The organism is Variovorax sp. 54, assembly GCF_002754375.1.
GTDB lineage: Bacteria > Pseudomonadota > Gammaproteobacteria > Burkholderiales > Burkholderiaceae_C > Variovorax.
The window spans coordinates 910,080-1,023,206 of the sequence record NZ_PEFF01000001.1; the positions used below are offsets into that span (position 1 = coordinate 910,080).

Here is a 113,127-nt window from a genome sequence, read left to right on the forward strand (position 1 = left end):
CCGCAGTTGCGCACGCGGCACCACGCGCTCGACGGCGCCCAGGCGAAAGGCTTCCGACGCATCGATGGCCTCGCCGGTGAAGTACATGTGGCGCACCTTCTGCACCGGGAACAGGCGCTGCAGGTGGGCCCCGCCGCCCATCGCGCCGCGGTCCACTTCTGGCACGCCGAAGGTGGCGCAGTCCGACGCGACGACGATGTCCGCCGCCCCCGAAATGCCGATGCCGCCGCCCAGCACGAAACCGTGCACCGCCACGATCACCGGCACGCGGCAACGGTGGATGGCCCGGAAGGTCGCGTAGTTGCCGGCGTTGACCGAGGCAATGCGCGCAGGGTGTGCCGCCAGTTCCTTGATGTCCACGCCGGCGCAGAAGCCGCGCCCTTCGGCGCGCAGCACGATGACGCGCACCTCGGGGTCGCTGCCCAGGCGGTCGATGCGCGCAGCCAGCGCGTGCCAGCCCGCACTGGGCAGGGCATTGACCGGCGGGTGATCGATCACCAGTTCCGCCACGCCGGCGTCGATGGTGCTTTTCACAGAGTTTTCGATGTCGTTCGTCATGAGAGGGTCTCCTGCGTTCTTGTCAGCGCGGCGATCGCGTCCAGCCGCGCATGGGCCTGGGCGACCAGCTCCTCGATCACCTCGGCGCAGCTCTTGAGCTCGCCGATCGCGGCGGCCACCTGGCCGCTGGGCAGCACGCCCTCGTCGGGCCGCCCGTCCACGATGGAGCGCTGGATCAGCATGGGCGCGTTGGCGGCCATCAGCGTCTGCGCCACGCTCATGCCGTCCTCGCGCAGCGCGCTCGCGGCGGTGCGCAGCATGTGGCCGGTGCTCATGCCGGTCTGCGCCTTCCATTTCCAGGCGCACTGCAGCGCCACCAGCACGCGCTTGAGTCCGCTGTCGGCTTCGAGCCGCAGCAGGTAGGCGTTGTCGATGTGGCGCTGCGGCATGCCGTCCACCGCGTGCGACACGCGGATGTGGGCCACGTCGTTCACCGCCACGTAGTGCTGCTTCGTCGCATCGGGCACCGGCGAGTCGCGGGTCATCAGGAAGCGCGTGCCCATGGCGATGCCGACCGCGCCATAGCCCAGCGCCGCCGCCAGGCCCCGTCCGTCGTGAAACCCGCCGGCCGCGACCACGGGCACCCGGACGGCATCGAGCACCTGCGGCAGCAGGATGGACGTCGGCACATTGCCGGTATGGCCGCCGCCCTCGCCGCCCTGGATGGTGACGATGTCGGCGCCCAGCTCGACGGCCTTCAGCGCATGCTTGAGCGCGCCGACCGTCGGCATGCACAGCACCCCGGCCTCCTTGAAGCGGCGGATGGTCGCCTTGTCCGGCCCGCGCCCGTAGCTCACGGCGCGGATGCGCTCGCTGTACTTGACCACGAGGTCGATGGCCTGGGCGGCATTGGATTGCCACATGTGGAAGTTCAGGCCGAAGGGCTTGTCGGTCAGCGCCATGACCTTGCGGATTTCATCCTCCAGCTTGTCGGGCTCGATGGTGACGCCGGCCAGGAAGCCGAAGCCGCCCGCATTGCAGGTCGCAGCAACCAGCCGGGCATCGGCCACCCACCCCATCGCCGTCTGCACGATCGGATAGCGGCAACCCAGCAGGTCGCACAGTTCGGTCTTGAGGGCCCGGCTCATGCAGCCGCTCCCATGCCGGCGGCGGGCGACGCCGCGCGCTGAAAGCCGACGCTCATGAACGCACTCCGGGCGGGTTGTCCTTGAGAACACCGGCGCGCAGGTCGTGCGGGTCGAGCTGGCGGATCAAGGCCATCTGCTCGTCGGTCGGCGCGGGCGTGACGCCCAGGTCTTTGGCACGCAGCAGGGGAAAGCCCGTGGCGGCCTGCACCTGCTCGAAGCTGACACCGGGATGCAGCGACCTCACCACGATGGCGTGGTCGGGGCCGGAGAAATCCATCACGCACAGGTCGGTGACGATCAGGCGCAGGTCCACCGCATCGCGGTTCATGCCGGGCAGCCAGCGCGCGGGGTTGTAGCCGACGCTGCCGACCACATCGACCTCGCCGGCGACGAAGACACGGGCGCTGTGCACCGGCACGAACATCGAATTGGCGTGGTTGATGCTGTTGCCCGGAAAGCCGCGCGAACCCAGCATCTGCACCTTGGGCTTGTGGAAGTCGCCCAGGCAGGAAATGTTGGCCTGGCCCCAGCGGTCGATCTGGGTCGGGCCGACCAGCGCGTGGCGCTTGCCGCTCCAGACGCAGTCGAAGACCCGCGCGTAGGTCATCGTGCCGGAGAAGCGGGGCTTCCAGTCGCCGCGCGGACCGAGCGGGACGGGCTCCTCGACCAGGTAGGCCTCGCCGTCGGTCATCAGCAGTTCCGGCGAATGGGTGAGCTTGGCCACGCCCAGCGCGATGCGCGGCAGCGTGCCGATGCCCGAGCCGAGCAGCTCGCCGTTGCCGCGCCACGCTTCGGATGCCGCGCTGATCAGCAATTCGGCCAAGGTGAAAGAAGAAGTCTGGCTCATCTCAAGGTCCTGTCTTCGCATCAGAAAATCGGCATCGGCAAGGCGCCGATGCGTTGCACGCCGCCCACGGCCGACTGGTAGGCGGCCTCGTCGCCGCGCAGGAACTGTTCGCCGTAGGCGCTCCAGCCGTTGGCTTCGCTCGCGCTGGCGACGTACTGCTTCAGGTGCGCCATGTCCCAGCCGTAGCGCGGCGCGCAGGAGGTGGGGTGCGCGCCGAAGGGCGCATGGATGACGTGGGTGACCAGGTTGCGCTCGAAGAGGTTGGCCTTGGCGTCCTCGGGGCGCGCGATGTCCAGCCGGTCGTGGATCTCCTCGCAGCTGACGATGGTCTTTGTCGCCGCCCGCGCGAACAGGTCGTCGAAGAAGGGGTCCGGCCCATGGATGTGGGTGTTGCCCAGCCGATCGGCGGTGTCGACATGCAGCAGGGCCAGGTCCAGCGTCAGCGCCGGCATGGCCAGCAGCACCTCGCCGTCGGCATACGGCGACTGGACCGTCTTGAACGACGGGTTGTAGGTCAGGATGTCGCTGCCCAGGCCCACGCGCGTCGGCAGGAAAGGCACCCGCATGCCTGCGGCGCGCAGCCCCCAGTGCAGCAGGCCTTCGTCCAGCTCGCAGACTTCCAGCACGCCCGCCTCGCGGGCCTTGCGAAAGTACGGCTCCAGCGGAATCGCATCGAGCGTCACGAAGCCGTAGACCAGCTTGCGGACCTTGCCGGCGGCGCACAGCATGCCGACCTCCGGGCCACCATAGGCCACGACCGTGAGGTCCTTGACCGGGGACTTCAACAACTCGCGCACCACCGCCATCGGCTTGCGGCGCGGGCCCCATCCGCCAATGCCCACCGTCATGCCGTCTCGCAGATGCGAAGCGACCGCATCCAACCCCAACTGCTTGTTCATCCTTGGCTCCTTGAATCTGTGCGTCGATTCTGTGGAGCCCCCTTGCGGGACACATCGTCCGATGAGACTACGCGCGTGTGCGAAGTCCTTCGAGCCGGCCCGTAGTCTCATCGGACGATGCCCGCCGTGCAGGGCGCGAACCAGAATGGACGCGGTTCATTGACAGACTGACGGAGAGACCGGGTTCATGACGGAAGCACTTCTTGCACGTGTCGATCGGCTGGAATCCATCGAGGAGATTCGATTCCTCGTGTCCAAGTATTCGTTGTCCCTGGACATGCGCGACGTGGATGCCCATGTCGGACTGTTCGCACCGGACATCCGCGTGAGCCGCGACAAGGTGGGCCGCGCGCACCTGAAGGCCTGGGTCGACCAGACCCTGCGCCAGCAGTTCAGCGGCACCTCGCACCACCTGGGCGGGCACGTGATCGAGTTCACCAGCCCCGACCGCGCGCACGGTGTCGTGTACTCGAAGAACGAGCACGAGGCCGGCGGCGACTGGGTCATCATGCAGATGCTGTATTGGGACGACTACGAACGCATCGACGGCCGCTGGCTGTTTCGCCGGCGCCTGCCTTGCTACTGGTACGCCACCGACCTCAACAAGCCGCCCATCGGCGAACGCAAGATGCGCTGGCCTGGACGCGAACCCTACGAAGGCAGCTGGCATGCGCTGTGGCCCAGCTGGAAGGACTTCTGGGCCCAGCCCCCGGGCGCTGAAACGGCCGAGGTGGCAACGCCTGCGCCGCTGGAACAATTCCTGGCGACCATGCGCCGCGGAGCACCGGAACCGAAGATCCGCGTGCGCTAGGACCCGCACCATGACGCCAACCATCGACCCGTTGTTCGAACCGCTTCAGTTGGGCGCCATCGCGCTGTCCAACCGCATCGTCATGGCGCCCATGACGCGCAGCCGTGCCGCCGAAGGCGACGTGCCGACGGACCTGCATGTCGCGTACTACCGCCAGCGCGCCACGGCGGGCCTCATCGTCACCGAAGGCGTGCAGCCCAGCGCCGCCGGCAAGGGCTACTGCCGCACGCCGGGACTGCACACGCCGCAGCAGGTCGCGGCCTGGCGACGGGTGACGTCGGCGGTGCATGCGGAGGGCGGCCGCATCGTGGCCCAGCTCATGCACGCCGGCCGCATCGCCAGCCACCACAACAAGCAGGCCGACACCGTCGCGCCGTCGGCGGTGCGGGCGAGCGGCAAGATCTTCACCGACGCGGTCGGCCCGGCCGGGTTCGACATGCCGCGTCCGCTGCGCCTGGACGAGATTCCCGGCGTGATCCGGGAGTACGCCCAGGCGGCCGTGCTGGCACGGGAGGCAGGCTTCGACGGTGTGGAGCTGCATGGCACCAGCGGCTACCTGCCCATGCAGTTCCTGGCCACCAACACCAACCTGCGCGAGGACGCCTACGGCGGCAGCGCCGAGAACCGCCGCCGCTTCATGGTCGAGGTGCTGCAGGCCATGTCCGCGGCCATCGGCGCGGACCGCGTCGGGCTGCGCATCCGCCCGGCGAGTCCCTACAACGACGTGACGGACGCCGCGCCCCTTGAAACCTACAGCGGCCTGCTGGACGCGGTCTCGCCGCTGAAGCTGGCCTACCTGCACATCATGCGTTCGCCCCTGCCGACGCTGGATGCCTTCGCGATGGCACGCCGGCATTTCGCCGGGCCGCTGATCCTCAACGACGGGTTCGATGGCGGCGACGCTCGCCAGGCCTTGCGGGCGGGGCAAGGCGAAGCGGTTTCCTTCGGCCGGCACTTCATCGCCAATCCCGACCTGGTGCGTCGCCTGCGCGAGAACGCCGCGCTGGCGGACTTCGACCCGAAGACCCTCTACACGCCCGGCACCGCCGGCTATACGGACTATCCCTGCCTGCCTTGAGCAAGCAGGCCGCCGGGCGCGGCGCCGGGCTGAAAAAAGCTGCGAATCCTAGTCCGATTGAACGATGTTGCAGCAGGGGCGCTCGCCACAATGGAGCCATCCTGCGATGGTCGGTTGCAGGGCTTCACGCCCCCTTCGCCCTCGCGATTGCGCGCCCCTTCCAAGACACTCTTCCTCGCCATCATGTCCCTGCTGCCACCGATTCCCACCATTCCCCGTGCCTTCGCGCAGACCGTCTCGCGCCATCCGGATCACAGTGCCATCGAAGACCGGGGCGTGCGCACCAGCTATGCCGAACTGGACCGCATGGTGCTGGCCGCCAGCCGCGCCCTAATGGCCTGGGGCATCGCGCCCGGCGAGCGCGTGGCCATCTGGGCGCCCAATTGCCGCGAGTGGATCGTCGCCGCGCTGGGCATCCTCGGCGTGGGCGCGGTGGTGGTGCCGGTGAACACCCGCATGAAGGGCCTGGAGGTCGGCTATGTCCTGGAGAAAAGCGGCGCGCGCCTGCTGCTGTCCACGGGCGACTTCCTGGGCACCCACTACCCCGACCTGCTGGCGGGCCACCTGCCGGCGTCGCTGGAGAAGCTCCTGGTCATTCACGGCGCGAAAGAAGGCGACACCGGCTGGCAGGACTTCATCGCCCGCGGCGAGTCGGTGAGCGAGGCCGCCGCGCGGGAACGGGCCCTGTCGGTCACGCCCGAGATGGTCTCCGACGTGATCTTCACCTCGGGCACCACCGGCCACCCCAAGGGCGTCAAGTGCGGGCACGGGCAGAACCTGCGCACCATGGACGACTGGTCGCAGGTCATGGGCCTGGTGCCGCAGGACCGCTACCTGATGGTCAACCCCTTCTTCCATTCGATGGGCTACAAGTCGGGCTGGATGGTCGGCATCATGAACGGCCTGACGCTGATGCCGATCGCCGTGTTCGATGCGGGCGAGGTGCTGCGCACGATCGCGCGCGACAAGGTCAGCGTGCTGCCCGGGCCGCCGACGATCTACTACAGCATGCAGAGCCACCCGGATTTCGCGGCCACCGACCTGTCCAGCCTGCGCGCCGCCATCACCGGCTCCACCTCCACGCCGCCCTCGCTGATCGAGTCGATGCGGCGCGACTTCGGTTTCAAGACCGTGCTCACCGGCTACGGCCTGAGCGAGTGCTGCGGCACGGCCGCGCTGAGTGCACCCGACGACGATGCGCACACCGTGGCCACCACGGCAGGGCGCGCCATCCGCGACGTCGAGATCAAGATCGTCGACACCGACGGCCGGACCCAGCCGCCGGACCAACCGGGCGAGGTGCTGATCCGCGGCTACAACGTCATGCTGGGTTACCTCGACGACGAGGGCGCCACGCGACAGGCCATCGATGCCGATGGCTGGCTGCATTCGGGCGACATCGGCACACTCGATGCGCACGGCTACCTGCGCATCACCGACCGGGTCAAGGACGTCTACATCGCCGGCGGCTTCAACTGCTACCCCGCCGAGATCGAGCGCCTGGCCAGCCGGCATCCGGCGGTGTCGCAGATCGCGGTGATCGGCGTGCCCGACGAACGCATGGGCGAAGTCGGCCGCGCCTTCGTCGTCAGAAAGCCCGGCGTGCCGCTCGAATCCGGCGAGTTCGTCACCTGGTGCCGCGCCCACATGGCCAACTACAAGGTGCCGCAGTTCATCGACTTCGTCGACACGTTGCCGACCAATGCCAGCGGCAAGGTGCTCAAGCGCGAACTGCGCAAGCTGCCGGTGGCCAGCGGCCACTGAGACGCCGTCGGTCGGCGAATGCCCAGGCGCAACACCGGCCCCCGAGGCCGCCCACTCTCCCCTTCCCGAGCCCCTTCATGACAACCTCCGCATTCCCCTCCGGCGTCACCCTGGTCATCGGCGGCAGCGGCGGCATCGGCCGCAGCATCTGCCGCGAATTCGCGCGCGCCGGCAGCGATGTCGCCCTGACTTACTTCTCCCGTGAATCAGCGGCGCAGCAGACCGCCGACGAGGTCCGGGCGCAAGACCGCAGCGCCAGCGTGCACCGGCTGGACACGGCCGATGGCGCGGCCATCGCGGCGCTGATCGACACGGTCGCGCAGCAGCATGGCCGCATCCACACCATCGTCTTCAGCGCGGCCGCGGTGACCGAGCAGGTCTACATTTCCCGGATCACGCGCGACCAGTGGCAGCGCGCCCTGACCGAAGAGGTGTCGGGCTTCTTCAACACCGTGCAGGCGGCCCTGCCGCGCTTTCGGGCCTGGGGCGGCGGTTCCTTCGTGCACATCGGCTCGGCCGGCGAGGTGGTCTGGCCGGCGCGGGACGGCCTGTCGGTCATCCCCAAGGCCGCGAACGAGGCGGTGGTGCGCGGCGTGGCGCGTGAAGAGGGACGCTTCAACATCCGGGCCAACTCGGTGCTGGTCGGTGTCATCGACGCGGGCATGCACCTGGAGCTGCAACGGCGCGGCGTTTTCGATGCACAGTGGGAACGCAACACGATCGATGCGGTGCCGCTCAAGCGCATCGGCAAGGCCGAGGACATCGCCCATGCCGCGGTGTTCCTGGCCTCGGACCGCGCCAGCTACATCACCGGCCACCAGCTCCCGGTGGCCGGTGGCTTCGGTGTCTGAGCACGGCCGGGGCTTCGAACCACACCCCAACGAAGAGACAGAGAGAGCGAGTACGACATGAATCCGAATCAAGAGCTTGCAGGCAAGGTGGTGCTGGTCACCGGTGGCGCGCAGGGTGTGGGCCGGGGCATCAGCCAGCGCTTCATGGACGCCGGCGCCACGGTGGTGGTCTGCGGCCGCAAGACGCCCGCCTCGCTGCCGCAGTCGGACGGCCGCAGCGCGCAGTTCCACACCTGCGATGTGGTCGATACCGATGCCACGGCAGCGCTGGTCGCGGCCATCGTCGCGGACCACGGGCGGCTCGACGTGCTGGTGAACAACGCGGGCGGCACGCCCTTTGCCTATGCCAGCGATGGGTCGCCGCGCTTTCACCAGTCTATCCTGCGGCTGAACCTGATGGCGCCGCTGACGCTGGCGATCCAGGCCAATGCCGTGATGCAGCAACAGGCCGAAGGCGGCGTCATCGAGTTCATCGGCAGCGTCGCCGCCACGCGTGCGCAGCCGGGCACCGCGACCTACGCCGCGGCCAAGGCCGGCATCCTCAGCCTGACCAGTTCGCTGGCCATCGAATGGGCGCCCAAGGTACGGGTCGTGGCGGTCAGCCCCGGGCTGGTCGAGACGGAACAGTCGGCACTGCATTACGGCGATGCCGCCGGCATCGCCGCCGTTGCGGCGACCATCCCGGCGCAGCGCCTGGCGCAACCGCAGGACATCGGCGATGCCTGCGTCTTCCTTGCCGGCCCACGCGCGAGCTATGTCTCGGGCACGAGCCTGCTGGTGCATGGCGGCGGCGAACGGCCGGGCTTCCTGACGGCCGCCAACGTCAACCAGGGCTGAGCGAACCCCCGTCGACTTCACGCACCGCGAGCAGTCGATGACTGCCTGCGGTGCGTGAAGCGGCGCATGCGTGAACGAGCCCTGCGGCCGTTGCGTCTTTGCGCCCTTTCGTCTTCGCGCGTGCAAGGCGATCGCTGCCAGTCACTCCTAGTCCCGATGGACGATGCATGCACCGGTTGCGCCCGGAAGAATGGCCCACACCAGCATCAACCAGTACGTGACGGAGACCCAGTGACTGAAGCCTATCTTGTCGACGCCTTGCGCACCCCCACGGGCAAACGCCGTGGTGCGCTGTCCGGTGTTCACCCCGCCGACCTCGGCGCCCATGTCCTCAAGGCGCTGGTCGAGCGCAACGCCGTGCCGGCGGAAGACTACGAAGACGTGATCTTCGGCTGCGTCGATGCGGTCGGGCCCAATGCCGGCGTCATCAGCCGCACCTCGTGGCTGGCCGCCGGCCTGCCGATGCATGTGCCCGGCACCGTGATCGACCGAGCCTGCGGTTCGTCGCAGCAGGCGTTGCACTTCGCGGCCCAGGCCGTGATGAGCGGCACGCAGGACGTCGTCGCCGTCGGCGGCGTGCAGAACATGAGCATGGTGCCCATCGCCTACGCCATGAGCGCGGGCCAGGCGCTCGGCTACCCTGATCCCTTCTCGGGAAGCCAGGGCTGGACGGCCCGCTTCGGCAACCAGCCGGTCAACCAGTTCTATGCGGCGCAGATCATTGCCGACAAGTGGAAGTGTTCGCGCGAGGACATGGAGGTCTACGCGCTGGAAAGCCATGCGCGCGCGCGCCGTGCCATCGCCGAAGGCCGCTTCACGCGCGAGATCGTGCCGCTCGCCGGCCTCGCCATGGACGAGACGGCGCGGGAGACCTCGCTCGAAAAGATGGCGACGCTGGAGCCGGTCGCGCCCGAGTACCCGGGCATCACCGCCGGCGTGTCGAGCCAGACCTGCGACGGCGCAGCGGCCCTGCTGGTCGTGTCCGAGCGCGCCCTGAAACGCTACGGCCTCACGCCGCGCGCGCGCATCCACCACATGAGCGTGCTGGCCGACGACCCCATCTGGCACCTCACCGCGCCCATCCCGGCAACGGCCGCGGCCATGAAGAAGTGCGGCCTGCGGCTGGAGGACATCGACCGCGTCGAGATCAACGAAGCCTTCGCGTCGGTGGTCATGGCCTGGCACAAGGAGACCGGCTACCCGGCGGAGCGCACCAACGTGAACGGCGGCGCCATCGCGCTGGGCCATCCGTTGGGCGCGACCGGCGCCAAGCTGATGACCACGCTGCTGCACGAACTCGAGCGCAGCAGCGGCCGCTACGGGCTGCAGGTCATGTGCGAAGGCGGCGGGCAGGCCAACGTCACCATCATCGAACGCCTGGGTTGAGGAGTCCCCTGCCATGAAGATTTGCGAACAGCGAACCGTCATCATCACGGGCGCCGGCGGCGGCCTGGGCCGTGCCTACGCATTGGCCTTTGCCGAGGCCGGCGCCCAGGTCGTGGTCAACGACATCCGCCTCGATGCGGCACAAGAAGTTGCCGACACCATCGCGGCGGCCGGCGGCCAGGCACTGGCCAACGGCGGCGACATCGTCACGATGCGGGGCGCGCAGGACATCGTCGCGCAGGCCATCGCGCGCTTCGGCGACGTGCACGTCCTCGTCAACAACGCCGGCAACCTGCGCGACCGCATGTTCGTCAGCATGGACGACGAAGACTGGGACGAGGTCATGCGCGTTCACCTGCGCGGCCACTTCTGCCTGTCCAACACGCTGGCGCGCCACTGGCGAGACCGCAAGAAGGCCGGCGCGTCGGTGGACGCTCGCATCATCAACACCAGCTCGGGCGCAGGCCTGCAGGGCTCGGTGGGCCAGTCGAACTACAGCTGCGCCAAGGCCGGCATTGCCGCACTGACGCTGGTGCAGGCGGCCGAGCTGCGGCGCTACGACATCAGCGTCAACGCCCTGGCACCGGCGGCCCGCACCGCCATGACCCAGAGCACGCAGGCGATGGCCGCCAGGGTGCAGGTCCCCACCGACGACAGCTTCGACTTCTGGGACCCGGCCAACGTCGCCTCGCTGGTGGTGTTCCTGGGCAGCCCGCTGTCCGCGCACATCACGGGACGCGTCTTCGAAGCCTCCGGCGGGCAGGTGTCGCTGTCCGACGGCTGGCGCGTGGGCGCGCTGCGCGACAAGGGCGCGCGCTGGGACCCGGCCGAACTCGGGCCGGTGATCGACGCGCTGATCGCCGAGGCTGCAACGCCGCAACCGGTGTACGGCGCATGAGCGCCGTGCCGGGCCACCCCAAACAAGCTCGCACTGCAGTGCGAAGCACGAAGGTACGCCAATGAGCGGCTATGTCGACTTCAGCCTGAGCGCGGACCAACGCATGATCCGCGACGCCGCCGCTGACTTCCTGGCGGCGCAAAGCCCGTCGGGTGCCGTGCGCCAGGCCATGGAATCCGAACGCGGCTTCGATCCCGCGCTGTGGACGCGCATGGGCGTGGAAATGGGCTGGTGTGCCCTGCCGATCGCCGAGGCCTGCGGCGGCCTGGCGCTGTCCTGGGTCGAGGTGGCGCTGCTGCTCGAACAGATGGGCCGCCGCCTGGTCTGCTCGCCGTACTTCGCCACCGTGTGCCTGGCCGCGACCGCGCTGCAGGAGAGCGGCAACGCCACCGCCTGCGCCGCGTGGCTGCCGCGCATCGCGGACGGCACCCTGCGCGCCACGCTGGCCTTCGGCGAAACCGGCATCGGCTGGGACCCTGCGCGTGTGACCGCCATCGCCCGGCGCACGGACAGCGGCTTCGTGCTGGAGGGAAGCTTCCGCCACGTGCCCGACGGCGCGCAGGCCGAGGTCCTGCTGGTCCCGGCCTTGCTCGACCAGTCACCTGCGCTGTTCGCCGTGCCGGCCGGCACGCCCGGCCTGCGCGCCACGGAACACCGCGGCATGGACCTGACACGCCGCACCGCCGAAGTGGTGCTGCCCGAAGTCCAGCTGCCGCCCGAGGCCCTCGTCGCCGAGGGGGGCCGGGCCGCCACGGCGCTGCAACGCACCGAGGCGCTGGCAGCCATCGCGCTGGCCGCCGAGCAACTGGGCGGCGCGCAGCAATGCCTGGACCTCACGCTGGCCTATGTCGCCGAACGCGTTCAGTTCGGTCGCACGCTCGCCTCGTTCCAGGCGGTCAAGCACCGCTGCGCCGAGATGATGGTGCGCATCGAGTCGACCCGCTCCGCCGTGACCGGCGCGGCGCGTGCGGCCTCCGAAGCGGATGTGACGACCGCCGAACTCCTGCTGGAAGCGGCGTGCGCCAAGTCCTTTGCGTCCGACGCCTTTTTCTTTTGTGCGCAGGAAGCCATCCAGCTGCACGGCGGCGTCGGCTTCACCTGGGAATACGACCCGCAGCTGTACTTCAAGCGCGCACAGGCCGGCACCCAGTGGCTGGGCACCCCCGACCTCCTGCGCGAACGCGCGGCCGCCGCCTTGCTGGGCGACGCCCAACACCTTTCTTGCACACCATGACCCTTGCAACGACCGACACCGACGAGGCGTTCCGCGCCGAAGTGGCGCAATGGATGCAGACCCACCTCGTGGGCCGCTTCGCGTGCCTGCGCCATCGCGGCGGCCCCGGCGACGAAGACGCCTACCCCGCGCTGCGCAAGGCGTGGGAACAACTGCTGGCCGCCGGCCGCTGGACCTGCATCGGCTGGCCGCGCGCGCATGGCGGGCGCGAACTCTCCGTCGCGCGCCAGATCATCTTTCACGAAGAGTACGCACGCGCCGGTGGCCCCGGCCGCATGGGGCACCTGGGCGAAACCTTGCTGGGGCCGACCCTCATCGCCCATGGCAGCGCCGAGCAGCAGCGCCGCTTCCTGCCCGGCATCGTGGCCGGCACCGACTACTGGTGCCAGGGCTATTCCGAACCGGGTGCGGGGTCCGACCTGGCCAATGTGCAGACCCGCGCCCGGCTGGACGCCGACACCGGCGAGTGGGTGATCGACGGGCAGAAAGTCTGGACCTCGCTGGCGCAGGACTCGCAATGGATCTTCGTGCTGGCGCGCTGCGAGGCCGGCTCGCGCGGGCACTCGGGCCTGGTCTTCCTGCTGGTCGCACTGGACCAGCCCGGCGTCGAAGTCCGCCCGATCCGGCAGATCACCGGCACGTGCGAATTCAACGAGGTGTTCTTCGACGGTGCGCGCACGCCGGCGGCCCACGCCGTGGGCGCACCGGGCGAAGGCTGGAAAGTGGCGATGGCCCTGCTGGGCTTCGAGCGCGGCCTGTCGTGGATCGACCAGCAGATGCACTTCGAGCACCAGCTGGCCCTGGTGTGCGACGCGGCCCGCGCCACCGGCGCCGACCAGGTGCCTGCGCTGCGCGCGCGCATCGGCCACGCGGCACTGGGCCTGAAGGTGATGCACTACAACACGCTGCGCACGATGTCCGCACAGTTGAGCGGCGAGCTCTCGCGCGAGGCCTACATCAACAAGCACTACTGGTCGCACTGGCACCGCGACCTCGGCAAGCTGGCCATGGACGTGCTCGGCCTGGAAGGCGACATCCTCCTGGACGACTTCTCGCGCACGCGCCTGCAGCAGATCTTTCTGTTCAGCCGCTCGGACACCATCGTCGCCGGCACCAGCGAGATCCAGCTCAACATCATTGCCGAACGCGCCCTGGGCATGCCCAAGGAACCGCGCCCGGCACGCTGAGGCCGGCCACCGGTTTCCGCACTCTCCGTTCACGCCCCATCCACAGCAGGAGCCCTCGTGGTCCCCCTTTCTCCTCCCCCCTACCCCACCACAGCGCACGGCCTTGCCAAGGGCAAGTCCGTGCTGATCACCGCAGCGGCCGGCGCTGGCATCGGCTACGCGGCGGCGCGCCGCTTCGCCGAAGAAGGCTGCCGCGCGCTGATGATCTCGGACATCCATCCGCGCCGGCTCGAGGAAGCCGCTGAAAAATTGCGCGCCGAGACCGGCCACGCCCACATCCACACCCAGTTGTGCGACGTGACGCAGGAAGACCAGGTGCAGGCCCTGGTCGCGGCAGCCGAAGACAAGCTCGGCGGCACCGATGTGCTGATCAACAACGCAGGCCTGGGCGGCTCCCGGCGCGTGGTCGACATGAGCGACTCCGAATGGCTGCAGGTGCTGGACGTCACGCTGACCGGCACCTTCCGAATGACCCGCGCCATGCTGGGGCCCATGCAGGCCCGCCGCGCCGGCGCCATCGTCAACAACGCCTCGGTGATCGGCTGGCGTGCGCAGAAGGAACAGGCGCACTACGCCGCCGCCAAGGCCGGCGTGATGGCACTCACACGCTGCAGCGCGCTCGAGGCCGCTGAATATGGTGTCCGCATCAACGCCATCGCGCCGAGCATCGCCATGCACGATTTCCTGCGCAAGGTGGCGCCGGCGGACATGCTGGAAATGCTGGCACAGAAAGAAGCGTTCGGCCGCCCTGCAGAGGTCTGGGAGATGGCCAACGTCATGGTCTTCCTGGCCAGCGACTACGCCAGCTACCTGGTCGGCGAAGTCCTCTCCGCGAGCAGCCAACATGCATGAAGCCCAAGGCCTGAACCCTTCCGGCGAGGTATCGCCGCCACGCCCCGTCTTCGCCTCGGCGCAGGCGCTGGTCGCGGCGGCGGGCCACCCCCTGGGATGCAGCGACTGGCTGCGCATCACTCAGGAACGCATCGACCAGTTCGCTGCCGCCACCGGCGACCACCAGTGGATCCACGTCGACCCGCAGCGGGCCGCCGCCGGACCGTACGGCGCCACCATTGCGCACGGCTACCTGACCCTGTCGCTGGCAAACCTCTTCATGCCGCAGATCCTGCAGGTCGACATGCGCATGGGCCTGAACTACGGCAGCGACCGTGTGCGCTTTCCCGCGCCGGTGCGGGTGGGCTCGCGCCTGCGCGGCAACGGGAAGATGCTCACCGTCACGCCGCTCGGGGATGGCGGCGTGCAGTGCGTCATCCAGGTCACCGTCGAGCTTGAAGGCAGCGAGCGGCCGGCCTGCGTCGTGGACAGCCTCAACCGCTACTACTTCTGAGGCCCCCACGCCCATGATCGTGCCCGGCGTTCGCGAGGAGACAGGGGGCGTTGCCGGATGAACCCCGGCACCGGAAACGCCCCCGCGGTCAAACAGCCGCACCCCGTTCCGTGTTTCAAGCGACGGTAGATCGAGGCCCCCATGAACACCCTCCACGAACAAGCCCACCCCCTGCTGGACGATCGTTTTGGCGAAACCTTTCGAACTACATCGGAACGGCAGGCGCCTGTAAAATTTTCACCTTCGCTCGCCCTGATTCGTACCAACCGAGGCTTGAAAGTGGAAGAAAACGACAAGCCTGTGCAGGCGCCGGTGGGCACGGGCGCTGCCATTCCTCTTTCGCTGTCGGAATTCAGCGAACTGGTGCGCCTGGTCTATCACGGCTCGACCGAAACCGTGCCCTGGCAGAGTCTGCTCAGCGAGGTCGGGCGCCTGCTGGACGCCAACTGGGTCACCCTGGTCCTTCGCCGGCCGGTCATCGACCGCTACGGGCTGGTGCTGGTCTGGAAGCAGGGATTTCCGGTCCGCATCGCCACCGCCTACGACCAGTACGCCTGCGCCATCGACCCCTTCGTGAACCTGCCGCTGGACCGCGTGCTCAGCCTCGACGAAGTGATCAACGAGGCCGACCTCAAGGCCTGCGAGTTCTACAAGCAGTTCCTGGAGCCGGAGAACATCGGCCAGATGCTGGGCTTCGACTTCCATGCCTCCGGGAACGCCCAGCCTCACACCTTGCCCCACGACGGCGGCATCCTGGATTGCCACTTCCGGATCTGCCGCCCGGACACGCAGACGCGCTTCTCGAACACCGACCGCGAACTGCTCAAGATCCTGCTGCCGCACCTGAAGCTCGCGGTGCATCTGCACTCGCAGGGCGACGTGCTGGAGACCGAACGCGAGCTCTACGCGGGCACGGTCGACCGCATGCAGCTGGGCATGGTGATCCTGGACGAGGCCGGCAAGCTCCTGAAGATGACGACGATCGCCTCCGAGATCCTCAAGGAGAACGACGGCCTCGGGATGTCGCAAGGCGCCATCAAGGCCGACTACCGCCAGGGGGACCGCGAGCTGCAGCAACTGATCACCGAGGCGCTGTCGACCGCGACCAAGTGGAAGCCCGCCGTGGCCGCGGCCCTGGCCATCACCCGGCCGTCAGGTCGCGCCAAGCTCGGCGTGATCGTGCGCGCGATCCCGCTGAACGCCTGGTCCGAAGGCAAGCGCCGCCCCTCGGTCGCCGTGATGATCCGCGACCCGGAGCGCAAGTCCGAGGCCTCGCACGAGATCATGCGCAACCTCTTCGACCTCACGCCGGCCGAGGCCGCGCTGGCGATGCAGCTGGCCAACGGCCAGACGCTGGAAGAGGCCTCCGAAGAACTCGGCATCCGCAAGAACACCGCGCGCGCGCATCTGCGCTCCATCTTCTCGAAGACCGGCGTGACCCGACAGACCATGCTGGTGCGGTTGATTCTCAGCAGCTTGTCGATGGGATGAAACGCCGCGCCCCTGGCGCGGCCCCCTCAGATCAATCACGCTCCTCGTAGTAGCGGCGGTGCTGCTCACGCTCCCATTGCCGGCGACGCCATTCACGGCGCTCCGCGCGGCGCTCTTCCCAGCGTTGCGCGCGACGCTCCTCCCAACGAGATCCAGGCTCGTAGTAGACAGGTGCCGGGCTGGAGTAGACCGGCTGGGCAGGCTGGTAGTAGGTCGGGGCCGGCCTCGAGTAGACAGGCGCCGGCTCGTAGTACACCGGGGCGGGCTCGCTCACGACCACGCCGGGCAGGTTGACACCGATGGACCAACTGGTGCCCGCATTGGCCGATGCGGCGGCGAACAAGGCTGCGGCAGCAACGAGACCTGCGGCGCCCAGCTTCAGAGCGGTTCGGGGGAAAGTCATTTCATCTCCTGGAGGGCAAGAAATCGCCCTGATGCACCACCAACGCCTGGCCTTGCGGCGCCGCGTACATCGCCACGATGAAGAACGTTCCCAAATGTCACGCTGCCAACTGACCGAGAGGGGGTTGGCCGGAACCTGCTTCGAATGCTTGTCGAGTTCGGGAGGCGGGAGAAAGTGCAGACAGGGCTGGCGCTGCGCACCACTCAGCCCGTGGGAATTGACCGATTTTTCAAAGCCAAAGAAAAACGGGTCAGAGCTTGTGGCCCTGACCCGTTGATCTAACTACTGTTTTTGGTCGGTGTGAAAGGATTCGAACCTTCTACCCCTTGCACCCCATGGAATTATTTTGCGGATTTCACTGGATTCCATCGGACTTCCTCGGAGACATAAAGTCTTTTAAAATCAAATACTTGCGGAGACTTTTGTTCCTAGAGCATCTAATCGGGTACATTTCAATCCGAAGATTTTTAGGGCACGATTAGGGCACGGAATGGCAAAGCTAACAGTTCGAGCGATAGACACGGCACGGCCCAAGGGCAAGCCGTACAAACTCACGGTGGATACGGGGCTCTACATCCGGGTAGCGCTCGACGGGGAAAAGCGTTGGCTTATCAAGTACGTCGTGGACGGCAAACAGCGCGAAGCACGCCTTCCGAAGCCCTACGGAAATAGCGGCGCAGGATTCATGACGCTAAGTGCAGCGACCGCCGAAAACGCGAGGATTCAGGCACTGGCTCGTGATGGCATCGATTTTCAGGTGCAAGCGGCCGAAGCCAAAGATGCAGCAGCGCTCGAAGCCAAGCGAACGAAGGTACTGGATGCGAGCGTGCAAGAAATGTTCGACGCTTGGTTGGCCGATGGCGTAACGCGCAAGGATGGCAACTCAGAGCTGCGTCGCTCATTCGAGAAGGATGTGCTGCCGAGCATCGGCAGCAAGCGCGTGAAAGACGTGACTGAACATCATCTTCGCGCCCTGCTCCGGGCGATGGTGCAACGTGGCGTGGCTCGCATGACTACACGCGTCTACAACGATCTGGTCCAGATGTTTTCTTGGGCTGAAAAGCGTCAGCCGTGGCGCACCTTGATGATCGAAGGCAACCCAGCCAATCTGCTCGAAATCGATCGCATCCTGCCGCTCGGCTCAACGGCGAACGCCGAGCGTAGCCGCATCTTTTCGCCTGATGAGATTCGAGAACTGCGCGATATTTTTTCCACAATGGACGCGGTCTACGAATCAGCACCGGATAAGAGAGCGGCGTCAAAACCACTCAAGACTGAGACAAGAATCGCAATGTGGTTGTGTCTAGCCACTGCCTGCCGCATTGGCGAGCTACTCCAAGCCAAGTGGGAACATCTCGATCTCAACGCCGGTATGTGGCGGATTCCCGTGGAAAACACCAAAAAGACAAATGGAGAGCAGCAAGATCACATCGTCTACCTGTCCGACTTTGCAAGTCGGCAATTCAAATCCCTCTACGAGATCACAGGCGAGGATTCGAAGTGGTGCTTTCCGGCTCGCAGCGCAATCGCGGGCGAACAGCATGTGTGTGTCAAATCAACCTCAAAGCAAATTGGGGATCGACAGATGCAGTTCAAGAAGCGCAAGCCGCTGAAGAACCGCAAGAATGACAACTCCCTCGTGCTCGCCAAGGGAAAGACCGGTGAATGGACGCCGCATGATCTCCGTCGAACCGCTGCAACCCTCATGCAGTCACTGGGGGTGTCACTCGATGTCATCGACCGGTGCCAAAACCACGTCATTGCTGGGAGCAAAGTGCGACGTCATTACCTACACTATGACTACGCCAGTGAAAAGACAGAAGCCTGGAAGCAGCTTGGACAAAAGATCGAACTGATACTCTCCGAAACTGCCGCCTCATCTTCTAAAAAGGAGTATGGCGAATTGCTCCCAAGCTCCATCGATAAGCAAGCATTTTCGACAAGGGAGGCAACGGTCTAGACTCCAATCAGCTACGAATTCCGCGCTCCCCAAGTCGGAACCCAACTCATGCAGGGCCTCGCGCACGAGGCGCCGGCGCATCATCCAGCAGCCGCGTCAAGCACCTCTTACCTCGCTGCTTACTCCTACGCGCTCGAAGACTGGGACCGACACCAAGTGGCAATAAATTCGCGACTGCCATTGACGGCGCGTGAGTAGAGCCACTGCGGAGTCAACTTTTCGTGCAGCATTTTCCAAATTGGTTTGTGCGCGTGCACATGCTCATTGCCGATGAAGATGTACTCGTCATACGATTCGATGCCACACGCCGATCGGCGGTAACCGGGTATTTGCAGGGCGGCGATAACGTCCAACACGAACGGACGGCAACAGCCAACCCCACAACTACTTGGCGAGTAGATCGTCCGGCGCCTTGCCAGCCTCCAGCGCCGCCTTGAACCAAGCGGGACGAGGGCCCCGTCCGCTCCAAACGTTGCCCTGATCATCCTGGAATTTCGGGGTTGCAGTTTCGGCGGCCTGCTTCTTTCCTTTTCGGGTCTTCTTCGTGCCCTGCTTCACGACTGGCGCTACGCGACCTACGCCTTTTCCGAAGCCCAGGTCAGCGGCAGTAAAGCCATACACCGCGATGGCTTCCTTGATGCGGCTGAGCACGCCATCGGCCTCCTTCTTACGCAGCTGCTCGGCTTCGCGCTGCAGCTGTTCGATCTGTTTCTGCACCTGGAGAAAGGTTTTTGCCATGAATCGGCCCTCAATTGAAAGAAGGTGCGAGCTTAAACGCAGAAAGTACTGATATCTTGTCAGCGCGAATCGTCAAACCAGAGACCCGCTGGCTCCCGGCACTTCAGGGGCCTCGAGCTCTCTTGCGGAAGCGCCGCCTCGACAAGGCCGGCTGCAGCGATAAGGCAAGCACGTCATGCCCGTGCTCGGCAATGTGCTTGATGACAGAGGCCACACGATCCGCGGGCAGTGGCGAGGCGGATCGATGCGCTGCCGGATGGCTCGATTGCAGCGACTATGGCCAGTCGGAGACGGCCGCCGGGCGCACGGCTTCGGCGACATCACGGTCACTGAGGCTTAGAGTGCGGCGCCAGCGCCCCATATTTAAGGTACTGTTGACGTCCGCGCCTGACAGTTGCGCAAGCACCAGTGGCGTCCGGCAATTGATCCCTGTTCACTACGCCGTCAGCAGGTTGTCGATTTGTAGCGGGCGACTTTCCCGCTCCCATAGCAAGTGACCGCTGGGTCTCGGCCGAGCAATGGGCAAGGATTTCACTTATCTCCGTGCTCTGTTTTTCCGGCACCAGTCTCCTTACCCGGCATATACGTTCTTGTAAACATCTGTTACTCTGAATGGAGTAGCCGTAGATCATCTCGAGAGGGACGGTCCAGGGAGTATTTATCCGAGTTTGGTGGACGACGATGAGGATATAAGAATGACGATCGCTCAGTACGATTTGAGGAACGCGGCAGCGAGAAACTTTTTTGCCAAGAACCAGCGAAGCAGGGGCTATTTGCAGAAGGCGGGCTTTCTATGCCACAGCCACAAAGACCGGGAATTGGCGCTGGGCCTGCAGCAGTGGCTTAAGGAGCAGGGGATGGACCTCTACATCGACTGGCAGGATGCGTCGATGCCCGAGTCGCCCGATGCCACGACCGCGGCTCGCATCCGCACGGTGATTCGCGGCTCAGACGTTTTCCTGTTCCTTGCGACGAGCAATTCCATGGGCTCGCGCTGGTGCCCTTGGGAACTGGGTTTCGCCGACGGCGTAATGCGCAACGAGCAGATCGCGGTCATCGCAACGCGCGACGCCTCGGGCAACCACTATGGCAATGAGTATCTCCAGCTCTACCGGCGGATTGACCAGGCCGCAGTGGGTGGATCCTTGTATTGGTACCAAAAGGGATCGCAGTCGCCCCAAACTCTTGCAAGTTTCTAGACATGTCGCCGCAACACGTCATTGATAGCTTTATCAAGGAATTCGTCCAGGACCTGCACAATGACAGTGCGGCGATCTTTGCTGGCGCAGGTATGTCCAAGGGCAGCGGCTATGTGGACTGGCCGGAGTTGCTGCGAGACATCGCCAAAGAACTTGGGCTGAACGTCGACAAGGAATACGACCTCATCTCGCTAGCCCAGTTCCATGTGAATACGCGGCGGACCAGCGATGGCCTAGCCAAGAAAATCCTGCAGGAATTCTCCGAGCAGGCAGAGTCATCCGAGGTGCACGACATTATCGCGCGCCTGCCCATCCGCAGCTTCTGGACAACCAACTACGATAGCTTGATCGAGGACGCGCTGCGCAAAGCCTTTAGGGTGCCGGACGTCAAGTACCTAGTGGATCACCTGACCATCGCTAGGCCCAAGCGCGACGCCATCGTCTACAAGATGCATGGCGACGTTCACCTACCCCAACAGGCGGTCATCTATAAGGAGCAATACGAGAAGTACTACATCACCCACGCGCCTTTCATTACGGCGCTGAGCGGCGACCTCATCTCCAAGACCTTCCTGTTCATCGGCTTCAGCTTCACCGACCCAAACCTCGACTACGTCCTGAGCCGGCTGCACGGCGGAACCACCAAGCGCAACCATTACTGCTTCATGCGCGAGGCCCAGCGCACCGCGGATGAGGATGACGAACTCTTCCACTACAAGCACCGCAAGCAAGAGCTGCGCATTGAGGACCTCAAGCGCTTCGGCATCCAGACACTACTGGTCGACAACTACTCGGACATCAACGAAATCCTGAAGAAGATCGAAGCCCTGTACCGGAAGCGGACTGTGTTCTTCTCGGGCAGCGCCGAGGAGTACGGTACGTGGTCCCGGCGAGACGCGATGGACTTTGTCCACAACGTGGCAGCGAACTGTGTCGAGGCGAACTGCCGCGTAGTCAACGGTTTCGGCTGGGGCATCGGTAGCGCCGTTATCAACGGTGCCTTAGAAGCCATCTACGGAAAACCGGAGAAGTATTCCGAGGCGCAGCTGATCGTCCGGCCATTCCCCCAGCAGGGCGAGAACTTGCCCGCGCTGTGGGAGCAGTACCGACAGCGAATGATCAGCCTGGCCGGCATCGCGCTGTTCTTTTTTGGAAACAAGCTCGATGGCGGAAACCTGGTCAACGCCAACGGCGTCAGGCGTGAGTTCGAGATTGCGCTGCAGCATGAACTCCTGCCCATCCCCGTCGCCGCCACCGGCTTCATGGCCGAAGAGCTCTGGAAAGACATCGCGGCAGACTTGGACAAGTACTACGGTAATTTCAAATGGGTTATTCCGATGGTCGAAAAGCTCGTCGACCCGAAAACCCCGCACAAGGAGATGGTCAGAGCGATCATCGATATCGTCAAACAACTAAACCGCTAAGCGCTGCGGCGCATCGAGGAATTGAGATGGCTCGTAAGGTATTCTTTAGCTTCAAGTATGACGACGTGCATCGCGCCATGAATGTGCGAAATAGCAATGTTATCGGCGGCGTCATGAAATCGGGATTCATAGACAAGGCCGAGTTTGAAAAGGTCGAACGAGAAGGCGACAAGGCAATTAAGGCGTGGATCGATAACCAATTGAGTGGCACGTCCGTGACTGTGGTTCTTATCGGTGCGAACACCCACAGGAGCAAGTGGGTCCGCTACGAGATCGAGCAGAGCATCGCCCGCGGTAACGGCCTGCTGACCATCGACATCAGCAAGATCGCGGACATGCAGGGGAACACCACGGACTGCTGCTCTCTGCGCGCGAGCGGATACAAGCACTACCTCTGGAATAAGGACGATGGCCGGAGCAACCTGGGCGCTTGGGTTGAAGCGGCGGCACAGGCAGCCGGCAAGTAGTCCTGAAGCCTCTATGTTGGTGCCGACGTCGAAGTGAGCCAATTTCGCAGGTTGCGCCGATCGTCAGGTTCGCCAGGCAAGTTGGCGTTGATCCTGCATGTTCGTTGAGCGCCCAAACAGGAGAGGCAGCGCAGCCGAAATCGGCGGCTACAGCCAAGCGCATCGGCGGCAGGCCCGAGAGAAAAACTGCTAAGAGGACGCCCTGATGACTGCCGCAGCCCCTTGATACAGGCGTTCAGCCTCAAGCCGATCCGATCAAGATAGAGCCATGTTCAGCGAATGTCCACAGAACAGGCTCCAACGCCAAAACCTACGGGCCAAGGCAAAACATCAGATATCCGGAATAGTGCACCTCACATGGAGCACTACTCCGGATATCGCTCAAATTGCCAAAAGTCATGCCCCCAAGGGCATGCCACCATCAGCTTGAAGGCCCTTACTGCGAGGTCGCCCCAGCCCTGGCGCCCACTCGGGAGGAATTTGTCCGGGACTGAAGGTTTTGAAGCCCTTGGAGGGCTTGGCACAAATGAACTGCTCCGCCTTCGCAAGGTACAGCGCGGCTGTCAACAAGTTCCGCCGCTTTTCGTGGTCGTGATAGTTCACGACACCAATGCCGTTGTTGCGATACGTCTGGGCATTGCAATTGAAGTGATAGCCCTTTCCTCGAGTGATTGTTTCGTCCCAGTACCGACCAATTTTACTTGCCAGCCATTCATGATCTGGCGTGCGCTTCGACCCATCAAAGAACAAGATCAGATGAATATGGTAGCCGCTAGCACGTGCGTATTCGAAGCACACGATATGACCTACCTTGTCACTGAATAAGGATCGCTTTCCTCGCATGTTGTCATACAGACGACGCCACTTCGCGGCAACCAGTTGCAGCGGAGCGCGCAGGTTCTCCTCATCGGCTTCATCATCTGGCGTACCGTCCATCAGCGCGTAATAGGACTGCTGCATTCGCCCCAATTCCTGCTCGTGTCTTTCTCGAGCCTCCGCGTAGCTGACACATGCTGATGCGTTCAAGTGCAAGTCCAGTCGAATAACATTCAGCCGGGCATAGCGCTCATGTAGGTAACTCAAGTAGTGGTGAACGCTCGCAGAATTTTCTTTTGCACTGCGTTCCCAATCGCGCACCTTGCGCTTGATGTCGATGCGCTTGCCCTCCTCTTGCAGTGCTTTGACGAAAGGTACAAATTCTTTGGCGCAAACCTCATGCAGCGGCAAATGATCGATTCTCCGTCTTGCCCACACATCGAAGAATAGCTTCAAATGAGGTGCAAAAGCCATATTGCGATCGTACTGCCGCGCGTAGCGATTGAGTTGCGGTGCGTGCGTGATCAGCTTTTTTACGCTAACGCCTTTGATCACCTGCTCCATGAATTCAATTAACATACTCAAAGGTCTAATACTTATGCCGATCCGATATAACGATCCGTCAGGATTGGTTTGCATGTTAAGAGATTTTTCCAATTCCAAAATTATTTCAGATTTCACTTTAATTCCTCCCCCCTGAACAAGCACTTCTCGACATGCAGGGATGACCATTCATTAATTTAATAGTTTATTGATAATCTCATATCGCGATCCAGAAGTCCCTCGCGCAAAAATTCCAACAATTGCTTGCGCTTGCAGAATTTTTTTACGAGGAATTTCTGAATTCCTATGCCCGCACGGATATACGTAAACAGCACGCCCGCGCAGGCATAGAAGATCTAGCGATAAAGACCCAGTGCGGGTTGATTCAGGACGCGCTCAAGCCAGCGGGTGTCGGGAAAGAATTTGACCAATCCCCTGCCATCGATGGCCGCGTAGCCGTTCTCGCAAAGCACCGACAAGGCGTTGTCGCGGCGAACCGAGGAGCCCAGTCCGACATTGATTGCCAGCGAACGCAACTCGCGATATGGGATCGCGCGTCGACCAAACATCTGAACTACGTATTGATAGAGCACCCGGGCATCCGCCACTTCTCGACGCTCCCGCTGATGGTGACTTCGCTCATAAAGCCAGCAATTCAAGTGGTGCTCAATCACCTGTCCGGCGCGCTCGACATATTCGCGGCTGATCCCACCTGTTTGATTCTCAAATACGTGCCAACTCGCGGCCAGTTTGATCACATGGGTTGGGTACTTCGCCAAAAAGTCAGCGCAACTGGCATACAGCGGATCTTGTTGACTGCTCTGACATCCTCGCTGCATGGTCAACAACTCGCGCTTGGCTTCAGGCACAAACTCATGGACGGGGAGGTTTTGCATTCCCGACTCCATGTTGGCCGTCGTGACATTCAATAGCTCGCCGATGCGAGTCGCGTACTGCTGCTGGCTGGAACTATCGGGATCCACCATCGAGGTGATGTCCTCCTGCCCCACCCACTCCGAAGGGACAACCACCAGACGGGTGCGCGCATCGAAACCACAACCCTGGCTGACCTTGCCGTGGCGTTGTGTGATGTCATCAGCCACGGTGTCTTGCAGCAGGTGCAAGATCGTAAAGAACGGCCGATTGGCCTTGCCGCTCTCGGCGACACGGTTCCGCTGGATGAGACGGCCATCCATGTAACTGACAACAAGCGGATAGTGAGCCGGTTTCATGCTTTGCAGAGCAAAGCCCGCTTCGTCGGTAAACCAACCTGCCATCGGGCTTTCCGATAACGGCTTACCCATTGCCGGAACAGTCGAATCGCTGAACAACTGCACCTCATGCTTTGGAAATTGTTTCTGGCAAGCAAGGATGGCGTCTTCGATTGGTGCGATCAAGGGAACATAGTGATAGCTCTTGCCTGAACCCGTGGCAGCCTTGACTTTGGTAGCGGACGAAAGGTTGTGAACTTGGCCATCGTGGCCCTTGACCTGGGCTACGCCTTGCGTGACCAGCGAGGCAACCCCGTTCGCGATGCCACCCGCGATGCCGGCATCTTTGGGCGAACTGGCACGTTCACGCACCACATTGCCCAGCAGACCGGGAATCTCATCGGCAGGAAAATGAGGTGCATTCATTTCGCACTCCCCTGCTTGATAAGCTCGTGCCTCGAACGCGGGCGAGAGGTGAGGTACCCATCCAGTTCGTCCTCAAACCAGCGCACGGAGCGCTGGCCAAGGCGGACGGGTTGTGGGAATTCTTTGTCGAAATACTTGCTGCGAGGGTTGAGCATGTCGTACACAGACGACCGACTCTTGGACAATTTTTCCAAGACACCCGCGAGACTTACCATGCGATGTTGCATGCGGAACTCCAAACGAAGTGCATGACTCAATAGCTTGAGCGCGCTAAGTCATGCGATTACTGATGAATTTTGTTTGGGTCGCATCATCAGCAAGGCAAGGCTTGCTGATGTTCAAGTGAGCACTTAGCTGCACTTCGAGCCGTCGGATGACGCGTGTCTTGCGAAACAGCGCGTCTGGCCCTTATCGTTGGTGGCAATCAACTACGGAGAGTTGATGCTTGGGGCCACGTATGAAAAACCTCATTCGTGGCACGGGCGGATTCTGACTGCAAACGGGTCACTCCGTCAAGCACCGAGATCACTCAACGGCATCCATCAAGGCGTGACAACGATCCGAGCACGACTGGATGTCGAAAAAAGCGGAAACGCTCCAAGGCGCAAGAGTGAGCCATCAAACTCAACGACAGTTGATGGAACCTTGCCGAATAAAGAAAAATTGGCGGAGACTTGGGGCGTACAGAGCAATCCTCCCGCCGGGAGAATTGCTCTGCTCCACCAGCACAAGGCGGATCTCGCCGCGCGCTCTTTGCCTGGAGCAATGGATCCTGCGCACCCGATGGTCTCGACAGCCAGATCGATGGGTCAGGCATTCAAGGCCGTGGTTTGAGCGATCTCGCAGGACAACAAATCCACCTCCCGCAGAGGGCTGGTGGATTGTTGGTCGTCGCTTCATCAAGGCTGCAGAGAAACGCCCATCACGACATAGTCAGTCTCGCCATTCAGCGCAGGCATTGAGGTCCCTTGCTTGGTGCTGACGATCAGATAGACATACGTGGTCGCCCCGCCGACTACGTACTTGTAGACCTTGCCACGAATCACCGAGCCATTTTCCGCATTGACGCGACCATTACTGGCCATTGCCTGTGCAAAGTTCAGATCAGGGGTATTGCTGTTACCCGATGCCGTTTCGGTGAAGATGAACGCGCCATCCGCACGGATTTCCGAAGTGCCGTAGGAAGCGCAGTCTTCGTATTCCACGAAGTTCTTTCCGAACAACTCAGTGGCATCCGTGACCTCTGTCAGTTCCGAGGACACATAGGCGTATTGGCTGGCCATCGTGGGATCCATTCCTCCCTTGTTGGCCGTGCACAGTTGACCGATACGATTGCCTAGGAGCGACACATACCCGTTGAACGAACTGCCGGCACTCAATGCCCTCAGATTGCCATCAGCATCGATACTGGCCTTCACGGTGTAGTTGCCTCGGTTCAGGTCGAGAATCGAGATGCCGAACGTGTCATCCAGATTTTTGGAAGTGCCCATCTTGATCGCGGTCAAGTTCGGCGTGGTGTACGCCGTCAGCGAGAACGCTTCTTTCGTCAGCGCCGTACCAGATGCAGCAGCCCTGCCCGCATCGGCTTGCGTGACCCCAGCAGTCGTCAGAGCAACACCATAGACCTCGAGAAGACCGTCGGCTGCATCACCTTTGGTTGCATTGAAGCCGGTAGTGATCGGATCGAAACCGTCAGGCAGGCTCAGCTTGCCCGGCAAAGTCGCGACGGCCGACTTGACCTTGCCGAGGGCATCCGAGAGCCCTACCGGCGTGATCGCGCCACTCAACGCGCCATTGGTGGCACTGGCAAACCAAGCCCCAGGTTCTTGCCCGCTCAAAGCGGCCACGATCAGGTCGGTCAGAGGCGTGATGTTGGAAACGCCAGGACCGCTGGCGATCGAGTACAGCGAGGTCGTGCGTTCGACGCCGCCGGCCGTGCCGCCGGACACCTGGATGACACATGGGTAGTCGCTGTTGCGCGCGGCCGTCTGCCAAGTCCCAGTGCTTTCCGTGACCGCCGTCATGGTGGTGCCGGAGGCGCACTTCATGGTCACCTGACCACGGACGATAGGAAGGCCAACGGCGGCAGTGCCATTGGATTTCACTCCAGGTTCAGGAGCGGTCGTGGGAGGGATAGCCAATGGACCGCTTTCGGCGTAGCAGCCGTTGCCCTTGAAGCTGCATGTCGGTGGGCAAGAGTTCGCACTCGTGGTTGTCACCGGGATAGGACCGGTCTTGCGGTTGCGGCTGATGCGCACCAGGTGATAGGTGCAGACATCCTGTTGAGGAGAAGTTCTATGAGAACGATTCGAACGCTCTTGAAGCGGCCGTGCTGAGTTCGGGCGAGCGTGTGCCCGCGCCATGATTGAAATGGACAAGTTCAAATCCTTCGGGTTGTGATCGCAGCCGGTGATGGCTACGGCATGAAATTCCGGCTCCTGCGAACCGGGTCAGAACAGCTCGCACACGCATCCGCTACGCCTCGGCCAAACGAGGACGGGCGTGGCGAACGAGAGGAGCGGGGTAGGAAGGAGCAGGCCGACAGGCCTGACCTGGACGCGACGCGACGGCAGCTATCGCGCGTCAGCGTCCTTTTGTGGAAGAAGCGGCTGGACGATCGTGTTCCTCGCGGCCAAACCTTTCGGCCAGCTTGGCCCGTACCTCCACAGCGCAGCCATGCCAGGCATGGCCGCTGACCATCGGTGTATCCAGTGCTTGAGGATCCATTGCAGCCACGCGCATGGCGTACTGCTCCAGCGCCTGCATCACGAAAGCCTGAATGAGCGCGCCATGGGCGCTGAACTCCATCAGCTCGGTGACGAATTCAACGTTGGTCGATCGCATGCTGCCCCCGTTCGCACACCTCGCATGTCGACTGGAGGATCTCGAAACCGGCGTCGGCAACGAGCCCTGGATCGAGCAGCATGATCAGGTCATCGGACATGCCTGAACGCATTGACGTCCAGACCGCATCGTCCAGGCCATCTTCGCGCGCACGGGTCTGGGCGGCACGAGCCAGCGCGTCTTCATCGAAGACAGCAAGCTCGACGCTGAACACCAGAACCGTTCGAGGCCGGGCAGGTATGCCACTCATGCGCCCTCCCCGCTTTTGATCTGTGCGATCTCCGCTCCGAAGGCAACCGCCGCGTTGTCGGAGCTGGGCGATCCGTTCTGGCGAACCCACCAATCGGGCGGGCTGTACGGCATGGTCATCACGCCCAGATAGCCGCCTTGCGAGGCGTAGCCCACCACCTTGGCGCGGCCTATGCCGTTGATGCGGATGAGCACGTCCTCGCCGATCAAGGGGACCTCGAATTCGGCCGACCACTTGAATATGTCGTGGGCGAAAGGGTCACGGGTATGGGGCGGCACCGTGGCGTGCCGCCGGAATGGAGCTTTCATGGATTTTCTCGTGGGATGACAACACGCTCGCGTTGCCAAGTTGTTGGGACTTAAGGCGGAAGACGAGGCCGTCGCTCTCGCGCGCGACCTGCCAGCCGCGGCGGCCGAGGCTGTGGTGCAACACATAGGTGTGACCGCCGTACGAGATACGCAGGCCCGTTCGGATGGCGGCTCGCTTGGCGGATCGGCTCGCATGGAACGCGCGCACCTTCTCCCGCCAGGGGCCGGCATAGGGCCCCGTGGGCGCATCGGCTTGCGCAAGGAACGCCAAAGGGCAGTCGTAGTAATAAGGCCCGCAGGTCTCATCCATGCTTTTGATGGCGGCTTCGCCATTGCGGCAGTCGATGAGCGTCAGGCCGATCCACTTGCGGCCGGCACCTTCGCCTGCGCGGGCTTGGGCCAGGAACCACAGCCGGTTGCCGATGACGCGGTGCGCCAGCACAGTGCAGGAGGCGCTGACACTGGCCAACTCATCGTGGATCGCCTGGGCCTTGGTGGCGCGATAGACGATGGTGCCCACGTCAGTCGCCTTCCACGATCGGTGGCATCTGCGAGAAGCGGATTCCAACCAGACCGTGATGGTGAAGACCGACGAGCCGCAAAGCCGCAGTCATCGACGAAAACAAGAAGATAGGAAAGTGATGCATCGTGTAGACGTAAAAAAGCCCGCGAGAAGCGGGCAGGATTGATTTGAAAAAGTGTCGAAGGCGGATGACTCCGCCATGCACGCGTCATCGAGATCGCACTCACTCCTCCGGATGGGTCACGACGTCAGCCTGCATTCCGGCAGTCGGGGGTTCGTCGGGCAGGCACTCAACGGTCAGTCTGGCGATATCGCCATCGGGCCTTGGCACCCAAAGCCAGCCCATGACGAACACGCCCTTCTCGCCTGTCTCACTCTCGGAGATGAACGAGCCCTGCGCATCGATCTGGATGTCGTCGTCCTGGTAGAGATCGACGGCGCGTTCGATCAGGTCTGCGTGTCGCACCCTGTCTTCGGCGACGTCCTGCAAGTGCCGGTCTAGAGCACGCATGGCCTGCGCGAGGTCGCCACGCTCCCAACGCGCCACGACCTCCCGGGCCAATCCTTCAAGCATGCGCATGGCAGGCCTGCGCGCCATGGACATAGGCTTCGATGCGCGCGTACTCTGCAGGAGATGATTCCTTCAAGATGTCGATGACCTTCAGATGCAGTGGGGTGGCCCGGGTCCAGACGCGGATCCAGGCTGCCGCGTCGTCAAGCAGTTCACCCTCGCCCTCGTCGGGACTGTCGATGCGCTCGAGTCGAAGCTCGGTGGTTTGGCCCAAGTGCGTGAAAAGCGACCAGCCTTCTGCGCAGGCCTCGGCGTTTTCTGCTTCGCTGAGCAGGGAGTCTTCGCCCCGCGTCTGCGACGCTGGTGGCAATACGTCGTTGTATTCGCGAGCCGAGACGATGATCTCGCGCATCGCCAGCGGCCCCATCGCATCGATGGCTTCGCGCTGTGCGTCATCGATTTCACTCCAGTCCACGCTGCCATCGCCGCCGTTGTCGACATCGGCGATCTCGTAGGCGCGCGCCACGCTGTGCGCGCAATGGATGGCACGCTGGAGCTGATGCCCTGTGTACACATTGCCTCCCAGCAAGTACTTGCTGGCGGTGTCAATGGAGATGGAGATGAAAGTCATGAAGGCGGCTACCGGTTGAGATTCGAATGAAGGAGGTGCGAAACGGCTCAAGGCCATGGGAAGACCTCGAACTCCAGAACGGCCGGCAACACCAGGTGGTCGCCGGCAAGCTCCAGGGCTTCGCATTGGTAGGCCTGCGCCAGCCGCAGCAACCGGCGCAGTGCGTCCCATCGCAGCGCCTGTGCCGCTGCGATGTTGTCGGCCGTGACATCGGCGCGCCAGCTGTAGTCGTCGAGCTCGAGGATCAGGAGGCCGCCAGTGGATGGGAACGCACCACAGGTCTCGCCCATCTGGTCCTCCGCGTGGATCTGCTGCGCGATCTCCCAGGGCAGATGGCTCGAACTGACACGCAGCGTTCGGGCGATGTAGCGATGAAGCCCCACCGACTGCAGTGCGGAAGGCCCATGCGCCCACGGGGCTGGAGTGATTGATTCGTTGTTCATTTCCATTCGGGTTATTAAAAAGAAGGCAAAGGGCTTCGAAAGGCAAGAGAACAGGAGCGGACAAACACGCCTACTGCACTGGCGCGCGATGTCTCATGCCCCTCTCAGGACAGCTGTCAAGGAACGCTGGCCGACGCGGCACAATCTGCGCATGACGACAAAGCAGGAGCTGCCCGACGAGGCGTTGAGTGCGATGGCCATCGAGTGGCGCAGGAAGGCCCTGGAGGGAGACCTCCACGCGCGCGGGATCGCTCATGAACTCGAGACGGAGTTGCGCCGGCGCGCTGGGGCACCATTTACGAACTACGACACCCTGGATCTACGGCCCCTGGAGACGAGATCGGCGCCACGCCGGTGGTGGACGCTCTGGCACGAACGCTGACGTCCTCGCATTTCAGGACACCGGCACGAACACCGGCATATCCTCATCCCGCGAAGGTGGGGCCTGACCGCATTCGACACTGCGCCAGAACACCTGCTCCTGCCTGATCAGCCATGCGATCTCGGCCTCGTCGCGCTCGATGCGATAGATCTGCAGGTCCTGGCCGCCCAGCAGCACGACCACATCGGCGGCGCGTTGACCCGTGACAGCAAGCAAATGCATGACCCGAAGCCGCATGTACGCCGGGACGCCGTGAGCCCACAGGGGCGCGGCGTCCATGCCGACACACGAGCACTCAAGAAGCTGGACATCGGGTGCGTCCACCACCTCGCGCGTGACGGTAGCGATCATCCACGGGTGCTTTTGGTGCCGCTGCGTGGCGTTGACTTGCCGGATCCTGCGCCCGGTCCTGTTGGTGTAATGCGCTGCTACGATCGGCTCGAGCAAGCGCCCCCAGTACCCGAGGCTATCGTCCTGGACCAGCACTGGGTGCAACAGGTCTTGGCGCCCTGTCTTCTCCATCCAGAGACGGATCTGGGATTTGAAGGGATCGTGTTCGAGGGCAGCGGCGGCATCGCGGTTTCCGATGCCGGCTTCCGAGGGCTGGGAATTGTCGATCTGGCGATCAACGATCGCCGCCGATCCGGGTCTTTTTGACGTTGAAACCAGGTGCAGTGCGACGCGCCTTGTGGTTGCGAGGCTCGCAGTTCGCAAACGTTCAGCACGTGTGTACATGATGTCTTCCTTGAAATGGAGTGCCCATAGCCAAAAGCCCCGTCCTCCTGATGGAGGGACGGGGCTTTTGGTAAGGGGGATGTGGTGGAGAGGCGGTGCCGAGGTTGGTTGTCTGCCTCATGAAGTGAGCTCAAGCGCGTGGTCCAGCGCTCGCTGCTTCAGTGCGGCGCCCTGACCGAACCAGGCACTGTCAAGGCGGTACTCGCGGTTGCGGGCACGTCGTTCGTGGTCGACGTATTCGGTCATTGCACTCAGCAGGCCCCAGGCAGTGCCCCGAGCGGCTGCGAGTTCGGCGCCACGGCCCTTGCCTTCGTACAGTTGCAGAACCTTCCGCGCCGCCAACGCGCGCGGTATGGGCTGTGCATTGGCATTGGACGCCGTTGGCTGATCCAGTTCGTCCGGCCCGTAGAGCACGCGTTGGATGTAGCCTTCGACTTCATTGCTCTTGACCTTGCGCTCAGACAGGGCCTTCATGCGATGCATGAAGTTGTCCCATTGCGACACAGCAATGCCCAACTGGAGTTTGATGGCGTCGGCGTCAAAGCTGGTGTTGTGTGGCACTCGAATGGCGTTGCTGCGCGCGCCGCTGATCGCCATTGTGAGAGTGTTGTGGCAAACAACCCTCACGGTTGTCGGCGTGACGGTGGTGGCCAGGGTGCCGTCGCAGGAGGTGGCGAGCAGCAGGTAGCCGTCGACAGCGTCCGAGCCTTTGAGCACGGTGCGCTGACCGGTGTGCGCCAGGGCCCAGCATTTCCGGACCGCCTTGAGGACGCCAGCTGTTTCCATCTCGAAGCCAGAGACTTCGGTGAGGTCCCGATAGAACTCGAGCACTGCCTGGGGCTGGACCACTTGGTAGCGACTGCTGACCACCGACAAAGCCGCCTTGGTATCGCTGCGGTAGAGAACCTTCTGTTCCTCGAAGGATTGGAGGGCCTGCAACCCACCAGTGCGCTCGCTCATGTAGTTCACGGGCGTCTCGCAGATGGTCCAGTCCATACCGGCCTGCTGGGCCCAGACTTCTAGGGGTTGCTTTGGTGGGAGCTGGTGGCCCAGCAAGTGCCAGGGAGTGGCACCGGCGTAGGCCATGTTTTCGATGAGATGAGCCATGAATGAATGATTTCCTTTTTTAGAGTGAATAGAAGCGCAAGCGCAAGCGCAAGCGCAAGCGCAAGCGCCCGCGCCGGCTCGCCGCGAGAGCAGCGTCCGGACGGGCATTCACGCCTTGCTTTGAGTTGATTTGCTGGAATGACAGACATGCACCTTCTTGACGACACGAACGCCGTCGAAGTTGCGTACCAGAGAACGGGAGAACCGCCTCGCCGAGTTGAGGGATGAACGTTGCGACTGCTCTACCGTTCTCGGGGAAGTGATATAGGTCTAAAAAAAAATGGGATTCGAACTCGCGGGGTTTTTGGCAGGTCAATAACATCGCTGCGATCCTGTCCGCGCCGATAATGCGATTCGCGCATGCACCGCGCGGCATTAGAAACGGCCGATCCCATGACCTTCCCTCCCGTCAACTTCGATCCGTCCATCGACCCCTCGGCCGACCAGGTGCGCGCATTGCGCGATGCTGGTCCCGACGGACCAGTGGTGATGCTCAATCTTTTGAAGTTCCGCGAGCGAGCAAATTACCCCGCAGATTCACCCCACCCGCCATGCTCGGGTGCGGAGGCCTACCGCCGGTACCAAACAGCATTCGTGGAAACGGTGGGTGACGTGAGCCGTGCCGAGGTGGTGTGGGAAGGACAGGTCGACATGCCCTTCATCGGTGATATCAGCCAGGACTGGGACAAATGCCTGCTGGTCCGCTACCCGAGCCGCCAGCACTTCCTCTCGATGATGGCCAACGCTGCCTATCGCGACGCGCTGGTCCATCGCTACGCGGGCCTCGAGCGCACCATCCTCTTGCAGATGCAGGGCTGACGACTCGAAGGGGGCGCGGTGCGGAGCTTGAGCCCCGCGGCTTGGACAGGTTTTTCCTTGAGGACGAGGGCCGCTGCCAGGCTAGTTTTTGATCCGCCCGCAGGCTTCCGTGAGCCTCACATTCCGAGGCAGACCTGCCATTCGCGAAGAAATCTGCCATCCACGACTTCTACCTGCAGCATTCCCAGGCATCGGGGCTGGCCGAGGCCGAACTCGAACACGACCCGGGCGCGTCGATACGACGCATTCACTTTAGCGCGTCGGGTGAAGGGCAGGCACACCTCGGGCGGCCGGTTTTCGGTGTCCTCGAGACCGGCAAGGGCTTCTTGGGTCATCTTGTCGAGCCGCCCAAGCTGCCGGACTGGTGGAGCGCAGTTGACATCGATCACTACACATCCGAGTTCGCACGAACGGGCTTTCGCGGCGGACTGAACTGGTATCGCAGTATGAAGCGGTCCTGGGAGTTGTTGGCGCCGTGGCGCAGTCAGCTCATCCGTCAACCCTCGATGTTCATCTCTGGTGCCAGTGACGACGTGCTGAAGTTCCCGAGCTCGAAGCCGCAGATCGAGAACTTCAGCAAGTCCCTGCCCAGCCTGCGCGGCTGCCACATCCTGGAGGGTGCAGGGCACTGGATCCAGCGCGAGCGTGCGCACACCGGGTGGTATCGGAGCGCATTCAGCGTATCTCAAGCAAGCCGAAGGTAGTGGAGCGCCCCGTCGACCTTGGGCAGCAACTGGCGGCTGCATGGTCAGACCAGATGAAGCGGCAGGCCGTCGGTGGCCACGTCCAGGAGATTGAACCAACCGACCGCTGGCGAGATGCTCGTCGACCAGCCAGGTCGCGAGTGCCAGGGATTAGCGCTTCCGTCGGCACGACCGTGGGTATGGAGACAAGGAAATCGCTTCTATCGTTCTAAACGACGATTTCCGGCCAACGTCAGTACGTCCCCCCAATTGCATGCCATCCTTTATGCGGCCCATCCCTTAACCTCCGGCGTTGCTGGCATCGCCGAGGAGTCTAGGTGCCATCGAAGGGCGCTGCGCCATCGCCCGACGCCAGCGCTGCAGGTGCGGACGCGCGTCGCCGACCTGGACCTTCACTACCCGAGCGAAATCGACCGCCACGACCGCGGTGATGTCGGCAATGCTGAAGCGATCGGCCGCAATGAAGTCGCTGCCGGCCAGTTGACCGTCGAGCGTATCGAAGAAATGCTGCACTCGCGCTAGGCCCCGCTGGGCCAGTTCCGGGATCTGCGGATAGTCCACCGGCCCTGGCAGCGCGCGGTTGGCCATGGCCGGGGAACTGTTGCGAATGGCTTCGGCGATTCCCATCAGCCCCTCGAACTCGACGCGCCAATTCCAGCTCGCGATCTCGGCCTTCTCCTGTGGTGTGCTGCCCAGCAACGGCGGCTCAGGAAAGCGGGCCTCCAGGTACGCGGTGATGGCCGCGTTGTCGGCCAGCCGCAGCCCCTCCTGCGTGAGAAGCACTGGCACGGTGCATTGCGGATTCAGTCGGCGGAAGGCCTCGCTGAGTTGTTCGCCACTTCGCAGGTCCACATCGATCGTTGCATGCGCGACGCCCTTCTCGGCCAGCAGGATTCGCGCGCGGCGAGGGCTAGGTGCCGTGGCGCAGTCGTAGAGGGTGATCACAGCTTCTCCTGCGTCCATGTCTCGAAGTCGGCCGCGTCATGGCGCTCGTGCAACTGGCTGGACGGCTCGCCCCACGTACGATTGACCCTGCGACCACGCCGCGCCGCCGGCCGCGCGGCGATCTCGTTCGTCCAGCGCAGCACATGGGTGTATTGCTGCACCTGCAAGAACTCACCCGACTCGTAGAGCTGACCCTTTGCCAGAGCGCCGTACCACGGCCATACCGCCATGTCGGCGATGGAGTATTCGTCCCCTGCCAGGTAGGCGGCTTCCGAAAGGCGCCGATCCAACACATCGAGCTGGCGCTTCACTTCCATCGCGTAGCGATCGATGGCGTACTCGATCTTCGTCGGCGCGTAGGCGTAGAAGTGCCCGAAGCCGCCGCCCAGGAAGGGCGCGCTACCCATCTGCCAGAACAGCCACGACAGGCATTCGGCGCGCTGTGCCCCACCTGTGGGAAAGAAGGCATCGCCGAACTTCTGCGCCAGGTACAGGAGAATCGCCCCTGACTCGAACACACGCACGGGTTGTGGCCCGTCGCGGTCCATCAAGGCCGGGATCTTCGAGTTCGGATTGGCTGCGACGAAGCCGCTGCCAAATTGCTCGCCCTCGTTGATGCGGATCAGCCACGCGTCGTACTCGGCGCCGCGATGGCCGAGTTGGAGCAACTCCTCGAGCATCACCGTGACCTTCACGCCGTTGGGCGTGCCCAGCGAGTAGAGCTGCAGCGGGTGGCGTCCCACCGGCAGGTCACGGTCGTGGGTCGGGCCCGCGATCGGGCGGTTGATGTTTGCGAAGCCTCCCCCGCTCTCTTTGTTCCAGGACCAAACGTCGGGCGGCGTGTAGGAAGTGGCGTCGTTCATTCAGCGATCTCCAGGCTTCGGGCACGTGTCCACGTCAACCAACCGTGCATCCCCCAGATTGCTGACTGTAGAGGCTCGCAAGACGTGGCCAACATGAGGCCAACGAGCTGAAAAGCGATGCTTCTGCGCGTATAGGAACTAGTCATGAGGACTCCAAGCACCGGGTTCACCGGCGAGTTGTCGGAAAAAAGCCGTGAGGCGAAGCAGACTTGCCGATTTCAGCTCGGGCACAGGCACGCGCGGTGCGCTCCACGTGCTCGGCATGTTATGCAAGCTGGCCAGCAATCCAATCGGCGGAAGCGACGATTTCGCGATCGACCGAACTTTCGTCGCTTTTTTGCCGATGGACAGGCGGGCGCCGTTGCGCTGAGACTGCCCGGCATCTCAATACAGTTTCGACGCTCCTCGAGCGACCCCGGTCTCTCCCAACACCGTCCCATCATCATCCGTGACGCCGATCTGATCCTGGTGCTGGAAGACGGCACGCCGGCGAAAGTCGGCATGCACGACGAGTCGCTGCGTCGGCATGGCCTCTACGTGAAGCTGGCCAGCCATCAGAGAACCGGGCGATGCAGCAGCAGTGGGCGCAAGCGTAGGACGGGGCGCACTGCAGCATCTGGTTAACGAGCGTGCTTGTCTTTGCACATCGAAGTTGGGCTTGCTCGTCCAAGCTTTGGAGCCGGTACTCCCTTGAAGAATCTATGAACCATGTGATCGCAAGCAGCGCAATTTTCCTTCTCGCGGGCGCGGTCGGCGCGACGGAGCAAAGCCACGGTGTTCAGCTTTCGAGAAACGAACCCGCGGCGAGGCGAGACGTCTGCGAACAGAAGAGCCGCAATTGGTCCACCATGCGAAGCACGCTGGTCGCCGTCTCCAAGTTTCGAGGCGCCAACAATGCCAACGTGCAAAAAGATCGCCCGCAATGCCATCGCTGGATCGGAGAGTTTTTCGATTGGCAGATTCGAGCTCCAATATGCGCGCGGCAAGTCTGGCGGACCGACGCCCAGTGAGAGTGTCTGCTTCGTGAAGACGGCCACCTTCGAGGCGACCAACAACGAGGGGCATGACGTCACCTACAAATGCCAAGCCCGAATGAATATCGAGGGAAAGGGACTTTCCATTTCCTGCAAGGTTGTCGCGGGATGAACGAGCCGCACCATCGGAGCGCGGACTATCGGGTGCCGTTCGAAAGAGGCGCCCTTTATCCAACGTGGCGACGCCCGAACTAACGCCCCCAATTCGATCACTTCGTAGCCCTCGGTATCCGGCCGCACCCTGTCGATTTCTTCGATGCCACCCTGCTTGTCGCCTTCGACGAAGCGATGAATCAGATAGCGATGCTCCGTCTCGCGCCGGCCGCCAGGCGGGAACACCAGCAAGGCTTCGGTCTTGCCCAGATACAGCCAGCGCGGCGCATTACGCTCGGCGAAGTCGAAACGCTGGAAGCCTTGTCCGACCGGGTCGTGGACCATGACCATGCCGCGCGGAGCCGGCTGACATGAAATCCCCCATCACCACCAGCGCGCGGCGCGTCCTGCCAACACAACGGGCGCGCACATCCGACCCGCGCGAGTCCTCAGCCTCGCCGTCGAACAGCAATCGTTCGGGCGCTTTGCCTTCGCGAAGCTGGTAGACATGGGTGTCGGCGATGGCATCGGTGCGCAAGACCTCGACAACCCGCTGTGCACCGTACGCGCCCAGGTCGCAAGACTGAGGCATGCTGGCAAGAACCGACACGGGACCGAGCAGGCTCAGGACGAAGGCGAGGCGGATCATTTCTGGCATTTCATGGCGCTGCTGCGCGAACCGCGCCGTTCGTGTCGTCTCAAAACTTGAAGCCCGCGGGCTTCTTGGGCCCGGGCGACCCCGGATAGTTGGAGACATAGGCATCGCCATTGCTGATGACCAGGCGAACCTCGTTGTCAGGCAGGAAGTGCACGTTCATCGTCGACCCGGGCCGGTCATAGCGGTCGACCGGAACGGTCTTCTCGTGCCGGGCCTTATTCAGCGGTCCCTTCGGATCGGAGTTGCTTGTGCTCCAGCGGACGGCCGCGGTCAAACCGGGCGTCCATCGCTGCGGATACACGATGCAGCAAACGAAGCTTCCGCCGCCGCCATAGGCAAACACGTTGGCATCGAACTGGTTGTTGACCCAGTACTCGTGGATGTAGTTTGGTGTGTGGTTGTAGGCGCTCAGGTTCGCCGTGGCCATTGGGGGGATTGGCGACTTTGGCATTCGTGCTCGCGCTGTCGGACGCGGCTAGAGCACAGCCCGCCATCTACATTCCCACCACCAGCCATGTGATCGTCATAAGCATGCTCACGATTCTCATGGCAGATCGTGCGCTGCGACAATGGCTGTCCCAAGCACTCCTCATGGGTCTCGCGTGCGACCGCAGCAGCCTGGCGGACTGTGTCCATCTTGGAAACAAAGAGTTTTCCAAAGGGGATTTATCCGTGGCGGATAGAGCCGAAGATCCTCTGCTCGATCGTTGTGACGTGAGCCTCAACTCTGAGGTTCGCAATGATTCGACAAACCGGTAGTGAGAGTCATCGCCATGAACAGTGACGTCTCGTCGACCGGTCACGCTTACGCGTCAACGCGAACGATATCGTGCGACACCGTCAGTGCGGGCTTGTCTAGACAGTTTCAATCTTCCCAACGATGTCTGTTGGTCGCACGAACGGGTGGGAAAATCGCGGACCAACACTCTGCGAGCTTAGTGCGACTGCGGGCAAGTTTCTTGCCTTCGTCAAGCCGTTGTTCGCCTCGTACAAGCGTCCACGGTCCCATCCAGTTCGTGCCTGAGTTGCCGCACCGCGCGATGGGAAAGATCTTGATGCGCGAACTAAGCAACCCGCTCTGGCAAAACCAAGAAAGAAACGTGTGAACGCCTAGACTCATCTCCTAGAGCCCGATGTCGGTTCCATCCGCTGTGCACCACCGCAGAACCAGAAGGAATACAGGGACATGTTGGCATCGAAGCCCTCGTCCCCGTCCGCGCCACTCTTTGCTACCGCACCCCATGCTTTTCGGAGTTCCTCTCATGCCTAAACTAAAACGCCGCCACTTCGTCCTCGGCACGGCCGCCGCGCTTGGTGCACTTGTTGTTGGCTGGTCTGCATCGCCCACGCGGCAACGGTTGGTGGGGGACGAACCGTTGCCGACCACAACGCCTGGACAGGTCGCGCTCAATGGGTGGGTCAAGGTGTCGCCGGACAACACAGTGACGCTAATGGTGGCTGCGGCCGAGATGGGCCAAGGTATCCACACGGGATTGGCCATGCTGCTGGCCGACGAGATGGATGCAGACTTGGGCCAAGTGCGGCTCGAACAGGCGGGTTACGACCCGATCTACAACAATCAGGCAGTAGTACTCGACAGCTTGCCGATCTTCAAGCCGGACGAGAACGGGCTCATGAAACGGGGAACTCGCCATATGGTGAGCAAACTGCTGCGAGAGATACCCGGCATGTGGGGCAGCGGCGGCTCAGCGGGCATCGCCGATCAATGGGTACCGTTGCGAGAAGCCGGAGCATCAGCACGCGCGATGTTGGTGGCCGCGGCCGCCGAGGCGTGGAACGTGCAGGCGGCGGAATGCCACGTCGAGGGTGGTCGAGTGTCGCATGTGGCGTCGGGTCGGATCGCAACCTTCGGGGAACTTGCTGAGCGGGCAGCGACGATGCCGATGCCCCTCTCGATCATTTTGAAGAATCCATCCCAGTTTCGACTGATTGGCCAACCCAGACGACGTATAGACACCGCGGGCAAACTCGATGGCTCAGCCGTGTTCGGGATCGATGCGCTACCGCCCGACGGGCTGCTCTACGCGAGCCTCACGATGTGCCCAACGATCGGCGGTCGAGTCGTGCGCTTTGACGACACGATCGCGCGTGACTTACCGGGCGTGCACAAAGTGGTGAAGCTCGAACCCGTAGGGGGTGGATTGGGCTCGAGCGGCACAACGGCTGGCGCGGTGGCGGTGATTGCCGATACACCTTGGCACGCGATGCGCGCCCTCGAAAAGGTAAGCATCGAATGGGACCACGGCACGGCGGCGAGCCTGTCGAGTCGCGGGCTGATCGATGCGCTGTCACAGAGCCTGAATTCCGTCGACGGAAAGGCCGACGTACATCTCGAAGCGGGCGACGTGACGGCAGCAATGGACTCAGCCATGAAGACGATCGAGGCCGAGTACCGCGCGCCCTTTTTGGCGCACGCGACCATGGAACCGATGAACTGCACCGTTCAATTGAAGAACGGTGCCGCTACCGTTTGGGCTGGCTTGCAGAGTCCCGGGTTGATACGCGGTGACATCGCGAAGGTATTGGGCCTTGATGCGTCTAAGGTCGACATCAAACTCACATACTTGGGTGGTGGTTTTGGGCGACGCTACGCGGGCGACTTCGCTCTACAGGCGGCCGCACTAGCACGAGAAACCAACGGCATTCCGGTCCAATTGATGTGGTCGCGTGAACAAGATATGGCCCACGATTACTACCGCCCGGCCTACGTAGCACGCAGCAAAGCGGGTTTTGACTCCCAGGGGCGTTTAGTGGCTTGGCAGGTCGATACGTCGGGCTCAAGCTTGGGCGCCCCGGGGTTCATGAGCGCCGCTGCGGAAGGAACAGCAACCACCGCGTATCGATTTACAAATGCGCGTGTATCGCATCGCACCATGGAATCGGCGGTCACAGTAGGATTTTGGCGCTCTGTCAATCATTCGCAGAACGGATTTTTCACCGAAAGCTTTATCGACGAATGCGCGCACACAGTGGGCCAGGATGCCATTGCATTTCGAACGTCACTGCTAGCCGGCCCAGATGAAGCGCGGCACTTGGGGGTGTTGACACGGGTGGCCGAGCTCTCAGGGTGGGGAAAGCCGCTACCTCTCGAAGCCGATGGAACTCGCCGCGCTCGGGGGTTGGCGCTCCATCGGAGCTTCGGCAGCGTAGTTGCACAGGTGGCCGAGGTAGCGGTGACACCCGACAAAAAGATTCGTGTTCGAAAGGTGTACTGCGTTATTGACTGCGGTACGGCGGTCAATCCGAACCTGGTACGTCAGCAAATGGAAAGTGCGATCGTTTTCGGACTGTCAGCCGCACTCCATGGTGAGATCACGATCGAGCGCGGGCAAGTACTGCAAAGCAACTTTCATGACTACGCGTCGCTGCGCATGAATGAGTGTCCTGATATTGAGATCGCGATCATGCCGAGCACAGAACCGCCCACAGGAGTTGGTGAGCCAGGCACGCCGCCAGTAGCCCCAGCCGTAGCCAATGCGGTGTTTGCGCTCACGGGGCAGCGGTTGCGCACGCTCCCATTGCGATTGGTTTAAACGGTGCACCACGCCGCGACCATCGCCAGAAGATTTACAAAGCATTGATGGCGATGCCAAACGATTCCAACGAACCGGAAAACAATGGATTCCCCCATGACCACCACACTTCAAGTAAATGGCAAAGCCACGACGATCAACGCGGAACCCGACACACCGTTGCTTTGGGTTCTGCGCGGCGAGCTGCAAATGACAGGCACCAAGTTTGGGTGCGGCAAGGCGCTGTGTGGCGCGTGCACCGTGATGCTCGACGGTGAGGCGGTGCGCTCGTGCGTGACACCGGTATCGGCTGCGCAAGGCCATGCGGTATCGACCATCGAAGGTGTGAAAGGGGTGGAGATCGAATCGCTGCGCCAAGCCTGGACGCAACTCGACGTGGTGCAGTGCGGCTACTGCCAGAGCGGACAGTTGATGTCGGCGTGCGCACTCTTAAAAAAAATACCGAAGCCAAGCGACGCGGACATTGATGAGGCGATGAGCGGGAATATCTGCCGCTGCGGAACCTACCCGCGCGTCCGAGCCGCGATCCATCTGGCGGCGAGTGGCGAGACAAGTTCCCCCAAAGCACGGTCAACTCATGTTCCCTTGCTTGCCGGATCACAACTTCTCGGCGGCGGCTTGATCACGTCTTCGTCTTGACCATCCATGGTGCAACGCCCGTTGACCCGATCGTCGTTCCAAATCTGACGTTCACTACGCCCTAGCTGATGGGCTTCAACCTGCGATTGCTCCGCAAGCGTTCGGCTGAGGAAACGCTGATCAATGGGCTACGGCGGGCACGGCCCGTGTATGCGCGAAGACACCGCAAGTCACAGCCCGACCGAAATGAACCAACGCAGCTTTGCCAGCGCCGAGTACAAAATGTTTTAATGCCGATGCAATCTTGACCAGCTAAACCCCAAAGGGGGGGGTGCGGATAAAAACTTGGACTGGTTTTATGTCGAGAGTCCGAGACTTCGTCGGTATTCGATGGAGCTGCGAGAGCCAAGAGAGATCTTGGTCCGCTTCTCGTTGTACCAACGGATGTAGGAATCAACTACCTCGATGAACTGCTCAATGATCGTGGCCTTCCAGGCCCGAGGGTAGAACATTTCCGTTTTCAACCGGCCGAAGAAGCCTTCGCACGCCGCGTTATCAGGCGAGCACCCCTTGCGAGACATCGAGCGAACCAGCTTCGCGTCGCTGATCCGCGATAGCCAGCCTGGCCAGCGATAGTGGGCGCCGCGATCTGAGTGGACAACGGGCCGGTTGTTGGTATCGACCACCGTCTCGATGGCAGCATCCAGTATCGTGTTGACGAATTCATCCATACAGAGCCGCTGTTTCCAGGCGGTCGAAGTCGGTCATCGGGTCCCACATCAACGATCCGTAAGCGAAGATCCAGATGGGGCCTGTGTCGCGCCGAGCACGCAGAGTGTCTGTCAGAGATTTCTCGATTCGTTCGCGCGACCAAAGGGCATCGCTGGGCACGCCGAAGCGGTCAAGATCGGCAGCCCGAACTGATCGTGTCGCGCGATATCGTTCGCGCTAGCGCGTAGGCGTGATCATTCAACAAAACATCACTTTCATGGCGATGATCCTGAATATCGGGTTTATCAGATCATTAAAAGCCTCGAAATTGAGGCCCACATCTCGATGATCGAGAAAAGGATTTTTCCGCTCTATGTGGTACGGAGAAATCCCCTTATAGAGAACTCTTTGTTTCCAAGATAGATACGGTCCGCCACGTCACGGCGGTCGCGCGCGAGACCCATGAGTTGCCGTTGGTAGATCGCGCCAAGCCGCGGCGGTGCGATGCCCAGTTGGAAGGAGCCGTCGGTCAAATGTTTGAGGTAGCCCGTGCGCTGCGGCGACTCAGCGGCATCGAGCGCGCGTTGCTCACGCGGGAGGATCGGCCCGAGAGCTTCGTACTCCGTTCCGTTGAACCTGAAGAACTGTGCCTGCTTGAGGGGGCGCAAATCCGTAGGGGTTGGATTGAGGCTGATCCCAGGCAGCATCAGCGGCAGGCGAACCGCCTTGAGGTTCGACGCGATCTTGTGGATGTTCTCGCGGGTCAGATCGTTACCAGCCAATCGGATCACCTCGGCAGTCGCCGCGCCCGTGTTGTACCCGGCGGTGTAGATGTCATCGGTGATATCTACGCTCGGGAGATACTTGGCGAGGAACTGTCTGTAGGCCTTGACCTCAGGCAGACCTTCGGTAAGCGGCCAGCCGCCCCACCTTGAGTAGAGCCGTTGGCTAAACGATGCTGTCCAGTTAACTTCTAGCTGGACGGTTATGGACGTGAACCCGAAGTCGCGGCGCAGACACAGCGCTGAGTTCAAGGCAGAGGTTGTGGCCGCGTGCGCGGAGCCTGGTGCCACGGTTGCGGCGGTGGCGCGAGCCTTCGGCCTGAACGACAACCTCGTTCACGACTGGCGGCGCGGTCGCAGCGGCGCGGGCGCTTCCAAGACCATCGGAACATCGCTGCAAGAATCAGCGCCGGAGTTTGTTGCGCTGTCGCTGCCTTCATCATCGCCGCCCCCGGCACCCGCACCGGCACCGGCGCCGGCTGTCGCTCCCGAGGGGATCCGTCTCGAGTTCAAGCGTGGGGCGATCGGCGTAAACGTGACGTGGCCCATCTCGGCCGCTGCCGACTGCGCGGCATGGCTTCGTGAGGTGCTGCGTTGATCCGTATCGACGCGCTGTGGCTATGCACGAAGCCGGTAGACATGCGCTGTGGCGCCGAGCGTCTGCTCGCACACGTGGTGCACGCGCTGGGAAGCGCGAACGCCCACCACGGCTACATGTTTGCCAACGTGCGAGCCACACGCATCAAGATGCTCGTTCATGACGGCTTCGGCGTGTGGTGCGCCGCGCGACGGCTGAACGCCGGGCGCTTCGCCTGGCCACGCGAGATCGACACAGCCAAGCCGATCGCGCTGACGCAAGCGCAGTTCGATGCGCTGGTGATTGGCCTGCCCTGGCAGCGGCTGCCGGAGATGAGCGCGATCACGCGGCTCTAGAAGCCCAACCCTGCGAAGGCGGTGCGTTGACGGCGCATCCCCCAGTGGCAGTGAGTCACCGCGCCCTGCATGATTCGAACATGCAAGCACTGCATGATCTCAAGGACGAAGACCTCCAGGGCTTGGCCCCTGAGGCCGTCGCCGCGCTCGCGCAGCAGATGCTTCAGCGCCTGCGTCAACAGGACAGCGAGATCAAGTTCAAGGACACCAAGATCGAGAAGATCACCTTCCAGCTCGCACGGCTGAAGGCCTGGAAGTTCGGCGCGAAGACCGAGGCGATGAACGCCGAGCAGAAGCGCCTGTTCGAGGAGACGCTGGCCGAGGACGAGGCCAGCCTGCAGGCGCAACTGGAGCAAGCCAGGGGCCAGGCATCGACCCCGCCTGCAACCGATGGCGACAACAACAAGCGCAAGCCGCGTCGCCAGCCTCTGCCCGATCATCTGCGCCGCATCGAACACCACCACGAGCCCGACGACACGAACTGCCCCAGCCCTGGTTGCGGCAAGCCCATGAAGCGCGTGGGCGAGGACATCAGCGAACGGCTGGACATCGTGCCGGCAGAGTTCTTCGTGCACCGCCATATCTACGGCAAGTGGGCCTGCCGCGGCTGCCAGTGCCTGGTGCAGGAAGCGGCTGCGCCACAGGTCATCGACGGCGGCATGCCCGCCACGGGCTTGGTGGTGCACACGATGATCAGCCGCTTCGTGGACCACGTGCCGTATTACCGACAGGAGGCCATCAACGCGCGCTCGGGCGTGCACACGCCACGCTCGACCCTGGCGAGTTGGTCCGGTCGCGGTGGTGCCGCGCTGGAGCCGCTGTTCGTAGCGCAAAAAGCGCTTCGTTCTCTCGGCGAGAGTGCTGCAGGCCGACGAGACGCCGGTGGCCATGCTGGACCCTGGCGCGGGCAAGACCAAGCGAGCCTACGTGTGGGCCTATGCGCGCGGAGCCTTCGATGCGGCGCCGGGAGTGGTCTACGACTTCTGCCTTGGGCGAGGGTCGCAGTACCCCATCGCGTTCCTCGGCGCGGATGATGATCCGAACGGTGGCCGAGGTTGGAGCGGCACGCTGGTGCGAGACGAGTACAAGGCGTATGAGCAGGTGATGGCCGCCGGGCCCGGTCGCATTGCCGCGGGATGTCTTGCCCACGCGAGGAGGAAGTTCGACGAACTGCTGCGCGAGAACGGGAAGAGCGCCGTTGCCACCGAAGCGCTGCAACGCATCGCCAGGATCTACCGCACCGAGCGGGAGTTGGCCACGCTGACGAGCGAGCAACGTCTGGCCCGCAGGACCGTCGTCACGCAGCCGCGATGGGAAGAGCTGCACACATGGCTGCAGCTGGAACGTGCCCGCGTGCACGACGGCAGTGCCACGGCCAAGGCCCTGAACTACAGCTTGAACGCTTGGGAGGCACTGACGCGCAATCTGCTCGATGGCGAAGTAAACGTGGACAACAACCATTGCGAGAATCTAATCCGCCCGTGGGCGCTCGGAAGAAAAGCATGGTTGTTCGCGGGCAGTGAACTGGCCGGTCAGCGCGCCGCCATCGTCATGAGCCTCGTGCAGTCGGCAAAGATCAACGGTCACGACCCGCACGCGTACCTTAACGACGTGCTGACCAGATTGCCCGCACATCTGAACAGTCGCATCGACGAACTGCTTCCCCACAACTGGCGGCCCTCACGCTGATCCGCGCGACGAGCGGTCACACCTATTGGCGGGGCCTGTTAGCCGGCAGGCTTGCTGCGCTTGAGAAGTGACCACATGGGCCAAGTCTCCTTTACCGCGCCCTTGGCAACTTCGGTTGCGGAAGACCGTTCGTATCCCTCCGGACGGTCAATCACGACAACGACAGCGCTACCTTCGTCGCGTAGGAGCTCCCACGGCCAATCCTGACGCATCGCATCTTCTACGACCAACTCGGCATGTACGTCCTCGTAACCGGGTGGCCGCTTCAGCGCAACAAATACTCGGTGATCAAGGGTCATAGTCTGTTCATTCCAGCGCAGCAGTGCATCTCATCATTTAAGGATACAGCGACTGTCGTCTGGACAGATCAACATCTTCAGCACCTGAATCGTCAAGATGGGGTGACTGAACGCTTACGACCTTCGAACTCCTTGGCGCTGACGTTCGGCCGTCATGTCGCCATGATCACGCCTCTGGCGCTCTCGAGGCCCACGGGCGCGAAAGATGCCTTCGACGAAGAGCCACCTGCGCTGACATAGATGACCGGATCCCGCGAGAGTGCGCGGATCTTGCGCAACGCCAGGGCACTCATCTTGGAGAGACGGGCGCTGCAAGCGCAACAACCAACTACGCGCGCTCGCCATCAAGCCAACTTACGACTTGGTCAGACCTTCCCTAGGCGAGTTTCGATCGCATCGAAGAATGACGAGATGAGCCGGCTGTCTCTTCGCTCGCGCAGACAGCACACGTGGATATGCGTCGAGACGACGTCGCCTTCGATCCGTACCGGTCTCAAGCGCGGATCGGGCACATATTCGGACTGGGAAACCGTGCCGATGCCCAGTTCCCTGGCCACGGCCTCGCGCAGCGCTTCACGGCTTCCGATTTCCATCGCGACCTGAACAGTCACGCGCTGCTTTAGTAGTGCATCTTCAAGGGCCTTGCGGGTCGTCGAGCCCGGTTCGCGCATCAGCAGCGGCTGCCCCGACAGCTCTTTCAGCGCAATGGATTCTCGCTTGGCGAACGGATGATCCACATGCACGAACGCGATCACCGGATAGCGCGCATAGAGCTGCGTGTGATAGCGCTCATCGGGGAGCCGGCTCGCCAGTACGCCGACGTCGCTCACGTATTTGTCCAAGGCATCCAGCACGATCTCGGAGTTGCCGAGGGCGACGGAAATCTTGATGCGCGGGTGGAGGGCGTGATAGGCCTCGATCATCTCGGTGACATGAAAGGGGCCGACCGCGCCGATCTTCAGCGAGCCCCGGTGCAACTTGCCGCTTTCGTCCAGCAGCGCGCTCATGTCGCCTTCGAGCGCGATCATCCGCCGCGCCAGCGGCAGCATCTCCAGACCCAACGCGGACAGCTCCACACGCCGGCCGCGGCGGTGGAACAGTTCGGCGCCGTACTCGCGCTCCATCATCTGTATCTGCGAGTTAAGCGTGCTGTGGCTCATGCCCAGCGTACGCGCAGCGGCCGTGAAGCCACCATCGTGTGCGACCGCGATGAAGGCGCGGATCTGATTGAGCGTCACGGCGGACCCTTTTGAAAGAACGCGATGATGCCGCCCGATCATGATGGCCGTGTGTAATCCGGCGCTATCCGGCGGCCACGCCCATGGCCGGATCGCTCACGCCGTCCTTGCCAGTCTCCAGGCGGCCGGCGAATCGCCGCTCGAAGCCGCCGCCCATGACCAGCGTGAAGTCGTACCAGCTGTTGGAGCCCGCGAGCGACCACGACGGCTCCACCTGCATGCCGGGCGCCACGGTGTAGGTCCACGGCCCGTCGCTGCGGTAGGCGTTGGAATTCACCACCAGCGTTGCCGGGGCGTTGCCCATGTTCATAATTGTCAGGTAGATGGCGTTGCCGCCATGGTCGTAGCACACGCGCACTTCCGGGTTCGGTCCGCTCGACAGACCACCCAGGTCGCCCTTGAAGCACCGGTGATAGCCGTTGGGCCCAAGCACCCAGAGGCTGTACTTGCCCGCGTTGTCGGTCACTGCGGCCCATGTATCGGAGATCATCTTGCCGGCTTCCACGGTGAAGCGTCGGGGGTAGCGTGACAGGCTTAGCTCGTCGTACACATGGAACACGGCGCCCTGGGTGCCCGTGTTGCTGAACGTGAGCCACACCTGCCCGTTGGGCAGGTCGACATTGGCGCTCGTGTGCAGGTGGTAGGGCAAGGCGCGCGAAGGCCGCACGGCGAGGGCCTGCGACGGCAACGGCACCGAGCCCACCGCGGGCACGGGCACTCCAGGCGCGGTCACCTGCTGCGACAGGGTGTCGTCGGCCTGCTTCCTGGTCGGTGCGCTCACCAGCGCGGGCTTGGCGCTGTTCGGATTGCGGAAGTCGAAGCACGACATCAGGTCTCCGAACACAGCGCGGCGCCACGGGCTGATGTTGGTTTCACGCACGCCGAAACGCTGCTCCAGAAAGCGCAGGGTCGATGTGTGGTCGAACACCTGCGAGTTGACCCAGCCGCCGACGCTCCACGGGGAAATCACGAGCATCGGCAGGCGCGAGCTGGCGCCGAACGACCTGCCGTCGGGTGTGCGCTGGCTCGTGTCACCGGGCGGCGCCGGCATCGTGTAGTACTCGCTGGCGATATCGACTGTCGACTTGCCCGCATAGGTGCCGTCGGCATTGCGCCACGGTGGGGAAGGCGGCGGCATGTGGTCGAAGAAGCAGTCGTTCTCGTCGAAGTTGATGATCAGCACGGTCTTGCTCCATACCTCCGGATTGGCAGTGAGCATATCCAGCAGCGTCTGGATATACCAGGCGCCCTGCCCCGGAACCGACATGCTCGGATGCTCGCTGTAGGGTCCCGGCGCGACGATCCAACTCACTTGCGGCAACGTGCCCGCGGCGATGTCGTCGGCCACGGCCTGCAAGTAGCCGCCGTCCGGCATGGTGTTGCCGAAGCCCTTGTACAGCGGCGACTGCGCTTCCATCGCCGGTGAGTAAGCCGCGTTCGGCGAGCCCTGCGTCCGGAGCAGCTCATTGACAGCACGGTAGGAGGCGAATGCCACCAGTTGGTTGTTGTTGCTGTTGTTGCCCGGACGGGTGTAGACCTTCCAGCGCACGCCGGCCGCCTCCAGGCGCTCGGGGTAGGTCGTCCAGTTCAGGCCGTCGGCGGAGGGGCCGAGGCCGCCCCAGTTGGCGTTGGTCACGCAGGCACGGCCGACGACGTTCGCGCCGTTGGTGCCGCTCCATAGGAACATGCGGTTGGTGAAGGTGCCCGTGTGAATGGAGGTGTGATACGCATCACAGATGGTGAACGCGTTGGCCAACGCCCAGTGAAACGGCAGGTCGGACTGCTGCAGGTATCCCATCGAGATCTTGGTGTTCTTGGCCTTCGGCCACGCGGCCATGCGGCCGCCGTCCCAGGCGGCCTGCTGGTCACCCCAGTCGTGCGCGCCACCGACACGCAATGCGTTGCCCTTGCTCGCATCGAGGTAAAACGGCTGCACGTTGTCGGTGCTGCCCTGTTGGATCCACACTGGCTTGCCCGAAGCCATCGGGATGGTGAAGCGGTCGCTGAAGCCCCGCACGCCGGGCATGGTGCCGTAGTAATGGTCGAACGAGCGGTTCTCCTGCATCAGGATGATGACGTGCTCGACGTCGTTGATGGTGCCCGTCGCGTTGTTGGCCGGGATGGCCAGTGCACGCTGGATGGCCGGCGGAAGCGGACCGAGCGCGGCGCTGGCCGCGGCGGCGCGCAGGAAGGTGCGGCGATTGAATGGCGTCATGGATGTTGTGTTCGGCGATGTAGGTTGTCCGGCTGCGCTCGCGCCATCAAGGCGCGCAGTCGAGCTTCGAGTTCAGGGCGGGCGGCTGCTGCGCATCGGTGCCGGAGGCTGTGTTGTTGCCGAGCGTGGGCGCAGCGACGATCGGTACCTCGGCGCTTGCCGCGCCGTCGCCGGCCGCAGCTGGGAGCGCGCCCAGGAACATGGCGGATGGCAGCGGGCCGGCGCCGCCACCACCACCACCGCCGCCGCATCCGGCGATGAACAGGCATGCGGTGCATGTCGCCATCGCCACGGTGGTACGCAGACTGGGGAAGAAGTTGGATGTCATCGCGCGTCCTTTTTCAATTGACAGGAAGCGTCGACAGCGGCTTGTTTGACAGGAAGATCGATTGCAGTTCGACGTCGGTCAGCACGCGGTTCCACATCGCGAGGTCGCCGAAGTGGTGCTGGTACGTAGGTGCGACCGTGCACTTGCCGGCGAAGTACGGTGGCGTGGCCGTTCCGTTGCACTTGTTCATCAGGAAGGTGCCAGTGCCGTCGTCGCCAATGCCCCAATGCGGGAACGGAGAGAGCTTCGAAAGGTCCACGGCACCGGTCGACTTGCCGACGGCCACGCGGTTGGTCGTGCTCGTCACCGGATCGAACACATACATGTTCATGGTCTTGGCCACGCCGTCGACCGAAAAGGCGATATACACCCAGCGGTTGACGGTGATCTGCGTGTACGGGGCGGTGGGTCCGTCCGCACGCACGCCGCCGCCCGACCCGATGTTGAATGCCACGCCGCACAGGTTGCCCGAACTGGAGAACAGTCCGATTGCAACACCGGCATTACCGCCGCTGACATAGCTCTTGTTCGAGATGATCGTCACGTTGCTCGTGGCAACGCACGAAGGCGCCTTGAACCAGAACCCGATGGTGAATTGCGGCGCTGTGCCCGTGGAGATGTCGAACCCGTTGGCCGGCGTGAGCCTGTAGCCCTCGAAGCCGTTGGTGTTGACGAAGTTCGTGTCCACCAGCAAGCCGTTGCTGCGCGGGAATGGCCCCGGCACGACCAGGCCGGCCGCGGAGGGAAGATCGCTGGCAGCCGGGCCCATGGTGCTGTGTGCCATGGCATCGACCGGCGGCAGCGTCGCGCTGAACGGGTAATAGGAGACTAGGCCATTCCTCAGCGTCGGCGCCAGGGGCACCGGTGGAACGTACGACACGGGCGGCGAGAGCACGGCCCTCGACGCGGCCTCGGTGCCGTCGCCGGCCTGAACCGTGTAGCTGAACTGGTAGGTGCCTTTGCCGGCAACGACCTGCGAGAATTGGTTATCGGTGAACGAGGCGGTGCCTGCCGGCAGCTTCGACGCAATGACCTGCCCGTCGCGCAGGACCGTGATCGCGCCCGCCGCCGGCGCGACCCAGTTCAGCAACACGTTCGCGCTGGAGAAGTTGTTGTCGGCCACTGTCGCGGTCAGCTGCGAGACTGGCTGCGCGCCGAGCAGCCGACCGCCGTCCATGGCATGGTTTTTTGCCTCGGGCAGCGCATTCAGATGGCCAAGCACGGTCGGCGCCACGTCGGCGATGCTGGCGTTTGCGTACAGGTCGACCAGCTTTTCCGGCAGCGCGGCGCCAACGCCTTGCGCGCCAATGTTGGCGGGCTGGTTGAGACCGATGAAGGTGCTCGATTCGGGCACCAGCGGCAACCCGTCGTCCTGGCTGTTGGCGCTGAAGCCATGGTTGCCAGTCACCACGATAAGCCAGCGGTCGCCTGGACGCTTCGCAGTGGCCGCGACGAGCGTGCCGACTGCCTTATCGAGCTTGACCAGCGTGCCTGCGTACTGGGTTGAACCCAGTCCGAAGTCGAGCGCGGAATCCTTGGTTGAGCGGTACTGGGCCAGCACCGTGGCGTAGTCACCGCCGATCAACTGCGCGGCCTGCGTGGTCACGCAATCGCTGGCGGTCGCATCCTTCGAACAGTCGGTAAGCGAATCGAGGTAGCCGCTATCGTGATCCGAAGACAGCAGCTGGGCCAGCCCGGCCGAGGCCACGGCGGCGCCGTTCAGGCCGGTGCTCTTTTCCCGGGCCATCTGGAACACGGTGGGAGTTCGCACGGCCTGCTTCGGCGCTTCCGACATCACCTGGTGTCGGCTGGCCCAGTTGCCAGTCAAAAGCGTGGCCCAGCCGGGCGTGTCCAGCGTGGGTTGCTGGCTGGGCGTGCCGGCGACACCGCCGCTGTAGGCCAGCCGGACTTCGAGATTGGCGAGGTTCGGCAGCGTACCGGCGGCGATGCCGCTCTGCACGGCGCCGTAGGTCGCGCCATCGAGGTCTATGACCAGCGTGCGGTTGGCAGCCGGTGTCGAAGGCGCGTCGGGTGTCACGCCTTGAGGTGGCGGCGGGACCGGCAAGGAAAACGCCCCGCCACCGCCACCGCTGCCGCTGCCGCTGCCACCACCGCAGCCGCTCAGTGCAGCGGCCAGCGTGGCCGTGAGCGCGAAGGCGCACGTCCACGCGACAGCGCGTTGCCGCAGGCCGTTCGGGTCCGGCGCCTTGCATGCGGCGGAGGGTTCTTGTCGATGGCGTGCACACAGGGCGGCGCCTGAAGCGGCTTGAAAAGTGGGTGGCTCGACTGACATTTTTCGACTGCTTTTTTTCTGAGGGGGTGGTCGAATTACAGAAGAGCGGGGTGACGTCCCTGCGACGAAAGCCCATGAGTATTTCGATACTCCTGTCGGTTTTTTCGTCAGGTCAAGGCGCAGTGTCGAACGCGCCCCTGCGGCGCTTCAGGGCCACGTGGAAGAAGGCTGCGAGCACGCGGCTTTCACGCCTGACCTGAAGGCAGTGGAGGTAGGTGGGCGTAACAGCGGGGGCACCCTGAATGCGAACGGCGCGCAGGCGGTGATCCGGAATGAACTCCGCCCCCGCCTCCGACACGGCACCGATGCCGAGCCGCGCGCGGCGGCTTCGCGGATGGCCTCGCGGCTTCCGATTTTCATGGCGACCTTTGACCGGACGCCCGCGCACGCGCCTCGTCGAGCGAGCGCCGGGTGCTCGATCCGCTCTCGCGCTGAAACGGCGGTTGCCCGTGCAGTTCCTCCAGGCAAATTTCGCCCCGGCTCGCGAAAGGATAGTCCCGGTGCACGAAGAGGCCAGCACGCCGATGTCGACGGCGTATTCCTCCAGGCCCCTGAACACCGACACCGAATTGCCCATGCGGATCGAGACATCCAGGCGCGGATAGCGCTTGCGGTACGCATCGACCATCTCGAGCACATGGAGCGGGCCGACCGCCCCGAGCTTGACTGCAGGTCCCCGCTGTCGTGCAGTAGGTTGTAGGAGTCCACTTCGAGCGATGCGATCCGGCGCGCGATGGGAAGAAGCCGCTCGCCGGCGCTCATCAGCTCGATGCGATGGCCCTGTCGATGAAACAGCATGCTGGTGCTCCAGCGCCTGGACCTGCTGGGTCGGCGTCGGCTGGCTCAGGCCCACGGAGCACGCTGCGGAAGGACCACTACCTCCCCTGTTCGCCTGCACCGAAGCCTGATCGCTCTACCCCTTTCCGACGTTGCAGCCGTGGTTGCCATGCCCGCCTCGGCCGTGCAGCCGCTCACCATCGGCCATACCCGCCGAAGACTCGCAGGCCACGATCGAGAGCAGGCGGCAGCAGCAGTTGGGCATGCCGGTCAAGCCCTTCGTTGCCACGGACTACAACGGCGTAATCGAAGCGCTGCGCTCCAAGAAGCTCAACGTGGCCTACCTCGGCCCATTCTTGTATTTGCTGGCCAGTTCGATGTCCAACGCGGAGGCCTTCTGGGGGTGCGGCGGAAAACTTGGACTACCAGGAGGTAGTTCATGTATTCATACGAAGACAGAATTCGGGCGGTCGAGCTGTACATCAAGCTCAGCAAACGCGTCAGGGCGACGATTCGCCAGCTGGGGTATCCGACCAAGAATGCGTTGAAGGGCTGGTACCGGGAGTACGAGCGGCGGTTCGACTTACCAAGGGGCTATGCACGCTCGAAGCCCAAGTATTCTCAGGAGCAGAAGGAGGTAGCTGTCAGGCACTTCCTCGATCATGGGCGCTGCATCGCATTCACCATCAAGGCGTTGGGCTATGCCACGGTGCAGCAGAGCAGCCACGACGACTGGATCGTGCGCGCGGGGCTACGCCTGAAGGGCGAGATGGCGACCGCGGTCGGCGCGCTGCAACCCTATGGCCGGTTGAACGTCTACCGCAGCGGCAAGGGCACCGACATCGCGCGCTTCATCGGTCCGAGTGCTTCCACGGACGTGGCCAGCAGCACGGGTGGCACCAGCACCGAACTGGCGACTGGCGCGACGCTGGCGCTGTCGACCACAACTAGCCTCTATGGCGAGCTCAGCAAGCTCAGTGCCTCGGGCGGCGGTGCGCGCTCCAGCAGCGGCGTCAATACCAGTGTCGGAATAAAAATGCGCTGGTAGGTCCGGTAGCTAGCACTCGCAATACGGGATGGATTCTTGATGCCTCGCGCGACATCCGCTTTCGCGCGGATCGAACTTCTTGTATCCACCTTAGATGACGGGTAAGTGCACGCCGGCACAGCGAAACTCGGGGCCCGGCTCAGGCATCTAGCGGATGCGTGATCACGGCGCTTCCGCATCGTTGGCGCACGCACCGGCGGTCGGGTGGTCCGGTCCGCTGGGTTCAGCGACGCTGCGATCCAGTTCTACATGACCTTGAAGCGCATGTTTGGGATGGTCTTTCCGAGAGCCCAATCAAGCTGGCCCGGCTGAACTGCAGCGTGCCCGAATACTGTACTCACTCGCGGCGCCATAAGACGCTCAGGTGCGCGCAACAAAACCGATAGCTTGTCTTTCATGAGAATTCCCCGTCATATGTTGAAGGTATGAACCGAAATCGACCACGCTCAGAGGACTTGCCAGTCAGAGATTCGATCGCCACTCTTCCTGAGGTTTGAGTGCAAGGGGGTGGCCCACCAACCGAATGGATTGAACCGGACATGAACACGGGGACCATTCACTGCGAACAATCGTCAAAGAAAGAAGCGCTCGCGCCTACTCATTGCTCTGTCGTTCGTCCGCAGCGACGTGGTGGACTGTGTCCATGCCGGAAACAAAGAGTTCTCTATAGAGGGATTTATCCGTATCGCATAAAGCGAAAGAATCCTCTGCTTGATCGTTGTGATGAAACCTCAACTCTGAGGCTCGCAATGAGCCGATAAACCGGTGAGGATCATCGCTATGGACAGTCACGTTTCGTCGAACGCTCACGCTTGCACTCCAACACGAACGATATCGCGCGAAACCATCAAGGCCCTATCTCGACAGCTTTTGCGTGCCCAGCGATGGCCGTTGTTCGCCCGAACGAATCGAACAATCGCTGACGGACACTCTGCGCGCTCGGCGCGGCACCGGTCCCATCTGGATCTTTGCCTACGGCTCGTTGATTTGGAATCCGATGTTCGACTTCGACTGCCTAGAAACAGCGACCCTGCATGGATGGCATCGAAGTTTCTGCTTGGGGCTCTTCGCAAGGGAAGCGATGCCCACGACGCCGCCAAGACTGATTGGTATCAACAGCACCTGCTTGCCATGAACCTGCGCCAGTTCAGATCAAAAATCGAGCGCAATGGCTACGCGCCGCCGAAATGGAGCATGGTAGTCATGACGCGCAAGGAAATTACCGACGCTGCTATATGGCACCGCGCCAAGCCACAGGGTCTGCTGGCTATGAAGCTGCAGCTCACAAATCGTGGTGGCATTCAGGCGGTAGACGACTTTCATCTGGTCGTGCGGCTCAAATCCAGACTCACGGCCGGACCAATGCAGACTGTGTCTTCCCTTTCCCCGACGGATCTGCTTCATGCCATACCACATGGTCAAACTGTTTGACATGGCGCACCATATTCGTGCTTTGCCGTTGACTACTGTTCGCATGCGCGTCTCCAGAGACGCGCCGTGATCCGTCGCACCAAGCGCTTTCGAAGAAACATTTACAGACTGAGCAACATCGCGCTGTGGCTGCTCTTCGGCCTCATCGCCGCACTAGCGATTGAAGCACTGCTGGACTGCAGCATCGGTCATCCCGACTACTTGGCTATTGATTGCTGCCGAAAATTGCCCCTCTAAGCCCAGTACGGGGATGCCGAGGGATTCAATCCGGTCGTCAACTGAACTCCTGGTCTTAATGCTTGTGCCGAGTGCTGACATCGCGGCTCTCGCCCAGCTTGCTTTTGCGCATGAGCCGAAGCCCCGACAACGGATCTGATGAAACGCGTGCTCTAGGTTCATGCCGTGGCTGGGAACGGACGCCCGCTGGCCAGCAAGGCCCTGGCACGCAAGGAGCTCGTCGTATGGTACGCACAGGAACCGTCGCAAGCACAGCGCGCGTTTCAAGGCTGAAGTCCTTGAGGCGTGCCGGCAGCCGGATGCTTCTGCCGCGGCGATCACGAGGCTGTACAACCTGAGTGCGAACGTGGTGCACCGGTGGCGTGCCGATGATCGCAGGGCTGCGTCGCCGAAGGCGACTGACGTTCCAACCTTGCCGATGTCAGCATTGTTTCTATAGAGGGAATGCTGCGTCTCCGATTCGAGCGCTTTCGCTAGGGCATTTCGTCTCAGACTCGCCGCAAGGGCGAGCGAACCAGCAAGCCTAGTGGACGAGCCATTCAACGAACGAACTGGAGAACAGAGTATGAAGACCTCGCAAATCCTCGCTGCGGCAGCCCTGTCCCTTTTCGCTGTCGCTGGCGCCCAAGCCGAAACCTACGAAGGCGTGCACACCGCCGCTTCGACCAAGAGCCGTGAAGAAGTCCACGCCGAGGCCATGCGCACCGCATCGGCTCCGGACCAGAACGTGACCCGCGGCTCGCGCGTCAACAGCAAAGTGATCTCGAACATGCAGCACCCGATGGACGTGGACGTTCAAGCCCAGCAAGGATCGAGCCCCGTCGCCAAGTAAGTGAAGCGACCGGTGCAGCGGGTCTTTCGCATGCTCATGGACGAATATTAGCCTCATGCCCAGGAGAACTCACAAGGAGGCGCAGCAGACACGGCAACGAATCCTGAATGCAGCGTCTCTGGCTTTCTGCAGCAACGGCGTGTCGGCTACTTCCCTGGAAGACGTTGCACGCAGGGCACGAGTGACGCGTGGCGCAGTCTACTGGCACTTCAAGAATAAGCACGCATTGCTCGCGGAACTGTTGGGAAGCATCCGCTTTCCGATCGAGCACGTCGAAGAGGAAGGCACCTTGAGGGAAGCGTGTGACACCCTGACGACCGCTCTACTGGAAACGGCCAGGAGCCACTCCATCCGCAGGGTGCTCCGGATCCTTCTGTGCAAAGTCGAGTGGACCGAGGCCCAGCCATACGTCCAGCGTCGTATCGTGCTGGTGCGCAGACAGATGGATGCCTACCTCATGAAGGTATTTTCCCAAGCCCTTGCGCGCGGAGAGCTCAGGCCCGATCTCACACTGATCGACCTCAGCCTACTCGCTGACGCCTTTCAAATGGGCATAACCGGGCTGCTCTTTGAGTTCGCTCAGTCCCGCCCCAGCTTGCGGGACGAACTGCGCGTGAAATCAGTGATACGCATCCTCTATGAATTCTGCGCGAAGACAGAGAACTCGACTGGCGCATTGCCTATCGACGTACCGGCTGAATCGTGAGCCCGGGCTAGAGCCCAACGCTGCAGTGGGCAGTGGTAGATCGCCACCGTCGATACCGGCAGCGGACATCAATGGAGCGACCCGTCTCACATGCTCTGAATCGCCTACTATGGCTGATACTCGGCCGCGCGAGACGGCGCTGATTACCTTCTTGGCAACCTCAGCCAACGTAACCCTGCTGGGCATGGGGGCGCGTTCTAGGTACTGGTGGCGGGCCTGGTCGTTCATCTGCTTATCCACGGGGGCGAAAGATCTTGAGCGGAACGGCCACGGCCGGATGAACGGCATTCGCTACAATTTTTCTTTCAACAAGCTTGCTGAGTTCCGACAGCCTGGGACTCTCGCGAGATGTTGCATCCGGCCGCGCAGGCGGCCTATGCAACTGAGACACTGGTGCGAACCTTACCGGTCGGCACGACTTGTTTGAGGCCGTAACCTGTGCGCTCGTCCCCTACGAGTATCAAGCCGCACTACGTCCTCGAACTCGGCAGCCGGGAGGCGCTCTGCGAGGCCGTCCCAGCCGGTCTGGGCCGCGGCATCGCCTGGGACTCGGAGGCACGGGACTCGTGCCGGTGGCACACCGTCGCCATTCGCGGCAAGCCGATCGAAAGCATCAATCACATCGCCTGTCTCAGGGCCGAGGCCAATCGGCCCGTGCTGCAACCCTGCTTCAACTTCACCGAAGAACTTGCGGGCAACATGAAGGCCGGGGCCGGAGCTCGAGACGCTGCCTCCCCCTGCTTCAGTCTGGGAATAGCTGAACACGAATGTCTGCTTCCAGTTGAACTGCCGCTGGCTTTCACTCACCAAGCGTCTGTTCCTGGCCGATAGCACCCGGGCGCATCAATGTAAGCACTGTTTCTATGGAGGAAACACAGCGTCTCAGATTGGAGCGCTTTCTCCAGGAAATTTCGTCTGAGACTGTCTCTACGGGCAAGCGATTCAGCAAGCCTCGTGGACGAACCATTCAACGAACAACCTGGAGAACAGAATATGAAGACCTCGCAAATCCTCGCTGCTGCCGCCCTATCCCTTTTCGCTGCCGCTGGCGCCCAAGCCGAAACCTATGAAGGCGTAAACACCGCCGTCTCAACCAAGAGCCGTGACGAAGTCAACGCCGAAGCCGCTCTCACTGCATCGTCCCCGAACCAGAATGTGCCCCGTGGTTCACGCGGCCCGGAAACGATTGCCGTGTCGAAGGACCGCGCCATTGTCGAAGCCGAAGCCGTTCGCACCGCCTACGCTCCCGACCAAAACGTGGGCGCGGGCTCGCGCGTCAACAGCAAGGTGATCTCGAACATGCTGCACCCGATGGATGGGGGCGCTCAGGCCCAGAAAAGTTCGGGTGCCGTCGCCAAGTAATTGAGACGACCCTTCGGGGTTGCCGAAATCAAAAATGAGGCCGAGCGAAAGCGTGGCCTCTTTTTCTTGGCGCGGACGCAGCGTGTGCAGGCCAGGTAGCGCTTGAGCCAGAAGATCAGCACCAGTAGCTCCCCGATGACCAGCACCGAGGGCATCGCAATCCGGAAGCCGTCGACCTCATGCGCCAACGGGGTGAACTCGAAGTTCATCCCGAAGATCCCAGCGATCAGATCGAGCAGCGGGAACGCAGCAAGCGCGCTGTGAACACATCTTGACGAGCCTGCAGCAGGTCGATCCGCTTGACATTCAACTTCGGTCTTGACGAGTGCGGGCACAGCACTGCTATCAGCCTCGCCGCTCAGTGCGTCATGTGACGGATGTGGAAGACTTGACTCGCGACTAAGCCGTAGCAATCTTCGTAGAAGCCGCGTGCACCAGGATGCAAGCGCGTTTCCCCCTCGATACGATTCGCACCGTCCACAATCAAGTCGAGGGTATGGCCCCGGCAGACATCGAGATCCTGCTGCAATGCCTGCAACGGCTCGAGCAGCGCGGCAGCGCGCTGAGCGCGCAAGGCCTGGTGCCCGAGAAGGCCGACCGCCGTTCGGGCGGCACGCGCCACCGCTGGCCGATGCGGGGCGCGTAGGGCCTGCGGGGCCCGCTCAGCTCCGCGGGCCGCGCGGTGCGTCGGCCGAGGCCACGGCGCCCGGCACTTCCCAGCCGCCACCGATGGCGCGGATCAGCCCCACGGTCGCCTGGTACTGTGCCGACTTCACCTGCAGCGCCTGGCGCCGGTTGCGCAACTCGCTGCGACGTGCGTCGAGCAGGTCGAGCTGGCTCACGTAGCCGTTGCGGTAACGCGTGTCCGACAGGCTGGTGGCACGCTGCGCCGAGGTCACGGCCTGCGCCTGCACCACCGACTGCTCCTGCAGGATGCGGATCGCGGCCAACTGGTCTTCGACCTCCTGGAACGCCACCAGCACCTGCGAGCGGTAGCTGGCGAGCGCGCCGTCGAGCTGGGCATTGGCGCCCTGCACGCCGGCCTCGCGGCGACCGCCGTCGAAGATCGGCAGCGACAGCAGTGCGCCCACGCCCCACGAGCGGGCCGACCACTTGAAGAGGTCGCCGATCTCGGGCGAGGCGTAGCCGGCCGCGCCGGTCAGCGAGATGTTCGGGAACCACGCGGTCTGCGCCACGCCCACGCGGGCCTGCGCCGCCATGACGGCACTCTGCGCGGCCGACACGTCGGGCCGGCGCGTGAGCACGGTGGACGGCACGCCCGGCGGGATCACCGGCAGCGCGGTCGCCCAGTCGTCAGGCCGCATGCCGAAGCTGGAGGCCGAATCGCCCACCAGCACGGCCAGCGCATGCTCCACCTGGGCGCGCTGGCGGTCGAGCGCAAGCGCGTCCGATTCGGTGGACGACACCTCGGTCTGCACGCGCGCCACGTCGAGCTCGGCGATGTCGCCGGCCTGCTGGCGGCGCTGCGTCAGGCGCAGCGTGTCGCGGTAGGCGGCGACCGATTCGCGCACCAGCACGCGCTCGGCGTCGAGCGCGCGCAGCTGCAGGTAGGTCTGCGCCACCTCGGCCTGCACCGCGAGCCGCGTGCTTTGCAGCAGCGCCTCGCGGCCGGCCGCGTCGAGCTTGGCTGCATCGGCCGCGCCCGAGAGGCGGCCGAACAGGTCGACCTCGTACGAGAACGTCGCGCCGATGTTGGTCATGGTGCCGGGCCGGGTGCTGGCCGTGGCACTGTCCAGGCCCGCGCCGCGGTTGGCGCCGGCGCCCAGGCCGATCTGCGGCAGGCGGTCGGCCTGCGCGCTGCGTGCCAGCGCGCGGGCCTCGGCCAGCCGTGCGGCGGCGGCCTGGATGTTGGCGTTGTCGACCGCGGCGCGCCCGACCAGCGTGTTGAGCACCGGGTCATTGAACGCCAGCCACCATTCGCCGCGCGGTTGCGCCTCGGCGGGCGTGGCCCGGGTGAAGCCGGCCGGCGCCGTGGCGCCGGGTTGCTGCTGCGGCTGTTCCTTGAACTGGGCCGTGGTCGGCACCGAGGGCATGCCCGAGGGCACGCTGGCGCAACCGGCCAGCACGAGGGCCGCCACCAGCGGCAGCATGGCGGTGCGCAGCGGGCGCATCAGGGTGGGGATTCCGAATGTCATGGAAAACCTTCTTTCTTCTTGTCGATCAGTCATGCGCGCCATGCGAGGGGCGCGGCAAGGCTGGCACCGGGTGCAGACCGCCACCGCCGCCACCGTGCGAAGGCGCCACCGGATGGTCGGCCGACACGAAGTCGTCGCCGTGCGGCACTTCGCCGTGCAGCTTGAGCGGCCGGTTGCCCGCCAGGCGGCGCATCAGCACGTAGAACACCGGCGTCAGGAACAGGCCGAAGGCCGTCACGCCGATCATTCCGGCGAACACCGCCACGCCCATGGCTTGGCGCATCTCGGAGCCGGCGCCGGTCGAGAGCACCAGGGGCAGCACACCCATCACGAAGGCCAGCGAGGTCATCAAGATGGGGCGCAGGCGCAGGCGGCTGGCTTCGATCGCAGCCTGGATCGGCGTGCGTCCGGCGAACTCCAGCTCCCGTGCGAACTCCACGATCAGAATCGCGTTCTTCGCACTCAGCCCCACCAGCACGATCAACCCGATCTGCGTGAAGACGTTGTTGTCGCCCCCCCAGATCCACACGCCCGCCATCGCGGCCATGATGCCCATGGGCACGATCAGAATGATCGCGATCGGCAGCGTCAGGCTTTCGTACTGCGCAGCGAGCACCAGGAACACCAGCAGGATCGCCAGCGGGAACACCAGGAAGGCGGAGTTGCCAGCCAGGATTTCCTGGTAGGTCAGCTCGGTCCACTCGAAGCTCACGCCCTTGGGCAGCGTCTCGGCCGCGATCTTGGTGATCGCGTCCTGCGCCTGGCCCGACGAGTAGCCGGGTGCCGGGCCACCGTTGATGTCGGCGGCCAGGTAGCCGTTGTAGCGCATGGCGCGTTCCGGGCCGAAGGTCGAATTGACCTTCATCAGGGCCGACAGCGGCACCATCTCACCCGAGGTCGAGCGCACCTTCAGCAGGCCCACGTCTTCGGCACGGGCGCGGTACGGCGCATCGGCCTGGACGCGCACGCTGTACGTGCGGCCGAACTTGTTGAAGTCGTTGGCGTACAGGCTACCGAGGTAGATCTGCATCGTGTCGAAGATGTCCGTCACCGGCACGCCGAGCTGGCGCGCCTTGGTGCGGTCGATGTCGGCATACAGCTGCGGCACATTGACCTGCCAGCTCGTGAACATGCCGGCCAGCTCGGGCGTGGCGTACGCCTTGGCCATGAAGGCCTTCACTGCCGCGTCCATCTGGTCGTAGCCGACCGAGGCGCGGTCTTCGATCTGCAGCTTGAAGCCGCCCGTGGTGCCCAGGCCCGCCACCGGTGGCGGCGGGAACATCACGATGAACGCATCCTGGATGCTCGAGAACGCACCGTTGAGCTGGCCGGCCACCGCGCCGCCGCTCTGATCGGCGCGCTTGCGTTGGTCGAAGGGCTTGAGAATGACGAACACGATGCCCGAGTTCGAGCTGTTGGTGAAGCCGTTGATCGACAGGCCTGGGAAGGAAAGAGCCTCTTCCACGTTCGGGTTCTTCTTGATGATCTCGCCCATGCGCTGGATCACGTCGTCGGTTCGGTCGAGCGTGGCGCCGTCGGGCAGCTGGGCAAAACCGATCAGGTATTGCTTGTCCTGCGCCGGCACGAAGCCGCTGGGCACCGCCTTGAAGAGGCCGAAGGTCACGCCGACCAGCGCCAGGTAGATCACCAGCATCAGCGTCTTGCGCGAGATCACGCGCTTGACGCCGCCGCTGTAGGCCTCGGAACCGCGATGGAAGAACTTGTTGAAGCCGCGGAACAGCCAGCCGAAGGCCTTGTCCATGCCGCGCGTGAGCGCGTCCTTCGGTTGGTCGTGGCCGCGCAGCAGCAAGGCGGCGAGCGCGGGCGACAGCGTCAGCGAGTTGATGGCCGAGATCACCGTCGAGATTGCAATGGTCACCGCGAACTGCTTGTAGAACTGGCCCGTGAGACCGCTGATGAATGCCAGCGGCACGAACACGGCCACCAGCACCAGCGCGATCGCGATGATGGGGCCCGACACCTCGCGCATCGCGCGGTAGGTCGCTTCACGCGGCGTGAGCCCCGCTTCGATGTTGCGCTCGACGTTCTCCACCACCACGATGGCGTCGTCCACCACGATGCCGATCGCCAGCACCAGCCCGAACAGGCTCAGCGCATTGATCGAGAAACCGAGGATGTGCAGCACCGCGAAGGTACCGATCACCGACACCGGCACGGCCAGCAGCGGAATGATCGAAGCGCGCCACGTCTGCAAGAACAGGATGACCACCAGCACCACAAGCACGATGGCTTCGAGCAGCGTGCTTATCACCGACTTGATCGATGCGCGCACGAACTGCGTCGGGTCGTAGGCGATGCGGTATTCCAGGCCTTCGGGCATGTTCTTGTTCAGCTCTTCCATCGTCTTGCGGACGTTGGACGAGATGTCGAGTGCGTTGGAGCCCGGTGCCTGGAACACGCCCATGCCGACGGCCGGGTCGTTGTTCAGCCGCGCACGCAGCGAGTAGTCGGCGGCGCCCATTTCGAGGCGGCCGATGTCGCGAAGGCGCGTGACGGCGCCGTCGGTACCGCTCTTGACGATGATGTCGCCGAACTCTTCTTCGCTCTGCAGGCGCCCTTGCGCATTGATCGACAGCTGCATGTCCACGTCCGACAGGCCCGGCGATGCGCCGACCACGCCGGCCGCGGCCTGCACGTTCTGGCCGCGAATCGCTGCCACCACGTCGCTGGCCGACAGGCCACGCTGCGCGACCTTCTGCGGGTCGAGCCACACGCGCATCGAGTAGTCGCCGCCGCCGAAGATCTGGACCTGTCCCACGCCTTCGATGCGCGCGAGCGGGTCCTTCACATTCAGCACCGCGTAGTTGCGCAGGTAGTTGATGTCGTAGCGGTTGTTCGGCGAGACGAGGTGGACCACCATCGTCAGGTCGGGTGCGCTTTTGACGGTCGTGATACCCAAGCGCCGCACTTCCTCGGGCAGGCGCGGCTCGGCTTGCGCGACGCGGTTCTGCACCATCTGCTGGGCCTTGTCGGGATCGGTGCCGAGGCGGAAGGTGACGGTGAGCGTCATCACGCCGTCAGTGGTCGCCTGGCTGCCCATGTAGAGCATGCCTTCGACGCCGTTGATCTGCTCTTCGATCGGTGTGGCCACTGTTTCAGCGATCACCTTCGGGTTGGCGCCCGGGTACGTTGCGCGCACCACCACCGAGGGTGGCGCGACTTCCGGGTACTCCGAGATCGGCAGACCGCGCAGCGCAATCAGGCCGGCGATCAGCATCAGTAACGACAGCACGCCGGCAAAGATCGGCCTGTCGATGAAGAATTTTGAGAGATTCATGTTGGTTCTCCGGCGGGCGCCAGGGCGCCCTCCTCCGAAATCAGGACTTCGCGGCCTCCTCGGCCACGCGTTCCGGTTGTTGTTGCTTCGTGTCGGCCTTGGCGTCCATGGTCACTTGCTGCGGCACCACCAGCGCACCCGGGCGGATGTGCTGCAGGCCGTTGACCACGATGCGGTCGCCGGCCTTCAGGCCCTTGCTCACGACGCGCAGGCCGTTGATGGAAGTGCCCAGCGTCACTTCGCGGTAAGTGGCCTTGTTGTCGTCACCCACGACCATCACGAACTTCTTGTTCTGGTCGGTGCCGATGGCGCGTTCGCTCACCAGCAATGCGGTGTCGTTGCGTGCCTGGCCCATGCGGATGCGAGCGAACTGGCCGGGAATGAGCGCGCCGTCCTTGTTGTCGAACGAAGCACGCACACGCACGGTGCCGCTGCGGGCGTCGACCTGGTTGTCGATCAGCTGCAGCTTGCCGGTGAAGGGCGTGCCTTCGAGGCCGGCGGTGCCCATCTGCACGGGGATGGTGTCGATCTGGCCGCGGGCGCCGGCGTTGGCCGGCAGGTCCTTCAGCGCGCGAGTGATCACCTGCTCGTCGGCATCGAAGCTCGCGTAGATCGGGCTCACCGACACCAGCGTGGTCAGCACGGGCGCGCCGGGGCCGGCGGCCACCAGGTTGCCCACGGTCACTTCGAGCTTGCCGATGCGGCCCGACACCGGTGCGCGCACCTGGGTGTAGCCCAGGCTCAGGCGTGCGGTCTGCAGCGAGGCCTGCGCGGCGCGCAGGTTGGCTTCGGCTTCGCGGCCGGCGTTGGCGCGCTCGTCGTACTCGCGCTGCGCGATGGCCTGCTCGTCCCACAGGCGCTTGGCGCGTTCCTGCTCGCTGCGGCTGAACGACTGGCGGGCCTGCGCCGACGCCACCTGCGCTTCGGCACGCTCGACTTCGGCCGCGTACGGCGCGCGGTCGATGGTGATGAGCAATTCGCCCTGCTTCACCAGCGCGCCTTCGCGGAAATGCACCGACTGCACGGCACCTGCCACGCGGGAGCGCACATCGACCCGTTCCACGGCTTCGAGGCGGCCCGAGAACTCGTCCCAGGCGTTGATCTCGCTCGATGCGACAGTGGCGACCGACACCGGCGTGCCCTGTTGCGCAGCGACCGGGGCGGTGGCCTCGGCCTTGAAGCTGTACATGCCCACCACCGCGGCGGCCACGGCCAGCACCGCGGTGAGGCCGGTCACGGCGGGCCACAGACCCTTGCGGGCGGTGGAAGACAGCGCTTGTTCGTTCTTGTTCGACATGATGATTCGTCCTTCTCGATGACTTTTTCGGGATGCAACAGGCCACCCCGGCGCTTTTCGGCACCAGGAGGCGGATTTCGGAAAAAAGGGGCCCTCGCGCGCTGCCGCGCTGGCAGCGTGTCGATCAGGCAGCCTGGCTGGGCTGTAACGCTAGCTGGGGTGGTTGGGCGCCGCAGGCGGCGGTGTGGTCGCACTGAAGAACTCGCGGAAGTGCTGCTGCACGGTCGCTTCACAGGCCACGCAGCCGTTGTTCTCGGTGTCGTACAGCGCCTTCGGCCAATCACGAGCGCTGGGCAGCACGCTGCTCGTGACCTCGATGCCGGCGGCACGCAGGCGGCCGGCGAAGGTCAGTGCCTCGTCGCGCATGGCATCGTCCGCGCCGACCAGCACCAGCGCGGGCGCCAGGGACGACAACCGCAGCGATCCGCCCGGCACCGCATAGGGGTGCGTGGCGTTCGAGGGGCAGCTCAGGTACTTCTCCCAGCCCGTGGCCCAGCGGCACTCGGCCGCGTCGTTGGTGGCCTTGCGCAGCGAGGCCGTGCCCACGCACGGATCGAGCATGGGCGACAGCAGGATCTGCCCCGCCACCGGCGGATGCGCACGGTCGCGGGCAATCAGCGCCACTGCCGCGGCCAGGTTGCCACCGGCTTCTTCGCCGGCCAGGTACACCTGGGCGCCCCTGCCGCCGAGCTTGACGCGCTGCTTGTAGAGCCATTCGAGGGCTGCATAGCCCACCTCGATCGGCTCCGGGAACGGGGCCGCCGGGGCCAGCGGGTAGTCGAGCGACACCACCACCGCACCCGCGCCGGCCAGCAGCCGGGCCACGTTGCGGCCGTTGTCGAGGTTGCCGCAGATGAAGGTGCCGCCATGGAAGTGCAGCACCAACGGCACCGTTTCACCCTTGGCACGCTGCCCGTAGACACGCGCGTCGACCGGTGCACGGCCGGGCAGCTCGATCGACAGATCGGCTTCCATGCCTTGCACCGCTGCGAGAGCAGCAGCTTCGGCGGAGCGGGACGATGGTGCGGGTGACATGGGCGGCCTAGGGGGAATGAGCGATGGTTGAAATATAAGTCGCCGTGCGCGCCGTTACACATGGAACCTGCCCCTACTCTGTTTCCAAACGGCCAACAATCGGTCCGCCGTGGGATTACCCGCACGTGTGAAAATCCGCCTCCCCGGTGTGGGCCGGGTATCCCAGAACAGGCATTCAATGGATCAAATCCAGGCCATTCGGACCTTTGTCCGCGTGGTGGAAGCCGGCACATTCACCCGTGCCGCCAACTCTCTGGCCCTGCCCAAGGGCACCGTCACCAAGCAGATCCAGGCGCTGGAGTCGCGCCTGCGCGTGAAGCTGCTCAACCGCACGACCCGGCGCGTCACCGTCACGCCCGACGGCGCCGCCTACTTCGAGCGCGCGGCGCGGCTGCTGAACGACTTCGACGACATGGAAGCCAGCATGACGAATGCGCAGGCCAACCCCACGGGGCGGCTGCGCATCGACGTGGGCACCTCGGTGGCGAGGCAGATCATCCTGCCCCACCTGGCCAGCTTCTGCGACCGCTACCCCGACATCCAGGTCGACCTGGGCGTGAGCGACCGCACGGTGAACCTGATCAGCGACAACGTCGACTGCGTGATCCGCGCTGGCGAGCTCAGCGACCAGTCTCTGGTGGCGCGCCGCATCGGCACCCTGCACTTCGTCACCGTGGCCTCGCCGGCGTACATCAAGCGCTATGGTGCGCCGCAACATCCGAACGACATCGAGAAGCGCCACCACGTCGTGAGCTACTTCTCGGGCACCACCCGGCGCGTGTACCCGCACGAGTTCAAGAAGGGCGACGAGTACATCGAGCTGAACGGCCCCTACCGCGTGTCGGTCAACGAGAGCAACGCGCACATGACGGCCGTGCTCGCGGGCTTCGGCCTGTCGCAGTGCATCACCTTCTCGGCCGCGCCGCTGCTGGAAAGCGGCGAACTCGTCGAGGTGCTGGCCGACTGGCAGCGCGACCCGCTGCCGATCCATGTGGTGTACCCGCCGAACCGGCACCTGAGCGCGAAGGTGCGGGCGTTTGTGGACTGGGCGGCGGATCTGTTTGCGAAGAATCCGCGGTTGCAGCGGCGCTGAGGCGCTCTCTTCTCAGCCTTCAGGGCTGGATCAACGCTGCCAGTGCACGCGCCGAGGGTGATGCTTCCCGGCCCAGGTTCTCGACCAGGCTGAGCCGGTCGGCCTCGGTGCGCTGCGGCGAAAGGAAGCGCTTGCCGGTCAGCGCGAGGATATCGATTTCGAAGCCGACCAGCCGGCGCAGCGCATCGTCGACGAACTCGGGCGACGCATCGGCAAGCGACCAAGGCTCATCGCTCATAGCTTCCTGCGCCCGCGTCAGCGCTTCGAGGTGCGAGCGCAGCCATGCGAGGTCTTCGATGAACCGCAAGCGGCCCGTCGCCTGCACCGCGATGTAGTTCCAGCTCGGCGCCAACCGCCCGCTGCGCTGGCCGTTGACGTACCAGCGTGGCGAGATGAAGGCGTTCGGACTCTGGAACACGACGGTGACATCGCAGCCGTTGCGCGCCTCGCTGGTCCACAGCGAATGACTACGGGCCACGTGGCCTGCCAGTGCGCCGTGCGTGCCGCGGTCGATCACCTCCAGCGGCAACAGGTTGGCATCGATCGAGCCGCCCGCTATCTTGAAGAGCGAGGCCAGCGGGTAGGCGCGCACGAGCCGGTGAAGCTCATCACGCGCCTCGATGGCGAAGAGGGGCTGGATGTGCACGGGGGAGGCCTTTCGGGGCATCGATGCCCGTCGAGTATTGAGCCGCACCTGGGATGCGGCTAAAAACTTGGACTGTTTATGCAATGAGCCCCAAGCTTCGTCGGTGGCCAAGAGGGCTGCGCGCGCCCAAGGACATCTTGATCCGCTTCTCGTTGTACCAGTGCATGTATGAGTCCAAGGCCTGGGTGACTACTCAACGGTCGTTGATTGCCATTTGCCAGGATAGAACCATTCAGTCCTCAATCGACCGAACAAGCCCTCGCAGGCCGCATTGTCGGGCGAACAGCCTTTGCGGGACATCGAACACATCAGCTCGGCATCCGCGATACGTGCCAGCCATCCCGGCCATCGATAGTAGGCACTGCGATCCGAATGCACAACAGGCCGGTTGCTGCTGATGTCGATCGTCTCGATAGCGGCATCCAGCATCGTGTCCACGAGCTGCGCGTCCGGGCGCATGCCGATCGTCCAACTGACCACCTTGCCATCGAAGCAGTTGCTCACAGGCGACAAATACCCCTTGTCTGCCGGAATGTGGAACTCCGAGATGTCGGTGAGCCATTTCTCGTTGGGAGCACCAGCGGTGAAGTCGCGGTTGACGAGGTTCTCTGGCGCAGGACTGATCTCGCCCAGATAGGAAGCATACCGACGCCGCTTGGGCGTCGCAGCGACCAGGCGCTCCTGCTTTATCAAGCGCAGCACCCCCTTCTCACAAATGTGCACGCACTGGCTGCTCAGTGACGCCCGCATGCGGCGACAGCCATAGCAGCGGTGATTGCGCTCGAAGATGTCCGCCATGGTGCCGCGCACTTGGGCGTACTTGTCTGCGACTTGCGCCTGGGTGCGACGATAGAAGTACGAGCTTCTTGCCAGGCCTAGCATCTCAAGGAGCTCGAGCACCGGGTGAGTCTGTTTGGGGGCATCAACCAGCTGTGCCTTTTCCCGATCGCTCAGGCTTTGCAGGTCGATGCCCCCGTCTTTTTTTTAGTTCATTCGCCTTGTTCAGGAGGTCGTTCTCCAGCTGCAGGCGGTGCAAGTCGCGTCGGAGTGCGTCGATCTGTCGCTGCAGTTCTTCACGCTCATCTGGCTGGGTCGGTTCGAGCTTGCTTGTCATGGATGCGAGTGGCGGCGTCACGCCGGTCATCAGCGACATGATCGCGCTTCGAGCAGCGCATTGGCGATTTGCGGAGCAGGGTTGAGGCACCAGCGATTGGATATGAAAAGAGCATGTGGGCGGCAACCATCGAAATACGTCACTTGCATTGTTACCACACAGGAAACGTAGAAGAGCACTAACGGTGGTTTATCGCGGCGTGCATTCGACCAAAATTCCCTCACCCCCAAGTGACTCGCGATTTCATTCGCGCGTAAATCCTCAATTTGCACTAATCGAGCTGGTGTCGACACGATGCCGGCAGGCATACCGTAATGAATGACAAGATCATTAAAACTCCGAGCCCTGAGCATCCTCTCTCCATTGAACGCAGCAGCTCACGAGTCATCGTCCGGCTGGCGGGCCAGGTGGTTGCTGACAGCACCAACACCCTATTGCTTAAAGAGGCGAGATACCCAGGCGTCTACTACATCCCTCTGGCGGACGTCAACGCGTCGTTGTTGACGGCCTCAGACCTCACGACCTATTGCCCCTACAAGGGAGACTGCTCTTACTTCAACATCACCTCAGGAAAGAGGGTCTCTGTGAACGCCGCCTGGTTCTATTCGCTTCCATACCCCGCAGTTGCTGAAATCAAGGACCACCTCGCCTTCTATCCCGACCGGGTCGACTCGCTTGAAGTTTCTCCAAGCGCATAACCGACGAGCACCATGCCACCCGCATACTCATTCTTGAAAAGCCAACGCCAGAACGAGCTATGGCGACTTCTCAAGTCCGTACGCAGCACGAGCGTTGAGTTAAGCAAGCCATTGTCGGATGCTGATGCAACCGCGCAATCGATGCCAGACGCGAGTCCAGCGAAATGGCACCTAGCGCACACGACCTGGTTCTTTGAGACCATGGTGTTGGAACCCCACGTCCCGACTTACCGAGTCTTCAAACAAGAATTCAGCTACCTCTTCAACTCGTACTACGACAGCATCGGCGACAGACACCCTCGTCCGATGCGAGGGCTGCTAACCCGGCCGTCGCTTCAGGATGTCCACGCGTACCGCAATCACGTGGATACCGCGCTCAACCTCATGCTGGAGGAAAACATTTCAGCTGACGTTCTCGACCTCATCGAACTCGGCTGCAATCATGAGCAGCAGCATCAAGAACTTCTTCTCACAGACATCCTTCACCTGTTCGCGCAGAACCCCCTTCGGCCCGCATATCGTAGGACGCACAGTCTGGTTAGGCACGTAGAAAGGGCAACTCACACCGAGTTTCAATCCTTCGAAGGCGGCTTGGTCGAGATGGGCTTTGACGGCGAAGGCTTTGCCTTCGACAGCGAGCGGCCTAGGCATCGAGTCCACACCGAGCCGTTCCAACTCGCAAAGCGCCTGATTACCAACGGGGAGTGGGTCGACTTCATGCACGACGGTGGATATGAAAATCCCACCTTCTGGCTGGCCAACGGATGGGCAGCCAAGCAGGTGGCTGGTTGGAACGCCCCGCTCTACTGGGAGCAGCCCGATAGTGAGCGGTGGACGATGACGCTTAACGGCCTGCAGCGGCTTGAACTCGACGCTCCTGTCGCGCATGTGAGCTTCTATGAGGCCGACGCCTACGCCCGTTGGGCGGGCGCTCGCCTACCGACCGAAGCTGAGTGGGAACACGCGGCGCACGATCTTCCTGTGCATGGCAACCTCGCCGAGAAGCTCCGGTGGCGCCCGCGAGCAGCCCCGGAGAGCAGTAGTCCTGCACCTCAACAGATGTATGGCGACGTCTGGGAATGGACGGCTTCGCCTTTTGTGGCCTACCCAAGGTTCCAGCCGACCAAAGGCGCGGCCGCAGAGTACAACGGAAAATTCATGTCAGGGCAGTTCGTGCTCCGTGGCGGCTCTTGCGTGACGCCTAGCCAACACATCCGTCGGACATACCGCAATTTCTTCGCCCCAGATGCGAGGTGGCAGTTCTCCGGCGTTCGACTCGCAAGGAACTCTTAGCATGATTGATTTGGTTGAAAGCTCGATAGTTCAGGCAGATGCCTTCCGACTAGATGTTTTTAGTGGACTGGCACAACCGCACAAGACGCTTCCTTCGCGCTGGCTGTATGACGACCGCGGCTGTGAGCTTTTTGAGGACATCACCCGGGTCAAAGAGTACTACCCAACCGTGACCGAGAAGGCAATCTTGCGCGAGAGATCCGCTGAGATTGCAGAGTTCTGCGGGCCCGGTGTGACACTTATCGAATATGGCGCTGGGGCTGGCATCAAGACAGAAATCGTCTTGGATGCTCTCACGAGGCCGAACGGCTACGTGCCAATCGACATTGCAGGGGAGTTCTTGTTGGCAACCGCACAGCGGATGGCGAAGGAATTTCCCTCGTTGACCACTTGGCCTGTCGTGGCGGACTTTACCTCCAACTTTCTGCTCCCGCCATCCCTCCCCACTGGCAACCGCGTTGGCTTCTTCCCTGGCTCCACTCTCGGCAACCTGGATAAGGAACAAGCAAGAGCGTTCCTGCGCCGCATGCACCAACATGTGGGCGAAGGTGGCCGGGCCATCATCGGAATCGACCTGATAAAAGACTTGAGAAGGCTGCTGCCCGCTTACGACGACGTCATGGGCGTCACGGCCGAGTTCAATCTTAACTATCTCAAGCGTATCAACCGTGAACTGAGAGGCACTTTCCCCGTGGACCGCTTTGAACACGAGGCTCGCTGGAACGCTGAGGACAAGGCCGTGGAAATGCATCTCGTCAGTCTCGACAGCCGCTCCGTCACGGTAGGGGCGCACGCGTTCTTGTTTGATGCCGGAGAGACCATTCACACCGAAAGCTCTCGCAAATACGATGTGCCCTCAATCCGAAAATTGGCGACAAGCACTGGCTGGAAGCTAGACCATGTGTGGACGGACAAATATTCCCTCTTCGCGGTCGTCGGCCTGTCAGCCATCGACTTGTGAGCGTCGATGCGAATCGAGGCGCCCGAACGCCGTCACGCGGGCGGGACCCGGTCAAGGCGCTGACCAAAGCGGACCCGCTGTGTGTGCGGCTCATGTCCCTCCCGGGTGTGGGGCCCGTGAAGGCACTCACCTTCAAGTCGGCCGCGGATGACTCCGCCCGGTTCAAGTCATCGCGCAATGTCGCGGTCCACTTCGGCCTGACACCCAAACGCTACCAGTCCGGCGAGACGGGCAACCCTGGTCACATCTCTCGAGCTGGCGATGCCGATGTGCGGTCGGCGCTCTATGTGGCGGCGCATTCGCTGCTCACGCGCAACGCCCAACGGTCGTCGTTGAAAGCCTGGGGAATGCGGCTTGCCAAGACAAGAGGCCATCGACGTGCGGCGATCGCGGTAGCGAGAAAGCTCGCAGCTATCCTGCACCGCATGTGCGTGGACGTTTCCGAGTTCCGGTGGGGTTCACAGGAGCCTATTCCCGTGAAAGCCTGAGCATGTTGGCTGGCTAATTGACGGAAGCGAAAGGAAGCGAGGATTGAGCGTTCAGATGTAGACGATGGTCCGGATGAAGCCGTAAATATCTGCTGCGCTGCAAAGCGCGTCCAAAGGCGTGGCTCTCCGCTCCGTCTGACCAATGCGTGCAGCGCCGACCTTCGGGGCAGGACCGACTGCGTAGAGAAGCGAGAATTGCACCGAGACGTTCTGTTCGACGAGACCAAATACCGAGATACTCTGCGATTGACAAACTGGCCCGATCAGAGAAGCAGGCGCTCGCAGAAGGGCGGCTTTCCGGAGTTCACTTGATCACGAGACAAGGCTTCGACGCAACTCATCGAGCAACCATCGTCCCGCGAAACCGAGCGCACGATCACGCCGGTGCGCCGCGTAGATCGTCAGTCCTTCGGGCGGAGTTGGATCTTCGTGAATCTCGATCGCGGTGAGCTCCCCGGTGGCGATCAATGTCGCCACGAGGTGCTCGGGCATGCGGCACCAACCGAATCCCGCCAAAAGAAAATCGAATCGACGACCGAGATCGACAAATCGCCAAAGTCGGGTGCCGGCCACGCCGTAATTTGCGCTGCCCGGGTCGACTGGATCCGATAGGACCAATTGGACGTGCGGAGCGAGGTCGCTCTCTGTCGCCGGACGTCCCAACAAGGAGAGAGGGTGGCCGGGCGAGACGACCGCGCGCATTGGAGCGCGCAGCAACGGATAGGCAGCAATGTCCTCAGGGACGCCAGGCAGCAGCAAGCACAGAGCAATGGCCGCCGAACCACCGCGAAGCCGCCGCAATGAACCGCCCAGCCCTTCGGTCGAAAAATGCACCGGGAGATCGGGAAAGGTTTCGCTCAGCATGCGCAGGCTGTCAATCAGCGGTGCGGTCGGCACCAGGGGATCGATCGCGATCGTCAACTCTGGCTCTACACCCGCCCGCGTGCTGGCCGCAACGGCCTCGAAACGAGTTGCACTTGCGAGCACCAACCGAGCTTGATCGACCAACACGCGCCCCACCTCGGTCAAACGGGGGCGGTGCCCTCGGCGGTCGAACAGTTCGACGCCTTGGATCTCCTCGAGATTGGCGACGGCTTGGCTGATTGCCGACTGCGCACGCCTGAGTTCGCGGCCGGCGGCTGAAAAGCTGCCTGCGTCGGCAATGGTCACGAGGACGCGCAACTGGTCGAGGGTAAGGCTGCCGATCATTTTCCATCTCTGAAACAGATGGAAAGTATCAGATTTTCATCGCTTCCACCGAAGCATTGTCGCACCTAGATTACTGCCACGACTCCACTTGTTGTCCTGCGCGGCCAGCCGCAGAAGCTTTTTCAGGCCCATCCATCGGCAGCCCGCGTATCGCTCACCCACTCCGAAAGAAAGAAACCTCCGATGACCCAGCTTCTCGTTGTCGAGACCAGCCCACGCGGCGATCAGTCCGTCTCGCGTCAAATGACCCAGCGCTTCCTCACGGCATGGCGCACCGTGAATCCGGGAGGCCACGTCGTGCATCGCGATCTCGCCGACCCCGGGCTTTCGTTCGTCACGGCGCCCTGGCTCCAGGCCTACTTCACGCCGCCCGCAGATCAATCGCAAGCGATGAAGGAGGAGCTTCGACTGTCCGATGAACTGGTCGCAGAACTAATCGCGGCCGAGCACCTTGTCATCTCGACGCCGGTCTACAACTACAACGTCCCGGCTTCGCTCAAAGCGTGGGTGGATCACATCGTGCGCAAGGGCGCGACGCTCGGCTTCGACGGCCGAGGTCTTGTCAAGGGCAAGAAGGCGACCCTGCTGATGGCCTCTGGCGGCGTCTATACCGAGGGATCGCCGATCCGGGATCGCGACATCGCGACGCAATACCTTCGGCTCATCCTCGGCGTTATCGGCATCGAGGACGTCACTGTGGTGGCGGGCGGCGGGGCGAAAGCCGTTGACCTGCATGAGCAGACGATGGTTGGATTTCTTGCCGCGCTGCAGCCACAGATCGACCGCGCTGCGAGAGTTGAAATCACCCGCCAATCCTGAGCCTGGCCTGGCGGCAGGGCTTTGCAAGCGTTCTGGGCGTCGCTGCTCTGGTGATCGCCTATGGGCGAGCGACTCGGCGTCATGACGTCGGATTCGGGCTCCTTCGCGACGCCAGCGCGACCGGCTACGGTCGGCCAGAGGCCATGGTTCGTGGGCGAGACCAGATCCAGCTTTTCACCGAGCACCCCGCAAAACTATCGGCCTTGACTCAAGCGATGTACTCCCTTTTCGGTCAAATATTCTTGTCCTGATGGGTCTCGCGCTACCAGACCGTGGAATCTCAGTCGGCCTGAAGAACGAATGGGCTCATCGGGGGTGTCAACTTCTGGTCAGCGGCCAGACGGAGCAGCGTCGTCCACTGCCCATCGTTGAGCTGAATTCTCTCTTCCATATTCACTCCCTGCGGCATCGCGGATTGACCTACGTCATGCCTTCCGCTCGACTTGCGACGCAACACAGCAGGCCTGAACGACGCGACTTCAAACTTGGCTGTTGGCTATAACAGACTACCCTCCCCCTCGACGTGGGTGATACCGACGCGCGGATCAGATGGAATGCAGGAAGGCTTGTTCACGCTGGCCAAGCTCGACGACTTCGTACCACCAGACCATCCACTGCGAGCCATCCAGGGGCTGGTCAATGAAGCGCTGATCGGCTTGAACGGGCTGTTCAACACGATCTACGCCGAGACCGGGCGAGCGTCGATTGCCCCCGAGAAGCTGCTGCGGGCAATGTTGATCCAGGTGTTCTTCTCCGTGCGCAGCGAGCGGCAACTGATGGAGCAGATTCGCTACAACCTGCTATTTCGTTGGTTCATTGAACTGGCCATCGATGACGAGGTCTGGGACCACTCAGTCTTTTCCAAGAACCGTGATCGCCTGTTGGAGCACGCCGTCGTTGGGAGCTTCTTTGCCTAGGTGATGCGGCGGCCGACAAGCGCAAGCTGCTGAGCAAGGAGCACTTCTCGGTGGACGGCACGCTCGCCGGTTGCCGCAAGCGGGGCGTGACGCCGCACGTGGCCAGCCACACGACTCGTTCGGGCGGGAACGCCGTCGATGGACGAACGACTCGTCACGCTGGCTACGCTGCCAGCCAGGTCGTGCGCAAGCGTATCGAAGAGCACTTCGGCTGGGCAAAGACGGTCGGGCGGAGACGACAGACGATGTATCGCGGACTCCAGCGCGTCGACCAGCAGTTCAGGCTCACCATGACGGCCAGCAATATCGCGCGGACGGCTCGAATACTGTGCATCGGACCTCAAGAGGCTGTGCGATGAGCCGCCGAACGGCCCCCCCGGTCGACGCGTGGCCGGCGTACGCCAAGCCTCATCGGTCGATGCTGACAGCCAAGTCCTCGCTAATCTGCCTCCAACCGCGTGATCAAGCTCACCAATTGACGTGCACAACGTCGAATTTCAACAGCCTGCAAAAGAGACGACAGCAGCGCGGGGCGCAGCGGCGCGCGAACTCGATGTGCAAGAGAACGTGCTGCGCAAGTGGGTACGCGAGGCTGCGGTCGACCCGCTGCAGGCGATCCCCGGTCAGGGCGTGTGAAGCCCGAGCAGGTCGAGTTGGAGCGTTTGAGGAAGGAGAACGCCAAGCTCCGGATGGAGCGCACCCTACTGAAAACAACGGCGACCTACTTCGCGCGAGAGATGTGAGATTCGGCTTCACGGCGAAACACCGAGGGCCCGGCCGGTGTCGACGATTCGCGAGGCCCCCCGGTGTCTCGCGGAGCGGCTTCTACGCGTGGCTCAGCAGGCCTCGAAGCCAACGCCGTCTGGAAGACGAAGGGCTCGGCGGCCATACGCCGCTGCGCAAACGCATCGATATCAGCATTATTTCTATAGAGGAAATTCTGCGTCTCCGATTCGAGCGCTTTCGCTAAGGCATCTCGTCTGAGACTCGCCGCAAGGGCAAGCGAACCAGCAAGCCTAGTGGACGAACCATTCAACGAACGACCTGGAGAACAGAGTATGAAGACCTTGCACATCCTCGCTGCTGCCGCCCTGACCCTTTTCGCTGCCGCTGGCGCCCAAGCCGAAACCTACGAAGGCGTGCACACCGCCGTTTCGACCAAGAGCCGTGAAGAAGTCCACGCCGAGGCCATGCGCACCGCATCGGCTCCGGACCAGAACGTGACCCGCGGCTCGCGCGGCCCGGAAACGGTCGCCGTGTCGAAGGAGCGTTCGATCGTTGAAGCCGAAGCCGTTCGCACCGCCTACGCTCCCAACCAGAACGTGACCGCCGGCTCGCGCGTCAACAGCAAAGTGATCTCGAACATGCAGCACCCGATGGACGTGGACGTTCAAGCCCAGCAAGGATCGAGCGCCGTTGCCAAGTAAGTGAAGCGGCCCCTTGTGGCTTATTGAAACTGAAAAGGGGCCGCTCGAACCCCGCCGATACGTTGTGTAGCTAAGTGGCCTGGCCACGTGGGCTTTTCTCTCTTCAGATTTTCCGTCATCTTGGATGTGGCCTTGTCTCGTTCGGGCGCACGTCATGCTGCTGCGCCAACTCGGCCAGCGTCTCTGCCTCGAACGGCGGCCAGCGCCACCTGCGCTTTGAACGCCGCTGAGTGCGTGCGGCGGGGGGCTTCTTCTCATCTTTTCTCAAATCTTCGTTGGCGAGGACCTCGCCCTCAGGAGCAGTCTCCACACGTATCGGCCTGTGCAAATTTCCGGGGCCAGCGCTGCAGGAAATAACCGCGCACGAGTAGAAAAGTTCGTGCTGTCGATGCTGGATAAGTATGCAGTTAAGACAAGCCAGATGACGATTGAATTCTTTCGATCGTGTACCTGTTCAAGGAAAACACAGCCCACCGGGCAGATGCTTTCGATCCATGAAGACATATAGATCACGCGATACCGCGTTGCAAGGGAAATCCGTCGCAACGCAATCCGGCCTCGCGCTCCGCGAAAATTTCCGTAATTGGCTCGGAATCGAAAGTCGCCCAAAGGGAGTGGGAAGATTGCGATCGATGGACGTTCGCTCTGTCTCGAAGACTGGCGGATGCACTTGAAAACTCGATGGTTCGATGAGAAAAATTTCTCCCGGCAGGCGGCACAAGGGATGACGGCAGGAGAATCCGGCAACGGTATATTTGCCTTTCTCGTGATCTTGATGGCAGTCGCTGTGTCGATATTTCTTGGGCACGAGGCGCGGCAGGCGGCGCAGTTGCTCGTATTGGCTATCCCCATGATTGCGTGGCTGCTATGGCCGGTGGATTCTGTCGGATTGAATCGATTTCGTACCGTGACCGTAACGCTCTGGGTACTTGGATTTTCTTTCGACGGGGCTGCTCGCCAATACCTAATGGCGTCCTACGGAAGCGCACCCGAGGCATCGGTCATCATCGGCGCTAGCGCAAACACGAACGTTCGAGAAGCGCTCGAATACCTATCGACCAACTGGCGATCGCTCGGTATCTCATGCATGTGTGTCGTGGGAACGTTGTTGCTCGTGGGCCATTTTTCAAGCAGAGGCCGGCGCAGAACGTCAACTGGCCTCTCGCGGTCGAAAACTATTCTGATCATGCTCCTACTTCTGGTCAGTGCTGTCGCCTATTCAAGCAAACCGTGGCGCCGCAACCTTCCGCTGATCTATTGGATCACTTGGGCTGGATCCGTTAGCACTCTTCGCGAAAGCTGGAGCGACTTGGATGACGTTCGTAGGGTCTCACTCCAGCGTGCAATGGCCGTAGCCCCGGTACTCAACCGCAGCGGGCCGGCGACGGTCGTGCTTGTGATTGGTGAAAGCATCAACAGAGACAACATGTCACTGTATGGCTACGGTAGGCCCACTACCCCAGGCTTGATTGCTGAGAAAAAAGTACTGGGCGATAGCCTCATGGTTGTCCGAAATGCATGGTCTGTTGACGCCAGCACCTTGCCGGCCCTACGGAACATCTTCAGGTTCGGAATGCCTTCTACTGAAAATCCACAGCATTTGCTCGCACTCGCGAGAGCGGCGGGCTACAAAGTCTGGTGGCTGAGCAACCAAGACGACATTGCAATCGAGCAGGAGCACGCGAGGCTGTCGAATGTCTTCATAATGCTGAACCGAAAACCTGGCCGCTCCTCAACCGCACTTGACGAGAACTTGCTAGACCACCTCGACGTGGCACTTCGTGACGCCGCACCACACAAGCTGATTGTGGTGCACATGATTGGCGCTCATCCTCATTACGCGCTTCGCATTCCACCAGGCACCGGGCCCGCTCGCGCAAGAGAGGATCAGGTTGAGCTTGATCTGGTGCGTAAGAATCGCCCCATCTGGCTGCGACGGCTTCGCAATCAATATGACGCAGCCATTCAATATCACGATTTCGTTGTCGCCAGATCTCTCCAAATGACTCGTCGCATATCCTCCAGCGACGGTTACCTTGCTTGGATGTACCTCTCGGATCATGGCCAAGAGGTGGGTCACGAGAGCAATCGTGCAGGGCACAGTTCGACAACCGCCGCCGGTTATCGGATTCCTACTCTCATCTGGTCGAATCGTCCCGCAGATCTATTCGCCTCCGCCAAGGCGGAGCGAGCTTTCCGTGGAGATTGGAGTGGCTGGACGATCACAAATCTGTTGCATCTTCAGTGGCCAGGAGATAGACCGGATCGGAATTTGTTGGACGACTCCTATCGTTGGAGATTTCCAGAGCTACCGGTTGTTCGACCTGTCGTTGAACGAGCATCGCTCGGCATGCATTACCAAGTCGAAATGAGATCGAGTGAGTAGCTCGGTTCAACTTTCGAAGGGCCTGTCTTCATCTACTCTTCGTGACGGTACTCTTTTCGACGCTCACGAAATTTCCCCTGGCTCTTGGTTGACGCGTATCCGGATACGGTGTCGCCCAAGCCGATCACTGCGCTGGATGCCCGTGAGAGTGATGAAATCTGATCGCGGGGACGAACATCCCATTCGCGTGATCTCTGTCTGCATTGCTCGCAGACCATCAGCTCGAACGCCTGCTGCGCAACCGGTACTCGCGCGTCATCCCTTGCGGCCTGTAGATCAGCATCAGGATCAGCCCCACGCCGATCAGCATCAGGCGCAGCGAGGCCAGCTGGCTGGGGCTCAGCCACGAGACGTAGTCGCTGAGGAAGCGTGTGCCTTCCAGCAGCAGGATCACCGTGCCCGCGCTCAGCAGCACGCCGCGATGGCTGCCGCGCCCGCCGATGATGACGGCCATGAAGGCATAGGCCGTGATGATTGGGCCGAACTGCGTGGGGTCGATGTAGCGGTAGTAGAAGGCATGCAGGCAGCCCGCGACGCCGACGGCGGCGCCGCCCAATGCGAAGAGCTTGAGCCGCATGCCGAGCACGTTCTTGCCGAGCGTCGCGACCACCACGGGGTCGTCGCGCAGCGCGCGTGCCGTGCGCCCCAGCGGCGAACGCGCCACGAGTTCGAACACCGCGAACACCAGCGCCAGCAGGACGACCGCCAGCGCCAGGAAGACCGTGTCGTCCTCCACCGGCCGCGGGATGGCGGAGATGCCCAGGCTGCCGCGCGTAAGCCAGGACTCGTAGGTGATCACGAGCTTCAGGCTCTCAGCGAAACCCAGGGTGACGATGGCGAGATAGTCCTCCGACAGCCGTATCGAGATCAGGCTCACCAGTGCGCTAGCCAAGGCCGTCAATGCGACGGCCGCGAGCATGGCCAACCAGGGATTCCAGTGCAGTTGCGTCGCCATCTGCGCGCACAGGTAGGCGGCCAGCATGTAGAAGCCGAACAGCCCGAAGTTGACTAGGCCCGTCAGGCCCCACTGCATGTTGAGCGCCAGCCCCGCCAGGCTGGCGATGGTCACGAGAACGAGGATGGAGAAGAGATACGTCGTCATTTCTGGACCCATTTGCTGCCCAGCAAACCGGACGGCCTGACGACCAGCAGCAGGCTGAGCACGGCAAACGCGACCAGCGTGCGATAGTGCGGAGGCAGTACGAGTGTGGACAGTTCGGCGAATACGCCCATCACGAGCGCACCCGGAATGGCGGCCAGCGGATGGGTCAGCCCGCCGAGGATCGCCGCCGCGAAGACCGGCAGCACGTAGTTCCAGCCCATCTGCGGATCGAGTGTCGTGTCCAGCCCGATCAGCATGCCTGCGATGGCCGCCAACGCGCCCGACAACAGCCAGGTGATGGAGACCACGCGCTGGCGCGAGACGCCCCGCGTGGCTGCCAGCGATGGGTTGTCGGCCACCGCCCGCATGGCGCGGCCGAGGCGGGTGTAGCCGAAAATCAGGCCGATGAGCAGCAGACTGGCCAGGCTCATCGCCGCGCCCAGCAGTTGCTCGTGATTGACCCGCAGCCCGGCCCAGCGCAGTGGACGGGCCACGTCGACCGCGTAGCCGACCGGCGTGTTGCCGGCGAGAAAGCTCACCGCGTTCTCCAGCACGAAGGACACACCCATCGAGGCCACCAGCAGTGTGATCGTGGAACGGTCGCGCAAGGGCCGATACACCAGGAAGTCGATCGCGACCGCCAGGAGCGCGGCCAGGGCGGTGCCCACGACAGCGGCCCACGGCAGGCTCAGGCCCAGGGCCGTGTTGCACCAGTAGATCAGGTAGGCCCCGACGGTCAGCATCGCGCCGATGGAGAAGTTGGCGAAGCGCAGCACGCTGAACGTGAGGGCCAGCGCCAATGCAGGCAAGGCCACCAACATGCCCGAGACCAGGCCGTTGAACAAGAGCTGCATCATTGGCCGCTTCCCAGGTAGAGGTGGTGCAGGCCTGAGTCGGCCGCAAGTTCGGTGGCGGCACCCAGCCGCCGCACCTTGCCGGCCACCAGCACCAGGCCGGTGTCGGCCACGGACAGGCCCAGCCGCACGTTCTGCTCGATCATCAGCAGCGTGACGCCGGTCTGGCGGATGCGGCGGATGACCACGAACAGCAGTTCGGCATTGCGTGGCGACAGGCCGGCCGAGGGCTCATCGAGCACCAGCAGCGCCGGCGACTGCATGAGCGCGGACGCCATCGCCACCATCTGGCGTTGTCCGCCGCTGAGCAGGCCCGCCGAGGTTCGCAGGTGCGGCCGCAGTTCGGGGAAAAGCTCAAGCATCGCGTCCATGCGCGCGCGCAGCGGCGATGCGGCGCGCGCGGACTGCAGGAACTCGCCGCTCATGCGCAGGTTGTCCGCCACGTCCATGTTGCGGAACACGTTGTTTTCCTGCGGCACGTAGGCCATGGCGCGCTGCGCCCGCGCGGGCGCGTCCAGCCGGCTGATGTCCTGCCCGGCAAGCAGCAGGCGGCCCTCCGAGAGCGGCAGCAGCCCCACCACCGCCTTGAGCAGGGTCGACTTGCCGGACCCGTTCGGGCCGATGATGGTCAGGGCGCTGCCCGCGGGCAGTTCCAGCGCGACTCCGTGCAGGATGTTCTTGCCGTGGTAGCCGGCGTGAAGGTTCTCGATCGAAAGCGATGCAGTCATTCAGCCTCCCAGGTAAGCCTGCTGCACGCGCGGGTCGGCCGTGACGTCGGCGAAGCTGCCCTGCGTCAACACCGTGCCTTCGGCCAGCACATAGACGGTGTCGCACAGCGCGGCGATCATCTCCATGTTGTGCTCCACGATGGCGAAGGTCATGCCTTCCTGGCGCAGCGTGCGGATGAAATCGACCAGTTCGTCGATCAGCGCCGGGTTGACGCCCGCGGCCGGCTCGTCCAGCAGGATGACCTCCGGGTCGCGCATCAGCGCACGGCACAACTCGAGCAGCTTCTTCTGGCCGCCCGACAGGCTGCCGGCGGGCTCGTCGAGCAGCCGGATCAGCCGCACGCGGTCGAGCAATGCCACGGCGCGCTCGCTGGCTTGCGCCTCGGCCCGACGGACCTTGCCGCGTCCGAAGAACACCGATCGCATGGCGTCGCCCGGATGGTCGGGCGCCGCCAGCAACAGGTTCTCGAGCACCGTGAGGCTATCGAGCTCCCGCGACAACTGAAAGGTGCGCGCGATGCCTCGCCGAGCCCGGCGATGCACGGCCAGCCCGGTGATGTCCTCGCCACCGAACAGCACCTGCCCCTGGTCGGGCTTGAGTGTTCCGGCGAGGACATTGAACAAGGTCGACTTGCCGGCGCCGTTCGGACCGACGATGCCGGTGATGAGCGATGGCGCGATGGCCAGCGTCGCCTTGCGCAAGGCGGCCACGCCACCGAAGGCCAGAGACACGTCCCGGGCGACCAGCCGGGCCTGCGAGGCCGGCGCACCGGCCTGGCGTTCGATGACTGCAGCCCTCATTACTTGAGCACGTCCACCAGTTCGTTCACGCCATTGCGGATCACGAAGTGGCCGAACTCACGATTGAGCTGGTCGCCGGTGGGCGTGAAGGTGAACTGCGACCCGGCGCCGCTGTAGGCCACGGCCTTTCCGGCGCGCAGGGCCTTGAGCCCGTCGACCGGGTTCTCGACCTTCGTTCCGATGCCGCTGGTCACCTGGAGGATCGATTTGGAAAACACCTTGGGATCGGCGCTGCCCGACTTCTCGATGGCCAGCGCGAGGACGGAGATTTCATCCCACACGTTGGACGGGAAGATCGCCAGCGTGTTCGGCGCGATGCCAGCGCGGCTCGCGAAGGTCTTGTAGGCGGTAGAGTCCTTGGGCGGGATAGATTGCACATGATGAATGCCTTCGGCCACGGCCTTACCGACGTTCTTGATGAAAGCACCTTCTGCGTCCGCTGCCGAAGAGTTCGCGTAAATCTTGCTTTTGAAGCCACCGCGGTAGACCTCGCGCGAGACCGCGGAAAGGTCTGACAGATAGCTGGGCAGGAACACCGCTTCGGGGTTCTTGGCGAACACCTTCTCCACCTCGGCGCGGTACGACGGCTGGTTCGGGTTGTAGTAGACGACGTCGAGAATCTCGCCACCGCCCTTCTTGAATTCGTTTACGAAAGGCGGAACTATGCTGAGCGTAAAAGGTGTCTGCAACGCCAGCACCGACACCTTGCGTGCACCGTCCTTAGCGACGGCGCGCGCGAAGACCTGGCCCCAGTCGCGGCCGGTGGCCTGGAAGCGCCAGACCAATCCCTTGTTATCGCCCTGGGTCACCTCATCGCCCGAGCCGGTCATCAGCAACGGCACACCTTTTGCGATAGTCAGCGGCTTGATCGCCATGGCGACTGCGCTGCTCCACACGCCGACGATGGCAGAAACCTTGGACACTTCGAGCAGCTTGTGCGTCGCTGCAACGCCGACCGTCGGATTGCTCTCGTCGTCCTCAATCACGATCTCCAGCTTGCGGCCGTTGAGCACGCCGCCAGCCTCGGCATTGATGAACTCGGCCGCCTTCTTCGCGGCATCCGCCATGCCTGCGCCGTAAGCACCGCCGCTGCCACTCAGCGACGCCAGCACACCAATGCGGATGGGCTCTGCAGCGGACTGGGCCAGGGCGGCATGCGGCGCAGCCAGCAGTGCGAGGCCTCCAACGGCAAGTGCCAGCGCGGCACGCCGCGAGATCGGGTGGAAACGGGTCATCAAATACTTCTCGGTTGCGAAACTTCGGTGGCCGGCACGGACGTGTCGTCCTCTCCGATCTGAAGGGCTTGGTTGAAGCGGTTGAAGAAACCGCACAGGGAAATACGCAACGTCAGCTCGACCACTTGGGCCTCGCTGAAATGCGCGCGAAGACGGGTCATGAGCTGATCGCGGATGCGTTGCGGTGCCTGCGTGACCGCGATCGCGTACTCAACGACCACCTTGTCGATTGGCGTCAGTTCGGGGTGTTCGGCGAAGTCGAGTAGGTTCAATGCGCCTTCGCGCGAAATCCCCTCCACCGACAGCCGCGGTGCATGGTTGTCGACGCAGTAGGTGCACTGGTTGAGCAGCGACACCACCACGACGGCCATCTCCACGTAGCGATAGGAAACGCCCTCGCGCGCCTTGAGTTCGAGCAGCATGGCGTACAGGTGTTCGGCCGCAGGGCGCACATGGGCCATCACGGAGAACTGGTCGGCGAAGGCGGTACCGCCACCAGTGAAACGCTCGAACAGATCTTTGAACTGCGGGTCGAAGGAAGCGGGGTCCAATTCGGAAACTCTGGGCATGTCGGTGCTTTAGAAAAAAGTCAGGAGATATGAAAGTCGGCAGCGCGTGGCCGCCGAAGGTCGGTGTTCAGCCGTTCCGGCGAGAGGCGGCACGATGCGGCTGTCGGCGAGAGCGGCCCGCTGCTTTAGCAGCTTCGCGTGCAGAGTTCCAGGTTCATACGTCTCCTTGTAGGCGCCGCACGTCTGCAGTTCGGGAACCGGCAGTTGAACGATGGGCTTAACGCAGCTCCTCAATGAAAGCATTGAGGCGAATTTCTTGAGTCATCGGGAAACCTGCCTGCATCGCCCCATCGCGGCTTCTGCTCGCAACGAACAATGTTTGTAGTGGAAACGTTCAATTGTGTCTTCGCATACGACCGAACAATTCAGTCCACTTGCTCTCATTCGTAGCAAGCTTAGTCAGAACACTCATAAGCCTCCTGCGCCGAACTGCGAGAGGTCACTTCATAGTCGAAAACTTGAGGGGATCGGTGGCTTTTGCACATTCGAACGGGCGCGCGGAGGGCTTGAATGCACGGGAGCATCCAGACGCTGAACTCGTCAACACGATACTGGATGCTGCCATCGAGACGGTGGCTGATACCAACAACCGGCCCGTCGTCCACTCTGATCGTGGCGCTCACTATCGCTGGCTCGGTTGGCTATCGCGGATCAGCGACGCGAAGCTGGTTCGCTCGCTGTCTCGCAAGGGGTACTCGCCAGATAACGCGGCGTGCGAAGGCTTCCTCGGCCGGCTGAAAACGGAACTGTTCTGCCCTCGGGACTGGAGGGCCGTCACGGTCGAGCCGTTCATCAAAAAAGTTGATTCCTACATCCGCTGGCATAACGAAAAGCCGATCAATATCTCCCTTGGCTCTCTGAGCCCCATCGAGTACTGAGAGAGTCTTGGACTTGCGACGTAAAACCAGTCCAAGTTTTTATCCGCACCTCTCAGGGTCAGAGATCGTCGGAATCCAACAGGCTGGTGGTGCATACGTCGCTACGCGGACGCGTCGATGTCAGCATTGTTTCTATAGAGGAAATTCTGCGTCTCCGATTCGAGCGCTTTCGCTAAGGCATCTCGTCTGAGACTCGCCGCAAGGGCGAGCGAACCAGCAAGCCTAGTGGACGAATCATTCGACGAACAACTTGGAGAACTGAATATGAAGACCTCGCAAATCCTCGCTGCTGCCGCCCTGACCATTTTTTCTATCGCTAGCGCCCAAGCAGAGACCTACGAAGGCGTTCATACAAAGTTCAAATGTCATTGAACACTTGAACGGGTCTGAACCATGTATCGAAATCTAGCCTGGCTAGCGCTGGGTGCCTTCGCCATTGGAACGGAAGGCTTCATGATCGGGGGAATTTTGCCTGGAATGGCGAAAGATCTCGGCGTATCCGTCTCGGCTGCAGGTCACCTCGTTACTATGTTTGCGCTGGCCTACGCCGCCGGGACTCCGCTAATCGCGGTGGCGACGGCGAGAGTTCCACGCAAAACGCTTCTGCTAACCGCGATGGCGGTTTTCGCGGCGGCCAACCTCCTTGCTGCCTGGGCGCCGAACTATTTCGTTCTTGCTTTCGCACGCATCCTTCTAGCCCTGTCAGCCGGAACCTTCATGCCTGCATCGGCAGGCTATGCTTCGATGGCGATCGCACCCGAGCGTCGCGGCCGCGCGCTCTCCTTCATCTACAGCGGAATGACCATTGCGCTGGTGATAGGTGTTCCTTTTGGCACGCTACTCGCTGCACATTTTGACTGGCGATCCACATTCGAAGCGGTCGCACTGATCTCAGCAGTTGCATTGATCGGAATTTGGCTGAAACTGGAACCTGTCCCGGCCCCGCCTGCAGTCGGGCTGTCCGAAAGAATCTCCGTTGCCCGCCGACCTGATGTTCTGGCGGTACTTGCACTCACGGTCCTTTCTCTAGCCGGTGCGTTTGCAGTCGCCACCTACCTCGGGACCTATTTCGAGACGATTTTTGATGTGGCGCCACGAAACGTCGCATATATATATCTCGTCTTCGGCTTGGCGGCCGCTGTCGGGAACGGCTGGGGGGGATATGCCGCCGATCGCTGGAACCGTCGAAGATTTATCGCGGCTGCTACAACCGCTATGGCATTCGCATTCGCAATGCTATCCGCGCTAGCGATGTTCCCGTCCAGTCGTGGATCTTTTTGGGCTGCAATTGGATGCGTCGTTTTGTGGGGCGTGTCCGGCTGGGCATTGCCGTCTCTTCAGCAAGTTCGACTGGTCCAAATCGATCCCAAGCTTGCACCTGTTACGTTGTCGTTGAACTCTTCAGCGACATATGTTGGAGGTGCGTTGGGAGCCGGGATCGGCGCTGCCGCCATCGAATTTACCTCCGTCACGTCGATCGGCGTGGTAGGAGCTTTCTTTGCGCTTGCGGCTTTGGCCCTCCTTCTCGGGACGTCGAAAGAAAACGGTCTGGCAAACGGGCCACAAGGCGGCATCGACCGCGCGCGGACGTAACCGGGAAAACTTGGTCATCTTGAAGATTACCAAGTTACTCACAGTGTGGTCTGCCGGGGGTGCGGATAAAACTTGGACTGGTTTTATGTCGCAAGCCCGAGACGTTGTCGGTATTCGATGGGGCTCAGAGAGCCAAGGGAGATATTGATCGGCTTTTCGTTATGCCAGCGGATGTAGGAATCAACTTTTTTGATGAACGGCTCGACCGTGGTCGGCCCTCCAGTCTCGAGGGTAGAACAGTTCCGTTTTCAGCTGACCGAAGAAGCCTTCGCACGCCGCGTTGTCAGGCGAGCGCCCCATGTGCGACATCGAACGAATCAGCTTCGCATCGGCGATGTGCGATAGCCGTCCAACCAGCGATAGTGAGCGCCAAGCGATTCGGCATTTGACAAGAGATCTCATGGCGGGAAAGAGCGAAAATTTCTTCGTGAATCTTCAGAAAGATGATCTCGCCCAGCTTCATGAAGCTTTGAATCCTACGATCAAACCGTCGCTGAGTCGAACAAAATCCGTCCTGCTTCTGCTTGTTGTATCGGCCTGTGGCCGAGCCGAAGCCTGCCTGCTAGGCGCGGAGGCCTGCGCTCGGCCACGCAGCTGTGACGCCCAAGCCGATCACTGCGCTTGATGCCCGTGGGCGCGATGCAATTTTCTACGAACATCCACCGGCCTTTGCATGAAGGCCGCCGCACACACCGCGAGGCCCGATGATGACCAGTACTACGGCCCGCCGACCCTGGCTGTCGCGGCTGCTCTTTCTGTTCGGCCCGCTCTTCCTGTTCGGCTTGCTACTGTCTCTGAGCGATGTTTTATACCGGCGGGCTACTGCACTGGCGCCGGTATTTCCGTTCTCACCATGCCACAAGGTATGGGGACATCGCGGCTACGCAGCCATCGGTGGAGAGAACAGCCTGCGAAGCATGCGGGCAGCTTACGGGAGAGGCGCAAGCGGCGTGGAGATCGATATTCTCTTTGACCAAAAACTAGACGACTTCGTGGTCTCGCACGACCGGCCCTACACGTTGTTCGACGGCGAACCGCTGAAGCTCGAATCGGTACTGTCAGAGTTCACAGATAGCGGATTTTTCTGGCTAGATGCCAAGGACCTGCGCAAGCTGTCACCCGCCGCCGCGCGCAGGGCGACACAACGACTGGCAACCCTAATCCAGCGCTACCGACTCAAAGAACGGGCGGTGGTCGAGTCGAGTAACCCGCTGTACCTGTCCTGGCTGACCGACCGCGGCATCTACACGAGCTATGCGGTGAGCCCCAACGACCAGAAATACGGTGTACTAGTGTCCGAACTGAATACGGCCATTATGAAGCTGGCCTATGCATTCTCTGGGGCCGGCGCCATCTCGATGAGCGCAGCCCGGTACACGCCGGTCACTGCCGCGAACTTCGGTCGGGTTGCTGTCCTGCTATCGACAGTAAACGACGCCAGCATACTGCGGCACCTGTCCACGATCTCCGAGGTGAAAGTCATCCTTTCGGATGACGATCACTACGCAATCACCGCTTGTGCCCGACCCGCGGTTCATTAGTGACCGTGCTGAAAGTGCCAGCATCTCGATCATGAACTACATGCTCCTGGCCGCCTCCGTCATAGCCCACGCCTTGACCCTTCCTCGACTTCAAGTACAGCAAGAAGTTGATAACTTTTAGAGTACGGAGAAAGGAAATGAGAGGTGGCGATGCGCTTAGGCGGAAATATGCGAACGAGATCGAAGCGATCAGGCTGTCCGTCTTGGTGAGCGGTCACGAGGCCGCGCGAAGATTGGGGATTCCATTGGCGACGTTGAGCACCCGGTCGATCAGGAACCTATGCAACTGGGACACTGGTGCGAACCTTACCGGTCGGCACGACCTGTTTGAGGCCGTAACCTGTGCGCTCGTCCTCTGCGGAGATCAGCCGCATCATGGCCTCGCGCAACTCGGAAGACATGGATGTGCTTGTGTTCGAATCACGAAAGAATCGCATGGTGGCTCCCGCCACGACATCGGCAATCTGCACGCCCACAACTTCGTGTGATTGGCCTGGATCAAGGGCGTCCACCTGCTCGACGCGGTCATCGAATCGGGACGTGTAGGGCAAATCCATCTTGCTGCGCATTCGTTCAGCAGCAGCCTTATCCTGACGCAGAATACTCCCCACCTCGAACTGTTGATCGTGCACCAGCCTGATACCGGCCAAGCGGCGCCTGTAGTAGCGATTCATGCGGGCGTAGATGCTCGTGAATGAAGTCAGGTTTAGCAACATCCAACCCTGCTTTGAATGTCTATTGAGTTCTGGAGGAGGGAGAAAGTTCAACCAAGGGTGATGCTGAGCAACACTCAGCTCGCGATACTCGGCTTCCACCACTTCGACCATGAGACCGAACCCTTTGGCGACCTGCGCTGCCGCCCCTTCATAAGTAGTTTTCGTAGCCAAGTCGCGCAGGCTGGAAAACGATGCACGAAGTGTCGCCCCCCCCGGCATTAAGCAAGACGCGACGAAGCTGTCTAGCACACGCCCACTTGCATGGGCGTTCAAGAAATCCGCGACGGCATTCTTGAGGAACTCAAGCCGCATCGACTCGGGATAGCCAAGACAAGGGGGTAGAAGCTGGAATGACGCGATGCACGTGCAGATGAAGTAACGCTTGTCGACCACCTCGACGAAAAGTGGAGCCTGCTGGTCAAGCAGCGCGTTGATCACAGCCGCAGAGAACTTTGGCTTTGACACTAGTGATTCGAATTTTAGTTCGCCCGACGGAACGCGGTAGCGATCGCGCAACTCTTTGATGCGCTCATCCCAATCGTATCCATCCTGAAGCCCGACGCCCGCCAATGCAAAGTAAGGTTTCCCTTTGAAGTCGTAGCCTATGCCACCGTTAATCATGGCACCGCTGTGGCCGCTTTCATTGATATAGATGGTAATCACTATGTTGGGGATTCTTCCGCTCTATGCGACTCGGATAATTCCCCCATAGAGAACTCTTTGTTTCCAACATGGACACAGTCCGTCCCACCGCTGCGGTCGCGCGCGAGACCCATGAGTACACATCGCTCGCGTACGCATCGCTCGCCGCGGCTCTCTGCCTCAAGGGCTCAATGAATCTCGTCGACTCCTCGAAGTATCCGAATGCTCACGCGCTACACCGCATGCTCGCCATCGCGGATGACGTAGTGGTACGTCGTCGCACGCCCGACCGAATCGGTCACGGTGGTCGTGCCGTTGGCGTTGTGGGCCAGCGCGCACGAGCACCACGGGGCGACGGTGCCGCAGGGACGCAACGTAGCGCGGGCGTTGCGGCTGGCCTGCTGCTGGCCGCAGCCTTGCCGGCGCAGGCGGCGAACTACATCGTGAATAGCGAGGCAGATCTTCATGCTGCTATCGCTTTGGCGAATGCAGATCCCGACCCGAGTTCGACAATCACGCTAGGCAGCAACATCGCCATCGGCACGCCGGCCGCGCTGCCGCAGATCACCAAGCCGCTGTCGATCGCCTCGGGCGGCTTCCTGCTCGCGAGCATCGGCAATGGCCTATTCAACGTCGCCCCCACCTCGGCGCTTACGCTCGATGGCTCCTTCAACAATGCCGGCCCCCTTGGCGTGGCCGGCGGCAAGCTGGTGCTCAACGGTGGTACCGTCACCCAGACCGGAGTGATCACCGCGACGGGTGGTGAGCTGTGGGTACAGGGTGGTGCGCAGCTGCCCGACTGTGCTGGCAAGCGCCGCGAGCCTGTGCTGCAGCCACGCTTCGCGTGGCCCGATCCTTGAGCAGATCGCGCTCGTCGAGGGGTGGTAGGAGCCACTCAGGTAACTGAACGCCGAGGTCCTTCCGGGGTGCCGTTGGCCCGAATCAATTCGCAGCCGGCGGCCTTACTCGAGCGAGTGGATCGGCCCGAGAGCTTCGTACTCAATGCCGTTGAACCTGAAGAACTGCGCCTGCTTGAGGGGGCGCAAATCCGCAGGGGTCGTATTGAGGCTGATCCCGGGCAGCATCAGCGGCAGGCGAACCGCCTTGAGGTTCGACGCGATCTTGTGGATGTTCTCGCGGGTCAGATCGTTACCAGCCAATCGGATCACCTCGGCAGTCGCCGCTCCCGTGTTGTACCCGGCGGTGTAGATGTCATCGGTGATATCTACGCTCGGGAGATACTTGGCGAGGAACTGTCTGTAGGCCTTGACCTCAGGCAGACCTTCGAACTCCTTGGCGCTGACGTTCGGCCTCCATGTCGCCATGATCACGCCTCTGGCACTCTCGAGGCCCACGGGCGCGAAAGATGCCTTCGGCGAAGAGCCACCTGCGCTGACATAGATGACCGGATCCCACGAGAGTGCGCGGATCTTGCGCAACGCCAGGGCACTCATCTTGGAGATCGTCACCATCAGCACCGCATCGGCGCCGGAGTTCTTCATCGCGATGATCTGCGAGTCGATCGTGGGGTCCGCCACCGTGTATGTTTGCTCGGAAACCACCGCGATGTTGGTGCCGGCAAGCTTCGATTTGAACCCACTCAGAACCGCCCGCCCGGCCTCGTCGTCCTGATAGATCACCGCAACCCTGGCATTGGGTTTGGTCTGGGACAGATGCCTGGCCCACGAACCGCCTTCAAACTCGTACGTTGTCGCGAGGATCAGCGTGTACGGGAATTTCTTCGGATCGGTCAGCTTGGAGGCAGCAGCAGCCAGGAACAGCTGCGGCACCTTCTTCTGGTTCAGGTAGGGTGCGACCGCAAGTTGCGTGCTGCTGCCCATGCCGCCGGCCATGAATAGCACCTTGTCGGACTCGATTGCTTTGCGAGTCGCCTCGACCGTGCGCGCAGGTTCGTAGCTGTCGTCGTAGGTTATCAAGTTGATCTTGCGGCCGTTGATACCTCCGTTGTCATTGACCATCTTGAAGTAGGCGGCCATGGCCTTGCCAGTGCCACCCCAAGCCGATGCCGGTCCGCTTTGCGGACTCGTATGCCCGATGCGAATCTCGGTTTCCGATGCCCCTTCGTCGTACTTGCTCTTGTTGTTTTGGGCGCCCACGCTCAGGGCCGCAAATGCGGCCAGCGAGGCCAGAATACGCAATGTCGTTTTCATGCATGTCTCCTTCGTTGTTGATGGCTATGCCGATGCGGTGCCGCAGGTCCGTATCCGGGCAGACTGATCGCCGCCTGCCGATAGGGGCAGCCTGAAGGCCGGTGATGCTCTCAGCGTTGGTCAGTCGCGTTGCAGCACGTGGGCATAGCCCACCGCACCCAAGCCCACCATATGAGCCAGGCCAATCCTTGCGCCCCTGTGTTGCCGGTCGCCAGCCTCGCGGCGCAACTGCATCGTGATCTCTCCGATCTGGCCCACGCCGGTCGGCCCAATGGGATGCCCCATGGCAATAAGGCCACCGGAAGGGCTAACAGCCACCTTGCCGCCGATGTCGAAAGCGCCTTCTTTCAGCCACCTGACCGCTTCGCCCGGCTTGCAGATGCCCATAGCCTCGATGTACTGCAGCTCTTCCACCGCGAAGGCATCATGCAGTTCGATCAGATCGAGCTGTGAGGCCTTGATACCGGCCTGCGCCATGGCCATCTCGCTCACCCGCCGGGTCAACTCGGCATCGAATCCCACCTCCGGTGGATAGACGGTCTCGCTGATGGCCGCCGACGCGGAAACTCTCACGGCGCGCGATGCGTCAAGGCCGAGGCGCTTGATGCCCTCCTCGGAGGCGATTACCACCGCGGCAGCGCCCTCTCCAACCGGACAGCACTGAAGTGTGGTAAGAAATCCCGACACAGCGCGTCCCTTCAGGATGTCTTCGAGTGAGCGCACCTTCTGGCGATGTGCGTTGGGATTCTTCGCGCCGTTGCCATGGTTCTTGACCGCCACGCGTGCCACATCCTCGATGGTGGCGTTGTACTTCCCCATATAGGCGTCGGTCAGCAGGGCGAAATGCGTGAACGGCACGATTTCGTCGGCTGCGAGGTGCTGGATTCCGGTCTGCTTCAAGGCGTTATCCACTCGCGCGGGCTTGTCCACGCCCACAACCAGACCCACGTCGCTGATGCCCGAAGCCACTTCGATGCAGGCGTGCCGGAATGCTGCCGAACTTGAGGCGGAGGCGTTCTCGATGTGAACGATCGAACTCTGGTTGCTGCCCAGATGGCTCAGCATCGGCCTGCCACTGGCCATGCCCAGCAGTGCAGTGCCGACATAGCTCGTCTCGATGTCGGTCCACTTTGCTCCGGCGTCGGCGAGCGCTTGGCGGACCGCCGTCAGCCCCAGTTGTACGTAGGGTGTCTCGGACAGTTCCTGGTAGCGATGCCAGCCCACGCCCACGACGTACACGGGGCGCAGTTGTGCCAGTGTCTTTGCCATTTCAATTCTCCTCGCCGTTGCCGTTGGCTTTATCCTCGGCAATGAAGCGCAGGTCGCGCACCGTTTCTCCCGCCTCGTTCTGCACCTCCTCCAGACAGGTGACGAGCGTCGCGCCGTGCTTCAGTGGCGCCGTCTGGGCCGTCGCAAGAAGTCCCCGTACAAGCGGGCCGTCATCCAAGACAACCTCGACCACCGTGAAGGGAACGGGCGGCACAGGCCTCGAATGCATGTGAACTGTCGATTGAGCATGCAGGCGCCCGCGGCCGCTCAGGAGCACCTCGACAAGGCTCTCGCCTGTGTCGCCGGTGAGCTGGCAGCCATAGTGCTGCGGCGGGAAGCTGATGTGTCCGCTGCTGGACTTGACGGCGCGCAGCGCAGGCGAAGTCAGCAGTGCCGCTGTGCCTTCTTCTGCATAGAAGCCTTGATTTCGCAAAGTGGTCATGAGAGTTCCTGGAAAAAGGTCAAGAGAGGGACGCGAGACGGTCGACTTGAGCGCCCGCGAGATCAGTTCTTTGATGATTTCTCTTGTGCCACCGTAGGTGCGCCGTCTCCGGACGTCGCCGTACAACCGACCGGCCATGTGTTCGCTCAGGAATCCGTCTTTTCCGAAGCGTCGGAAGACCGATGGTCACTGGCACGTCTCCACCATCGAACGCATCCTGTAGCGCGCGGCGTCGAACTCGCGGCCAGTCGCCGCCAGGATCTCGGCAACCGGTTCGATCGCACCGACGCCGCTGACCGAATGCCCCGCGCTCCAGATGTCGGTCCAGCGGCGGGCACGGTTGGGGTCCTTTGCCTGGCTGAAGAGCTCACGGGCCCTCTCCGGCGTCATGGACTCGTCGAGTGCAGCCGGATCGAGACCTGCCGCCAGCAGCGACGGCACCAGCATGCTTGCCGGCAGCCCGGTGATGGCGCTCGTCAGCACGATGTCGTCGGCACTGGAGTTCACCAGCATCTGCTTGTATGCCTGTGACGCCATGCTTTCCTCGGCGGCAATGAACTTGGTCCCCATGTAGGCCAGGTCGCAACCGAGTACCTGCGCGGCGAGAAGAGCGGCCCCGTCACTCACGCCGCCGGCAAGCACCAGTGGGCCATCGAAGAAGCTGCGAACGGCCCGCACGAACGCGAAGCCGTTGAGCCAACCGGTCTGGCCGCCGGCACCCGCGGTCAGAAGCACGAGGCCGTCTGCGCCCGCTTCAATGGCCTTTCGCGCATGCTTGATCGTCGCGACATCCGCAAACACCAGACATCCTGCGTCGTGCAGTGGCGCGATCACCGGCGCGGGAGAGCCGACGCTGGTGATCACCATCTCCACGCCGTGGCGCACGATCAATTCCACATCCCTTTTCAAGGACTCCTCGCCGCGGTGGATGATCAGGTTGGGGCACCAGGGCGCAGCCTTCACATCGCTATCGCCTAGTTCCGAAACAATGCGCGTCAGCCACGCATCGAGCTCCTCCGCGCTGCGTGCATTGGCGGTCGGGAACGCGCCGATCGCACCACTGCGACAGGTGGCAATCACGAGGTCAGGCCCCGAGACGCGCAGCATGGGCGCCGCAATCACAGGCAGGTGAAGTCGTCCGGCGATGTGGTCTGGAAGACGAGTCATGCTCAACGTCCTTGCCACACTGGAGCGCGCTTCTCAAGGAAGGCTTGCACGCCTTCCCTGCGGTCTGTCGACTCGAGGGCGGGCTTGGCCATCGCCATCTGCTGCACCCACGCCTCGCTCTCGGTCCAGTCGACAGCCGCTCGCACGATCTGCTTGGTTGCTGCCAGCGCGGTTGGTCCGTTGCGCAAGATCCGCTGGGCCAATTCCAGCGCTCCAGCCAACGCCTGGCCTGGTTCGCTCACGCGGTTGACGAAGCCCCATTGCTGCAAAGTTGCAGCACTCTGCATATCGCCCGTCAGCAGGAACTCCATTGCGATGTTGTAGGGAACGCGCCTTGGGGCGCGGAACAACCCGCCGCCGAGTGCGACCACGTTGTGGCGCACTTCGGGCAGACCGAACTTCGCATCGCTCGCGGCAACCACCAGGTCGCAGGACATGCACAGCTCCATGCCGCCGCCCACCGCATGCCCTTCCACTGCCGCGATCAGCGGTTTGGCCGGCGGGCGTTTGAAGATGCCGAAGCCACCTCGCTCGGGCGTCGAGGCCAACTCACCACGCGCTGCGGCGCGCAAGTCTGCGCCGGCGGAGAAAGTGCCGCCAGCCCCAGTGACCACCGCCAGGAAAATCGACGGGTCGTTGTCGAAATCGTCAACGATGTCCGACATGGCCTTCGCGGTGGCGGCATCGAACGCGTTCCTGGCCTCGGGCCGATTGATCGTGATGATCAGGATCGGACCCAGCCGCTCGGTGAAGACAAGAGGTTTGCTCATGGTTGTGCCTTACATCGAGAACGAGAAACCGCCATTTACCGGATAGGTCTGTCCGGTGATCCAGCTGCTTGCCCCCGATGCCAGGAAAAGCACCATGGCGGCGACATCAGAAGGCTCGCCCAGGCGGCGCACCACGTACTGGGCGAGCGCCTTCTTGAGAAACTCCGGATTTGCAACGGCGGCGGCAATTGCCGGCGTGTAGGTCGCAGAAATCGCGATGTTGTTTGCAGTGATGCCGTACCGCCCCACGCCGCGCGCGATGCCACGGGTCAAGCCTGCTGCACCGGCCTTGGCTGCGGAGTAAACCTCCAACCCATTCGCTTCGCCCGAGCGGCCGGCGTCGGAGATGATCGTGATCAGTCGACCGTGCTGCCGATCCACCATGCCCGGCAAGGCATGGCGGCTGCAGTTCATCACGCCATCCAGATTCACCGAGATGAAGCGCGCCCAATCGGAGGGCTCGGATTCCCAGAATGGCTTCCTGTCGGAGTGGCTGCCAGGGTTGGCGCCTGCATTTCCCGCGTTGTTTACGAGGATATCGACCTTGCCAAAGATTGCATGTGCCTTCTCGAACATGGCGCCCACGCTGGCGTAGTCTGTCACGTCGGCCTGGATGGCCTCGGCCCTGCCGCCCGCCGCCTTGATCTCCTGCGCCACCGCCTGCGCGCGTTCACCGAAGTAGTCATTGACCACCACGGCCGCGCCGTGCGCGGCCAGCATCTGCGCGATGCCCTTGCCGACGCCCTGGCCTGCACCAGTGACCACGGCAACACGGTCATCAAGATTGAATATGTGGGTCTTGGCGCTCATTCGTGTTTTCCTTTCTTCTTCCAAAAAATCGGTGTGCATGCTGCGCTTCAGAGATCTCCATGGTTGGCGCTGCTCCGCCTTTCCTGTTGTCTCTGTGTGCGATGCACTGCAATGAATGTAGAGAGGAGCCCTTCTTTCGAGATCGTCGGAAGCGACGAGCACCCCAAAAAATAAATGGCGGCGCGAGGCGAGACCTTCAGAATGAATTCATCCGAATTCCGCGGCATGAACGATTGGAAACCTTCGCTTCAGGTCGACTGCAGGGCAATACGAAATGGCATCGTGCGACGCGCTATCGCAGCACCAGCCACGGATCGACTTGCCTGCACGCAGCGGGGCGGCACGCCGTGTTCGGTCGGGTGCGATGTGATGCGCGCGCTCAACGAACGGGGACTCGACTGTGGCCCTGTTCGGCAAGGAGGGCTACCCGCAGCTTCTGGTCATCCGGCACAGGGGGCGACAGTTCGCACTGCCGATCGAAATAGCAGGCGTGTAAACGCGCCCTACCGACGACCGCCTGGCGCAGTCCTCGCACGATGGCTGAGCGCAAACGCTTGCCCATTGAGCGCTTCACGGCCCACAAGATGAGGGTTCAACGAACTTGCCACCGGACGAACAAGCGGATGTTTCCGGAGCCGACGAGGAGATACGCCTGCGCAGCGCAACGCGCGAAGCGTTTTCTATCGCACGATTCCCAAGCGCCGGGCAGCGCTGACGGCCTGCATCCGACTTCCCGCCGCGAGCTTGCTGTTGATGTTGCGCAGATGGGTGCGGACGGTGCTGTCCGTGACACCCAACTTCTCGGCCATGGCGATATTGCTGTACCCCTCGGCAAGGAGATGCAAAACGTGGACCTCCTTCTCCGTGAGCCGATCGAGCAGCACCGTCTGCTGGGAGGGGTCGGGCGCCGCAACGGGCAGGGTCGAGCCATAGCCTTCTCGCAGATTTGTGAGGTAGCCAAGAAAAGTGACGTCCCTCGAGACGCTGCTTGCGGCAGTGGCTCGCGCATGCAACTGCCGAACGAGCACGCCGAGTGGCGGTCCCTCGTCGAGCACCATACGCACAAAGCCCTGCCGATGGCAGGCTCGCAGCGTCGATTCGAGTGCGATGAGCGCCGAAGGCTCCCGCCCCGAGCGCGCCAAGGCAACGGCCAGCACAAGCTCGAGGGCCAGGCCACGTCGGCGGCGTTGCTCCGAGAAGGCGATCGCCGCCTCGGCAGTCAGCGCGATTGCCGCTGTCGCGGCGTCTCCTGAGACCGCTTCCCATCGCAGCTTGGCGAGAAGGGGATAGTCGACGTCGTTGCCAGCGAGCCGAAAGGTCTGCGTCCTGCTGGCTGCAGCGTCATCGCTCACTCTGGCCAATTCCTGCTGCGCGGCGATGGAGTGGCCTTGCAGCAATTGCACACGCGAACGTTCCAGCCGGGCGCTGGTGACCACGCGCGGAAGTTGCCTCTCATGGCCTAGCGCCTCGAGCTCAGTCAAGAGTCTGTACACCTCGTCCACGTCGCCGGCCAGGAACGCGATCCTCGAAAGCATTCGGTAGCCTTGGATCATGTGATCGGGCAGTCCGATATTCCGTGTCTGCGGGATGTAGACCCTCAGCAGGTCTGTCGCATGGGCTATCTCGTTTCGTTCATAGGTTGTCAAGGCATAAAGAAGGCCCGCCCAAGCGTTGCCGCCGGTGCTCTTTCGCCCTTCAGCGATCGTGGCTGCAACAGCCGTCCTGAAGCGAGCGTGAGCCTCATGAATCCGACCGGCAAACAGATCCAGCGTACCTTCCATCGTTTCCGCATACATACGATGCAGTTGGCTGCTGTTCTCACTCTGCGCACGCCGGCTGGCGCTCATCAGCTCCAATGCTTCGAAGGACTGGCCCCGCATGGAAAACACACCCGACATCGTGTTGATCAAGGCGCCATCGGCAAACGGGACGCTGCTCGGCAGTCTTGCGAGGCCACGCCGTCCGGCCTCGAACGCATCCTCCTGCCGATCCATCATGCCGAAGAGTACGGGGCGCAGTGCCGAAACATGAGGCCAGACATCCTCGTCCGCCGAGTCGGCCAGACCGGAGATGTTCAGCGCCGTCATCGCCGCCCAAGGGCCACGCGTGAAGCAGAGGGTCCACAGCTGCGCCATCTTGAGTGCCGGATGGGATCGAAGGGCGTTCGGTGGCAGCTTGTCAAACCAGCGCCCGAGCAGCCGCATTCGCCCTTGCGCAAGCAAGGAATAGATGTGGCGTGACATCAATGGCAGAACCTCCGATAGTTCACCGCTTTCGAGATAGTGATCGATCGCGGGAACCGGCCTGTCTTGTGCCGCGAACCAACGCGCTGCCTGCAGATGCAGGGCGGCAACTGCGTCGGGAGACTGGCGCCGCAGTTGAGACTGAAGAAAGCTCGCGAAAAGGCTGTGGTAACGGTAGGTCTGGTCCTCGCCCTCGACGAGGGTGAGCAACACATTCTCCGCACTGAGGGCTTGAAGAATTGCGGCACTTTCTATCTGCGGAACCAGCGCATTGCACAAACCCGGCGTCAGCTCTTTCAGGATGCTCGTCCTGAGGAGGAACTGGCGTACTTTCTCAGACTGCTGCTCGAAGACTTCGCCCAGAAGGTAGTCAGCCACCGAGAGGTTGGAACCGGAGAACTTGCGCACGAACTCCGCCTTCTCTGCATGGTGATCGAGTGCCACCGACGCCAGCCACAGGCCAGTGATCCAACCCTCCGTCTTGCCGTGCAGTTGCGACAGATCCTCCGGGGCAAGACCGGCCTGATGGCGACCGCCGAGAAGTTTCGAAGCCTCAGCCAACGAAAACCTCAGCTGCGAAGAGTCGATCTCGAACATCTGTCCGAGCGCGCGCAAGCGACTAAGTCGAAGATCTGGCACGTTGCGAGAGCCGATGATGACGCGGCCGTTGGGCGGGAGATGGGCGATGAATTCGCGCACCCATTCGTGGACACTGGCTACATGAATGGCTTCGAAGTCATCCAGAAAAAGTGCGAACCGGCCTTCGTATGCAGAGAGCCGGTGCAACACGTGCGCGTCGTCGTCGCCGACGTCGCCTGCATTGAGAAGATGGTCAACGCAGCATCGCAAGGACTGCAGGAAACGCGATACATCGTTGTCAGCACGATCAAGCGTCAACCAGACGGTCGCAGTCCCAGAACTTTCAAGACTGCTTCGCATCTGGGCCATCGCGGTGGTCTTGCCGAAACCTGCGGGTGCTCGCACCAGGATCAGCTTGACGTGCAGCGGTCCCAGCGCCGCATCGGAGATTCTCGGTCGCACGATCTCGGTAGCGACGCGCGCAGGTGGGCTCAGTTTGGTGCGCGGTGATACCCACCCGGGGCTTTGGGGATCGGAGTGACCGGCCCCTGCTGCGCCTTCGTGGCGGCGGTCTTGGAAGCGAGAAGCCATCGTTGCTGAACCGAAAAGCCGAAGAGGCGTTGTCTCCAGGTGATGCACTCGCACACCCCGAGCAACGATCTTACGCGGGGCGCTCGACGTTTGCTGTTGGCGCTACATCCATGTTTCGGCCGGCTGGCAGATTGCCTCGTCGGTTTCGACGAGCCGGATTTGCACATCCTGCTCTAGATTCCATCGAACAAAGGAGACAAGACATGAAATCAGAGTCAGACACCGGATCGGCACCGCCTGGTGCCACCAATTCCGTGAGCCCTGCACCCAACTCTCTCGAGCACTGGGCGGCGGTGAAGCCGGACGAAGTGGCAATCATCGACGGCGAAACCGAGGTGACCTGGGGCGCGTGGAACCTGGAAGCCAATCGACTCGCCGAGGCATTCGTACGCATCGGCGTTGTGGGTGGCGACGTCGTCGCGGTCCGCACGCAGATTCGGCATGAGTGGCAGTTCATCAGTTCCGCCCTGGCCAAGCTGGGTGCTTCGATACTGCCTTTCAACTGGCGGCTGACCCCCGGGGAATCGCGGCACATCCTCGAGGACAGCGGCGCGAAGGTGCTCATCCTGGATGATGAAGATGTGCAGGCGTTCTCACCTGCGTACGGGGGCCTGAACTTGAAGGCGGTGATCGCCATCGGCTCGCAGCCCCCGGCCGAAGTGCTGTCGATGGATCAGCTGCTGGCGCAGACCGAGCCCGTTCCTCGCTTTGCGATGGGTCGGCCACCATTGATCATCTACACCTCCGGCACAACGGGTCAGCCCAAGGGCGTCGTCATGGGCGAGCTCGTCATGAGTGCCGAGCGCATGGAACACATCCAGAGCATCGAAGCCGCAGATCCGCAGCTTCCGGGGGCGCGCACCATGCTGACACTTCCCATGCACCACGGCGCAGGGCCGGGCGCCTGCTGGAGTTCGATCGCCGCAGGCAACACATTGATCATGGCAAGGCGTTTCTTGCCCCAGCAAGCGCTTGCGGACATTCAGCGCCACCGTATCAACCACTGGGTCGCGGTGCCCACCATGTTGAAGCGGATCGCCGCGTTGCCCGAAGAAGTGCTGCAGAGTTACGACGTCTCCTCGATTCGCTCCTTGCGCACCGGTGCTGCGCCAGTGCCTACAAGCCTGAAGGAATGGGTAATGGACTACTTCGGAGAGGTGCTGCACGAAGGCTACGGTGCGACCGAGGTCGGCATGATCGCGCACCTCGGTCCACACGACGTGCGCAGAAAGCCGGGTTCCAGCGGCAAGCCGTATCGGCACGTACAGATCCGCATCAAGGATGAAATTGGCACGCTGTTACCGGCCGGGGAAGTGGGTGCCATCTGGGTCAAGTCCCCGGCGGTGATCAAGCGCTACGTCAACCAGCCGCTACTCGGGCGAGAAACGATCGATGAAGATGGATTCTTCCAGGTGGGTGACGCGGGGCGGCTGGACGAAGATGGATACATCTACCTGACAGATCGCATCAAGGACATGATCATTTCAGGCGGCGTGAACATCTATCCGGCCGAGATCGAATCCGCTTTGATCCAGCACCCGGCGATTCAGGACGTGGCAGTCATTGGCGTTCCGGACGAAGATCTCGGCGAAGCCGTCAAGGCTTTCGTCGAACTCAGGAACGGCGCGACATCGACGGCAAACGAGCTTCTGACCTTCGTTGAGCCCTTGCTCGCCTCGTACAAGCGCCCTCGCTCCATCGAGTTCGTGGTCGATCTGCCACGCAGCACGATGGGAAAAGTCCTGAAGCGTGAACTGCGCAACCCGTTCTGGCAGAACGAGGAAAGGAACGTGTGAGCACTACGACCTCAAAAAATCGCCGCATCAAACATGCCGCTTCCGCTCTTGGGGATGCGGACAAAAACTTGGACTACCTGGAGGTAGTTCATGTATTCATACGAGGACAGGATTCGAGCGGTCGAGCTGTAAATCAAGCTCAGCAAACGCATCAGGGCGACCATTCGCCAGTTGGGGTATCCGACCAAGAATGCCCTGAAAGGTTGGCACCGCGAATACGAGCAGCGCTTCGATTTACCTGTGGGCTATGCGGGCCGATCTCTCGATGGGCGCGATCCACTTCAAGGATCGAGCCACGCTGAGGGAGTCGCAACACAAAATCGTAGCGCTTGGCATCGGTCGCACGTTCCAGAACTTCTGCCTTGGCGTCGCGATTCGAGCATGTGCGGACGATAGGCCTCACAAAGCTTGGTATCTCGGATCGACGATTCGGCTTGCTGTAGCGTTCGAAATCACCTTATTCTTGCTTCCAGTTGATCTGATGACAAAGCAGTGCAAGTCCATCGGTTAAGGATCTTCCCAGGTGCTTAGAGACCACGTCATGGCAATTCACGTTGACTGGCTGGATCGGCGGTGGGCGGCAGGGCGCCGCGCAGCAGGCTCTGCGCTGGCATGCCGGCATCGTCTGCAAGGCGCGGCGGTGGAATGAGTTGTGTGCCGCGGAGGCGGAACTCGCCGGGATTGCGGCTGCTCGAACGAGGCGACGGTGCTTCGGCAAGCACGGGGGCAGAAGACACGGCGCGCAGCATGACGTTGTCGGTGCTCGGCTGCGCGCGCTGCTGCATGCCGCGGATCTCGTCGTAGCGGTCCCATGCAAAGGTCTCGGTTGACCTGCCGTCGCGCATGACAACGGGGCGCAGGAACATCATGAGATTGCTTTTGTCGCGCGTGCGCACTTCGTTCTTGAACAGGTTGCCGACAACGGGAATGTCGCCTGCGAGTGGCACCTTCTCCACGGTGCTGCCGTAGTTGTCCGACAGCAAGCCACCGAGCATCACCAGACCGCCGTCTTCCACTAGCACACTGGATTCGATCGAGCGCTTGCTGGTGGTGGGGCCGTTGGGGCTGTTGACCGTCTGCTGATCGACGGTCGAGGTCTCTTGCGAAATCACCAGCTTGACGGTGCCATTCTCGTTGATGGTCGGGCGCACGCGCAGCGTGAGCCCAACGTCCTTGCGCTCCACCGTCGTGAAGGGGTTGATGCCCGCTGAGCCCGAGGTGCTGGCGTATTGGCCAGTGACGAAAGGCACGTTCTGGCCTATGACGATCTTAGCTTCCTCGTTGTCCAGCGTCAGCAGGTTGGGCGTCGAGAGCACGTTGGCATCGCCGTCGCTGGTAAAAAAGTTCGCGATCACCCCCAAGATGTGTTCGCCGCCGATCTTGCCAGCGATGGCGAGGTTCAGACCCGGAGCAACGGTGGGAAGGGTCTTGGCCGCGATGGCCTGCGTCAGTGCCAGGATGTTCGCGCCCGTCAGGCTCGAATTGGTACCGGCAAGGGCGTTCTTGCTCAGCGCGCTTTGCCACTGCACCCCGAAGTTGGCCGCCTTTCTGGCGCTGACCTCGACGATCAGTGCTTCGACCATGACCTGCGCGCGGCGCCCGTCGAGCTTGTCGATCACAGCGCGCATCTGGCGGTACTGCGGCTCGGGCGCGGTGATGATCAGCGAATTGGTGGAGGGATCGGCTTGGATCTGACCACCGGTGGAAGGCTGGTTGGCGTTGTTCAGTGGAGCACCGGCGCTGGAAGTGCCGCCCTGTCCGCTCGGCAGGCCCGCCTGCGTGACTTGCGCCGCGCCACCTTGTTGCATGCTCGCGCCCCCTCCTTGCCCACCCGACGTGCCGGTCGGTTGGTTCGCCGCCATCGCGGCGCGCAGTGTGGCCGCAAGGCGTACCGCATCAGCGTTCTTCAGGTAAACCACGTAGATGTTGCCGGCCGCGCCATTGCTGCTTTCGACGGGTGAACGGTCAAGCTTCTCGACCAAGGTTCGCACCAGTCGCGCGCGTGCGAGGTTCGCTGCGCGCAGGATCAGAGAATTGCTGCGCTGATCGGCCAGCAGCGTGGTGCGAAATGACGCATCGGCAGTGCCCGGCGCGGCGGCGCTTGGCGCCGAGCCCGAGCCGCTGCCGTCGAGGAGCCGCAAGACCAATGGCAGCAGGTCGTTGGCGACGGAGTGCTTGAGCTGGATGACCTCGATGTCCGACGCATTGGGCACGTCCAACGCCGTGATGATGCGCGCAAGTCGACGCATGTTGTCGGCATAGTCGGTGATCACGAGGGAGTTGTTGCCCGGATTCGCATTGATGGTGTTGTTGGGCGGAATGAGCGGTCGAAGCACCGGCACCAAGTTGCTCGGCGATTCGAAGGTGAGTTGGAAGATCTGCGTGACGATCTGGTTGCTGCCGGCCTTTGCGGCGGCGCCGATCGAAGTGTTGACGGCGCTGCTTTGCAGCTTGGCGTCGGCTTCAGGCACCACCTTGTAGAGGCCGTCGGCCTCCATCACCGCGAAGCCCTGCAGCCGCAGTGCCGCGGTGAACTGGTTGAACGCCGCGGCCGGGGGGATGGCGCGGTCAGTGATCAGGCTGATGATGCCCTTGACGCGCGGATCGACCACCACATTGCGCCCGGTGACCACAGCCATGGTGCGAGCCACGTCCTCGACGTCGGCATTGGAGAAGTTGAGCGTGATCGACGCGCTCCCCGGCCCTGGGGCGGCGTCACTCGTCGGACCCATGCCGGCATTCCTGGACGGCCTTTTGTTTCGGTCGTTCTCCCTTGCAGAAATCTCGGCTTCAGGTGCTGTCAGATGCGGCGCGGCCGTGGGCTCGAGGATCACCAACAGAGAGTTGCCCTGGATCTCGACCCTGTACACAGTCATCTGATTGAGATTGAGCACCACACGGCTTCTCTCGCCCGCTTGGACCACGTTGACCGAACGCAGGGTCGGCTGGTTTATTTCCACGGCCGCGCGCCCGACGGAACTCGCAATGCCGGGAAAATCAATTGCAATGCGTGCGGGCTTGGGGATGATGAATCCTTTCGGCACCACGCTGATGGGTTGTGTCAGTTCGATTCGAAGTACCTCCACATCGGACTGCGTAGAACTCGAAACTCGTTCGATCGAGTTTTGAGCGTGCGCCGCCATTCCGCTGACGATCATTAGGCCGAGTCCAGCGGGGCGGATCCAACGTGTCATCGTTGCCGCAAGAGTTGCGGCGATGACCGTTTGGGATTTCCCAAAGACCCATCCGATCGTCTCTGGGGCTTTCTGCGACTTTCCGGGTGCGGTTGGGTGAAACATGAATGGCTTGTGGTCGCAGACGTTAAAAAGCCTGGCGCTTTTCGCGCAATCGCCCTTCGGATTGCAATCAGCAAACACCACGGATATCGCCGGCGTCATTTCCATCGACACCGAATCCGGTTGAACCAGTTGCCCATCACTCCAAGACGCACTCCCCAGCGCGAGTTTGACTCCGAGGCCCGTTCTCGCTTGAACTCGGCACTTCGCACAAGATGCACGTTCAGTGCACCAGCTTGATGCAGCAGATGCAGAAATTCGGTACAACGAGAGATCGATTGTTTGCTGAGCTTGGCGAGCTCGCGTGCGCTCAGCGTGTAGCGCATGAGCAAACTCGCCAGCAGTATCTTGTCCGGGTCATTGGCAATCAGCTTATTCGCCGGCCAACGGCGAAGCATGAAACGCGCCGAATCGGAGGCAACAGGCTTCTTGCTGGTCAGGCGACGCTTTGTCGAGGCTTCGTGCAAAGTTTGTTGAAGGTCTCTGAGTAGAAGCTGGAGTTTTTCAGCTCGGATAGGGCGCTGAAGCGAGTTCGGAAGATCGCTCGCATCGCGGGTAAGTTTGAGGATGACGCTTGCTGCTCTTGAGGATTCATCCAGGCTGTCAAGTCCGGTCTCGTCAACCAGCAATGCGTCGTAGGGCGGCTCTTGCACCAGCTTCCATCGGCAGTTTCCTTGGTTTGCCGACAATCGAACGGTCGTTTGGATCACGACGCGCTCGATGGCTGGCAATCGGTGGACGCCTAGTCTCAAGGACCGGCCCGAAAGCAACTTCATGAAAGTGAGCCTCTTGTCATCGAACCCGATGGACATCCGCGTGACAGCGACCAACGCAGGGCCCGCGGCTTCGAATAGCAATCTCTCCCGCGCCTGGAAGTCCGGCCGCAGGTGTTCGATCACGCTAGGCTTGATCCCTCTGGGATCGCCTTGCGCTGCCCAGCTCCGAGCGGCGGCTTACACCGGCGCGAGGTGATTGCCGTCGAGCAGGGACCGCAGTCGCTGCCCATTCGCTGCAGGCCATGCAGCGCCCGCAATCCGAGAAAATCGGCGCGGTACTCGTATGTGGTTCGGTCCGTCATTCCTTGCCCCGTCGAGCGGGCAGTCGATTGCGCTTGGTGGCTGTCTCGTCTGTCGAATGGCTCTTTGCAGCAGCGCCACCCGGCTTGCTCGCGGAGCTCTGCCTGATCGCTGCCTCGGCCGGATGTACATCCGTCAGACCGTTCATTCGGTCCAATTGTTTGCTGCGTTCCTCGATGGCCAGAAAAAGCGCGGCAGAGCCCCATCTGCGGACAGAAAAACCAACGCGCAAGACCTTGCCCTTCGACACATAGGTCTTGGCGATCCATTCGCGTGGCTTGCCATCCGGCGAGAGCCGGCAGGAGACGCCGGGAACGCCGGTCGTGTTGTTGCTTCGGAGCTTTTGCGCTCGCTCCTTCCGCTCAAGCGGCGGAATGGTTTGAACGATGGTGTCACGCCATTCGAGCGCTTGTCTCAAGGCGGGCACCATGCCCCCGTTGCGTGACACGCTGAACCGCTTCGTGTACCGGGTACCCTTTCGCATGATGGATACCTCGTAGCCCCAATGCCTTTCAATGATTCCGTACATAGGTGTTTGATTGGAGGCACCTTCTGAGCCGATGCCTTGAACATTTCGTGGAGATCGTCACTGTCGAGACTTTTTTGACCTGACAACGAGCAACGAGCAGGGGCAGGCGCTTTGCGTCGGGGACGTTGCTTGGCCCCGCGGGGCCGCCTGCAAGGAGGTCGCTATGCCAGGAAGCCGACGTTCTTCGGATAGTCGATGCCGTTGGCACTGCCGCCGAAGTTTCTAAGGTTGGGAACAACCTCCTCCAGGCTGGTCGCCGGTACGCCGAACCAAGTCGCCAAAGTGGCCGCGTACTGGTCGACGGAGGTGGAGGGAATCAGCCGCCCCTGCCCTACTTGGCCTTCATACCCAGCGAGCCGCGGGTCGCTGGTGATACTGACAACCGGCGAAGTGCCGTAGAACTGCTTGCCCTTGACCGCCCCTCCCAGCACGAATTGGTGACCACCCCAGCCATGGTCCGAACCGTCGCCGTTGGAGGCCAAGGTGCGCCCGAATTCGGAGGCAGTGAAGGCAGTCACTTTGTCCGCCACGCCAAGCAGGGCCATCTGGCGATAAAAGGCCGCGAGCGAGTCGCTCAATAGCTGCAGCAAAGGAGGATGCCTGGAAATCAGGTCATCGTGCATGTCGTAGCGACCCATCGCGACAAAGAACACTTGCCGTTTTGCACCAATCGCCGCACGGCCACGAATGAGGCGGGCCACCATGGCAAGTTGTTTCCCCAAACCGACGGAGGGGAAGGCGCTGGCCGGGAAATTGCTTCCGATCGCTGCAGTGACGGTGCCCTCCGCATCCACTGCGCGCTTGGTGATCTTGGTGTACTCGCCTTCCATGGCGTGACTGCGAGGCTCTCGCACCATTTCCGCCAGCGCGGCCTTGACCGTACTGGATCCGTAGACAGAACTAGCACTCAGGCTTGTCCGTGTCGGACCGCCGACGCCGACGCCGTATGCCAACGCCGAATCGCCTGACAGGAAGACGGTGTTTCCGCCCACCCCGATGCAAGTCAGAAGCGAGTTGGTGTTCTGCCCGAGCATCAGGTCGCCCATGTTGCCGCCCCACCCGATCGTGGAGCCTTCCGGCGAGGAGGATTGCCAGATCGATTGTTGATCGTTGTGTGAAAACAGGCTGGGGGGCAACGGGTAGAGCTTGCGATTGCCGTTGGTGAACTGGGCGCGTGTAAGTGGCACCACCAGTGGGCCGACGTTGAGCTGCACCGCCAGCTTCGCGTCCGTGTTGAAGAGCGTGGCCAGTTGACTCATGGACGGATGCAACGCGTATTGCCGGCCCTCGGGCAGCGTCGTGGTCGGGTTCAGGAGCGTGGCCGCCAAGCTGGCCTTGCTCAGGGCGATGCCGCCGGCCGTCTGACCGGGGCCTCCGCCGCGAATTGCGCTGTAGGCGTTGTAGCTGGCGTCGTCGTAGGTGACAACCGTGTTGGCGTGGTCGTTGCCACCGTACAGGAAAACGCAAACCAGCGCCTTGTAGTCGTCGCCAGCGGCTTGCGCTGCTGCATCGCCCATCAGGGCAAGATTGAGTGCCATGGGCAACGCGCTACCTGCCATTGCAAGCTGGCCGGAGCGGCGCAGGAACGCGCGGCGGGTGTGGGCTTTTGGATCGATCAGGTACATGGTGGATCTCTTATTTCTGGACCAAGTAGGCCGGCGCAGCCATCACCAGCAACACGGCGGCGTAGAGGCGGTTGTCCTTGAGGGTGTCGGTGCTGCTCTCCGTCACGGCGGGTGTATTCAGCGCGCCGGTGATACGCGCAACGCTGGCTGCATCCAGCTGGTTGGCCGTCAGCAGCAAATTGAGCCGGTGCACCAGCGCGGCAGGGTCGAGTACCAGTGCGCGCTCGGCTGTGTAGCTTGCCACCACGCTACCGTTAAGGCCGCCGGGTATGACGCCCTGCATGAAGTTGAGATACCCGCTCACACTGCTTTCGTTGACCAGTTGAAACTCGGGCGCTACCAACTTGGCTGAAGCTATTGCACTCGACGGAGGCACGTAGCCTGGTCGGAAGAAGTTGAAGACCGAAGGTGCGCGCAACGGGCTTTGGCCGAGTTGGGCGCTCGAATCCGAAAGGTCTCCGATCTTCCAGGTGTCCTCGGCCGAGGTGATTCCAAAGGTCCGGCCCCACTGGACCAGGCGCAGCATCGGCTCGCGCAGTCGGCCGAAGTACGGGTTCGCGAGTCCATCGGGACCGCGCGCTTCGTTGTCCAGCAACACCGCCGCAAAAACGCTCTTCATGTCGCCGCGCACGCCGGCGCCGTTGTCGGCAAATGCGTCGGCCACTCGCTTCACGTAGGCAGGGCTGGGGTTGCTGGTCACGAGGCGTTGGATGAGCTGCCGACCGATGAAGGGGCCGACGTTGGGATGGTTGTGTAACGTGTCCAGCGCGATCTTCAAGGCGGCCTTGCCTTCGGTGTTGGCAGGCACGACCGCCCCTAGAAATCTGGCCTCCAGCATCGAGTGGCGCGAGGCAACGAGCGCCATCGGGCGCGTCGTCCAGCCATTGCTGTCGATCGCGCGGCTGGCGCCTGGCGGTGTGAAGCCAGCGCGTTCGGCGGCCGGTATGTCCCGGTCATAGCCTGTAAATACGCGCGCCAGGTTGCTGACGTCCGCCAGCGAATAGCTATCTAGCGGTGCACCGTCGCTGCCAGTCTTGACTGTGCCATCGGCGTTGAGCTGATGCAGGCCGATGCTCATGAGCTGCATCACCTCGCGGGCGTAGTTCTCGTCCGGTTGGCGGCCTTGGGCATCCTCTTTTTGGTTGCCCTTGGTGTTGAGGAAGTAACCCATGGCCGGATTGAGCGTCACGTTTTCCAACAGCTCGCGAAAGTTGCCTGTGACGCCAACAACCAACGTGTCCCAGTATTGGGCGATCGCCTGCGCATGCCAGTTGGGGGGGGCAATTTCGCTGGCGGAGACCACAAAGATCTCCGACAACGCGAGCGCCATTCGTTTGCGTATCGCGTCGGGGGATGCCATGAGCTGGTTCCAGATCATGTCGTCGGAAGTGACTGCGCCGTAGGCCTTGCTCGCGACCCAGGCCCAGCCGGTCTGCGATGCTGGGCCGGCCATTTGCTCACGCAGCCATGCCAGATAGCCCTGACTGCGCACCGCAGCAATGTCCTCCTCTGAAGCGGAAAATTGCGCCTGCAGTAGAAACCGTGCCGCCTCTGTGTCGGTTTTGGCTTGGGTGTAGAGGTAGGCTTGGTCGCTCGGTGTGCTTGCGTTGCCAGGTCCGGCCCCGCTGCCCGCCCCACCAACCCCACCAACCCCACCGGTGCCGCCTGGCCCTCCAGGGCCACTTTCCGTACCGCCGCCGCAGGCCGTCAGCGTTGCTGCAGCGACGAGGGCGACAGCGGCGGCTGCAGAAGTTGAGTGATCCGCAGCGCCTGCGAGTTCAATCCTGGAAGCGGTCGTGATGCCAGCCGCTTGCGACGGCCCGTTGGCTCCCTTGGGGCGCGCGATTGCAAAGTCTTCCATACAGGTTTTGATCTCGTTGTGTCTATTTCAGCCATCAGTGCAGCAACCGATGTGCCGGGGCCGTCGAGCATGAAAACCCAGTCAAAACTCATTCAGTTCGACACAAATTGTCAAAATTTGTGACTTATATTGTTGCTTTTGCGACAACTTATGTCACTTTGGTAACAGTCATTTACAGCGATATGTGGTATTGAAACTATTGTATTGGCCTGTGGTTTTTTGTGTGGCGCGCGACGGTGACAGCTGTGCGTGGAGTTCCGGCGCGCCGCTCGTGGCCATGGCCATCGTCGATTTGCGACGCAGGCTCTTGCTACAGGCATGCATCGCCTCTTTCATGTGTGCGCAAAGCCACGGTCGGTTGCGTGCTCCGTCGTACTGGGCGGTCGAGATTGAGCGATCTGCGCCTGAACGAGCCCGTGCAACGCTGCGAGCGCGAGAACCCTGGCGAACTGCTGCACATCGGCATCAAGAAGTTGGAACGCCCTAACAAGGTCGGCCGTCGGATCTTCACAAGAGCAAGCTCCGCGCCGAGGCATTCCCGCGGACTGCTGTGGGCTACTCCACAAGCATGGGCGCCACGATCCAGCAGGTGTTGACCAACAACGGCATGTCGTTCCGTTCCAAGCTACTTGTCGAAACATGCCCCAGACTGGGTATCGGGTAGAAGTTCACCAGGGTGCATCGCCCACAGACCACCGACAAGGCCGGACCCTTCACACAGTCCACCCAGTGCGAGCGGGCCTTCGGGCACACCTACGCGAACTCAAACCAGCACCGCGAAGTCCCCCTTGCAGAGAGTTTCAGACGAGATGCCTTAGCGAAAACACTCGAATCTCAGACACAGAATTTCCTCTGTAGAAACAATGCTGACATCTATGCGTCCGCGGGGCTGGGTGCGCACCACCAGCCCACTGGCGGCAATGCCGCTGTTGATGATCTGCGTATCGCGCAGGCTCTTGCATCAGGCGCTCGATCTCGAGGCGCAAACCGACTCCGCCACCACCTCGCCCTCCTTTTCTAAAAGCCCCGTCCCTCCACAAGGAGGACGGAGTTTTTTGTCATGGACACCACTTTTAGAAAAAAAGCACTGCATGTGTTGCAGCCTGGAAGTCGCGGTTAGGGAGGTTTTCTGGCGCCGGACTGTGAGCGTCCAGCCATCCCATCTTGAGTTCTCCCAAAGGCGTATAACTGACCACCCGCCCCTCGCGGGCGTCGTTGCGTCCGCGTGGCGCAAGTCAGTCGGAACGCTGCGCCTGCGTGCCTGGACCGCCATAGGGCACTGCCGGCAGGAAAACGCCGCGCCGCAAACCCGAAATGCATGCGGCCAATCGAAGTAATTCCTCGGCATTGCCATCATGCAACGCACTTTCCGCGTTTTCCCGCTCGATCAACTCCGCGATGTGCTCGAGCGCAGCGGCCGGCGTAAAGCCGAGGCCGGCACGCGTCATCTCAACGGCCGTGGCAAGCACCTCAGTTTTGGTCATGCCAACAAGCCGCGCGCAATGAACCGCATCGGCAAAACCGCCCCCGCTCTCACATGCGATTCGATGAGCTGAGTCTTCTTCATCATGCCCCCCCCTTCTGGACACGCAAAGTCGCGGTGTAGAGCGTGCCGTCCTGCTACATCTCTGCGCTGATGCCGAGCATCAGTACAGAAGTCAAGGTCGAACTCTTTTTTCGTGAGCGCTACCGACAGCGCTCCCCTGTGAATCATCCGCCGGCCAGGCCCGAAGCAGAAGCCTTCGAGCGGTTCGAGCTCACTCGTTTCCGAAGTCATTCCTGCATCGGAAGGCTTCACAGCGGGAAATTGGGCCGAGAGCGACTCGCTTGGACTTCCTGCCCTTGAAAGTTCCGTGGCATCTACTTTCCGGGCAACTCCTTGTTGGAACTCATTTTCTGATTATTTTTCCGATGAATGGAAAACCATTGCAAGTTCGGCGTTGCATGCCAGATCTGGCATTCAAGGGCTTCTTGATGGGGTCCGTTCAAACAGATTCCGCGCGAAGCGGTCATCTGAAATCTCTCAAACAACTGACACCAAGAGCTCGGGTTCCGTTTAGTCCCGGCGAGCGGGCGTCAGC

Annotated in this window: 101 protein-coding genes and 11 pseudogenes (1 of these 112 cut by a window edge); 51 read left to right on the forward strand and 61 right to left on the reverse strand. The window is 62.4% G+C overall.

Features of this window, described 5'->3' with window-relative positions; all coding sequences use genetic code 11:
• The 4 genes in view from CLU95_RS04005 to CLU95_RS04020 are tightly spaced (at most 52 nt apart) and all read right to left on the reverse strand, a layout consistent with a single transcriptional unit that may run on beyond the window.
• Positions 1-558, reverse strand: partial view of an enoyl-CoA hydratase family protein gene (locus tag CLU95_RS04005; protein WP_180288533.1) — the 5' portion only. The gene continues 246 nt to the left of window position 1, outside the view; 558 of the gene's 804 nt are visible here — the first part of the coding sequence; the start codon lies at positions 556-558; its stop codon lies off the left edge, out of view.
• Positions 555-1,646 carry an NAD(P)H-dependent flavin oxidoreductase gene (locus tag CLU95_RS04010; protein WP_099790652.1) on the reverse strand — a complete coding sequence of 364 codons (1,092 nt, stop codon included), beginning with the start codon at positions 1,644-1,646 and terminating at the stop codon, positions 555-557. The genes CLU95_RS04005 and CLU95_RS04010 overlap by 4 nt, the downstream gene beginning before the upstream one ends.
• Positions 1,647-1,698: 52 nt before the next feature.
• On the reverse strand, positions 1,699-2,493 hold the full coding sequence (locus CLU95_RS04015) for a CoA-transferase subunit beta (RefSeq protein ID WP_099790654.1): 795 nt from the start codon (positions 2,491-2,493) through the stop codon (positions 1,699-1,701).
• Between the two features lie 20 nt (positions 2,494-2,513).
• On the reverse strand, positions 2,514-3,392 hold the full coding sequence (locus CLU95_RS04020; RefSeq protein ID WP_099790656.1) for a CoA transferase subunit A: 879 nt from the start codon (positions 3,390-3,392) through the stop codon (positions 2,514-2,516).
• A gap of 187 nt (positions 3,393-3,579) precedes the next feature.
• On the opposite strand from CLU95_RS04020, the gene CLU95_RS04025 reads away from it, so the two are divergent.
• The 12 genes from CLU95_RS04025 (at position 3,580) to CLU95_RS04080 (ending at position 16,274) form a co-directional block, all read left to right on the forward strand.
• The gene (locus tag CLU95_RS04025) at positions 3,580-4,203 is read left to right on the forward strand and encodes a nuclear transport factor 2 family protein (RefSeq protein ID WP_099790658.1); all 624 of its coding nucleotides are present in this window, start codon (positions 3,580-3,582) and stop codon (positions 4,201-4,203) included.
• Between the two features lie 10 nt (positions 4,204-4,213).
• Complete coding sequence (locus tag CLU95_RS04030) at positions 4,214-5,281, forward strand: alkene reductase (protein WP_218967427.1); 1,068 nt, start codon at positions 4,214-4,216, stop codon at positions 5,279-5,281.
• Between the two features lie 183 nt (positions 5,282-5,464).
• Positions 5,465-7,045 (forward strand): FadD3 family acyl-CoA ligase, encoded by a 1,581-nt coding sequence (locus CLU95_RS04035; protein WP_099797106.1) that lies wholly within the window; start codon positions 5,465-5,467, stop codon positions 7,043-7,045.
• Positions 7,046-7,122: 77 nt separating this feature from the next.
• The gene (locus CLU95_RS04040) at positions 7,123-7,896 is read left to right on the forward strand and encodes an SDR family NAD(P)-dependent oxidoreductase (protein WP_099790660.1); all 774 of its coding nucleotides are present in this window, start codon (positions 7,123-7,125) and stop codon (positions 7,894-7,896) included.
• Between the two features lie 57 nt (positions 7,897-7,953).
• Positions 7,954-8,733, forward strand: coding sequence for an SDR family oxidoreductase (locus tag CLU95_RS04045; protein WP_099790662.1), 780 nt, complete (start codon positions 7,954-7,956; stop codon positions 8,731-8,733).
• A 231-nt stretch (positions 8,734-8,964) separates the two neighbouring features.
• Entirely contained in the window at positions 8,965-10,119 is a 1,155-nt protein-coding gene (locus CLU95_RS04050; protein WP_099790664.1) for an acetyl-CoA C-acetyltransferase, read from the forward strand.
• 13 nt (positions 10,120-10,132) lie between these two features.
• On the forward strand, positions 10,133-11,017 hold the full coding sequence (locus CLU95_RS04055) for an SDR family oxidoreductase (RefSeq protein WP_099790666.1): 885 nt from the start codon (positions 10,133-10,135) through the stop codon (positions 11,015-11,017).
• Positions 11,018-11,078: 61 nt separating this feature from the next.
• Positions 11,079-12,251 carry an acyl-CoA dehydrogenase family protein gene (locus CLU95_RS04060; protein ID WP_099790668.1) on the forward strand — a complete coding sequence of 391 codons (1,173 nt, stop codon included), beginning with the start codon at positions 11,079-11,081 and terminating at the stop codon, positions 12,249-12,251.
• Positions 12,248-13,438: an acyl-CoA dehydrogenase family protein gene (locus tag CLU95_RS04065; protein WP_099790670.1), complete on the forward strand. Its 1,191-nt coding sequence runs from the start codon at positions 12,248-12,250 to the stop codon at positions 13,436-13,438. Before CLU95_RS04060 ends, CLU95_RS04065 begins: the two co-directional genes overlap by 4 nt.
• A gap of 57 nt (positions 13,439-13,495) precedes the next feature.
• Entirely contained in the window at positions 13,496-14,290 is a 795-nt protein-coding gene (locus CLU95_RS04070; protein WP_099790672.1) for an SDR family oxidoreductase, read from the forward strand.
• Complete coding sequence (locus CLU95_RS04075) at positions 14,283-14,783, forward strand: MaoC family dehydratase (protein WP_099790674.1); 501 nt, start codon at positions 14,283-14,285, stop codon at positions 14,781-14,783. Before CLU95_RS04070 ends, CLU95_RS04075 begins: the two co-directional genes overlap by 8 nt.
• Positions 14,784-15,062: 279 nt before the next feature.
• Complete coding sequence (locus CLU95_RS04080) at positions 15,063-16,274, forward strand: helix-turn-helix transcriptional regulator (RefSeq protein WP_257214791.1); 1,212 nt, start codon at positions 15,063-15,065, stop codon at positions 16,272-16,274.
• Positions 16,275-16,305: 31 nt separating this feature from the next.
• Here the strand turns inward: CLU95_RS04080 and CLU95_RS04085 are convergent, their stop codons facing one another.
• Positions 16,306-16,677 carry a hypothetical protein gene (locus CLU95_RS04085; protein ID WP_099790678.1) on the reverse strand — a complete coding sequence of 124 codons (372 nt, stop codon included), beginning with the start codon at positions 16,675-16,677 and terminating at the stop codon, positions 16,306-16,308.
• Positions 16,678-17,167: 490 nt separating this feature from the next.
• Between CLU95_RS04085 and CLU95_RS04090 the strand changes: the two genes are divergently transcribed.
• Positions 17,168-18,637, forward strand: coding sequence for a tyrosine-type recombinase/integrase (locus CLU95_RS04090; RefSeq protein WP_099790680.1), 1,470 nt, complete (start codon positions 17,168-17,170; stop codon positions 18,635-18,637).
• A gap of 384 nt (positions 18,638-19,021) precedes the next feature.
• Here CLU95_RS04090 and CLU95_RS04095 read toward each other — a convergent pair whose 3' ends face one another.
• Entirely contained in the window at positions 19,022-19,375 is a 354-nt protein-coding gene (locus CLU95_RS04095) for an H-NS histone family protein (protein ID WP_099790683.1), read from the reverse strand.
• 695 nt (positions 19,376-20,070) lie between these two features.
• Here CLU95_RS04095 and CLU95_RS04100 point away from each other — a divergent pair.
• Genes CLU95_RS04100 through CLU95_RS04110 form a run of 3 tightly spaced genes read left to right on the forward strand, consistent with a single transcriptional unit; the run spans position 20,071 to position 22,465 of the window.
• Entirely contained in the window at positions 20,071-20,574 is a 504-nt protein-coding gene (locus CLU95_RS04100; RefSeq protein WP_099797107.1) for a toll/interleukin-1 receptor domain-containing protein, read from the forward strand.
• Positions 20,575-20,576: 2 nt separating this feature from the next.
• Positions 20,577-21,998 (forward strand): SIR2 family protein, encoded by a 1,422-nt coding sequence (locus tag CLU95_RS04105; RefSeq protein ID WP_099790685.1) that lies wholly within the window; start codon positions 20,577-20,579, stop codon positions 21,996-21,998.
• 26 nt (positions 21,999-22,024) lie between these two features.
• Entirely contained in the window at positions 22,025-22,465 is a 441-nt protein-coding gene (locus tag CLU95_RS04110) for a TIR domain-containing protein (RefSeq protein ID WP_099790687.1), read from the forward strand.
• Between the two features lie 396 nt (positions 22,466-22,861).
• On the opposite strand, the gene CLU95_RS04115 is transcribed toward CLU95_RS04110, so the two are convergent.
• The 13 genes from CLU95_RS04115 to CLU95_RS04180 form a co-directional block, all read right to left on the reverse strand.
• The gene (locus CLU95_RS04115) at positions 22,862-24,013 is read right to left on the reverse strand and encodes a YagK/YfjJ domain-containing protein (RefSeq protein WP_099790689.1); all 1,152 of its coding nucleotides are present in this window, start codon (positions 24,011-24,013) and stop codon (positions 22,862-22,864) included.
• Positions 24,014-24,180: 167 nt separating this feature from the next.
• Positions 24,181-25,461 carry a DUF3987 domain-containing protein gene (locus CLU95_RS04120; RefSeq protein ID WP_099790691.1) on the reverse strand — a complete coding sequence of 427 codons (1,281 nt, stop codon included), beginning with the start codon at positions 25,459-25,461 and terminating at the stop codon, positions 24,181-24,183.
• Positions 25,458-25,688: a helix-turn-helix transcriptional regulator gene (locus tag CLU95_RS31325; protein ID WP_143605944.1), complete on the reverse strand. Its 231-nt coding sequence runs from the start codon at positions 25,686-25,688 to the stop codon at positions 25,458-25,460. The genes CLU95_RS04120 and CLU95_RS31325 overlap by 4 nt, the downstream gene beginning before the upstream one ends.
• Positions 25,689-26,360: 672 nt before the next feature.
• On the reverse strand, positions 26,361-27,839 hold the full coding sequence (locus CLU95_RS04130) for a DUF7227 family protein (RefSeq protein ID WP_257214533.1): 1,479 nt from the start codon (positions 27,837-27,839) through the stop codon (positions 26,361-26,363).
• Between the two features lie 205 nt (positions 27,840-28,044).
• Entirely contained in the window at positions 28,045-28,305 is a 261-nt protein-coding gene (locus tag CLU95_RS04135) for a hypothetical protein (RefSeq protein WP_099790695.1), read from the reverse strand.
• Positions 28,286-28,519, reverse strand: coding sequence for a hypothetical protein (locus CLU95_RS04140; protein WP_099790698.1), 234 nt, complete (start codon positions 28,517-28,519; stop codon positions 28,286-28,288). The genes CLU95_RS04135 and CLU95_RS04140 overlap by 20 nt, the downstream gene beginning before the upstream one ends.
• Positions 28,520-28,551: 32 nt before the next feature.
• Positions 28,552-28,863, reverse strand: a complete 312-nt coding sequence (locus CLU95_RS04145; RefSeq protein WP_099790700.1) for a hypothetical protein — start codon at positions 28,861-28,863, stop codon at positions 28,552-28,554.
• Positions 28,814-29,383, reverse strand: coding sequence for a hypothetical protein (locus CLU95_RS04150; protein ID WP_099790702.1), 570 nt, complete (start codon positions 29,381-29,383; stop codon positions 28,814-28,816). The genes CLU95_RS04145 and CLU95_RS04150 overlap by 50 nt, the downstream gene beginning before the upstream one ends.
• 226 nt (positions 29,384-29,609) lie before the next feature.
• Positions 29,610-29,966, reverse strand: coding sequence for a hypothetical protein (locus tag CLU95_RS04155; protein WP_143605946.1), 357 nt, complete (start codon positions 29,964-29,966; stop codon positions 29,610-29,612).
• Entirely contained in the window at positions 29,953-30,528 is a 576-nt protein-coding gene (locus CLU95_RS04160; protein ID WP_099790706.1) for a hypothetical protein, read from the reverse strand. The genes CLU95_RS04155 and CLU95_RS04160 overlap by 14 nt, the downstream gene beginning before the upstream one ends.
• Positions 30,529-30,575: 47 nt before the next feature.
• Positions 30,576-30,977: a hypothetical protein gene (locus CLU95_RS04165; protein ID WP_099790708.1), complete on the reverse strand. Its 402-nt coding sequence runs from the start codon at positions 30,975-30,977 to the stop codon at positions 30,576-30,578.
• A gap of 388 nt (positions 30,978-31,365) precedes the next feature.
• Complete coding sequence (locus tag CLU95_RS04175; RefSeq protein ID WP_099790712.1) at positions 31,366-32,088, reverse strand: YqaJ viral recombinase family nuclease; 723 nt, start codon at positions 32,086-32,088, stop codon at positions 31,366-31,368.
• Between the two features lie 117 nt (positions 32,089-32,205).
• A complete protein-coding gene (locus CLU95_RS04180; RefSeq protein WP_099790714.1) occupies positions 32,206-33,195 on the reverse strand; it encodes a DUF932 domain-containing protein in 990 nt (329 codons plus the stop codon).
• Between the two features lie 393 nt (positions 33,196-33,588).
• On the opposite strand from CLU95_RS04180, the gene CLU95_RS04185 reads away from it, so the two are divergent.
• Positions 33,589-34,014 carry a hypothetical protein gene (locus CLU95_RS04185; RefSeq protein ID WP_218967429.1) on the forward strand — a complete coding sequence of 142 codons (426 nt, stop codon included), beginning with the start codon at positions 33,589-33,591 and terminating at the stop codon, positions 34,012-34,014.
• 116 nt (positions 34,015-34,130) lie between these two features.
• Here the strand turns inward: CLU95_RS04185 and CLU95_RS30530 are convergent, their stop codons facing one another.
• Positions 34,131-34,349 carry a hypothetical protein gene (locus tag CLU95_RS30530; RefSeq protein WP_143605947.1) on the reverse strand — a complete coding sequence of 73 codons (219 nt, stop codon included), beginning with the start codon at positions 34,347-34,349 and terminating at the stop codon, positions 34,131-34,133.
• Between CLU95_RS30530 and CLU95_RS04190 the strand changes: the two genes are divergently transcribed.
• Positions 34,341-34,718: a hypothetical protein gene (locus CLU95_RS04190; RefSeq protein WP_143605948.1), complete on the forward strand. Its 378-nt coding sequence runs from the start codon at positions 34,341-34,343 to the stop codon at positions 34,716-34,718. The genes CLU95_RS30530 and CLU95_RS04190 overlap by 9 nt on opposite strands.
• 279 nt (positions 34,719-34,997) lie before the next feature.
• Here CLU95_RS04190 and CLU95_RS04195 read toward each other — a convergent pair whose 3' ends face one another.
• Together CLU95_RS04195 and yghU are read right to left on the reverse strand one after the other, a co-directional pair.
• Entirely contained in the window at positions 34,998-35,663 is a 666-nt protein-coding gene (locus CLU95_RS04195; protein WP_099790719.1) for a glutathione S-transferase family protein, read from the reverse strand.
• The gene (gene yghU, locus CLU95_RS04200) at positions 35,660-36,526 is read right to left on the reverse strand and encodes a glutathione-dependent disulfide-bond oxidoreductase (RefSeq protein ID WP_099790721.1); all 867 of its coding nucleotides are present in this window, start codon (positions 36,524-36,526) and stop codon (positions 35,660-35,662) included. The genes CLU95_RS04195 and yghU overlap by 4 nt, the downstream gene beginning before the upstream one ends.
• Positions 36,527-37,227: 701 nt before the next feature.
• On the opposite strand from yghU, the gene CLU95_RS30535 reads away from it, so the two are divergent.
• Positions 37,228-37,536, forward strand: coding sequence for a hypothetical protein (locus CLU95_RS30535; protein ID WP_143605949.1), 309 nt, complete (start codon positions 37,228-37,230; stop codon positions 37,534-37,536).
• Positions 37,537-37,599: 63 nt separating this feature from the next.
• On the opposite strand, the gene CLU95_RS04205 is transcribed toward CLU95_RS30535, so the two are convergent.
• On the reverse strand, positions 37,600-38,004 hold the full coding sequence (locus tag CLU95_RS04205; protein WP_099790723.1) for a hypothetical protein: 405 nt from the start codon (positions 38,002-38,004) through the stop codon (positions 37,600-37,602).
• 157 nt (positions 38,005-38,161) lie between these two features.
• Here CLU95_RS04205 and CLU95_RS30540 point away from each other — a divergent pair, with 157 nt between their 5' ends.
• Positions 38,162-38,362, forward strand: a complete 201-nt coding sequence (locus tag CLU95_RS30540; protein WP_143605950.1) for a hypothetical protein — start codon at positions 38,162-38,164, stop codon at positions 38,360-38,362.
• Here the strand turns inward: CLU95_RS30540 and CLU95_RS04210 are convergent.
• Positions 38,352-38,738, reverse strand: coding sequence for a DUF3304 domain-containing protein (locus CLU95_RS04210; protein ID WP_180288534.1), 387 nt, complete (start codon positions 38,736-38,738; stop codon positions 38,352-38,354). The genes CLU95_RS30540 and CLU95_RS04210 overlap by 11 nt on opposite strands.
• Before the next feature lie 17 nt (positions 38,739-38,755).
• On the opposite strand from CLU95_RS04210, the gene CLU95_RS30545 reads away from it, so the two are divergent.
• The 3 genes and pseudogenes from CLU95_RS30545 to CLU95_RS04220 form a co-directional block, all read left to right on the forward strand.
• The gene (locus tag CLU95_RS30545; protein WP_143605951.1) at positions 38,756-39,070 is read left to right on the forward strand and encodes a hypothetical protein; all 315 of its coding nucleotides are present in this window, start codon (positions 38,756-38,758) and stop codon (positions 39,068-39,070) included.
• A 503-nt stretch (positions 39,071-39,573) separates the two neighbouring features.
• On the forward strand, positions 39,574-41,865 hold the full coding sequence (locus tag CLU95_RS04215; RefSeq protein ID WP_099790727.1) for a xanthine dehydrogenase family protein molybdopterin-binding subunit: 2,292 nt from the start codon (positions 39,574-39,576) through the stop codon (positions 41,863-41,865).
• A gap of 96 nt (positions 41,866-41,961) precedes the next feature.
• A pseudogene (locus CLU95_RS04220) lies at positions 41,962-42,411 on the forward strand ((2Fe-2S)-binding protein); the annotation flags it as partial.
• A gap of 389 nt (positions 42,412-42,800) precedes the next feature.
• Here CLU95_RS04220 and CLU95_RS04225 read toward each other — a convergent pair.
• From CLU95_RS04225 to CLU95_RS04230, 3 genes and pseudogenes are all read right to left on the reverse strand, one after another.
• Positions 42,801-43,169 (reverse strand): annotated as a pseudogene (locus CLU95_RS04225) (transposase); the annotation flags it as partial.
• Complete coding sequence (locus CLU95_RS31330; RefSeq protein WP_373670007.1) at positions 43,168-43,224, reverse strand: hypothetical protein; 57 nt, start codon at positions 43,222-43,224, stop codon at positions 43,168-43,170. The pseudogene CLU95_RS04225 and the gene CLU95_RS31330, both read right to left, overlap by 2 nt.
• Positions 43,225-43,526: 302 nt before the next feature.
• Complete coding sequence (locus tag CLU95_RS04230) at positions 43,527-44,189, reverse strand: hypothetical protein (protein ID WP_099790729.1); 663 nt, start codon at positions 44,187-44,189, stop codon at positions 43,527-43,529.
• Here CLU95_RS04230 and tnpA point away from each other — a divergent pair.
• The 3 genes and pseudogenes from tnpA (at position 44,143) to tnpC (ending at position 46,559) form a co-directional block, all read left to right on the forward strand.
• A complete protein-coding gene (tnpA, locus tag CLU95_RS04235) occupies positions 44,143-44,535 on the forward strand; it encodes an IS66-like element accessory protein TnpA (protein WP_099790731.1) in 393 nt (130 codons plus the stop codon). The genes CLU95_RS04230 and tnpA overlap by 47 nt on opposite strands.
• Positions 44,532-44,870, forward strand: a complete 339-nt coding sequence (gene tnpB / locus CLU95_RS04240; RefSeq protein WP_218967430.1) for an IS66 family insertion sequence element accessory protein TnpB — start codon at positions 44,532-44,534, stop codon at positions 44,868-44,870. The genes tnpA and tnpB overlap by 4 nt, the downstream gene beginning before the upstream one ends.
• Positions 44,871-44,950: 80 nt before the next feature.
• Positions 44,951-46,559 (forward strand): annotated as a pseudogene (tnpC, locus tag CLU95_RS31390) (IS66 family transposase).
• 664 nt (positions 46,560-47,223) lie between these two features.
• Here tnpC and CLU95_RS04250 read toward each other — a convergent pair.
• From CLU95_RS04250 to CLU95_RS04270, 5 genes are all read right to left on the reverse strand, one after another.
• On the reverse strand, positions 47,224-48,096 hold the full coding sequence (locus tag CLU95_RS04250; protein WP_099790735.1) for a LysR substrate-binding domain-containing protein: 873 nt from the start codon (positions 48,094-48,096) through the stop codon (positions 47,224-47,226).
• 64 nt (positions 48,097-48,160) lie between these two features.
• Positions 48,161-50,311 carry a phosphocholine-specific phospholipase C gene (locus CLU95_RS04255; protein WP_099790737.1) on the reverse strand — a complete coding sequence of 717 codons (2,151 nt, stop codon included), beginning with the start codon at positions 50,309-50,311 and terminating at the stop codon, positions 48,161-48,163.
• 46 nt (positions 50,312-50,357) lie between these two features.
• A complete protein-coding gene (locus CLU95_RS04260) occupies positions 50,358-50,639 on the reverse strand; it encodes a hypothetical protein (protein WP_099790739.1) in 282 nt (93 codons plus the stop codon).
• A 13-nt stretch (positions 50,640-50,652) separates the two neighbouring features.
• Positions 50,653-52,932 carry an alkaline phosphatase family protein gene (locus tag CLU95_RS04265; protein WP_143605953.1) on the reverse strand — a complete coding sequence of 760 codons (2,280 nt, stop codon included), beginning with the start codon at positions 52,930-52,932 and terminating at the stop codon, positions 50,653-50,655.
• 112 nt (positions 52,933-53,044) lie between these two features.
• Positions 53,045-53,830 (reverse strand): LysR substrate-binding domain-containing protein, encoded by a 786-nt coding sequence (locus CLU95_RS04270; RefSeq protein WP_306512173.1) that lies wholly within the window; start codon positions 53,828-53,830, stop codon positions 53,045-53,047.
• 142 nt (positions 53,831-53,972) lie between these two features.
• Here CLU95_RS04270 and CLU95_RS31270 point away from each other — a divergent pair, with 142 nt between their 5' ends.
• From CLU95_RS31270 to CLU95_RS04305, 8 genes are all read left to right on the forward strand, one after another.
• Positions 53,973-54,257, forward strand: coding sequence for a PhnD/SsuA/transferrin family substrate-binding protein (locus tag CLU95_RS31270; RefSeq protein ID WP_099790743.1), 285 nt, complete (start codon positions 53,973-53,975; stop codon positions 54,255-54,257).
• On the forward strand, positions 54,149-54,757 hold the full coding sequence (locus tag CLU95_RS31335; protein WP_099790745.1) for an autotransporter domain-containing protein: 609 nt from the start codon (positions 54,149-54,151) through the stop codon (positions 54,755-54,757). Before CLU95_RS31270 ends, CLU95_RS31335 begins: the two co-directional genes overlap by 109 nt.
• A gap of 997 nt (positions 54,758-55,754) precedes the next feature.
• Positions 55,755-55,892, forward strand: a complete 138-nt coding sequence (locus CLU95_RS31275; protein WP_306513257.1) for a hypothetical protein — start codon at positions 55,755-55,757, stop codon at positions 55,890-55,892.
• The gene (locus CLU95_RS30555) at positions 55,889-56,188 is read left to right on the forward strand and encodes a hypothetical protein (protein WP_143605954.1); all 300 of its coding nucleotides are present in this window, start codon (positions 55,889-55,891) and stop codon (positions 56,186-56,188) included. The genes CLU95_RS31275 and CLU95_RS30555 overlap by 4 nt, the downstream gene beginning before the upstream one ends.
• A 66-nt stretch (positions 56,189-56,254) precedes the next feature.
• Positions 56,255-56,425, forward strand: coding sequence for a hypothetical protein (locus CLU95_RS30840; RefSeq protein ID WP_180288535.1), 171 nt, complete (start codon positions 56,255-56,257; stop codon positions 56,423-56,425).
• A 565-nt stretch (positions 56,426-56,990) separates the two neighbouring features.
• Positions 56,991-57,257: a DUF4148 domain-containing protein gene (locus CLU95_RS04290; RefSeq protein WP_099790749.1), complete on the forward strand. Its 267-nt coding sequence runs from the start codon at positions 56,991-56,993 to the stop codon at positions 57,255-57,257.
• A gap of 55 nt (positions 57,258-57,312) precedes the next feature.
• Entirely contained in the window at positions 57,313-57,963 is a 651-nt protein-coding gene (locus CLU95_RS04295) for a TetR family transcriptional regulator (protein ID WP_099790751.1), read from the forward strand.
• 993 nt (positions 57,964-58,956) lie between these two features.
• On the forward strand, positions 58,957-59,325 hold the full coding sequence (locus tag CLU95_RS04305; RefSeq protein ID WP_099790753.1) for a DUF4148 domain-containing protein: 369 nt from the start codon (positions 58,957-58,959) through the stop codon (positions 59,323-59,325).
• On the opposite strand, the gene CLU95_RS31340 is transcribed toward CLU95_RS04305, so the two are convergent.
• A complete protein-coding gene (locus CLU95_RS31340; protein ID WP_373668219.1) occupies positions 59,289-59,660 on the reverse strand; it encodes a hypothetical protein in 372 nt (123 codons plus the stop codon). The genes CLU95_RS04305 and CLU95_RS31340 overlap by 37 nt on opposite strands.
• A gap of 170 nt (positions 59,661-59,830) precedes the next feature.
• On the opposite strand from CLU95_RS31340, the pseudogene CLU95_RS04315 reads away from it, so the two are divergent.
• Positions 59,831-59,971: pseudogene (locus CLU95_RS04315) on the forward strand (MarR family transcriptional regulator); the annotation flags it as partial.
• Positions 59,972-59,987: 16 nt separating this feature from the next.
• On the opposite strand, the gene CLU95_RS04320 reads toward CLU95_RS04315, so the two are convergent.
• The 4 genes from CLU95_RS04320 to CLU95_RS04335 form a co-directional block, all read right to left on the reverse strand.
• Positions 59,988-61,481, reverse strand: coding sequence for an efflux transporter outer membrane subunit (locus tag CLU95_RS04320; protein WP_099790755.1), 1,494 nt, complete (start codon positions 61,479-61,481; stop codon positions 59,988-59,990).
• A 25-nt stretch (positions 61,482-61,506) separates the two neighbouring features.
• The gene (locus CLU95_RS04325) at positions 61,507-64,779 is read right to left on the reverse strand and encodes an efflux RND transporter permease subunit (protein ID WP_099790757.1); all 3,273 of its coding nucleotides are present in this window, start codon (positions 64,777-64,779) and stop codon (positions 61,507-61,509) included.
• A gap of 40 nt (positions 64,780-64,819) precedes the next feature.
• Positions 64,820-66,076 carry an efflux RND transporter periplasmic adaptor subunit gene (locus CLU95_RS04330; protein WP_099790759.1) on the reverse strand — a complete coding sequence of 419 codons (1,257 nt, stop codon included), beginning with the start codon at positions 66,074-66,076 and terminating at the stop codon, positions 64,820-64,822.
• 150 nt (positions 66,077-66,226) lie between these two features.
• Entirely contained in the window at positions 66,227-67,111 is an 885-nt protein-coding gene (locus CLU95_RS04335; protein ID WP_099790761.1) for an alpha/beta hydrolase, read from the reverse strand.
• 178 nt (positions 67,112-67,289) lie between these two features.
• Here CLU95_RS04335 and CLU95_RS04340 point away from each other — a divergent pair, with 178 nt between their 5' ends.
• Positions 67,290-68,204, forward strand: a complete 915-nt coding sequence (locus CLU95_RS04340; protein ID WP_099790763.1) for a LysR family transcriptional regulator — start codon at positions 67,290-67,292, stop codon at positions 68,202-68,204.
• 19 nt (positions 68,205-68,223) lie between these two features.
• Here CLU95_RS04340 and CLU95_RS04345 read toward each other — a convergent pair whose 3' ends face one another.
• Positions 68,224-68,850 carry an FMN-binding negative transcriptional regulator gene (locus tag CLU95_RS04345; protein ID WP_099790765.1) on the reverse strand — a complete coding sequence of 209 codons (627 nt, stop codon included), beginning with the start codon at positions 68,848-68,850 and terminating at the stop codon, positions 68,224-68,226.
• A gap of 76 nt (positions 68,851-68,926) precedes the next feature.
• Positions 68,927-69,970 (reverse strand): annotated as a pseudogene (locus tag CLU95_RS04350) (IS3 family transposase); the annotation flags it as partial.
• 308 nt (positions 69,971-70,278) lie between these two features.
• On the opposite strand from CLU95_RS04350, the gene CLU95_RS04355 reads away from it, so the two are divergent.
• The 4 genes and pseudogenes from CLU95_RS04355 to CLU95_RS04370 all read left to right on the forward strand — a co-directional run.
• A complete protein-coding gene (locus tag CLU95_RS04355) occupies positions 70,279-70,662 on the forward strand; it encodes a DUF427 domain-containing protein (protein ID WP_099790767.1) in 384 nt (127 codons plus the stop codon).
• A gap of 12 nt (positions 70,663-70,674) precedes the next feature.
• Positions 70,675-71,955, forward strand: coding sequence for an ergothioneine biosynthesis protein EgtB (egtB, locus tag CLU95_RS04360; RefSeq protein ID WP_099790769.1), 1,281 nt, complete (start codon positions 70,675-70,677; stop codon positions 71,953-71,955).
• A 1-nt stretch (position 71,956) separates the two neighbouring features.
• Positions 71,957-72,916 (forward strand): L-histidine N(alpha)-methyltransferase, encoded by a 960-nt coding sequence (gene egtD, locus CLU95_RS04365; protein ID WP_099790771.1) that lies wholly within the window; start codon positions 71,957-71,959, stop codon positions 72,914-72,916.
• Between the two features lie 71 nt (positions 72,917-72,987).
• A pseudogene (locus CLU95_RS04370) lies at positions 72,988-73,404 on the forward strand (transposase); the annotation flags it as partial.
• 312 nt (positions 73,405-73,716) lie between these two features.
• On the opposite strand, the gene CLU95_RS04375 reads toward CLU95_RS04370, so the two are convergent.
• Positions 73,717-74,613: a LysR family transcriptional regulator gene (locus CLU95_RS04375; RefSeq protein ID WP_099790776.1), complete on the reverse strand. Its 897-nt coding sequence runs from the start codon at positions 74,611-74,613 to the stop codon at positions 73,717-73,719.
• 183 nt (positions 74,614-74,796) lie between these two features.
• On the opposite strand from CLU95_RS04375, the gene CLU95_RS04380 reads away from it, so the two are divergent.
• The 5 genes and pseudogenes from CLU95_RS04380 to CLU95_RS04395 all read left to right on the forward strand — a co-directional run bounded on the left by CLU95_RS04380 (position 74,797) and on the right by CLU95_RS04395 (position 80,162).
• A complete protein-coding gene (locus tag CLU95_RS04380) occupies positions 74,797-75,432 on the forward strand; it encodes an FMN-dependent NADH-azoreductase (protein WP_099790780.1) in 636 nt (211 codons plus the stop codon).
• A gap of 554 nt (positions 75,433-75,986) precedes the next feature.
• A pseudogene (locus CLU95_RS04385) lies at positions 75,987-76,708 on the forward strand (transposase).
• 115 nt (positions 76,709-76,823) lie between these two features.
• A pseudogene (locus CLU95_RS31395) lies at positions 76,824-77,229 on the forward strand (transposase); the annotation flags it as partial.
• Between the two features lie 178 nt (positions 77,230-77,407).
• A complete protein-coding gene (locus CLU95_RS04390) occupies positions 77,408-77,776 on the forward strand; it encodes a DUF4148 domain-containing protein (RefSeq protein ID WP_099790782.1) in 369 nt (122 codons plus the stop codon).
• Positions 77,777-78,440: 664 nt separating this feature from the next.
• Positions 78,441-80,162, forward strand: a complete 1,722-nt coding sequence (locus CLU95_RS04395) for a sulfatase-like hydrolase/transferase (RefSeq protein WP_257214534.1) — start codon at positions 78,441-78,443, stop codon at positions 80,160-80,162.
• A 217-nt stretch (positions 80,163-80,379) separates the two neighbouring features.
• On the opposite strand, the gene CLU95_RS04400 is transcribed toward CLU95_RS04395, so the two are convergent.
• Genes CLU95_RS04400 through CLU95_RS04425 form a run of 6 tightly spaced genes read right to left on the reverse strand, consistent with a single transcriptional unit; the run spans position 80,380 to position 85,451 of the window.
• A complete protein-coding gene (locus CLU95_RS04400; protein WP_099790784.1) occupies positions 80,380-81,264 on the reverse strand; it encodes a branched-chain amino acid ABC transporter permease in 885 nt (294 codons plus the stop codon).
• Positions 81,261-82,121, reverse strand: a complete 861-nt coding sequence (locus CLU95_RS04405; RefSeq protein WP_099790786.1) for a branched-chain amino acid ABC transporter permease — start codon at positions 82,119-82,121, stop codon at positions 81,261-81,263. The genes CLU95_RS04400 and CLU95_RS04405 overlap by 4 nt, the downstream gene beginning before the upstream one ends.
• On the reverse strand, positions 82,118-82,846 hold the full coding sequence (locus CLU95_RS04410) for an ABC transporter ATP-binding protein (RefSeq protein ID WP_099790788.1): 729 nt from the start codon (positions 82,844-82,846) through the stop codon (positions 82,118-82,120). The genes CLU95_RS04405 and CLU95_RS04410 overlap by 4 nt, the downstream gene beginning before the upstream one ends.
• A complete protein-coding gene (locus tag CLU95_RS04415; RefSeq protein WP_099790790.1) occupies positions 82,847-83,647 on the reverse strand; it encodes an ABC transporter ATP-binding protein in 801 nt (266 codons plus the stop codon). It lies immediately after the preceding gene.
• Entirely contained in the window at positions 83,647-84,882 is a 1,236-nt protein-coding gene (locus CLU95_RS04420) for an ABC transporter substrate-binding protein (protein ID WP_099790792.1), read from the reverse strand. Before CLU95_RS04420 ends, CLU95_RS04415 begins: the two co-directional genes overlap by 1 nt.
• Positions 84,882-85,451: a carboxymuconolactone decarboxylase family protein gene (locus CLU95_RS04425; RefSeq protein WP_099790794.1), complete on the reverse strand. Its 570-nt coding sequence runs from the start codon at positions 85,449-85,451 to the stop codon at positions 84,882-84,884. The genes CLU95_RS04420 and CLU95_RS04425 overlap by 1 nt, the downstream gene beginning before the upstream one ends.
• 524 nt (positions 85,452-85,975) lie before the next feature.
• On the opposite strand from CLU95_RS04425, the pseudogene CLU95_RS04430 reads away from it, so the two are divergent.
• The 3 genes and pseudogenes from CLU95_RS04430 to CLU95_RS04440 form a co-directional block, all read left to right on the forward strand.
• A pseudogene (locus CLU95_RS04430) lies at positions 85,976-86,329 on the forward strand (IS3 family transposase); the annotation flags it as partial.
• A gap of 264 nt (positions 86,330-86,593) precedes the next feature.
• Positions 86,594-86,677: pseudogene (locus CLU95_RS31075) on the forward strand (DUF4148 domain-containing protein); the annotation flags it as partial.
• A gap of 45 nt (positions 86,678-86,722) precedes the next feature.
• Complete coding sequence (locus CLU95_RS04440; RefSeq protein ID WP_099790796.1) at positions 86,723-87,922, forward strand: MFS transporter; 1,200 nt, start codon at positions 86,723-86,725, stop codon at positions 87,920-87,922.
• Between the two features lie 83 nt (positions 87,923-88,005).
• Here CLU95_RS04440 and CLU95_RS04445 read toward each other — a convergent pair.
• Positions 88,006-88,293 (reverse strand): annotated as a pseudogene (locus CLU95_RS04445) (IS3 family transposase); the annotation flags it as partial.
• Positions 88,294-88,626: 333 nt separating this feature from the next.
• Here CLU95_RS04445 and CLU95_RS04450 point away from each other — a divergent pair.
• The gene (locus tag CLU95_RS04450; RefSeq protein WP_143605957.1) at positions 88,627-89,463 is read left to right on the forward strand and encodes a glycerophosphodiester phosphodiesterase; all 837 of its coding nucleotides are present in this window, start codon (positions 88,627-88,629) and stop codon (positions 89,461-89,463) included.
• Between the two features lie 278 nt (positions 89,464-89,741).
• Here the strand turns inward: CLU95_RS04450 and CLU95_RS04455 are convergent, their stop codons facing one another.
• A complete protein-coding gene (locus CLU95_RS04455; RefSeq protein ID WP_143605958.1) occupies positions 89,742-90,842 on the reverse strand; it encodes a DUF3800 domain-containing protein in 1,101 nt (366 codons plus the stop codon).
• Between the two features lie 68 nt (positions 90,843-90,910).
• Between CLU95_RS04455 and CLU95_RS30565 the strand changes: the two genes are divergently transcribed.
• Complete coding sequence (locus tag CLU95_RS30565; protein ID WP_180288538.1) at positions 90,911-91,681, forward strand: hypothetical protein; 771 nt, start codon at positions 90,911-90,913, stop codon at positions 91,679-91,681.
• A 102-nt stretch (positions 91,682-91,783) separates the two neighbouring features.
• Here the strand turns inward: CLU95_RS30565 and CLU95_RS04470 are convergent, their stop codons facing one another.
• From CLU95_RS04470 to CLU95_RS04505, 7 genes are all read right to left on the reverse strand, one after another.
• Positions 91,784-92,992 (reverse strand): ABC transporter substrate-binding protein, encoded by a 1,209-nt coding sequence (locus CLU95_RS04470; protein ID WP_099790805.1) that lies wholly within the window; start codon positions 92,990-92,992, stop codon positions 91,784-91,786.
• Positions 92,993-93,112: 120 nt separating this feature from the next.
• Positions 93,113-94,261, reverse strand: a complete 1,149-nt coding sequence (locus CLU95_RS04475) for a thiolase family protein (protein ID WP_099790807.1) — start codon at positions 94,259-94,261, stop codon at positions 93,113-93,115.
• A 1-nt stretch (position 94,262) separates the two neighbouring features.
• Positions 94,263-94,703: a hypothetical protein gene (locus tag CLU95_RS04480; RefSeq protein WP_099790809.1), complete on the reverse strand. Its 441-nt coding sequence runs from the start codon at positions 94,701-94,703 to the stop codon at positions 94,263-94,265.
• Positions 94,704-94,889: 186 nt separating this feature from the next.
• Positions 94,890-95,870, reverse strand: a complete 981-nt coding sequence (locus tag CLU95_RS04485; RefSeq protein ID WP_099790811.1) for an NAD(P)H-dependent flavin oxidoreductase — start codon at positions 95,868-95,870, stop codon at positions 94,890-94,892.
• A gap of 2 nt (positions 95,871-95,872) precedes the next feature.
• Entirely contained in the window at positions 95,873-96,640 is a 768-nt protein-coding gene (locus CLU95_RS04490) for a crotonase/enoyl-CoA hydratase family protein (protein WP_099790812.1), read from the reverse strand.
• Between the two features lie 9 nt (positions 96,641-96,649).
• Positions 96,650-97,450, reverse strand: coding sequence for an SDR family NAD(P)-dependent oxidoreductase (locus CLU95_RS04495; RefSeq protein ID WP_099790814.1), 801 nt, complete (start codon positions 97,448-97,450; stop codon positions 96,650-96,652).
• Between the two features lie 680 nt (positions 97,451-98,130).
• Positions 98,131-100,863, reverse strand: coding sequence for a LuxR C-terminal-related transcriptional regulator (locus CLU95_RS04505; RefSeq protein WP_099790816.1), 2,733 nt, complete (start codon positions 100,861-100,863; stop codon positions 98,131-98,133).
• A 203-nt stretch (positions 100,864-101,066) separates the two neighbouring features.
• Between CLU95_RS04505 and CLU95_RS04510 the strand changes: the two genes are divergently transcribed.
• Positions 101,067-102,659 carry a class I adenylate-forming enzyme family protein gene (locus CLU95_RS04510; protein ID WP_099790818.1) on the forward strand — a complete coding sequence of 531 codons (1,593 nt, stop codon included), beginning with the start codon at positions 101,067-101,069 and terminating at the stop codon, positions 102,657-102,659.
• A gap of 539 nt (positions 102,660-103,198) precedes the next feature.
• On the opposite strand, the gene gspD is transcribed toward CLU95_RS04510, so the two are convergent.
• The 6 genes from gspD to CLU95_RS04535 form a co-directional block, all read right to left on the reverse strand.
• Positions 103,199-106,063, reverse strand: coding sequence for a type II secretion system secretin GspD (gene gspD, locus CLU95_RS04520; RefSeq protein WP_257214535.1), 2,865 nt, complete (start codon positions 106,061-106,063; stop codon positions 103,199-103,201).
• Positions 106,054-106,854, reverse strand: a complete 801-nt coding sequence (locus CLU95_RS30570; protein WP_143605960.1) for a hypothetical protein — start codon at positions 106,852-106,854, stop codon at positions 106,054-106,056. The genes gspD and CLU95_RS30570 overlap by 10 nt, the downstream gene beginning before the upstream one ends.
• Before the next feature lie 175 nt (positions 106,855-107,029).
• On the reverse strand, positions 107,030-107,560 hold the full coding sequence (locus CLU95_RS30575) for an AP2 domain-containing protein (protein WP_143605961.1): 531 nt from the start codon (positions 107,558-107,560) through the stop codon (positions 107,030-107,032).
• Positions 107,561-107,721: 161 nt separating this feature from the next.
• Positions 107,722-109,185 carry a DUF1501 domain-containing protein gene (locus CLU95_RS04525; protein WP_099790822.1) on the reverse strand — a complete coding sequence of 488 codons (1,464 nt, stop codon included), beginning with the start codon at positions 109,183-109,185 and terminating at the stop codon, positions 107,722-107,724.
• Positions 109,186-109,195: 10 nt separating this feature from the next.
• A complete protein-coding gene (locus CLU95_RS04530; RefSeq protein WP_099790824.1) occupies positions 109,196-111,046 on the reverse strand; it encodes a DUF1800 domain-containing protein in 1,851 nt (616 codons plus the stop codon).
• Positions 111,047-112,281: 1,235 nt separating this feature from the next.
• The gene (locus CLU95_RS04535; RefSeq protein WP_099790826.1) at positions 112,282-112,530 is read right to left on the reverse strand and encodes a hypothetical protein; all 249 of its coding nucleotides are present in this window, start codon (positions 112,528-112,530) and stop codon (positions 112,282-112,284) included.
• Between the last annotated feature and the right edge of the window lie 597 nt (positions 112,531-113,127).

Excerpts from the sequence above, each read along its gene's own strand:
- CLU95_RS04410 (WP_099790788.1), bottom strand. The coding sequence starts at position 82,846 with ATGACTGCATCGCTTTCGATCGAGAACCTTCACGCCGGCTACCACGGC.
- CLU95_RS04105 (WP_099790685.1), top strand. The coding sequence starts at position 20,577 with ATGTCGCCGCAACACGTCATTGATAGCTTTATCAAGGAATTCGTCCAG.
- egtB (WP_099790769.1), top strand. The coding sequence starts at position 70,675 with ATGCCACCCGCATACTCATTCTTGAAAAGCCAACGCCAGAACGAGCTA.
- CLU95_RS04145 (WP_099790700.1), bottom strand. The coding sequence starts at position 28,863 with ATGAAAGCTCCATTCCGGCGGCACGCCACGGTGCCGCCCCATACCCGT.
- CLU95_RS04120 (WP_099790691.1), bottom strand. The coding sequence starts at position 25,461 with ATGAATGCACCTCATTTTCCTGCCGATGAGATTCCCGGTCTGCTGGGC.
- CLU95_RS04075 (WP_099790674.1), top strand. The coding sequence starts at position 14,283 with ATGCATGAAGCCCAAGGCCTGAACCCTTCCGGCGAGGTATCGCCGCCA.
- CLU95_RS04480 (WP_099790809.1), bottom strand. The coding sequence starts at position 94,703 with ATGACCACTTTGCGAAATCAAGGCTTCTATGCAGAAGAAGGCACAGCG.
- CLU95_RS04015 (WP_099790654.1), bottom strand. The coding sequence starts at position 2,493 with ATGAGCCAGACTTCTTCTTTCACCTTGGCCGAATTGCTGATCAGCGCG.
- CLU95_RS04530 (WP_099790824.1), bottom strand. The coding sequence starts at position 111,046 with ATGGAAGACTTTGCAATCGCGCGCCCCAAGGGAGCCAACGGGCCGTCG.
- CLU95_RS04425 (WP_099790794.1), bottom strand. The coding sequence starts at position 85,451 with ATGCCCAGAGTTTCCGAATTGGACCCCGCTTCCTTCGACCCGCAGTTC.
- CLU95_RS30540 (WP_143605950.1), top strand. The coding sequence starts at position 38,162 with ATGGGTGTCGGCGATGGCATCGGTGCGCAAGACCTCGACAACCCGCTG.
- CLU95_RS04340 (WP_099790763.1), top strand. The coding sequence starts at position 67,290 with ATGGATCAAATCCAGGCCATTCGGACCTTTGTCCGCGTGGTGGAAGCC.
- CLU95_RS04495 (WP_099790814.1), bottom strand. The coding sequence starts at position 97,450 with ATGAGCGCCAAGACCCACATATTCAATCTTGATGACCGTGTTGCCGTG.
- CLU95_RS04440 (WP_099790796.1), top strand. The coding sequence starts at position 86,723 with ATGTATCGAAATCTAGCCTGGCTAGCGCTGGGTGCCTTCGCCATTGGA.
- CLU95_RS04415 (WP_099790790.1), bottom strand. The coding sequence starts at position 83,647 with ATGAGGGCTGCAGTCATCGAACGCCAGGCCGGTGCGCCGGCCTCGCAG.
- CLU95_RS04180 (WP_099790714.1), bottom strand. The coding sequence starts at position 33,195 with ATGGCTCATCTCATCGAAAACATGGCCTACGCCGGTGCCACTCCCTGG.
- CLU95_RS30575 (WP_143605961.1), bottom strand. The coding sequence starts at position 107,560 with ATGTACGGAATCATTGAAAGGCATTGGGGCTACGAGGTATCCATCATG.
- CLU95_RS04535 (WP_099790826.1), bottom strand. The coding sequence starts at position 112,530 with ATGACCAAAACTGAGGTGCTTGCCACGGCCGTTGAGATGACGCGTGCC.
- CLU95_RS04400 (WP_099790784.1), bottom strand. The coding sequence starts at position 81,264 with ATGACGACGTATCTCTTCTCCATCCTCGTTCTCGTGACCATCGCCAGC.
- CLU95_RS04485 (WP_099790811.1), bottom strand. The coding sequence starts at position 95,870 with ATGACTCGTCTTCCAGACCACATCGCCGGACGACTTCACCTGCCTGTG.
- CLU95_RS04335 (WP_099790761.1), bottom strand. The coding sequence starts at position 67,111 with ATGTCACCCGCACCATCGTCCCGCTCCGCCGAAGCTGCTGCTCTCGCA.
- egtD (WP_099790771.1), top strand. The coding sequence starts at position 71,957 with ATGATTGATTTGGTTGAAAGCTCGATAGTTCAGGCAGATGCCTTCCGA.
- CLU95_RS04020 (WP_099790656.1), bottom strand. The coding sequence starts at position 3,392 with ATGAACAAGCAGTTGGGGTTGGATGCGGTCGCTTCGCATCTGCGAGAC.
- CLU95_RS04255 (WP_099790737.1), bottom strand. The coding sequence starts at position 50,311 with ATGACGCCATTCAATCGCCGCACCTTCCTGCGCGCCGCCGCGGCCAGC.
- yghU (WP_099790721.1), bottom strand. The coding sequence starts at position 36,526 with ATGAACGACGCCACTTCCTACACGCCGCCCGACGTTTGGTCCTGGAAC.
- CLU95_RS04065 (WP_099790670.1), top strand. The coding sequence starts at position 12,248 with ATGACCCTTGCAACGACCGACACCGACGAGGCGTTCCGCGCCGAAGTG.
- CLU95_RS04010 (WP_099790652.1), bottom strand. The coding sequence starts at position 1,646 with ATGAGCCGGGCCCTCAAGACCGAACTGTGCGACCTGCTGGGTTGCCGC.
- CLU95_RS04185 (WP_218967429.1), top strand. The coding sequence starts at position 33,589 with ATGACCTTCCCTCCCGTCAACTTCGATCCGTCCATCGACCCCTCGGCC.
- CLU95_RS30530 (WP_143605947.1), bottom strand. The coding sequence starts at position 34,349 with ATGACCCAAGAAGCCCTTGCCGGTCTCGAGGACACCGAAAACCGGCCG.
- CLU95_RS04490 (WP_099790812.1), bottom strand. The coding sequence starts at position 96,640 with ATGAGCAAACCTCTTGTCTTCACCGAGCGGCTGGGTCCGATCCTGATC.
- CLU95_RS04355 (WP_099790767.1), top strand. The coding sequence starts at position 70,279 with ATGAATGACAAGATCATTAAAACTCCGAGCCCTGAGCATCCTCTCTCC.
- CLU95_RS31325 (WP_143605944.1), bottom strand. The coding sequence starts at position 25,688 with ATGCAACATCGCATGGTAAGTCTCGCGGGTGTCTTGGAAAAATTGTCC.
- CLU95_RS04305 (WP_099790753.1), top strand. The coding sequence starts at position 58,957 with ATGAAGACCTCGCAAATCCTCGCTGCTGCCGCCCTATCCCTTTTCGCT.
- CLU95_RS04420 (WP_099790792.1), bottom strand. The coding sequence starts at position 84,882 with ATGACCCGTTTCCACCCGATCTCGCGGCGTGCCGCGCTGGCACTTGCC.
- CLU95_RS04045 (WP_099790662.1), top strand. The coding sequence starts at position 7,954 with ATGAATCCGAATCAAGAGCTTGCAGGCAAGGTGGTGCTGGTCACCGGT.
- CLU95_RS04475 (WP_099790807.1), bottom strand. The coding sequence starts at position 94,261 with ATGGCAAAGACACTGGCACAACTGCGCCCCGTGTACGTCGTGGGCGTG.
- CLU95_RS04025 (WP_099790658.1), top strand. The coding sequence starts at position 3,580 with ATGACGGAAGCACTTCTTGCACGTGTCGATCGGCTGGAATCCATCGAG.
- CLU95_RS04060 (WP_099790668.1), top strand. The coding sequence starts at position 11,079 with ATGAGCGGCTATGTCGACTTCAGCCTGAGCGCGGACCAACGCATGATC.
- CLU95_RS04395 (WP_257214534.1), top strand. The coding sequence starts at position 78,441 with ATGCACTTGAAAACTCGATGGTTCGATGAGAAAAATTTCTCCCGGCAG.
- CLU95_RS04165 (WP_099790708.1), bottom strand. The coding sequence starts at position 30,977 with ATGGAAATGAACAACGAATCAATCACTCCAGCCCCGTGGGCGCATGGG.
- CLU95_RS04090 (WP_099790680.1), top strand. The coding sequence starts at position 17,168 with ATGGCAAAGCTAACAGTTCGAGCGATAGACACGGCACGGCCCAAGGGC.
- CLU95_RS04330 (WP_099790759.1), bottom strand. The coding sequence starts at position 66,076 with ATGTCGAACAAGAACGAACAAGCGCTGTCTTCCACCGCCCGCAAGGGT.
- CLU95_RS04155 (WP_143605946.1), bottom strand. The coding sequence starts at position 29,966 with ATGCGCATGCTTGAAGGATTGGCCCGGGAGGTCGTGGCGCGTTGGGAG.
- CLU95_RS31275 (WP_306513257.1), top strand. The coding sequence starts at position 55,755 with ATGTTCGACTTCGACTGCCTAGAAACAGCGACCCTGCATGGATGGCAT.
- CLU95_RS04095 (WP_099790683.1), bottom strand. The coding sequence starts at position 19,375 with ATGGCAAAAACCTTTCTCCAGGTGCAGAAACAGATCGAACAGCTGCAG.
- CLU95_RS04215 (WP_099790727.1), top strand. The coding sequence starts at position 39,574 with ATGCCTAAACTAAAACGCCGCCACTTCGTCCTCGGCACGGCCGCCGCG.
- CLU95_RS04100 (WP_099797107.1), top strand. The coding sequence starts at position 20,071 with ATGACGATCGCTCAGTACGATTTGAGGAACGCGGCAGCGAGAAACTTT.
- CLU95_RS04325 (WP_099790757.1), bottom strand. The coding sequence starts at position 64,779 with ATGAATCTCTCAAAATTCTTCATCGACAGGCCGATCTTTGCCGGCGTG.
- CLU95_RS04380 (WP_099790780.1), top strand. The coding sequence starts at position 74,797 with ATGACCCAGCTTCTCGTTGTCGAGACCAGCCCACGCGGCGATCAGTCC.
- CLU95_RS04210 (WP_180288534.1), bottom strand. The coding sequence starts at position 38,738 with ATGGCCACGGCGAACCTGAGCGCCTACAACCACACACCAAACTACATC.
- CLU95_RS30555 (WP_143605954.1), top strand. The coding sequence starts at position 55,889 with ATGAACCTGCGCCAGTTCAGATCAAAAATCGAGCGCAATGGCTACGCG.
- CLU95_RS04135 (WP_099790695.1), bottom strand. The coding sequence starts at position 28,305 with ATGCGATCGACCAACGTTGAATTCGTCACCGAGCTGATGGAGTTCAGC.
- CLU95_RS04510 (WP_099790818.1), top strand. The coding sequence starts at position 101,067 with ATGAAATCAGAGTCAGACACCGGATCGGCACCGCCTGGTGCCACCAAT.
- gspD (WP_257214535.1), bottom strand. The coding sequence starts at position 106,063 with ATGGAAATGACGCCGGCGATATCCGTGGTGTTTGCTGATTGCAATCCG.
- CLU95_RS04175 (WP_099790712.1), bottom strand. The coding sequence starts at position 32,088 with ATGTACACACGTGCTGAACGTTTGCGAACTGCGAGCCTCGCAACCACA.
- CLU95_RS04205 (WP_099790723.1), bottom strand. The coding sequence starts at position 38,004 with ATGGTCATGGTCCACGACCCGGTCGGACAAGGCTTCCAGCGTTTCGAC.
- CLU95_RS04470 (WP_099790805.1), bottom strand. The coding sequence starts at position 92,992 with ATGAAAACGACATTGCGTATTCTGGCCTCGCTGGCCGCATTTGCGGCC.
- CLU95_RS04405 (WP_099790786.1), bottom strand. The coding sequence starts at position 82,121 with ATGATGCAGCTCTTGTTCAACGGCCTGGTCTCGGGCATGTTGGTGGCC.
- CLU95_RS30535 (WP_143605949.1), top strand. The coding sequence starts at position 37,228 with ATGAACCATGTGATCGCAAGCAGCGCAATTTTCCTTCTCGCGGGCGCG.
- CLU95_RS04265 (WP_143605953.1), bottom strand. The coding sequence starts at position 52,932 with ATGTCAGTCGAGCCACCCACTTTTCAAGCCGCTTCAGGCGCCGCCCTG.
- CLU95_RS04390 (WP_099790782.1), top strand. The coding sequence starts at position 77,408 with ATGAAGACCTTGCACATCCTCGCTGCTGCCGCCCTGACCCTTTTCGCT.
- CLU95_RS04035 (WP_099797106.1), top strand. The coding sequence starts at position 5,465 with ATGTCCCTGCTGCCACCGATTCCCACCATTCCCCGTGCCTTCGCGCAG.
- CLU95_RS04290 (WP_099790749.1), top strand. The coding sequence starts at position 56,991 with ATGAAGACCTCGCAAATCCTCGCTGCGGCAGCCCTGTCCCTTTTCGCT.
- CLU95_RS04085 (WP_099790678.1), bottom strand. The coding sequence starts at position 16,677 with ATGACTTTCCCCCGAACCGCTCTGAAGCTGGGCGCCGCAGGTCTCGTT.
- CLU95_RS30565 (WP_180288538.1), top strand. The coding sequence starts at position 90,911 with ATGGACACAGTCCGTCCCACCGCTGCGGTCGCGCGCGAGACCCATGAG.
- CLU95_RS04295 (WP_099790751.1), top strand. The coding sequence starts at position 57,313 with ATGCCCAGGAGAACTCACAAGGAGGCGCAGCAGACACGGCAACGAATC.
- CLU95_RS04030 (WP_218967427.1), top strand. The coding sequence starts at position 4,214 with ATGACGCCAACCATCGACCCGTTGTTCGAACCGCTTCAGTTGGGCGCC.
- CLU95_RS04260 (WP_099790739.1), bottom strand. The coding sequence starts at position 50,639 with ATGACATCCAACTTCTTCCCCAGTCTGCGTACCACCGTGGCGATGGCG.
- CLU95_RS04450 (WP_143605957.1), top strand. The coding sequence starts at position 88,627 with ATGATGACCAGTACTACGGCCCGCCGACCCTGGCTGTCGCGGCTGCTC.
- CLU95_RS04055 (WP_099790666.1), top strand. The coding sequence starts at position 10,133 with ATGAAGATTTGCGAACAGCGAACCGTCATCATCACGGGCGCCGGCGGC.
- tnpA (WP_099790731.1), top strand. The coding sequence starts at position 44,143 with ATGGACGTGAACCCGAAGTCGCGGCGCAGACACAGCGCTGAGTTCAAG.
- CLU95_RS04040 (WP_099790660.1), top strand. The coding sequence starts at position 7,123 with ATGACAACCTCCGCATTCCCCTCCGGCGTCACCCTGGTCATCGGCGGC.
- CLU95_RS31335 (WP_099790745.1), top strand. The coding sequence starts at position 54,149 with ATGTATTCATACGAAGACAGAATTCGGGCGGTCGAGCTGTACATCAAG.
- CLU95_RS04160 (WP_099790706.1), bottom strand. The coding sequence starts at position 30,528 with ATGACTTTCATCTCCATCTCCATTGACACCGCCAGCAAGTACTTGCTG.
- CLU95_RS04115 (WP_099790689.1), bottom strand. The coding sequence starts at position 24,013 with ATGGTCATCCCTGCATGTCGAGAAGTGCTTGTTCAGGGGGGAGGAATT.
- CLU95_RS04320 (WP_099790755.1), bottom strand. The coding sequence starts at position 61,481 with ATGACATTCGGAATCCCCACCCTGATGCGCCCGCTGCGCACCGCCATG.
- CLU95_RS04505 (WP_099790816.1), bottom strand. The coding sequence starts at position 100,863 with ATGGCTTCTCGCTTCCAAGACCGCCGCCACGAAGGCGCAGCAGGGGCC.
- CLU95_RS04110 (WP_099790687.1), top strand. The coding sequence starts at position 22,025 with ATGGCTCGTAAGGTATTCTTTAGCTTCAAGTATGACGACGTGCATCGC.
- CLU95_RS04525 (WP_099790822.1), bottom strand. The coding sequence starts at position 109,185 with ATGTACCTGATCGATCCAAAAGCCCACACCCGCCGCGCGTTCCTGCGC.
- CLU95_RS31270 (WP_099790743.1), top strand. The coding sequence starts at position 53,973 with ATGCCGGTCAAGCCCTTCGTTGCCACGGACTACAACGGCGTAATCGAA.
- CLU95_RS04375 (WP_099790776.1), bottom strand. The coding sequence starts at position 74,613 with ATGATCGGCAGCCTTACCCTCGACCAGTTGCGCGTCCTCGTGACCATT.